Origin of the sequence: Oricola indica, assembly GCF_965227485.1 — a bacterium.
Lineage (GTDB): Bacteria > Pseudomonadota > Alphaproteobacteria > Rhizobiales > Rhizobiaceae > Oricola > Oricola indica.
Genome location: NZ_OZ245747.1, coordinates 280,724 through 389,858 on the forward strand (window position 1 = coordinate 280,724; position 109,135 = coordinate 389,858).

Genomic DNA, 109,135 nt, shown 5'->3' on the forward strand with positions numbered 1-109,135 from the left:
CGACGGAACGGCCTTCCTCTCCGATGACGACCTGCGTGCCATCGCGATCTATCTTCTCGACAAGGACGGGCCCAATGATCCCTAACCGACGCGAATTACTGCAGCAGGCGTTCGGCACAGCCGCGTATTTCGGTCTCGCTCGTCGCCGACAATCCCGGCAAGTGGCTCTATCATTGCCACATGCTGGAACATGCGGCCGCGGGCATGAACACCTGGTTTGAGGTCGGCCAGGGGGAAGAACCGCCGGCCCTCTGAACGGCGGTTCCTGCCGCGGGCTTCACTGCCGCGTGAAGCCCGCGGTCTGGTTTTCCAGGAAGGTTTTTGCTACCGAAATTCCATGCGTAAGATGCTCGCCGCACTCGCCGTTTTCGCCTATTCTCTGGCTCTTCTGCCAGGAGGATCTGTAGTGAAAATCCACGACATCGAAGACCTGTCAGCGATCAAGAAACAGGCGGGCGTGAGCGCCGAACTCGAGGCGTGCCACACCGCAGTGCTGGATGCCGGGCGGAAATACGTCGTCGAAGGGCACGTGCCACTAGAGGCCTTGGCCAAACTGGTCAGCACAGCCCCGGACATTCGCGGCATCGCAACGCCCGGAATGCCGGCTGGTTCACTCGGCATGGGAGACGATCCGAATGCGCGCTACGATGTTCTTGCCTTTTTCGGTACTGCAGCGGAAAGCCCGGCTGTTTTCTATGAAGCGGGAAAACCATGAGCAGCACGGCATAGACCATTCTGGTGCCCCAGCGTTTCAACGCCGGTGTAGGCAAGCCTCACAAGGCTTGCCTACACCGGCGCCCGTTCTCCCATTTTCCTTGGAAAGGTGTGCACACAAGGAGATTACTGACTCAGGGGCGCGCTGCGATTCGGCAACTGCCTTGCCGTGAACCAGAGCACGAGCGGCGGTATCACCAACCATTGGAGGAGCGGGCTCAGGCCGGTTCCAAAGGGCGGAACGAGCGGCATCAGGTCCGAATAGGTCCAGCGCATGCTGATCTGCGTGTAGTGGAATTCGAAACCAACCGTTAGAGTGATGCCAACGACCATGTAAACCAGCATATGCAGGGGCCTCGGCGCGACGAGCCAGTATCGCGACCGCGCCAGAGCGCTGGTGGCCCAGAAGGCCGTTAGCGCGAAGCCAACATCGCCGAAGGTCGCGGAGGTGCAGAGCTTAACGCCCTCCCAATGCGGCAAATCCGCCATGCCTGCATAGGTGGGCGCCTGCAAATATTCCCAGACGAAATGTAGGAGGAAGGAAAAGACCGCCACTCCGAATTCAGGCTGGTTCGCAATGCTGCGCATTTACAGTCTCCCTTGTCGATCGAGGAGCAGCACATAAACGTTCCAGTGCCGGAAAGGTCAATGAAAGCGAGTCCCTTGTTTGGCTAGACGCGGTTTCCGTCGCTCTGGTCTCGATTGAGCTCTTCACGGCTGACCCCAGCTCGCTTGTCAAACCTTGGCACGCTGAAGGGTGCCTAACTGATCGCGCAGCACTCTGCGCGCCTGTGAACCGCTAGTTTCTGAATGAAAACGGTTTATTCACGATTGGATACGAGGATTGACGCGGCGTCAGCCCTCGTAGCTCAATTTGGTAGAGCACCCGAATTGTAATCGGGAAGATGGAGGTTCGAATCCGACCGAGGGCCCCAAAAGCTTTGACCAACCGCAATTATCGAAACCGCGGGATCATCCGCCGGAGCACTCCGTCGCCGCGTATCAGATGATAGACGGCCGCGGCGATGTGGACAGACGCAAGTATCAGAATGACATCCCAGAGATACGCATGGAAAACCCTCGCGGGGCCCCAGAGATATGTCGTTACAAAGCCTGTAGCGGCTTGGAAAAACACTGCAAAATAGAGCCCACCGTGAACGATCGATGCCAGGCGTTCCGTCAACCGCGGCCGAATTTGCGGCCGCCGACGGTAGCTCGCATATGCCAACATGCGCCGAAGCGCCATGACTATGCCAATAACAATGCCGGCATAGATGTGAAGCGCGTGCTGCAAGAGATCGGCATCTGACGGCGGAAGAAGAGGATTGTGGGTTCGAGGGATTGCGCGCGACGTGTACCATTGCTCAAAAATCAGGATTACCACCAGCCAGTGCAGCAGGATCTGCAAGAGCGAATAAGGGCGCTTGGGCCTTTTCTCATTACAAGGGTCGGACAAGAGCTTACTCGGCATTCTAACCTGGCTCACTCGATCGGCCCTCGATCACGCGCGAGAGAAGCTGTCCAAGAACCGCGCCAAGAAACAGCCAGAACAGAGCCGAGGTGACGACGGTCGCGATGGCAAACTCTGCCGCGAGTTCTGCCGGAACGGCTGATTCACCTGCTGGGTTCTGCGGCGCACCGTATACGTGAGGTGCCACAATAAGCATTACGCCCGCTCCCATCCAGGAAACCGAATCCTTGAACGCGAAAATCAGTAGGCCTCCTCCAGTGAGCAAGACCGTGGCGATCCACCAGGCCTGTCTTGCGGTCAGATCGCCAGACGCCATACCGGGCAATTCAGGCGGAAGACCGAAGTTTGGGGCGAGAACGAAAACCGCGAACCCGCCCGCCCCCCAAAGCGCGCCATGCCGGAGCGACACCGGTTGGTCTAATATCAGAATGATAGCCGTCAAAATCAGTGCGAATGCAACACCGGTCACGAGATTCGAGAGCAACGTAAAAAACGTCCGCTGCAACCCTTCTTCGGGCGCCCAGACTTCGTCCTCGGTCTCAGCGTGTGACACCCCCTCTTCATAAGCTTCGGCTTGGAGGATCAACGGGATAACCCGCACTGATTGCGCCGCAGTCGCGAACACACCAGCGAGCAATCCCGCGACAAGCGCGGCCAGAATTACCCGGGTCAACATCTACGTCGTGGCGCCTTAGTGGCAGGGCGCGACGATTGCGTGGCGCGTGTCGTGGGCGCCGTTGTGCAGTGCGTCCGAATGAGCAAACGCAGCGAGATAAAGCAACGCCATGCCAAATATTGCAGCGAACAGCGCAGTCGTCAGACGTGCTGATGCCGAAACCGGCAGCGAAACAGATTGTGTTGCGAGCATGACAACCTCCGTGTTGCTCATTCAGTAACTTGAACGTCTCTCCGTCCGTTCACATGGCAGGTCTCCTGGCTCATGGCGGTTTTCCGGCGCTATCGCCTTCCCGGATGTCTCCAGTGGCGCTCCCGTTTTCGGGAGTTATGGCGCCGCGCCATTCTACAGTCGCGGGGTCGGCTGTGATTTGGATGCCCGGTCTGGGTCCACCCGTCACATTCCCTTTTCATCCCGCTTCGCGCTCGGCATCGCGGGAACCGTGTGAACAATTACCCTGACGTCACGCCGAAACCGAGTCAATAACGACAAGCTTGGCCGCGACCGATTTCCGACAAGACCAGGACAACGACTCCGTCAGGATCTCAAATCCAGTTGCCGCAGTCTGAGCGAATTGACGACAACAGAGATCGAAGAAGCGCTCATCGCGAAGGCGGCGAACATCGGACTAATCAGGATGCCGAAGAACGGGAAGAGAACGCCTGCAGCTACCGGAACGCCCAACGTATTGTAGATCAGGGCGAAAAACAGGTTCTGCCGTATGTTGCGCATGGTCCCGTGGGCCAGACGGCGGGCCCTGACGATCCCGTCGAGATTTCCTTTGACCAAGGTAAATCCAGCGCTTTCGATCGCGACATCGGCGCCGGTTCCCATCGCAATTCCCACGTCGGCCTGAGCCAGAGCCGGAGCGTCGTTCACGCCGTCGCCGGCCATCGCGACCTTGCGACCCTGCTGCTGCAATTCCTGGATGATGCGCGCCTTGTCTTCGGGAAGCACGTCGGCGCGGATCTCGTCAATGCCCAGGCGCGCAGCAACGGCTTTCGCCGTTCGTTCGTTATCTCCGGTCGCCATGATGATGCGGAATCCAAGTTCATGCAGAGCCTTCAGCGCGTCGGGGGTTGTTTCTTTTACCGGATCGGCGACGCATACGAGTCCGGCGACGCCATTGTCGACGACGACGAACATGACCGTCTCGCCTTCATCGCGGCGGCCATTGGCTTTTTCGGTCAAGTCCCCCGCCTCCAGGCCAAGCTCGCGGATCATCGCGAGATTGCCGAGCGCCACGGCTCTGCCATCCACTGTACCCTTGACGCCTTTGCCGGTAACGGCCTCGAAGTCGCCGGCCGCGGCCATCTCCACGCCTCGCTCTTCGGCTCCCCTTACGATGGCTTCGGCGAGCGGGTGTTCCGAACCCCGTTCAAGGGACGCCGCCAGACGCAGCACTTCGGTCTCGTCATGGCCGTTCTCCGCCAGGACCGCCACCAATCGCGGCTTGCCTTCGGTCAACGTGCCTGTCTTGTCGACGATTAGCGTATCAACTTTCTCGAACCTCTCGAGCGCCTCCGCATTCTTTATGAGCACGCCTGCTTGAGCTCCGCGTCCCGTTGCCGTCATGATCGACATTGGGGTGGCGAGACCGAGGGCGCAGGGACAGGCTATGATCAGTACCGCGACCGCGGCGATGAGCGCATATGAAAGGGCGGGTTCCGGGCCCCAAAACGCCCAGCCCAGGAAAGCAAGTACAGCGATAGCGATCACCGCCGGCACGAAATAGCCGGATACCTTGTCGGCATATTTCTGGATTGGCGCCCGGGACCGTTGTGCGTTGGCGACCATTTCGACGATCTGGCTCAGCATCGTGTCGGCGCCGACGCGTGTAGCTTCCATAATAAGGCTGCCAGTGCCGTTGATGGTTGCGCCCGTCACTGGATCGCCTGAAACTTTCTCGACCGGAACGGGTTCGCCGGTGATCATGCTTTCGTCGATCGATGAACGACCATCGACCACCACGCCATCCACGGGAACCTTGTCGCCGGGACGCACGCGAATGCGGTCGCCAACCCCAACATGTTCGAGCGGAATTTCCTCTTCCGTGCCGTCGTCGCGTATCACGCGGGCCGTCTTTGCCGCCATATCGAGGAGTGCCCGGATCGCCTTGCCGGTACCCTCACGAGCGCGCAGTTCCATCACCTGCCCGAGGAGCACCAAGGTGACGATGACGGCTGCGGCTTCGAAATAAACGCCCACATGACCTTCTGGATCTCGGAAGCCATCGGGGAAAATACCTGGAAACAGCACGGCGACGACACTGAATGTCCATGCCGCCATGACGCCCATCGCGATCAGACTAAACATGTTCAGATTCATCGTGCGGAAGGAGTTCCAGCCGCGGACAAGGAACGGCCAACCCGACCAGAGAACGACCGGCGTGCCGAGCACAAGTTCGATCCACAAGGTTGCTCGTTCTCCGAAGATCTCCCGAACGCCGGAAAGACCGACGAAGGGACCCATGGTCAGGATCAGGAGAGGAATACTCAGGACCGCGCCAATCCATAAGCGCCGAGTGAAATCGACAAGTTCGGGATTCGGCCCCTCTTCAACCATAGTTGCCGATTCCAGTTCCAGCCCCATGCCGCATATCGGGCAAGATCCGGAATGCGTCCGGCGCACTTGAGGGTGCATTGGGCAGGTATAGACGGGTCCGCTATATCCAGCCGGAACTTCGTCATACTGGCCTTGGCCGGCCGAAGAGGTGCCTTCGGCGTCCGCCGTGTGATAATGGTGCTCGTGCTGGGAGGTCATCGCAATCGCTCCTTGTCGTGTCACATGTTGTGCGGTTTGAACGTTATACCGTTGGCGACCTGCAACTCGCGAACATATTGGACGATCTTCGCCACCTCGTCCGGCGTGACCTGCTCCTGCTTCGGCATATTGCCGTATGGCCAGTGATGCTGGACCACACCATTCATGGCTGCCAGATAGAACGCATCATCCGAGTGATGTCCCGGATTGTAAATGTCGTGGATCAGCGGAGGCCCTTTGTCCGTTCCGGATGCACGATCGCCATGGCAACTGGCACAGTTGTTGTTGAAGAGTATCTGACCAACGCTTGCTTCACTCGACAGTTCCGGCATCGATACGGCCACAATCGCTGTTTCGGGTTCACCCCGGAAAAATTTCGAGAGTAGGACGGCCGCTCCGAGCGCAAAGAATCCGAGAACAAATATCTTCGGGAGGTTCAATTTCATTTTCAATTCTTGTCTCCGTGCTTTCTGATTTGGAAATTCGAAAGTTCGCCTATGGCGGATGCCAACGGACCGGCGATCGAAATCGCGTTCGATCGATGCGCGATTGAATTGGTACTCACCAATGACGCCACGCCGGCATCGAGCAGTTCCTCGTAGGCATTTCCGGCAAAAACCGGATGGATAATCACGCATATAGCGGGTGGAAGACCGAGTTCCCGGAGATGTCCGGCTGTCTCGATCATCGTTCTGCCCGACGACACGATGTCGTCCACGATCACCGGCGTCCCTTTTTCGGCTTGCGAGAAATCTGGAATGCTTATCGAAACATCGCGATCACCGCGTCGCGTCTTTTCGAGTATCTGGTAAGGCGCGTCGATCCGTGCCGCTATGCTTGCGACCCACTGTTTGCTCTCCGAATCCGGTCCGATGAGGACCGGCCGAGTTACATTCTGCTTGATCCAGTCGGCGATCAGCGGGGCGGTCGCTACAGTCCTGGTAGAAATCTCGAAGAGCCGGGACAGATCGGGATTGCGGTGCAGATGCGGGTCGGCGGTAACCAGCCAATCGACGCCTTCCTCGAGGAAACGCGCGAAGAGAGGCGCACTGACTGCCTCGCCCGGATGGAACCTCCTGTCCTGGCGCATATAGGCGAGATAGGGTGCAACGAGGCCGAGTAAACGCACTCCGAATTCTCGCGCGGTCATGACAACGAACCGCAATGGCAGCGCGATCCGGTCCGGATGCCTTAAAGATGCGACGAGGATAACGTCTCGCCCCTTCACGGCCTCGTCGATCGATACCAGGGACTCGCCATCGGGAAAGCGGTGCCAGACGAGTCGTCCGGTTTCAGCTCCGATGCAATTCGCAATTTCGCGGGCCAGATCGCGATCATCGGGAAAGGACAGAAGGAGGGGCTTCATTCCTCGTCCCTCACCTCGACGATACCGTCATGGGCGGCCGCAAACTCCAAGGCATAGTCGAGCGCACCTGGCGTATTCGCGCAGATTTCAAACAGCCTGTCGCCGATGTCGACCCGATCTCCTACCTTTAGACGGCAAAACACTCCCGCTTCGGCGTTCGATGGGGCACCTGCGAGTTTGGCGACTTTTGTCAACCGGCGATTGTCGATGCTCGCGACCTTCCCGGTCGTGCTTGCCGGGAACGGAAATCTATACGCGGCGGCACCGGGTTCCCGAAAACCTCCCTGCGCGTCGCAGATGGCGATGAACTTTGCCAGGGCCTCGCCGCTGTCAAGCAACTGATGCGCGCGCATTTTTCCGGTACCGTTTCCGTCGGGTGCCATATCCAGGAGCGCCCCCGCCAACAGAACGGCGCGCTCGCGAAGGTCGCTTGGCGCGAACGGCTCGCCGCGCAGCACGGCCAACACATCGCGCGCCTCGAGGGCCGGGCCAATACCGAATCCGACCGGCTGTATGCCATCTGTCCTGACCACGCGAAGTTGCAGCCCAAGCACTTCCGCCGTCGCGGCCAACCGGCCGGAAAGCGCGCTCGCGCTACTGTCCGTGCGAATCTTCGCCGTCGGTCCGACCGGAATGTCGATCAGTACGTGACTCGATCCGGCAGCCGCCTTCTTCGACAAGACGCTGGCGACAAGCTGTCCCGCGCTGTCGAAATCGAGCGGGCGTTCGACCCGAACAAGGACGTCGTCGGCGGGACTCAGTCGGACATGTCCGCCCCAGACGACGCAGCCGCCTTCCTTCTCGACGACCTTGCGCATGGCGGCGAGGTTGAGGCTCACCGGCGCCATGGTTTCCATCGTGTCGGCAGTACCCGCCGGAGACGTGATGGCGCGCGACGAGGTCTTGGGGATTCGTTTTCCCGCCGCAGCTATTATCGCCACAACGATTGGCGTCGTGCGGTTGCCCGGCAATCCGCCGACACAATGTTTGTCGAGGACATAGCCGGCGCCCCAATCGATGCGCTCGCCAACCGCCAGCATCGCTTTCGTCAAGGCGATGGTCTCGTCGAGGTCGAGGCGATCCCCCGCGCACGCCGTGACGAACGCCGCCAATTCGAGATCGGAGAGATTGCCGGCCAATGCATCGCGGATGATTGAGAGGAAGTCGTCCTGTATCAGTTTTATACCGAACACCTTCGCGCGCAGCGCCGAAGCGGATTGCGGAGGGTCGGGATGCGTGAACGCCGCGGTTGCGTTTTCGGAAGGTGCCAAGGCCTTCCAGGCCGCTTCCGACAGAAGCGCGGTGCCGTGCGGGATCCAATCCTCGTCATGAACAACGTTGAGGGTCGCAACGACGGACCGAGCGCCGCAGGCTATCCTGACACGTGTCAAAGCGGAGAATCCCTCCGAGGAACAGACGTGACAATCCGAACGCATAAATACAATCGGTTGCTGATAAGTATCAACGCGCGCCCTAAGAATGCGAAGAACGTTGTGGCTCTGGTTCATTTCGGATGGTCCAGACTGATCCGTTCAAGATGTTCCGGTGCGCGTACGTGCCAGCCCAACTCATGCTCGATGCGCCAGCGCAACGCATCTGCCGCATCCGGTTCTCCATGCGTAAGATAGGTCATCGCCGGAGGACGGGCTGCGCCAGTCAGCCAGGTCATGATTTCGTCGACATCGGCGTGACCGGAAAAACTCTCCATTTGCACCACCTCCGCATTGATCTCGACTTCGCGACCGAACATGCGCAGGGTCCTGGCTCCGCCGACGAGCGCCGCGCCACGCGTGCCGCCAGCCTGATAACCGGAGAGCAGAATGGCATTCTTCGGGTCGGTGCCGAAGCTGGCGAGGTGATGCAACACCCTACCTCCACTCAGCATTCCGCTTGCAGAGATTATGATCATCGGCCCCCTGCGCGTGTTTAGCTCCTTGGATTCCGCTACGGAGCGTACGCGTTCGGCAAGCCTAAACATTGCAACGCAGTCGTCCCAGGTGACGTGATGCTCTTCGTGATGATTGTGATAGATTTCGGTCGCATCGACGGCCATGGGACTGTTCAAATAGACCGGCAAATAAGGAATTTCGCCGCGTTTCCGCAGCCGCGCGATGTGATACATCACACCCTGCGCACGGCCGATCGCGAAAGCCGGAATTAGGATTACGCCGCCGCGGGAGCAGACACGGTTGATGACCGGCGCCAATTCCGCTTTCGGATCAATGTTGGCGTGCTTTCGGTTGCCGTAGGTCGACTCGCAGATGAGGACGTCGACTTCGCGCAACGACCGAGGTGCGCGCATTAGCGGATCGGAGTTGCGCCCGAGATCGCCGCTGAAATGAATAGAACGGCCATCGATCTCAATCCGGATCTGCGCTGCGCCGAGCAAATGGCCTGCAGGCACGAATTCCGCCGTTATCCCGTTTCCGAGGTCGAAGCGGCGATCAAATTCCTTCGCCTCCAGGCTATCAACAGCGCTTTCCGCGTCCTTCAACGTGTAGAGCGGCCTCGGATCGGCATGCTTCGAATAGCGTTTGCGCTTGGCATACTTTGCATCTTCTTCTTGAAGGTGACCGCTGTCTGGCAGCAGGAGCCCGCAAAGTTCCACCGTCGATTCCGTACAATAAACCGGCCCCTCGAACCCGTCGCGCACTAGCGCCGGCAGATATCCCGAGTGATCGAGATGCGCATGTGTCAGGAGTACCGCATCGATCGAACCGGGGCGGACGGGGAACGGCAGCCAATTGCGCCGGCGCAGTTGTTTGAACCCTTGGAACAAACCGCAATCGATCAGGATTCGCCGTCCGTTCGCTTCGAGAAGGTATCGCGATCCGGTTACTGTTCCGGTTGCACCGAGAAATCGCAAAGCATTTGCGGGAGATTTTGTCACTTTGTCTCCTCCTCTCTCAGATCAGCCGATAACGACGCTCTCGCCGTCCATAAGCTCGTAGGGCGGAACGACGAGGTTCTTGGGTGCAGGGCCCCGCCTTACACGCCCGGACGTGTCGTATTGTGAACCGTGGCACGGGCAGTACCAGCCACCCCAATTGCCCCTTGGATCGGAATCCTTCTGCCCGAGTGGGATGCAGCCGAGATGCGTGCACACCCCAACCACGATCAGCCACTCGGGATTCTGCACACGATCTGCATCGCTTTGAGGATCGATAAGATCAGCATCGTCGTCAGCGACTGCCGCATCGATTTGAGCTTTCGTCCGTCTGTCGACAAACACAGGACGGCCACGCCACATGACCGTCACTCGCTGGCCGACCTCAATGTCGCCCAACGGGATTTCGACCGTTGCGAGGCTTCGTACACTTGCCGAGGGATTCATGCTGTCGATAAACGGCCAGGCGAACGCCCCTACTCCCACGACTACCATCGCCCCTGTTGCAACGTAAATGAAATCGCGTTTGGTAACCGACTTGTCGGCATCTGAGACTATTGCGGACATATTATTGCTCCTTGCGCTTTGGACGGAGTTCACGCCGGATTGTCCGGCGTTCCCTCTCGCTCCTGTTTCAAGGTCCGCATGGCGGACTACGCACCGCCACCGCCGCGATGGCGTCTACTCGTCATCGGATTCGTGCATCAGATCCTCGATACGCTCGGGAATGTCCTCTTCGGAGAATTCGGCCTGAACGTCGGCATCGTGGACAAACGCAATGATGTCGGCCAGTTCGCTACCGTCGAGCTCGATCGGCGCACCGAGTTCGTCACGCTGCATTGCGACCATCGCCTCTGCACCCCGCCACATGCGCGCGGCAAATTCGAACGGATTCATCGGTAGGGGCATCGCCGACGCATCAAGGGCCGGAGCGTCCTCGCCGCCGACGCCGTTTATCGAATGGCACACAACGCATCCCTTGCTCGCGAACAGCTGCTTGCCTCGTATCGGATTCATTTGAGGATTCATCAAACCCGGGCTCACCATACCGTCGTCCATCATGCCGCTTTCCTGGCCCAACGAAGCGGTCACCAGGCCGAACATGATCGCTCCACCGAGAAGGGCTGAAGTCATGGCGTTTGAAGTTGCATATCTGTACATGACAGTCTCCTTTCGTTTTTCCGGCTGCTCTTAGGGGAGCACCACCATTTCGTGACCTTCACCTGAAACAGCGATCTCGCCCGTTACTGCGAGGTTTTCCTGGTCGACGATCCAGACCTTGGGCTCTTCGCGACTTGAGACGTAGAGGCTGTTCGTCCCGGCTATTGTCGTCAGGTGATAGGGGGCGGGAGCTAAGGCTGCGAATTTTGCTTTGCCGCTGCTCAGGTCAATAGCGGCAATCTTGTCGTCGCGCTTGCCGCTAACGAATAGCGTCCCATCATCGTCCGACAGATCAAGCCCATGGATTTCGCCACCGACATCCAGAGACCGGGAAATGTTCCCGTCCGAGATGATGACCTCGTGGACCTTGCCGGCATAGGCATCGGCGACATAGAGCCGCTTGCCATCGTGCGACATGACAACATGCTCCGGCGCCTCGCCGGAAAGGATATTGCGCTTGACGAACGTCTTGTCGACGTCAACCTCACTAGTGGTTCCGCTGTCGGCGTTCGTAACGAATACCGATCTACCATCGCGCGCAAACACGGCATAGTTTGGGCTCGTTCCAGTCGGCACGAACGCTTTGAATGCCAAGGTGTCGAGATCGATGATACTGATCCCGTCTGTGGTCGGATGTGTCACTGCGGCGTAGCGGCCGTCCGGAGACATAGCCACGTGATGGACGGCGCCGGGAACCTCAATCCGGCGCACTACCGCGCCGGTCTTTGCTTCGACTATCGTCAGAATGCTTACTCCGGCATCTTTGGGCATGACACTCGCCGCCCTAGGGGCGTGATGCGCTTGGTGTTCGTCTTGCGATACGCCTTCCGGTTTCGCCGGCGCCTCTGCTTCTTCTTTCGCCACCTCGGAATAGCTGCCCGCAACGATGTAACGTGCGCCTGGTGCTCCGGCCAGACCGTGGACAGCCTCAAAACCTGGCCAGCGCGCCTCGACCGAACCGGTGTCGGCATCCACAACAAGGATTTCTCCAGCGCTCCCCTCTGGAATGTAGACGGTGGTCGCGAATGTCGGCACGGTTCCGAGCAAAGTCAGAGTTGCTGTCGCTAACGCGAATTTCATTTCTGTTTTCATTTTGGTCTCCATTAATATGGCCGTGTTCAACGGAACCTGCGTGCCGCAAAGTAGTTGAAGAGAGGGCCGAAAATCAGCGCGACATACCAGCCGTAGGCAAATGCCTCGACCAGACCGAGCAGGAAGCTCGGGACACTCAACCAGGTGAATCCGGGAAGAAGTTTCAGCCATGTCTGGTACATCGCCATTCCCGGAAAGATGAGGTCAAAGCCGACGCACAGGACGAACGTGATCGCCAGAAACAAGCCAAGGCTCATGCCGAAAGCGATGACCGGAATACGCGGTGTGTTCGACGCCTGCGGAGCCACCCTGATCGCATAGCCCGGACTGGAGTTGCGTGAGTCAGCCATGAACGGCCCCCCCTGTCTCCAAGGTCGCAGATTCCTGATTTAGATATGTATCAGGTGCCGCCTCAAAGCGTTCGCGGCATTCTCGCGAGCAGAAGTAGAACACGTGCCCGTCATGCACTGCGGACTTCGCCGCATTCGTATGGACTGTGATCCCGCACACGGGATCAATGGCACTTTCAGGCGCAATCCAGCGCAGATCAGTATTGCTACCTCCCTCCGACTGCTTTGTTCGAGAGTTGTGGCCATGTCCCATTACATGAGCGCCACAGCCAAACCGCATCATGAGCAGGATCAGTCCGGCCCAGACGAGAAAATATATTATTGCTTCCATTATCCGCTCCTTATGCATCGCCCGCACGGGCTGTTGCATTTTCGGCTTTGTCCGAACCGACAGGGGCGACGAATGCGAACTGCGTCCTGCATTTCAGCGGGCGCTATCGCAGATCCGACGGGGCAAGGCAGACTTTTGAGCTATTGCGGAAAGAGCCGCAGTGGCGCTCAGTATTCGCTCACGCGGGTTGGCGCCATCGTCAGCCGGACAGGGTTACCCTATGTTTCAGGCAGACTTTGGAGGGGGAGATGGAAACGACAGGAACAGCCGATCGGGAAGAAGTTTTGTAATAAAGTGCTGACGCTGACGACCTGCGTCAATGCCAGAAAATCCGGCCAGGAGAACAGCCGGTAACAGGCAATGACTGGCCGTACTGCATACCTTGGAATTAGCAGGTACAACGCGATTGCCATCGGAACCATCATATGAATGGCTCACGCTGATGACCGCGTGCAAACCAGTGTCAATGTTCTCGCTAAATTGGTGGAATAACGGCGCGAGGACGTAGAACATTGCTATCATCGCCCACAATACCGACCGCGAACGCGGCAGCGCTCTCAATCGGGCTTCTCTTTGGGCTTTGACGGTCATTTCATAACCTACTTTTTTTCAGCTTACTCGCAAAAACGAAGCGATCCTTGATCTCTATCAACGCGACCCTGACCTACCGTTTTCCGACCGGTGAAGGCTTTTAAATGTCGGCCTCCATTGGAGGTGGATTTAGTGGCTGCAATTACCTGCTGGCTTTTTCAATTGGTCGCTTGCAGGTCGATCTCCATGGCCAAGATCATTAAGTATCGGGCAGTCCGGACGATGGTCACCCGCACAAGCATTGACGAGTTCAGCGAGAGTGGCCCGCATGGAACGGAGCTGCGCGATCTTTTCGTCGATCCGCGCCAAATGGTCTTCGGCGATATGCTTCACGGCAGCGCTCTCCCGTCCATCATCCTCATAGAGAGCCAGCAGGTTCCGACAATCCTCGATCGTGAAGCCCAATGCACGGGCGCGGCCGAGAAACGCCAGCTTGTGCAGATCCTTGTCTTGGAAACTGCGATAGCCGTTTTCGCCCCTTAGCGGCCGGATGAGGCCGATGTCCTCATAGTAGCGTATCGTCTTCGCGGGCAGGCCTGAAATTCGTGAGACATCACCAATATTCATCGTCAGTTTCCTTCTCATTCGGCCGGCGCCGGCACGAGTCGCGCCGGAGTTGGGTGGGCCGAAGCCCTTTCATCCATTGCCGGAGCGATCCGCCGCAACCGCAACGCGTTCGTCAGCACAAAGACAGAAGATAGTCCCATAGCGCCTGCTGCCAAAATGGGTGACAGAAGCACACCGAACGTCGGATATAGTACGCCGGCCGCGACCGGGATCAGGGCAGTGTTGTATCCGAACGCCCAGAAAAGATTCTCGCGGATATTGCGCATCGTCCGGCGGGAAACCTCGAATGCGTTGACCACGCCGCGAAGGTCGCCTGACATCAGTACGACGTCGGCGGATTCGATGGCGACGTCAGTCCCGGTTCCGATTGCGATCCCGACATCGGCATGGGCGAGCGCTGGCGCGTCGTTTATGCCATCGCCGACAAAAGCGATCCTTTGGCCCTTGCTGCGTAGTTCGTCGAGCGCAGCGACCTTACCGTCGGGAAGAACTCTGGCGATCACATGATCGATTCCGGTTTCCCTTGCGATGGCTTCGGCGGTCTCCGGCTTGTCGCCCGTGATCATAGCCACTTTCAATCCGAGCTTGTGCAACTCCTGTATGGCCGCAGCGCTTGCGGATTTCACTGGATCCGCCACGCCGAATACCGCCGCCACCTTTCCATCAATCGCGGCGTAGAGGGCAGTGTGACCGCGCCTGGCCAGTTGCGCTTCCTCGGCGGCCAGAGCACCCAGGTCCAGGCCCTTGCGCTGCATCAGCCGGTCGGCGCCAACCAGAACCTCGGTCGTTCCGACGCGGGCGCGAACCCCGTAACCCGTCATGGAGTTGAATTCCGACACCTCATGACGCGCTGCTCCTTCACGACGCGCGCCGCGAACGATCGCTTCGGCAATGGGGTGTTCCGACTGCTCTTCGACCATGGCGACGCGGGCCAGCACATCGGCGCGGTCGAATCCTTCGGCCACGATCACGTCGACGAGTTCCGGACGACCTTCGGTGAGAGTGCCGGTCTTGTCGAATGCGACCACGTCGACCGAACTGAGGATCTGCAATGCGTCGCCCTTGCGGAACAGAACACCCATCTCGGCCGCGCGTCCGGTGCCGACCATGATCGACGTTGGCGTGGCAAGACCCATCGCACAGGGGCATGCGATGATGAGGACAGACACGCCTGCCACCAGCGCAAGGGTCAGCGCCGGCTCGGGGCCGAAGATCAGCCAAATCAAGACCGTCAATGCAGCGATCGCCATGACCGCAGGAACGAACCAGAGCGTGATCCGGTCGACGAGGCCTTGGATCGGCAACTTCGCACCCTGCGCTTCTTCTACCATACGAATGATCTGGGAAAGGGTCGTATCGGCGCCCACACGCGTTGCCCGGAAGCGGAAGCTTCCAGCCCCGTTGACCGTGCCGCCGGTTACCGGACCTCCAGTTGCCTTGGTGACTGGTACCGGCTCCCCGGTGATCATGCTCTCATCGACGTGGCTCTCGCCTTCCACGAGTTCGCCGTCTACGGCAATCCGCTCGCCCGGGCGCACAAGGAGAACATCGCCAAGTCGTATTTCCTCGATGGGTACTTCGACCGGCTCACCATCGCGCAGAACGCGCGCGGTTCTCACCTGAAGGCCAAGAAGCTTCTGGATGGCTGCGCCGGTACGGCCCTTTGCCCGCGCCTCCAGGAACCGTCCCAACAGGATCAGCACCACGATCACCGCTGCGGCTTCGAAATAAACCGCGCGAACGGCATCCGGAAGAAGCCAGGGCAGGAATGTCGCAATGACGGAGTAAATGTAGGCCGCGCCAGTTCCGACCGCGACGAGGCTGTTCATGTCCGGGGCCCCCTTGATGAGAGATGGGATACCTTTGAGGTAGAACACCCTCCCCGGTCCGAGCAGCACGGCTGTGGTTAGCAGGAACTGGATAATCCAGCTGGTCTGATGACCGATCGTGCCTCCGATGAATGCGTGCATTCCAGGAATCACATGGCTGCCCATCTCCATCACGAACACAGGCAAGGCAAGAACAGCCGCCAACATGGTGCGGCGCTTGATCTCTCTGGCTTCTTCCTCCTTGCGGGCCACACGGTCGCTTGAACTGGAAGCTTCGGCGATTTCCGCCGGATAACCGATTTCGGCCGCCGCCGCGATGAATTCGGCGGGGCCGGTCGCCCCTTCAAGATATGTGACAGTAGCGGTTTCGGATGCCAGATTCACGTTGACATCGAGAACACCCGGCACGGCGGCGATCGCGTGATCCACCCGTCCGACACAGGATGCACATGACATCGATTCGATGTTCAGCGTGACGCTTGCCCGCCGTGCCGGATAACCGAGTTCGTCCAGCTTGTTGGCGGCCTCAGCAAGCCGATCCGGGTCTTCTATCGTCAACCTGGCCGTTTCGTTTGCCAGATTGACTGAAACATCGCGGACACCTTCGATTCCAGAAAGCGCGCGGTCGACCCGTCCCACACAGGACGCGCACGACATGCCTTCGATGGAAAGCGAAACAGACTGATTGCCGTTCATCGACGTCTCCAATTCAGAATTGTTTCACGGAAAATAATTGTTCCAGTCACTGGAAGGTCAAGGGTAGGGATGCGATTTTTTTATAACCAGCCAAGTTCGCTTGACCCTCCAGTTGGTGGAACCTCTATCTTCCAGCCATCCAAGACCTGTGGAGACCAAAAAATGAAATTCAGCGTTCCCGAAATGAGCTGCGGTCATTGCGTCGCGGCGATCGAAAAGACCGTGAAAAGCGCCGATCCTGATGTGGAAATTGCCTGCGATCTGGCGAGCAAGACCGTGGAGATCAACAGCGACTTGCCGGCCTCGGATATCAAGGTCGCTATCAAGGACGCGGGCTACGATTCCGAGCTTCTCGAGGTAGCTTAAGACGCTCATTTGGCCTGAACCACACGCAAACGTCCGTCCCGCCGGTCCCGGTCACAGTCAACGTGAGGATATGAAATGAAATACACCTACGACCGTCTTCTTCCCAACGTGCCAATCGACGAGGCAGATGCCCGTACGCGTGACGCGCTCAAGGAACAAGGATTCGGCGTACTTACCGAAATCGATGTCAAGGAAACGATGAAGAAGAAGATTGGTGCCGAGATGGACGGTTATCGCATTCTCGGTGCATGCAACCCGAACATGGCCCACAAGGCCATCGGTCTGGAGCCTCGGATCGGTGCGATGCTTCCATGTAACGTAATCCTGCGCGCCGTCGAAGGCGGGACAGAACTAAGCGCCATCGATCCCGTTGCCTCGATGGCAGCGGTCGACAACGCTGGCCTTCACGCTGTCGCAGCAGATGTGCGTGACATGCTGAAGAAAGCGATCGATCTGGCCTGATCTCAACGCAATCAGGACAAAAGCAAGGATTCCGGCGTGACGACGGACTATCAGAAAAACAGCATATCGCTGACTGGCGCAGTTTCGATGGGGACCGGAGTGATGATCGGTGCCGGTATCTTCGCGTTGACCGGCCAGGTCGCCGAACTTGCGGGCACCTGGTTTCCTTTGTTGTTCCTCGTCGGCGCGGTTGTCAGCCAAACAACCGCGTCCGGATTGTCCATGAAGCAACGGTAAATGATCCAGGCCGCATCGCCGACCAGTTCGATGGCATAGTCACGTTCCACGCCACGTTCGATGGCGGACCGAATGGCGGCGATGATCAGCGCTCCATTCAGAAGCCGGAGCCGCGCACCCGCGCTGCTTGCGTACGGGATTTCGGTCGTGTGCCCCTCGAACCGGGCCCATGTGTCTGTTGTGTCTGTGAGGAGTGCGCGGATTTCGGCCCGGGTGAAACGGCCCTTTGCCATCTCGCCGCGCGCACGACCGGGCGGAACGCTGGGCGGGACAGGCGCTGGCCGCGGGTCACTTCAGCCAGTGCGGCCGGAAGGTCCGCCCCCGCTCGGTGAATGTCATACAACCAAGGACGGCGCCGCCCAAGGCGGACATAGCGATGCCATTGAGCATGAACAGAAAGCCCGCGCCTTGGGCACCGAAATAGCCGAAGGTCAGATCAAGCCTCAGGCACAGCGTGTTGCAAAACAGCCCCAGCATCACCGTTGCCGGCAGCACTGTCAGCCCAACCGCACACCAGCCATCCACACGGCCCAGAAGACCAAACACCACGACCGCGCCGAATGCACCGCCCATTCCAACGCCGCAATAGACCGGGGTCCACATAGCCTTGTTGAACCAGCTGCCCTCGGGGAAAAGGTAGAAGCCTCAGACGAGGAGGACCACAGCCTCGCCAAGGATCGAGAAGAGGAGCGCCAGTTTCAGTGGCCGAGCAGCACCAGTCGCGTCCGCGGTGAAGCCCTGCTCCATGGCGAAACTCATTCCTAGTCTCCCTTGTGTTCGGCCATGTCGCGCAAGAGGAGGACGATCCGCGACGCGGTGCGGCGACGCGGGCTTCGGACATCTCGCTCCAGGTTGCTGCAAACCAGCGGTCGCCGCCCTCGAGCAGCCTGAAGGTGGTGTCGAGAAGCAGATCCTGCGGCAAATCGGTTCGCACCGCACCTAGCGCCTGGCCCCGCAGTATCAGCGCTTCGAGCCACCGACGCATCTGGCCTGCCAGTATCTCGAGCGCAGGGTGTGCCGTGCCGGCGGCGCGGGCGCTGATCGCGCTCCAGTTCAGGGCCGCCAGGACGTGGTCTGTCAACTGGCACTGCAGAAACGCCCTATACACGGCCTCCCACATCGCCCAATATTCCAAGCTCGTAGCCGGCAGTGCGCCGGGCGCCATGGCGGCAACCAGGTCGTCAAGCGCCCGTTGCGTCACGGCGGCATAGAGATCGTACTTGCCTTCGAAGTAATGGTGGAAGGACGATTTGCTCATCCGGGCTGCCGCGATTTATCGAGGCGCCGGACAGGCCATGCGTCGCGATCTCCGCCGCCGCGGCATCAAGGATTGCCGCCTGTTTCTCCGACGTGACGTTCTGGAATCGCTCCATCGGGGCCATGATCGAAAAACTGTACCTAGAGTCCAAAGATTGCCGATGCTAATTTGATTAGACGCATCGGGACGCCACCCATATTGCGGTCAACAGTATCAATACACGGATCGTAAGTTGTTAATTTCGATAGCTATTTCCGCCGCGCTCTTCGTCACCACAGCCTATCTGCATCTGGCATCCCTGCGCTTCTGCTCAGGTCGCATGGCGTCTGTTCCGATGCGGTCGCATACACGCGTGCTGTCCATCGTGAGCCTGCTGTTCGTCACGCATCTGTTTCAGATCGGGCTATTCGCGGGCGGCTTCTGGATTGCGGGGGCGTGGTTCGGGATCGGTGACTTCGAGGGGTCTGACATGGCACACCCGCTCGACTACCTATATTTCTCGACCGTCATGTACACATCGCTCGGGATCGGAGATATCGTCCCGACCGGTCATCTGCGGTTTCTTGCCGGTGTCGAGGCCCTCAACGGGCTCTTGCTGATTGCCTGGTCAGCATCCTTCCTTTTTTCAACGATGAACCGTCTGTGGGACTGGCAGCCTTGCGTCGAGCCAGAGGACGAGGAGTGAGGCATCCGTTGCTAGCGCCCGACCGATCGGCGGAGATTGAACGAGAGGATGCCGAGTAAGGCGGCGATAGCTGAACTGCTCACAACGGCGAGTTTTGCCGTTGCGGCAATCGGGGCTGCATCGAATGCCGCGCCGACGATGAACAGGCTCATAGTGAAGCCGACACCAGCCAGCAGTGCGACCCCGAATAAGTCTCGCAGCGAAGTGTCAGGAGGAAGTGTTCCGATGCGCAAGCGAAGCGCCAGAAGCGTTCCGCCGAGAATTCCCAAAGGCTTTCCGACAATCAAAGCAATTGCAATGCCGATTGCCACAGACCATGCCTGTGGGTCAGCGGGAACAAAATCCAGCACGATGCCACCATTGAAGAAGGTAAAGACCGGCACGACAAAGAACAGAGCAAACGGCGAAATGCGCTGCTCGGCGCGCGCGGCTGCTTTTGACGGAAACGATGAAAGCGGCAGGGAAAACCCGACAATTGCACCTGCAACGGCTCCTTCGAGGCCGGTCATGATCAGTCCTGCCCAGAGAACGCAGCCGAAGAAAAGGTAAGGCACGAGCGAGGCCTTTCGGGTTCGATTGAGCAGAAGCAGGCCTGCCGAACCGCCAGCCACAATCCAAAGCGGCAAGAGCTGATCCAACTCTCCGTAGAACAGAGCGATAACAGCCACCGACCCAAGGTCATCGAATATAGCTGCAGCCGTAGCAAATGCGACGATCGCAGGGCCAACCTGACCCGAACATAGCGAAAGGACACCAAGGACCAAAACGATGTCCGTCGCAATCGGAATCGCCCACCCACGAAGGGCGATAGTCTCTCCGGCATTAAGACCAAGATAGATGGCTGCCGGCACGATCATGCCGCCGACTGCCGCACTTGCCGGAAGCACGGCCGCGCCGGGTTCGGACAGCGTACCTCGGGTCAACTCATTATTTGTGTGGATGCCAATCAGAAAGAAGAAGACCGTCAGAAGGCCCTGATTGATCCACTCGATCAGGGGGGCTTCGATTGCCCACGCGACCGGTCCCACTCGCAGAGGCAGATGGTGAATAAGCGCGTAGGTATCCGCCAGCGGCGAATTCGCGGCCACCAAACCTAGAGCAAGGCCGACGAGCATTGCAAGGCCCGCTCGCCGCCCATCGCGAACCGATTGTGTGACATGATCCGTCAACTGTGGGCGGACCCATTTTGAAGTGCCAGCCAGCGCGAAAGGTAGGCGCGTTCGAACAGAAACACGCTGAGGATCGCCAGGGCCGCATAGGCGACGATGGCCGAATCGCTCTGCAGCTTCATCGCGGTAAACGCGACGAGAACAATCGCGTCCACCCCGAACGCCACCAGAAGCACGACGCCAGAGGCGCAGATTTCCGCCCGCCGGAAACGCCAGACACCCCAATGCACAACCATATCCATGATAAGGTAGAAGAACGCGCCGAGCGACGCGATGCGGCTCAGATCGAAGAATACGGCAAGGAAGGAAGCGATGACCACCGTATAGACCAGCGTATGCCGCTGGATCGGACCGGACATACCGAAATGGCGATGCGGGATCATCTTCATTTCCGTCAACATGGCAAGCATCCTCGAGACGGCAAAAACGCTGGCCAGCACGGCCGAGGCCGTCGCCACGACGGCCAACAAGACCGTCAGCAGGAAGCCCGCCTGACCCAGCGCCGGTTCCGCCGCCTCGGCCAGCGAATAGTCCTTGGCGGCGATGATCTCGTCGATGGTCAGGCTGGACCCAACGCCGAAGGCCACAAGAAGATAGACGACTACGCACAGCGCAATCGAAATCATGATCGCGCGCCCCACGTTGCGGTTCGGGTCGGTGATCTCGGCACCGCTGTTGGTAATCGTTGTGAACCCCTTGAACGCGAGAATGGCAAGCGCGACCGAGGCAACGAACCCCATTACGCCAAAATCGACCGCGTCCCGCGACGCCGCGGCGAAGCCGAAGCCGCTCGACCACAGGGCGGCTACCCCGAAAAGCGCGATGCCGCCAATCTTGATTGCGGCCATGCCCATCGAGAACAGCCCGATCGACCGGTTGCCCGCGATGTTCACGAGGAAGGCAAAAAGGATCACTCCAACAGCCAAGATGGGCACAAGCGGCCCGCCCTCGATGTCGAAGGCGCGCAAGAGGTACGTGGCGAAAGTCCGGGCGACCAGGCTCTCGGCGATCACCATGCTGAGCGCCATCAGAAGCGCCGCCCCCGCCGCAACCGCCCCCGGTCCGTAGCACTTCTGCAGGATCATCCCGATACCCCCTGCCGAGGGCCAGGCGTTGGACATCTTGATGTAGCTGTAGGAACTGAACCCGGTCACGATCGCGCCGATGATAAAGGCAATGGGAAAGAGCGGCCCGGCAAGCTCGGCGATCTGCCCGGTCAAGGCAAAGATTCCCGCGCCGATCATGACGCCGGTCCCCATGGCAACCGCGCCGCCCAGCGTGATGGAATTCTTCTTGTAGTTGTCGCCGTCCTCGTGATTCATTGCGGGCCTCGTCATTCTTTTTTCTCAGTTCGGGTTTTGCCGAGTGATAGTGTTGATGCTCAATGTTTCAGGAAAGTGGCGAGCCAGGCCGCGCACTGCTTGCGCTAGATCCAAGTGGTCAACGATGGAATTGCCCCCTTCCTGCCCAGCATCGCTGGAACATATTGACTCAACTGTCAGCAATATCATTGAGGCCGTCAAATCGGCCTGATCGCCGCCTTCGAAAAGGTGCGACGCAATCTCCTTGCCATCGCGATCAAACGCAACGGCCGCAATACGTGTTCTGGTGGGCCCGATTTGAGGCAGCCACCGGGACAGCCTTGTCAATCTTATGGAATGCCTTGCCATCCACCGTCCGAACCCGAGCCGTTGTGTTGCCGCAATAAGGCGCGTGACGAGGCGCGGATCGACGGCCAGGTAGTGTCGAACCGACTCCTCGCGCCCGTCGGGAAAAATACCGGCGTCGGGAAACCCTATGTCGAGCGCCATTCGCGGTGTCTCTGTAGGCGCGAACTTGAACCTCCACGGGTTCGTGCCAGGAAATGTGGCCCGGCCGGTAGCCGGGTCGTCATAGGGTTTACCAAGGGCTCGAAAGAACCACTCAGCCGCCGCCTGCCCGAAGTGGCGGCCCATCCCCAGCTCAAGCCCGATTCGGAGCGTTCGCACCCGCCCGTCCCTTGCCAGATCTGCCCCCATCAACGTGCTGAGACCAGGAGCAGTCCCCACGCCTGTGATGAGACGCCCGGTTTTCCCGACCGCGACCCGGTTCTGGTCATCAACATAGTCTGGCGACGCGGACGTATCGAGAACTATGCCGCCCCTGGCGAGGATTGTCGCAACCAGTTCTGGAGGCGTTGCCTCCGTGAGATTGACGAAAATGGCGCCCTCGGGAAGAGAATTGGCCGCTTCGGGACTGGCCACGTCAAGGGTGATCGCGGCGACGTTTGGATGCGTCGTATCAACAGCCGGGCCCCGCCTCGAAACAGACCAAATCTTCCATTCTGCGTGGGCTGCGAGGAGCCGAATGAGCCGCTGACCGACATCCCCGGATCCACCGAGGATCACAAGATTTCCGGTTCCGATCGCCTGCGTGGTTTCGGCGCTCTTAATTCGCAAATCCGTAGTCCAATCCCGATGCCAAACTCATTCACCGATCAAGATGCAGGCTGACGCCCGGACGCTAGCGAAAATGGAGATTGCTTCGGTTCCCCGAGAGGAAACAAGCTCGGTTGCGCCTCGCAGGAACGGGACAGGACTATCGCGTTCACTGCGTGGCAACCTTGCGCAATCGAGGCACAAATGCCGGAACATCTTCCGCATATCTCTCCCAGGCCTCGCCAAATCGAGCCTGGCTATCCGCCTCCTCGCTTTTTGCAAGGCGTGCGTACATCCAAACGAGAACCGGGAACATCGCAAGCGTTAGGAGAGTCGGCCACTGCACGAGGAATCCGGCCATTATGAGAACGAAGCCCAGATATTGTGGATGCCGTATCCGGGCGTAGGGACCCGTGACGGCCAGTCTCCCGGCCCGCTGTGCGCTCCAGAGATGGTGCCAGGCCACCGATATCAACCAGAAACCTCCACCGATCAGCGCGAAGCTCAGGAAATGGAACGGTCCGAAATGTGGGTTCGACCTCCAGCCAAACATCATCTCCGGTAGATGCCCGCTGTCATGCGCGAACCAGTCGATCTCCGGCCAGTTGGATTGAAGCCAACCTGAGAGGAAGAAGATCGTCAGCGGAAAACCATACATCTCGACAAAGAGTGCGACGATGAAGGCACTGAAGGCACCGAAGCTGCGCCAGTCGCGCGATGTCTGCGGCTTGAAAAAGCTAAAAGCGAATAGAATGAAGACCGCCGAATTGATGACCACAAGCAGCCACAGGCCGTAAGAGGAACCGGTGTCGGTCATAACCTGTCATCTCCTGTGACTTTACATTAAACCTCAAGAATCAGTTTACAATGATATCAAGGCTTTGCGCGGGCACTTAATTTGATAATTAGCAGTTAATTGTGATAATCATTACTTGATTTTGGCACTTAATGCGAGAATGATCGATCTCATATTCTTGCGCCGAGAGCCGCGATGCCCGAGCCGTTTGCCGAAGAAATCGACGACACAGACTGGGATGATGCCTGCCGTAAGGCAGATGTGATCCGCGAGTTTCTGCGTCGAGTGTCCGGTCCCACTACGACAGCGCAGATACGAGACCTTGCCGACGATCTTCGGCTAAGCCAAGCATCAGCGTATCGGCTGCTGAAGCTATTCCGAGCAGGCGGGACCGTTCTGTCTCTTGTGGGGCGCAAGCCCGGTCGGCGCACCGGTCACCGGATGCTCGACGACGCACGCGAGGAAATCATCGGGGCCGAGATCAAGCGTTTTTACCTGAAGAAGAACCGCCCATCCGTATCAGCTCTGGTGCGTGAGGTGAACGCGAGTTGTCGCGCGGCAGGCTTAGCGCCACCTCATCGGAGAACAATCGTCGCACGCATTGAAGACGTCGATATTGGCAAGCGTGCCAAGGCGCGCGGAGAACCGAAGATCGAGAAATCGACGATCGCCGTTCCGGGCAAGTTCGAAGTTTCCAGACCGCTGCAGGTCGTCCAGATCGACCACACCAAGGCAGACATCTTCGTCGTTGATGAAGAGGATCGTCGACCGCTCGGGCGCCCGTGGCTGACATTGGCCATGGATGTCTGCAGCAGGATGGTCACCGGCTTCTACCTCACCATGGCGGCGCCATCTCGGCTATCGACAAGCCTTTGCTTGCTGCATTCGGTCTTTGACAAATCTGCGTGGCTTCGCGAACGCGAGATAGCAGACCCCTGGCCCGTTGCTGGCCTTCCGGATCGGCTCCATGTGGATAATGGCCGCGACTTCCGTAGCCGCGCATTCCAGCGCGGCTGCGAGGATGCCGGTATCGCGATTGACTGGCGGCCTCCCGGCGAGCCCCGCTTTGGGGGCCACATCGAGCGCCTGATCGGCACACAGATGGGCAAGCTTCACCTGCTCCCCGGCACGACATTCAGCAATCCTGACGAACTGGGCGAGTACAATTCTCGTCGACATTCGGCATTCACGCTGCGCGAACTCGAGCGCTACATCGCTCTCGACATTCTCGGCGACTACCATCAATCGATCCACACCAGTCTCAAACGACCCCCGATCGCTGTATGGCGCGAGCATGAAGGTACAATCCCGCTACGGCTTCCACAGGACCGAATGCATTTCTGGCTCACCTTCCTGCCCGAAGACGAGCGGACGCTGCGACCAAACGGCATCCACATCTTTGGATTGCGGTACTGGTCCGCCGCCTTAGCTGCGGATGTTGGACGGACCGGCAAGCGGCGGCTGTTGATCAAATATGACCCGCGAGATCTGTCGCGCATATTTGTCCGGCGTCTGTCGGGCAACTTCGTGGAGGCCCGATATGCCGACATCACCTTGCCTTCGATCACGCTCGCTGAAGCCAAGTCGTCGCGAGAATGGCTGTTGGCGAAGGGAAAACGCGAAATCGATATGGGAACAATCGTTCGTACCGCCATGGCTCGGCGCCAATTGGTGGAAGACGCGAAGCGGATGACGGCTAGAGTGCGGCACGGCAAAGCAGTCGGCCGCAAGCCAAGCGTGGAAGATCGCGAATGGGGCTCGCTTCGCGGCGTCGACTCCAGCAAACCCGTACCCTTTGTCGAGGATACGGATTGAGCTGACATGAACGATGAAATCTCTCACCTGACCGCTGGCGCGGCGGCGTTGCTTGTCGAAACGGACGATCGGCGCATTCGCGCGATACGATCACGCCGCTGGGTGCTCTACCCACGCGCCAAGCAGGCTCTCGATCGTCTGAGCGCGCTCCTCGACCATCCTCGAGGTACCCGCATGCCCTCGATTGCGATCTATGGCGACAGCGGCATGGGCAAGACGATGATCATGAAGCGTTTCCGGGACGAGCATCCGCCGAGCTTCAATCCGGTGACGGGAACGCTGAAGACCCCGGTCCTGGCCATGGAAATGACCAGCCGGCCCGGCGAGCGGCGGTTCTATGCCGAGCTCCTGACCCTTCTCGGCGCGCCGCAGCGGCCGCGCGCAGACATTGCTCAGATGGAACAGGCGTCGCTGCGGATCATGGAGGCCATCGGCGTACAGGTTCTGGTCATCGATGAGGTGCACAACATCCTCGCCGGAACCTACCGTGAGCAGCGCATAGTGCTGAACACACTGCGCTTCCTCAGCAATCGTCTTCATATCTCGCTGGTCTGCTTCGGCGTCAACGAGGCGCGCGAGGCGATCAGCGGCGACGTCCAGCTTGCCCGCCGGTTCGAGCAGTTCACCCTGAACAGGTGGGCCGCGAACGAGCAGTTCGAGACCCTGGTGACATCGATCCTCCGCAACACACCACTACGCCGGCCGTCGGTGCTCACCCCGAAATCGTTGCGGCGGATGCTGCAGATTACCGAGGGCATCACGGCCAACATCTTCCACATGGTCAACAACCTGGCGATCGACGCCATCGAAAACGGCAGCGAGCAGATTACGAACGAAGCGGTCGAGAGCTGGGAGCCGGAGTTTGATGCCGAGGCGGCATTCGCATGATGCAAGAGGCGGCACGACGGCAGTTGCCGGTACGGCTGCTGCCCTTCACTGACGAACTTTTGTCCTCCTGGATCAACCGCCATGCCGACTTCTACGCGGTCCCACCGCTCGTCATGCTGCGGCATTGCCTGCCGGAGGCTCACTCGCTGCGAGCCGCCGATCTCCATTTGAGTGACGATCAGGAAATCCGGCTGGCCAAGGTGTTCGCCATCGAGCCGGCTGTCGTGCGTCGAATGACCTTCACCAATGTCGCGCAGTCGTCACGCCGGCTGATCGCCGTCAGGCCTCAGCAATCCTGCCCGAACTGCAGCGTCCGTCGCACGGAACCGGAGCCAACCTTCAGAAGCCACCTGGTTGGCTGGCGCCTCACCTGTCCTGCCTGCGGAGATCTGTTCCGGGACACCGACGGGCGCGAACTCCCCTCCCCTTTCCGGCAATATCGCGATGCGGCAATTCGTGGCGAACAGCTGCTCGATGACGAGGCCGAACGTGGTATCGCGACATGGACATCGCCTTCCGAAATCGCTCGGCTTCTCCTGATGCGACGCATTCCAAGACCTATTCCCCGCGAGAGCGACCTTTGGCGCTTCAGGGTGCTCGGCGCCATCATTCCCGATCTCGATGGCATCGTTGCTGCGGAACAGGAGAACCTACCCACGCCCGCAAGTCCGATCCTTCGGCTTCACATGCGACCGGCACTGCTGGCCGGGATAGCCATTGTCGAGCGTGCCGGACCTGAAATGCTCCGAATGCTGCGTCGTCACATGATGGGCGACAACAGGGTCCAATTCACCGACACCACCGAACGCATGATAGCCCAAGCCCAACGGCCGAGGCCCTCCCAGCAATTGCAGTTAATTTGAGAATCCCGCAATCCAGATTCTCATGATTAAATGGTCAATCAGAACAAAACCGGCGCATTCTTGCGGTTAACTGCTAAGCGACAGCCAGATACCGCGTTTCTGGTGGCCATAAAGAACAAAGGCGCCAGAGGCGCCCGGTAGCTGGAGATGGTCCCCGTCGAAGGATCGGGGCGCGATATTGTTGAAGGTGTCGTTATAGACGCGCGCCAGCCGGTCGGTGCGGTCGGGATCGGACCAGACCCATGTCTGGAAGGCGATCTTGATCTTTGTGAGCTTCTCCTTGGCCGCCTCGGTGTCGATGACATTGAGAACCCGCCGCTCGCTGTCGCCGTCCCTGATCGTGTCGAAGATCTGCGGGATACGGCTGTTGAGCGCATCGGCGAGCAGTTCGCCGGCGTGCCGGCGCTTGGTGCCCCATTCGGACGTGCCCTCGGCGCGGTAGGCAAGCAGGGGATCGAACCACCCCTGGCCGTCATGAATGACAATGATGATCTCGTCGCCGCGACGATATTTGACCGCGCGGCGGGTGCTCTCCTTCAGGTCGACGGCAAAGCCCGCCGTTTCGAGCACTGCGCCGCAGGCAACCTTTCCCCTCAATTCTTCGAGTTCTGCCTTTTCCATTCTCTCTTCCGCGTCCGGCGCGTCCTCTGTTCGGATCCCTGCTCCCGACAATTTCGGGACGGATCCCGGAAGCCGCGAAGAGCAAGGCAGGACAAGGGCGCGCCTGGCAAGCCGGCATTTGTGCCGGGTCTCAGTTTTCGCGGCCAGAAGCGGCGAAGCTTCCCTTGCCGGCCGTTGCGCGCAAGCGGCATCAGGAACTTTCCAGTTCTTTCTAATCCTCTCGGTTGCACCTCGCGTCAGATGGGATAATCGGACCCCGGACGTCTGCTAGCATCGCGCCCGGTTCGAACTTAACGGAGAATCTGGCAATGAAGCTATTTATCGGATTGGATCTCGGTCTCATTAAAACGGCGATATGCGCAATTGATGAGGACGGCACAAACGTTCTCCAGGTAACAGCTCGCTCGGAGCCGGAAGAAATCATAACGAAACTTTCGAAATTGAAGAGGGAAATAACCTTGCTCGGGCTTCAGGCCTGTCCACTCTCTGAGTAGATTTGCGGCGCGTTGCAGGATGCGGGTTTCCCGGTGTTCTGCCTTGAGACGCGGCACACACAACAGCTGCTCTCCACGCGGCCGAACAAGACCGACCGCAACGACGCGCACGGGATCGCAACCATGATGCGTGTGGGACACTTCAAGCCCGTGCATGTGAAAAGCCGACCGTCGCAGTTCGTCCGATCCTCGTTGATCGGTCGCCGCCAGTTCATGAGGGCAATGCTGCGGATCGAAAACACCATTCGGGCCCTCTTACGCACGCAAGGGCTTAAACTCGGGAAGATTCACCGCTGCCAGTTCAGTGAGCGGGTCAAAGAACTCTGCAATGAGGAGCCCATGCTGCTGCCGGCGATCGAACCGCGTCTGGCGGCGCGCGACGAAATTCGTACCCAGATGCGCAAGCTGAACAACGCCCTGGAACGCGCCCCACGTACCCATCCGATCTGCAATCTGTTCCAGACGATTCCGGGCGTCGGCCCACTGACGGCTCTTTCGTTCAAGGCGACCATCGACGCCCCCAACCGCTTCAAGCGCTCGAAACTGGTTCCGGCGCATCTGGAGCTAACGCCGGGGGTTTATGCGCCTGGTTCAATATCTGCGCTTCGATGATACTGCGCGAGACTTGACCAAGCGCGTGCGGCGACCCGACAGTGCAGCCCGCACTGTGTGCGCCTGCCAGCCCAGGCGCTCGACGATTACCGAGATGCACGCGCCATTCGGCTTCGACAGCAGAGCGACCAGTTGGTCCTTCTTGCTCTTCGCAGCCGGCTTTTTGATCGCGTGGACTTCGGCCTCGATAGCCGAGCCAAAATCGCCGCCATTCTCGATGATGTGGGTTTTCATGTTGTTCTCCACTCAGATTTCGAGGCCGGTTTATCCGGCTTCCCACTGAGTGAAGCCCGCGGTGCGGGCACGGTCAGCCGACATGAGTGGTTCGACGTGACAAACACTACCGCTTCCTTTGCCAAGGAAGTCCAGCTGAACAATGAATAAAGAGCCACATTATTTGCGGACGCTAATCTACCGAGAGGTCAACACCATCTGCGCCTATGCGGGTGCATCGCTCGGTCGTCCACTTTCATGCCCCACCGACCGCGCGGACTTTTCCTGGCGCGGCCATCCAGATGCTGACGACGGAAATGCCGGAGGCAAGAACGCAAAGCCACCAGCCAGGGCGGTAGCCGCCGAAAGCGTCATCAATGATCCCGAGCGCAAGTACACCGCCGGCGGCGCCGAAGTTCCCGAAGAGTGAGAGGATCGAGAAAATCTTTGCGAAGTGCTTGCCGGAGAATACCTCGGCGGGGATTGCACCGTAGATCGATGCCATCCCGTATCCGAGGAGCCCCTGTAATGCGACCATGACATAGATGAGATAAGGAAATTGCCCGAAGCTCACGGTGGCGAGAAGGAGCGCGGCAAGCCCGAAACCGCATTGTGCCAGAGTCCAGGCGGTCTCGCGGCCGATCTTGTCCGACAGAGCACCCAACGCGATTTGCCCACCGATTCCGAACAGCGCAATGAGGCCGAGCGCTGACGCCGCTGTCACGGAATCGATGCCTTGCCGCATGAGGAAGTTCGTTTGGTGAATCTGGATGGCGTACCAGACGAACAGGCCGCAAAAGAACGCGCTGCCGATCCACCAGAAGCGCGCCGTCTTCATTGCTCGACGAAGGGTCCAGTCTGTGGAAACCCATGCTTGATCGACAATACCATCCGAAGAGCCGCGAATGTCCGTGCTTGTTGAACCTGACTTGCCGTCCGGTTGAAGCCCCATGTCCTCGGGACGTTTGCGTTGGAAGAGCAGGTTGAGGGGAAGGATCACGCCGAGCGTCAGCATTGCAATGCCCAGACAGGCAACGCGCCAGCCATGAGCGTCAATCGCCCACTGCATGAGCGGCAGCAAGGTAACCGCGCCAACGCCGACACCCGAAAACGCGATGCCGACAGCAAGGCCGCGCCGTCGCACGAACCAGTTGGGCAGGAACATGGAGTGGCCGATATAGCTCATCGCCATCGATCCCATGACCGCCAGAAGGCCGAGCGACAGGTAGAGGCCGACCGGAGAGCCGATCACGACAGCGCCAGCGTAACCCGCGGCAACCATGACGGCTCCCATCGGAATGGCGATCCTCGGGCCGTAACGGTCCATCACGGCACCGAGCACGGGCACGAACGCGGTAGAGGCGATAAAGCCCAGTGAAAATGGTCCCGAGGTCGTCGCGGTGTTCCAGCCGAGTTCATTCGAGATTTGTGGCAGCAGCAGCGAATAGCCGGTCCGCGCATTAACCGCGACGGCCATGGTGACAAAAGAGATCGCCACCACGACCCAGCCATAGTAAATGCGGCTTCCCTGTACATTCATGGGCTGTCTCCTCCGGAGGCAGCCATAGTCGGCGGAGGGTCAGGTGGAAAGGTCCGATCTCGGCTAAGCGCCCCATTTTGGCTGTGCAGATAAACTTGACCGTCGCCCGAAAGCCTACATGGTCCGCGACCATGTATTAGCAGACAAGCTGCGCACATTCGCGGACAAGCTGGGCGTTTTCTCAGAATCCAACCCGGCCTCCAAGTCCTGACCTCGAAGGCCTCCTGTTACTGCGGAATCCGCTATTCGCCGGGCGGCACGACCAGCATATCGGCATCGAGTTCCTCCAGGACGCCCCGCGCTCCGCTGCCGATATAGGGACCGTGTGACAGTCCCTTGTTGTGCTTTCCAAAAGCGACGAGGTCGGGAGCCGACTTGCCTGCGCAGCGGGAGAGGACATCGGCAACAGGCCCGTCCTCGATCAGGATCTGTACAGCCCCTTCATGGACACCCACGTCCTTGCGGGCCGCGGCAAGGCACTCTTTCGTTATCCGCGCCAACGTATCCCCTGTGTCGCCGTCTCCCGATCCGGTTTCCTTCGCATGCGCGATTATCAAATCCGCCGTCGGCGCGACCCGGAGTGCCGCTTCGAGTGCATGGTGCGATGTCGGCGAGAGGTCGAGGCCCACGAGCACGCTTTCGTAGTTCCTTGTCGGGCGGGACTTGACCACGATCGACGGCCGCGCGCTCGTCATGAGCAACCGTTCCAGGATCGTGCTGTCGATCAGGCCGCGAGCCCCGGGTTTTTCGCTCAGGCCGGTAATCGTCAGGTCCGCATCGCACATGTCCGCCTCCGCCACGATCGCCTGTACGGGATCGCCCGCGACGCTCTTGAACGATGCGGGTTTGAAGCCCGCGCCGAACTCCTCCGGCAAATGCGCCTCGAGATAGGCGACGGCCGCTGCCACTTGCCGGGCGAGCTCTTCTTCGGCGGAACCGTCATGGGCGGAGGCGACATGGATCACGTGCAGCGCGGCCTTGTGCAATCTGGCGACAAGCAAGGCTCTTTCGAGCGCCTGTTGCGAGTTAACACCGAGATTGGTCGCCAGCAGCAGATTCTTCATTAGCCTCTAACCCGGACCGGAATCCTTGGTCTTCCCGTTGGTTCTAAAACGTCATCTAGGATTCGGCGGCGAGCGCCGCAAGCTCGATGCGGCTGGTGATCGGCGATAGGAACGCTGTCTCAATAGGTCAGCGCGAAGACGCCGGCTCCGGCGGCAAGCGCCGCGCCAAGCGCCAGATACCGCGCCATATCGCGGCGATCCTGGCGCGATGCGGCGGCTCCGCCGTAGTCGAAACGCTCGTAGTCGATGTTTTTCATCGGCAGACCGAGATCGAGCAGCGTGTCGGAGACGGTCGTCACCATCGGCCCCGGGCCGCAGATATGGGCACGGGCGCGTTCCGGATCGAGACCGTCGAGCAATTGCCGGATCCGCTCACCGTCGAGCCGTCCCGTCGCTCCTTTCCAGCCCTCCGGGCCTTCCTCGCTGACGAAGATGACACGCAGATCGAGCTCGTTTTTCGCCGCCTCTATTTCGTCGAGACAGGCGAAGTTGTCGGGCCGGCCCGCCGCATAGGCGAGCCGCACCGGTCTCCGGTCACGCCTGGCGACCATGTCGCGCAACAGCCCCATGATCGGCGCAATGCCGACACCACCCGCCAGCAGCAGCACGCTGTCGTCTTCGTTCTCCTCCAGCACGAATTCTCCATGCGGCCCGTCTATGCCGATCGGCGTACCGGGCGCCAACGTTCCGACGGTTCTCGTGAAGTCGCCGACCTCCTTGATGATCAGGCTGAGGCCGGGCCGGGCCGGGCTGTCCGCGATGGAGAAGGGATGGTCGAACAGTGGCGCGCGGCGGCGCCCGACCGTCATCCAGACGAACTGGCCTGCGCGGTAGGGCCATTGCGGATTTCCCGGTTCCGGCTGGATGTCGATCTCCCACATCCGGTCGGCCAGTTCGCGGACCGAGGCCAGCCGCCAAGGCCGACGATGAAGTTTCAGCCAGCGCCAGCCGTGAAGTACCGCGATGACCGTAGCCACGGCGAACTCCGTCAGCCACCACAGCCAGTGGACGGGACCCGCCGCGCCGAATCGGCCGACGGTCAGCGCGTGATGCAGGCCGGCGCCGGCGGCGGTCAGCCCGAACACGATGTGACTCGCCCTCCAAATCTCGTAGGGCCACGGAAGCCGGTTGCGCAGGATCGAGGTCAGCACCAGGGCGGTCAGCGCCGCCAGCGCGACGACGCCGCTGCGATAGTGAGGAAGGGTCAGATAGGCGGTCAGCCTCTCCGCACCCAATGCCGGATCGTCCATCCAGGTGGGCAATACATAGAACAGCGGGTGCAGCATGAGCGCGAGCAGGACCCAGAGGGCGGCGACCTTGTGAAAGGTCATGATCTTGTCGATACCGAGATGCCCGGAAACGCTTTGAAACCGTCCGGAGGTGACGAACTGCACCGCCATCGCCATGAGGCCCGCCATCCCCAGCGCCGCCGCCGCCAGTTCCCAGCGTTCCAGCGGCGCCACGCGCCGGACGCTCGCCAGCAGGATCACGGAGAGGCAGACAGCCACATAAAGCAGAGCCAGCACCGCACCGGGCAAGCGAAATCGCCTGGGGCGCTTGGTTGTCGGGATTTTCCGGCTTGTGTCGAGCCCGCCTTCTTCCATCGATTCTCTTTCGGACATTGGCGATTTTCTATCACCACCTGCCTCAACTTTATCTTGATCATGGTCAAGGCTTCGAAAGATTCCGATATGTATTCTTTCATCGATAGTGGATGGAGGTTTGGGAGGATCACCTTGCTGTTCAACAAGATGAAGCAAACGGCCATTGTCTTGCTCTCGGTTCTGGCCGGGAGCATCGGATCGGCGGCGGCCCAGGATGACGAGTCGCTTGCCGCGATGGTCGAGGCCTGGCTGGCATCGCCGCATGGCGACTACCATTCGCATTCCTTCACATACTGGAACAAGGACGGCGAGGTCCCGGTCGCCTGCGGAGCGTGCCATTCCGAACCCGGCTTCCTGGATTTCCTCGGCGCGGACGGCAGCGCGCCGGGCAGTGTCGAAAGCCCATCCGCAATCAATTCCCCGATCGGCTGTGCGGCGTGTCACACGGGCGCCGCGCATGCGCTCGACATCGTGTCCTTCCCTTCCGGCGCGGTTTTGGACAACCTCGGAAGTTCCGCGGTATGCACGGTCTGTCATCAGGGGCGGCAGTCCGGAGGCGCGGTCACCAAGGCTGTTTCGGGGACCGGCGAGGATACGGTCGATCCGGAACTCGCGTTCATCAATGTCCACTACGGCGTGGCCGCGGCGGTCATGCATGGCGCGGACGTGCAAGGCGGTTACCACTACCCGGACAGGAACTATGCCAGCCGCTTCCAGCATGTTCCGAGCGCCAACACCTGCACGGCCTGCCATGATCCGCATACGACGCAGGTTGCGACGGAAACCTGTTTCGCCTGTCATCGCGGGGTTGAGGATGTCCGCGCCATCCGAACGAGACATGGCGATTTCGACGGCGACGGCGACATCTCCGGCGGCATCCACGCGGAGATATCCGGCCTGCACGCGCGCCTGTACGACGCGATACGAGCCTACGCCGCCGAGATCGCGGGTGAGCCCATCGTCTATGCCCCCGGCAGTTTTCCCTATTTCTTCGCGGACATCGACGGAGACGGATCAATCGCTTCCGAAGACGCCGTCATGCCCAACCGCTACGCCAGTTGGACGCCAAGGCTGCTCAAGGCCGCCTACAACTATCAGGTCGTCGCCAAGGACCCGGGCGGATATGTCCACAATCCGACCTATCTCCTGCAACTCCTCCACGATAGCCTTGAAAACCTCTCGGCGCGGACCGACATCGACATGACCGCCATCCGGCGGCCATGAACGCGCACCGTTCGGCACCTCTCGCCGAAGTCATTGGCATCGCCGTGAGGGATCCCCGGACCGGCGTTCGCTTATTCGTCCGGCGACACCGGGGCGCGCTGCACAAGGAGGGTGTCGATCCTTGTTCGGTCGAGATCGACGACTTCCAAAAGCCATCCCGCATGTTCGACGAATTCCCCCGGTTTTGGCAGATGGCCGATCCGATCGAGCACCAATCCGGCGACCGTGGCGTATTTTCCGCCGGTTACTTGCGGTGAGAACGGCGGTGGAAAACTAGACCACGGTAGCGGCGGGATTGTCCGGCTGCGGGCGGCGCAAAAGTCGTCCACTTTTTCCCTTTTCTGCACAGCGCAGGGAGGGACGAGGGATCTACACCGTGGAATTATATCTGAAGGTTCGAGTGGCTTGCGACGGCGGTATGAGCCAGCGCGAAGCATCAAGGCATTTCGGCATATCGCGCGACACTGTTCGCAAGATGATGACGTATTCGGTTCCGCCGGGTTATCGGCGGCGGGCTCCGGTTCGGCGTCCGAAGCTGGAAGCGTTCATCCCAATTATCGACGGGTGGCTTGAGGCGGACCGGACGGTTCCGCGCAAGCAGCGTCATACGGCCAAGCGGGTGTTCGACCGGCTCCGTGACGAGCACGGATTTGCGGGCGGCTACACCATCATCAAGGACTACATGCGCGATCGGGATCGGCGAGGCCAAGAGATGTTCGTGCCGCTGGCGCATCCTGCCGGGCATGGACAGGCGGACTTCGGCGAGGCCGTGGTCGTCATCGGCGGCGTCGAGCAGAAGGCGCACTTCTTCGTGCTCGACCTGCCGCACAGCGATGCGTGCTATGTTCGCGCCTATCCTGCAGCCGTGGCCGAGGCATGGGTGGATGGCCATGTCCAGGCCTTCGCCTTCTTCGGCGCTGCGCCGCAGTCGATCGTCTATGACAACGACCGCTGCCTTGTGGCGAAGATTCTGCCCGACGGCACACGCAAGCGTGCAACGCTGTTCAGCGGCTTCCTGTCCCACTACCTGGTCCGGGATCGTTACGGCCGCCCCGGCAAGGGCAATGACAAGGGCAGCGTCGAAGGTCTGGTCGGCTATGCCCGGCGCAACTTCATGGTGCCGATCCCGTGCTTTGCGACGTGGGACGACTTCAACCTGTGGCTCGAGGATCAGTGCCGCAAGCGCCAGGGCGACCGGCTGCGTGGCGAGAACGAGACGATCGGCGAGCGTCTGCAGCGTGACCTTGCCGCCATGCGGCCGCTGCCGGCTTCGCCCTTCGATACCTGCGACCAGGCCAGTGGCCGGGTCTCCTCCCAGGCACTGGTACGTTACAGGACCAACGACTACTCCGTGCCGGTCGCATATGGCCATCAAGATGTGTGGATCCGGGGCTATGTCGACGAGGTGGTGATCGGCTGCGGCGGTGAGACCATTGCCCGTCACCCGCGCAGCTATGAGCGCGAGGAGGTTGTCTTCGACCCGCTGCATTACCTGCCGCTGATCGAGCAGAAGATCAATGCGCTCGACCAGGCGGCTCCTCTGCAGGGTTGGGAACTGCCCGAGGCGTTCGCCACACTGCGTCGCCTGATGGAAGCGCGGATGGGCAAGCAGGGCCGGCGCGCCTATGTGCAGGTGCTGCGCCTTCTGGAAAGCTTCGATCTGGCCGATCTGCATGCGGCTGTGAAGCAGGCGCTACACCTGGGCGCCGTCAGCTTCGACGCCGTGAAGCACCTCGTCCTGTGCCGGGCCGAACGCAGGCCGCCAAAGCTGGACCTCGACATCTATCCCTATCTGCCCAGAGCCACCGTCGAGAAGACGTCGGCCAAGGCCTACATGCGCCTGCTGGACCGCGAGGGGGAACCGGCATGAGCGGCGATGCTCCCGAACTCCTGCTCGCTCATCACCTCAAGGCGCTGAAGCTGCCGACCTTCCTGCGCGAGCACCAAAAGCTTGCCCGACAATGTGCAGTCGAGGGTGTGGATCATGTCCGCTATCTTGCCCGGCTCGTCGAACTGGAACTGATCGACCGGGAACGGCGGATGGTCGAGCGTCGCATCAAGGCTGCAAAGTTCCCGGCCGCGAAAAGTCTCGACAGCTTCGACTTCGCCGCCATTCCGAAGCTCAACAAGATACAGGTGTTGGAATTGGCGCGCTGCGAATGGGTCGACAGGCGCGAGAATGTCATCGCGCTCGGACCCAGCGGCACGGGCAAGACCCATGTCGCGATCGGCCTCGGGCTGGCTGCCTGTCAGAAGGGATTGTCCGTTGGCTTCACCACGGCCGCCGCGCTCGTCAGTGAGATGATGGAGGCGCGTGATGAACGCCGTCTTCTGCGCTTCCAGAAGCAGATGGCGGGCTGCAAACTTCTGATCATCGATGAACTGGGCTTCGTTCCTCTGTCGAAGACCGGGGCCGAGTTGCTGTTCGAGTTGATCTCTCAGCATTACGAACGCGGCTCCACGCTGATCACCAGCAATCTGCCCTTCGACGAATGGACCGAGACGTTCGGGTCCGAGCGTCTCACCGGCGCGCTTCTCGACCGGCTGACCCATCACGTCAGCATCCTTGAGATGAACGGCGAAAGCTACCGACTGGCGCAAAGCCGGGCACGAAAAGCCGCGAACACTCACCGGTAAGATCGCCGAAGCTGCAAGCGGGAAACTCTGGTCGGGCTACGCCCTCCCGACGTTCCCCGCTTGCAGCGCCAAGTGGCCTACTTTTGCGCCGCCCAATGGCCGACTTTTGCTCCGCCGTTGACACCCTGACGAGCACCCAGGCCGGCAACTCGAATACCGGTGCGTCCGGCAGGACAAACAAGGACCCCGCGGCGACGCGGCCATGCACCAGGCGTTCGGGGAAATAGCCACATCCGCCGTTTTTTTCCAGGCACTGCAAGCCGAGCCAGCCGATGTTAACCGTCACCGCGGGTCCGGGAAACTCGGGAAAGCTCGCGCTCAACTGGTTATCGAACTCGGGACCCCAATCGACATGGATGTAATCGTCCGGGCGCATGGCGAGATTGCGGTTGGATGTGACCATAACAAGCCGCTCAGTGAGAAGCGGGATAAGCGAGAGATTCGGGCGGCGCTGTGGCGTGAACATGATACCCATATCGATCCGGCCTTCGACCAGTCCCTGCATCAGTTCCGGCTCGAAACCGATCTCGGCGCGAAAGGAAACGTCCGGATGGTCGCGCAACAATGACGCGAACCAGTCCACCATGGCTCCGTCCCACAGACCCATCCTGGCGCCGATCACGACCTTGCCCCGAAACCGTTTCGGTAGCCCGATATCCTGGCGCGCCCGCTCCATCGTCCGGACGAGTTGCCCGGCATACTTCAGGAACCGCCCGCCGGAATTGGTCAAGACAGCACCCGACCTGTTTCGCACGAAGAGCCGGGCTCCGAGCGTCTCCTCCAGCGTGGCGATCCGGGCGCTGACGGTTGATTGGGTAATGTGCAGACGCTCTGCCGCAGCGACGAAACTGCCCGTATCGGCTACGGCAAGGAAGGTTCTGGCGTGCTCAACATTCATGGATGGTATCTTATATCGAATAATTCGATATTATCTCACATTTATATTCTCTTTCTCGAGTCACGATTAAGCGCAATGATAGGGTGTTGATGAGCCCCCAAATCGGAGTGCTTGGCATGCATGGCGGCACAACACCGGCCGAGATCGCGGAATTCGTCGTTTGGCCATCACCGGAGCCGACGTCAGATCTCACGCAATGCATCGGCGCCCTGCTGCCGCAGCTTACTGCACTTGATGCCAAGTTCGACCGGGTGACCTCGTCCTTCGCTCTCATGGCAATACTTGTCGCGCGCGCGATGGAATGCGGCAAGGAAGGGCGCATGGTGGTCCTGCTGCGCAACTGCGCACGGATACTCGAAATAGAAGCACAGAACCGTGCCCGAGAAAAAGGCTGCCGTGCCGAGCCACGACCGGAGAGGCGAAATCATGAGTGAAGGCGAATACAGTTCTCCTCCCTGCTTCGCACACGAGATCGATGAAGGATGGAATGGCTTCGAACCGGTCGATAGGCAGACAGCCGTCGACGTCGCTCGCTGGCGGAAGTCGGAAAGGGAGCGCCTGATAGCAGCGCGGCTTGCCGTAACGAACGATGAGCGCGTTGCAATCGCTCGGAAAGTTGCCGATGTGCTGGACGGTTTCGTCACTGCATATTCTTGTCCGGTTATCGGCCTCTACTGGCCGTTCAGAGGCGAACTGGACCTCCGCGACTGGATGGTTTCTCAGTGCGGGCGCGGCGCCCGGGTTGCACTTCCGGTTGTCGTCGCCAAAGGGCAGCCGCTGCAGTTCCGGGAATGGCGTCCGGGCTGCCGGATGGAGCGCGGCATCTGGAACATCCCGATACCGGCCGACGACTGCGAGCTCTCTCCCAGTATTGTGGTCTCGCCGGTGGTCGGCGCCGATCGCGCCGGGTATCGCCTCGGTTATGGCGGTGGCTTCTATGACCGCACCCTAGCCGCCATGCCGGAGAAACCCCTGACGATCGGCGTCGGCCATCCTGTCGCGGAAGTCGGGACCATCTTTCCGCAGCCGCACGATGTTCCGATGGACTGGATGATCCTTGGAGGCGATTGCTGGGAGAGGCCCGGATGAACGAATTACGCATAAAGCGCGCCTATCGCGCCGCACGCATCTCGGACGGGGCGCGAATCCTTGTCGATCGCGTATGGCCCCGAGGGATGACACGCGAGAGATTGCGGATTGCCGAGTGGTTGAAAGAAATCGCGCCAACCGCCGACCTCCGGCGGTGGTTCAACCACGATCCAGCGAAATGGGACGACTTTCGCGCAGCCTATTTCAGGGAACTGGACGGCAAGCATCAGGAAGTCTCTCGAATCCTCGAGCTGCTGGAAGATGGATCCGTGACGCTCATTTACGGCGCGAAGGACAAAATCCTGAACAACGCAGCTGCGCTGAAGGAGTTTCTCGAGGCCACGTTGCGTGAATGTGAAATGGCCGCGGCGCCGGACATTACGGGTACCCGGACTATTTTACGCCCGGGCGCAAGCGGAGAAGCGCAATGAGATCACCTGAGAAAATGCTGCAAAAAGGCCAAATGACGCTGATGACGGGCCTCATCGTCACGGTCGTCGGTATCGTGCTTTATTGCATTGGTCAGGCGCTTGGCACGGTAAGCGGACCTGCGAACCTAACATCCGAAACGGGCGCCGCCATCATAGTGATCGGCGTCCTGATCTGGCTGAAAGGCGCCGTGACGCTCTCGCTGGAATTATAGACGCGCCCATTGAGTTCGTTTTTGTTCGCGCCACCCCGCATTCAGCCATCGGTCAGGATCTGCTCCAAAGGATTGGCTGAATTGCCGGATCTTTCCTTGAATGCGAGGCATGCGTACCTACCTATTCAGAGGGAACCCCCACCCCTCCCCTCTAGGAAGTGCCGGCTGTCCCCTCCCCGCCGGCACTTCCACTCTCGGCATCCAATCTCGCCAAAGGTAATCATCCAAAAACTCCGAAATCACCGTCGCTGCCTCGAACAGTTTGCTCTCTGGTTTGCGCCCTGCCTGGCGTCAGAGGCTATGAGGCAATCGGCAACTCGTGACCGAATAAGGAGAGCTTGACGCGCTCGGCAAGAACTCTACCTCCAGCATCGGAATTATTGTGAGGGCGCAGTTCGGCAGGCGCTCGGGTTTCTTTTCGAAAGTGAAGGTCAGCCATGTGTCAGGCCTTCCGGTTCGAATTGCGGGAAGAGCACTTCGTTTTCCAGCCGCATGTGCTCCTCGAGATCGGTAATGAACTCATCAAGCCCGCCATAAAGCGCTGTCCAGGTGCCACAAGCTCCCTGCGGCAATGTCAGTTCGGCGGTGAGTCGGCGGATCTCGGCGACCTCGGCGACATGATCGTCATGGTCGGCGCGCATCACGGAGATCGGGTTCTCAATTCCGGGCCCACCGCCCCTGCGGATGGCGGGAAAGAGAATAAGCTCCTCCTTCTTCATGTGCACTTCCATCTCCCCAATCATGCGGCGCAGGATTTGGGAGAGGCCTTCGGGCACGCTTTCGGCACCGGAATGGACGTTCTCTACCTTCTCGGACATCTCGGCCAGAAGCGGCAGCTGATCGCGATGGCGCGCGTGGTAGCGGGTTTCGATATACCGGGTCAGCTCGGCAGCATCATGGATCGGGGCAACATCGGTCATGAGAACATCCTTTCGTCAGCGGAGTATGGGAGCGGCATCGGTGGCGTCCTGCGCTTCCGATATCGCGATGAGGAGTGAACGGGCGATGCGTTCGGCGCGCTCGATGACATGCTGGGCACCCGCGTGCGAGCAAGTCTCGCGCGCTGTCGCACCAAAGAGGTCAAGACAACGCTCGAAATGGCCTTGCCGATCGGCAGGGGTGCGTGCACCGGCACCGAGCGGCCATGGTAACGCCTAGTAATCAGCGCGACCGAGGACCAGAAGGCAACCATACGCTCCAGATGCGGGCACCAATCGGTAATGCGTGCGGCGAAGACCGGGCCGAGAACCGGGTCGCGACGGACCTTGCGGTAGAAACCGTGCACGAGGTCATACAGAACCTCTTCGTCGAGGCCGGTTTCAGCCGTAATCGCAGCGGTCATCTCCGGCCGCGCGGAAGTGTCCCTTGGGGACGTTTCGGGAGTGGGCATGAGCGTCTCTCGGCTTTCGTCTTGCAATCAAGCCTAGATCTATTAATAGGTATTGTATATACCAATTAAGAAACGAGAGCAGCGGCGATGCGTCTCACCTCCTTCACCGACTACGGATTGCGGATGCTGATGCGCATGGCGAGCGCGCCCGAACGCGCCTTCTCGACCGCCGAACTGGCCGATGAGTTCAGGCTCTCGCGCAACCATCTGGCCAAGATCGTGCAGCGCCTCGCCCGCGCCGGACTGATCGAGACCCGTCGTGGCGGTGGCGGTGGTGCCGCACTTGCCCGACCGGCATCGGAGATCCGGCTCGGTGCCGTCATCCGCCTGCTCGAGGAAGGCCAATCGCTCGTCGAGTGCCTAGGCGCGGACGGCTGCGCCTGCACTCTTTTTGGACAATGCCGGCTCAAGAGCCGCCTTCGCGCCGCCGAAGCAACCTTTCTCGCCGATCTCGACCGCACGACACTCGCGGATATCGCTCTGACGCCGCTTCGAGTGGCATAAACAAAGGGACATTTTGAATGGCCGTGACCGCAACCCTGACAACGGCGGAACGACAGATCGGCATCGGGCTGTCGGTGATGCTCGCCATTCTGGGTCTTTCGATGGCGGCCGCGGCGAAGCAGGGGCCGATGGCCCTGCATGGCGGCATCGCGATGATCCTCGGACTGGCTCTCGTCTTCGTTCTGAGTGGCGCGCTTTACGATCAGCCGGAGCCGCGCGCCGATCGCCTGACCCGGTATTACGACGCGCCGACCCGATTCGGCATCGTGATGACGCTTATCTGGGCGGTTCTCGGCATGGGGGTGGGCGTCTGGCTCGCCGCGCTGATGTACTGGCCCGAGGCGACACCGCTTTGGCCTGCCACGAGCTACGGGCGGCTGCGCCCCCTGCACACCTCGGGCGTGATCTTCGGCTTCGGCGGCAACGCGCTGATCGCGACCTCGTTTTATGTGCTGCAGCGCACCGCGCGGACGCGGCTGGCGGATGCGGTCAGCCCGTGGTTCGTGATCATCGGTTACAACCTGTTCTGCGTCTGGGCCGCGACCGGCTACCTGATGGGACAGACCCAATCCAAGGAGTATGCCGAGCCCGAATGGTATGCAGATCTCTGGCTGATCGTGGTCTGGGTGACCTATTTCACGCTCTACATCCGCACGCTCGCGCGCCGGACCGAGCCACATATCTATGTCGCCAATTGGTATTACATGGCCTTCATCCTGGTCGTTGCGATGCTGCACATCGTCAACAACCTTGCCGTTCCGGTCACTTGGGGCTCGGGCGAAAGCTTCACGATTTGGTCGGGCGTACAGGATGCGATGATCCAGTGGTGGTACGGGCACAACGCCGTGGCGTTTTTTCTGACGGCCGGGTTTCTGGGCATGCTCTACTACTTCCTGCCAGTGCGTGCGCAACGGCCCATCTGGTCTTATCGGCTCTCGATCCTAAGCTTCTGGGGCATCGTATTTTTCTATATGTGGGCGGGGTCACACCACCTTCACTACACGGCGCTGCCCTACTGGGTGCAGACGCTCGGCATGACCTTCTCCGTGATGCTTCTGGTGCCCTCCTGGGCTTCGGCCGGGAACGCCATCGCGACGCTCAATGGCGCGTGGCACAAGGTGCGCGACGATGCGACGCTGCGCTTCATGTTCGTGGCGGCGGTGTTCTACGGGCTCTCGACCTTCGAGGGCTCGTTCCTCGCCATCCGCCCGGTCAATTCGCTCTCGCACTACACCGACTGGACAGTGGGGCACGTACATTCCGGCACGCTGGGCTGGGTGGCGATGATCGTGTTCGGAGCGATCTATACACTCGTTCCCAAGCTCTGGGGGCGCGAGGAGATGGCATGGCCGGCCGCAGTGGAATGGCACTTCTGGCTCGCGATCGCGGGCACGCTGATCTATGTCGTCTCGCTCTGGAACGCCGGCATCACGCAGGGGCTCATGTGGCGCGCCTATGACGAAAACGGCGCGCTCTCCTACAGCTTCATCGAGTCGGTCGAGGCGATGCTGCCCTATTACGCCGCGCGCGCCTTGGGTGGGGCCCTGTTCCTTGCCGGCGCGGTGATCTGCGCCCTGAACTGCCGCGCCACGATGCGTGCCGCGGGCGACAGTGTTGACGCGACCGACCGCCCGCTAGCGGCCCAACCGGCGGAGTGAGCCAATGCTGAAGCTTCACTACAACCTCGAGAAGCTCTCCATGGGACTTGTGGGCGCGATCATTGCGGTGGCCTCGGTGGGCGGGCTCGTCGAGATCGCACCTCTTTTCACTATCGAGGAGACGGTCGTGATTCCCGACGATTTGCGCCCGCACACGCCGCTGGAACTCGCCGGGCGCGAGATCTACATCCGCGAGGGATGCTATGCCTGTCATTCCCAGATGGTGCGCAGCCTTGCAGACGAGATCGACCGCTACGGCCCTTACTCTCTGGCCGCCGAAAGCGCGTGGGACCACCCGATGCTCTGGGGCTCGAAGCGCACGGGGCCGGACCTGGCCCGCCTCGGGGGCAAGTATTCCGACGACTGGCATGTGGCGCATCTGATCAACCCGCGAAGCGTCGTCCCCGTGTCCATCATGCCCGCCTATCCCTGGTTGGTGCAGCCGCTCGACACCGATCTTCTGGAAGACAGCCTTGCGACGCTTGCCCGCATGGGCGTGCCCTATGACGAGAAAATGATCACCAGCGCCGAAGGCGACGCCCTCGGCCAGAGCCGTCCGGACTCGGACGGCGCCGCAGGAGTCCGGACACGCTATGGCGAGGAATTGGCCGTGCGCTTGTTCGACGGCGATCCGGGCCGCCTGACCGAAATGGACGCGCTCGTGGCCTATCTCCAGTCGCTCGGCACGCTCACCGGCGCACCCTACGACCTGCCGACGGAGGGCGCGCAATGAGCCACGAGACGCTGGTGCTTATCGCCAAGACTTTCGGTCCGATCTGGATGGGCGGCTTTCTCCTGATCGTGCTTGTCCGCGCCTACAATCCCAAACGGCGCGCCGAGCAGGAGCGAATCGGGAGGTCCATCCTGCCCTGCCCAGACGCGAGGGATCGGCCATGACGACCGATCCCAAGACACTCCCCGGCGCGGACCTGCATACCGGCAATCGCGAGGTCGATCCGGTTACCGGCTATGATACGACCGGCCATGAATGGGGCGGGATCAAGGAACTCAACACGCCCTTCCCGAAGATTGCGCTGGTCGCGCTGGCCCTGGCATTCGCCTACTCGGTCGTCGCCTGGATCCTGCTACCCACCTGGCCGCTGGGGCGCGATTACAGCCGCGGGATCCTCGGGCTCGATCAGGGCGACATCGCCGTGGAACGTCTGCGCGATCTCACAGACCTTCGCGCCGACTGGCTTGCGCGCTTCCGCGATCCCGATTTCGCCGCGCTGGCAGGCGATAACGCCCTGATGGCCACCGCCATGCCTGCGGCAGATCGGCTCTTCCAGGATAATTGCGCCGCCTGTCACGGCAGGTCAGGCGCGGGCGGCCCGGACTACCCGAACCTGGGAGATTCACACTGGCTTTGGGGCGGCGCGCCCGAGCATATAGCCGAGACGCTGCACGTCGGCATCAATACCGACCATCCCGACACCCGCTGGGCCCAGATGCCCGCCTTCGACTGGATGGAGCGGGCCGACCGCCTGGCCCTGTCGGAGTATGTCGTCGCGCTGCCATCGGGTACCGCCGCCCATGACAGCGCTGGGGCCCTCTTGTTCGAAGAGAATTGCGTTGCCTGCCACGGGGAACGTGGCATCGGCGGGTTGCTGAATGGCGCGCCATCCCTCGCCGATCGGGCCGTAATCTACGGGCAGGACCGCGATAGCGTGGCGAAAACCCTCGCAAGGGGGCGACAGGGCGTTATGCCGTCCTGGTCCGACAGGCTGAGCGAGGCCGAGATCAACCTTCTCGCGCTCCATGTCGCGCGACTGTCCCAAGGAGACAGCGAATGACCGCCCGGACCCAAAGACACCTCGCCCTGCTCGGCGGAGCGGCGGCGATCGGCCTGGTTCTGGCCGCCAATGCGCATCTCGTCATTGTGGCGCTTGGTTCGCAACCCGCCTGCGCCGCCGTCGAAGGGGCAGCCGTGGCTGCGAAACCCTCCTGCTGAAAGGCTTGACCGATGCTGGAACCGCTTCCCACCATTCGCCCGCCGCAGCGCCCCGCCTCGTCAATGGCCCGCGGCCTGCCCGCGCGCTCGGCACTCGACTGGCTTGTCGCCGGCTGGCGCGACCTGCGCGCCGCGCCGGGGCAAAGCCTTTCCTATGGCGTCTTTCTCCTGGCGCTCTCCTATGCCGTGCTCTGGGGACTTGCCGCCTTGGAACTTCTCTATCTTGCCCTGCCGGCGATCTCGGGTTTCCTGATCGTCGGTCCGTTTCTCGCGATCGGCCTTTACGCACAGAGCCGCCGCCGAAGTGAAGGCAAGACGACATCGCTGGGCCAGATGCTGGTGGTCCGCCCAGCCTCCGGAGCGCAACTGGCCTATGCGGGACTGTTGCTGGGCCTCCTTGTCTTGTTCTGGCTGCGCGCAGCCGATCTGCTCTACGCGCTCTTTTTCGGACTCGCGCCCTTCCCGGGCGCTGGCGACGCCCTCGGGAACGTGTTCACCACGCCGCGCGGATGGGCACTGCTAGCCGTGGGCTCGGCTGTCGGGGGACTCTTCGCGGCCTTCGCCTTTGCTCTCAGCTTGTTTTCGCTTCCGATGCTCATGTCAGAACGGCGCGACGCGTTGACCGCGATGGGCCTCAGCTTTGCCATGACGACGCACAACCTCGCGCCCTGCCTCGCCTGGGGCGGGATCGTCGCCACGGGCATGGTCATTTCTGCCGCGACCGGACTACTGGCACTGGCGGTCGTGTTCCCGGTCCTCGGATACGGCGCATGGCACGCATGGCGTGCGATCGCCAGGGAAGCATCATGACATACCTGATCGTCCTCATACCGGTGTCGGTGGTTATGGGGCTGATCGGGCTCCTGGCCTTCCTCTGGGCGATGCGCACGAACCAGTTCGAAGATCTCGATGGCAGTGCCTGGCGCGTGATCGGGCCCCAGGATCCTCTGCCACAAGTCAATCCACTCGAAACAAAAGGTAATCGACATGACAACTTGGCTGCCCACGCTGAAGACAAAGACGCCCGAAGAGGGCTATGAACTTGCAGTAAAATTGGCCCGTGTCGCCATCAAGATGACCCAGCCGGACGCGGAGGTGCGCGACAAGTTGCGGCCCGTTTATGCAGAGGATACCGACGCCCTGATCGCGTCCAGTCAGGTCGTGGCGACACATTTCGCCACCGTGGCGGCGGCAAATGGCTACTGGAGAGACGCGTCATGACATCTATCCAAGCCAAGGCCGGGGATTTTGTCATCGATGCCGCGCTGCTGGCGGACACGTTCCGTCTTTCGCAAGACGAGATCAAGGCGCGTATGCGAAAAGGCGCGATCACATCGCGCTGCGAAGCCGGTGTTGACGAAGACGCCGGACGTTGGCGGCTGACCTTTCACCACGGCAACCGTGCATGCCGGTTCATCATCGACGAAGAGGGCACCGTTCTCCAGAAGGCGACCTTTCCGATCAGACCAAGAAAACGAAATCCTGCTGCGCGGCCTCGTGACATTCAGACGATGCCGCATGGAGAGGGAAAGGATCCATGATATCCAAAACCCTCATCGAAACAGCAGGCAACCGCCTGGTGACGGTAGACCGATCCGCGCGATTGATCGCCGCCGCGCAGGCGTTCGATCACGCACAGACCCGGCTGATCGTCGTGCTCGGTGCGGGAGGTGCCATTGTGGGCGTGGTCAGCCGAACCGACATTGTCAGCCGCATCAGTCGTTGCACGGGCTGCAGCTGTACCGAGGCAGTCGAAACGGCGATGACCGCCGATGTGAAAACCTGCGCACCCTCCGAACCAGTCGAGGAAGTCTGGAGCCGGATGAAGCAGACCGGGTTCATGCACATGCCGGTGATCGATGCCGCAAGACATCCTCTAGGCGTTATGACCGCCCGCGACATTCTCGAGGCGCTGCTCGATGAAAGGGAACATGAGGAAAGCCTCTTGATGGATTACGTCATGGGTATCGGATACCGGTGATCGCATGGACGGCGCGCGATGCGGACATGCAGAAGGGTTAGGCGTACCTTCAATCAAGTTCCAGTCGAGGCATGTCTTGCCGTATGGATACTCGCGCATCGACCCGCAACGCGCGCCACACTCCTCCGTCGACAACACAACAATTCTCAGGCGGTCATTCGCGCGCCATCAAAAACTAAATAAAAAATCGCCAACAAGACAATCGGGAGCAGATCGTTACTGGCTTCAGGCGGCGTAGGCGACCTCGCCACCGCCTCGACCCCGTTGCCCGAAATCGGTCAATGCCGCAACGCACCCGCGGTCTCCACCTAATTCCCGTGCGGATGCACATATTCACGGGCGATCCGTTGCCCCAATCCGCAGAGGATCTCATAACCGATCGTACCGGCGGCGGCGGCGACCTCATCGACCGTCTGACGAGCGTCGATCAGGTCCACCCAGCCACCCTCGCGCAACCGATCCGGCGGGATGCCGCTCGCATCGACGGTGATGCTGTCCATGGATACCCGCCCCGCGAGCGGTAATCGCTTTCCACGGTGCATTGCCCCCAGATCGACATGACGCATCCAGCCATCCGCGTAGCCGATCGAGATCACCGCCAGCTGCCGGTCTCGCGTCGCCCAGTAACGATGGCCGTATCCGACCGCGATCCCCTCGTTGACCTCCCTCACCTGCAAAACCCGCGCCATCAACGAAACCACCGGCGCATCGGATTCTCCGACCCGGGAACCGGATTGATGCCGTAGAGCGCCGCTCCCGGCCTCGCGAGATCGAAGCCGTACTTCCGGCCAAGGAACATCCCGGACGAGTTGGCAAGGGATGCCGGGATTTGCGGGAAGAGAGACCGCAAGCCGCGAAACGCCTTCAACTGCGCCATGTTCGCCGGGCTTGACGGCTCGTCCGCGCAGGCCAGGTGGCTCATGAACAGGACGGCGCGAATGCCGGACAGCAGATCCGGATTCCCCGCGATCGTCAGGACATCCTCCCTCGACAAGCCCAGCCGGGCCATTCCGGAATCGACCTGGATCGCCGCGTCCAGCGGAGCGCCTTGCCGATGCGCTTCGTTACGCCAGCGCTCGATCGCTCCCATAGTACTCAGAACGGGCACCAGATCAGCTCTGACGGCCTCCGTTTCCGCGCCCGGCGGGATCCCGTTCAATACGAATATGCCGACATCGTCTGTGAGCATCGCACGGAGCGCCAGCCCCTCACCGAGTGTCGCCACGAAGAAGGTGTCGCAACCCTCCTCCGTCAGGCGGCGCGAGACGGGACCCGCTCCAAGTCCGTACGCATCCGCCTTGACCACCGCCGCGCATCGGCCCGGGCCGGCCATCGTCGACAGCGTCCGGTAATTCGCGGCGAGCGCGTCAAGGTCCACCGAGAGGATCGCGCCGGATCGCGGCGATCCATTCACGTCCGGTACCGCCTGATTGAAAGCGGCCGCATGTCGATCAAGGGTTCACGTCCGGAGACGAGGTCGGCCAGGGCGCGTGCCGACCCGCAGGCCATGGTCCAGCCAAGCGTGCCGTGTCCTGTGTTGAGGTAGAGCCCATCGATGCCGGTCGGACCGACCAGCGGAGGTCCGTCCGGCGTCATGGGCCGAAGGCCGGTCCAGAATGTCGCGGCGCGCATGTCGCCACCCGCCGGAAACAGTTGCCCGAAGGAATGCTCCAGCGCGGCCCTTCTTCCGGATCTGAGCCGCTGGTCGAACCCGGCGAGTTCGGCGGTGCCGCCCACGCGGATCCTGCCGCCCAGCCGCGTGATCGCCGTCTTGTAGGTTTCGTCCATGACGGTGGAAACCGGCGCGAATTCGGGATCGGTGATGGGGATCGTCAGCGAGTACCCCTTCACGGGATAGACGGGAATCCTGATGCCCAGTGGCGCCAGCAGCGCGGGACTCCAGGAACCGAGCGCGACGACGCAGGCATCGAACCGACGTATGATGCCGCCGTGGACAACACCGGAGACCTTGTAGCCATCAGTGGCTATGTCCGTCACCTCGCTGTTCAGGCGGAACCGGACGCCCTTGCGATCCGCCAGTTCGGCGAGTTCCCGGGTGAACATCCGGCAATCGCCCGTTTCGTCGTTGGGAAGCCTCAGCCCCCCGGCCAGCGGCACGGTGGACGCGGAAAGCCCGGGCTCGGCCAGCAGGCATTCCTTCTCGCTCAGGATCTGGTGGGGGACTCCGAGTTCCCGAAGAACCTCCACGTCCCTGGCGATGCCATCGAGTTGCCGCCGGGTCCTGAAGAGCTGGAGCGTTCCCTGGCTTTTCTCGTCGTATCGGATGCCGGTCTTCTCCCGCAGTTGCCGCAGGCAATCACGGCTGTATTCCGCAAGCGGCACCATGCGGGACTTGTTGAGCGCGTACCGGTCGGCCGTGCAGTTGCGGAGCATTTCAAGCATCCAGCGCCACATCTTGGTATCCAGCCTCGGCCGGATCGACAGGGGACCGTGGCGCATGGCGAGCCATTTCAGGGCCTTAAGCGGAATGCCCGGTCCCGCCCATGGAGACGAATAACCGGGCGACACCTGTCCGGCATTGGCGAAACTCGTTTCCTCGGCGACATCGGCCCGACGGTCGAACAACTCGACTTCGTGGCCGGCCATTACGAGATAATACGCGGTGGTGACACCGATAACCCCGCCGCCCAGAACCGCTACCTTCATGCGATCAACCTCCGGAAATTGGCCGCGCTCATGAATGCGACCGCTGTTGTCGTGATTTTCCCGAATGCGGCCTCGGGACGATCGCGGCGAAGACTTCACCGGACGAGACGAGCGGCGGCGGCGATCCGCCGACAAGGAGGAGGACAATGCCGAACATGATCGCCGCGCCTCACGCCGCCGACGGCCCCGGATCTCCGGAACCGTCGGAGAAGGGCCTTCGACGATCAGACGATGGCGAGACATCCAGTCCGCCCGAGACGACCCGAAACGCAGCGCGCCGGGAAGCGGGCAAGGTGGCTCGCGATGCCGCTTCCCGTTCCATGCGAGCCGCTTCGGGTTGATAGAGAACCCTCTCGAGTAGGATGTGCTCCGTTTGGCCTTCGTCATCGCCGATGCTGATCGCCTGCCCCTCACGCAGTCCGAAAAGCGCGAGGCCCCGCAGGCTGGTCAACGGCAGCAGAAGGCCGACGGGCAAGGTCATGCGGTCATGGGACAAGACCCGGGTATCGGCATCGCCGCTGTCGATCCGAAAACAAACCCGGCTGTTGAGCGTCGCGACGTTCGGCGGAACGTCGTCGCGGAATAGGATATTGACAGTATCCAACTTGCGGTACAGAAGCGCGCGCCACTTTCCGGATGTTGAGGAATAGCGGTCATACAATGCCTCAAGCATCGCAAAGTCCTTGGTGGTGAGAATGCAGGTATCGTGTCGCATCGTGAATCTCCATCGCGCCCTTGCAGGGCACGGTCGTGAACTACGAATGTGATGGGCCCCCTGGCCGCGCGACGGCGGCGCAGGGGTTACGATCCTGCGAGCAGGCAGCCTCCGAAGAGCGCGAGACGCGACGGCGAGATCATTGCCCTTGCCCGCCCGGTTCCGGCACGCCCACGCTTTCCACCACGAGGCGGTGAACGCGTCCGTCCCGCGCGCGCCAGTCCATGGACTGTCCGCTGGACAGGCCGATCAGGGCCGCGCCGATCGGCGTGAGGACGGAAATCCTGCCGGCGGAGATGTCGGCTTCCACCGGATAGACAAGGGTCACTTCGCGAACCTCTCCAGTCTCGGTTGCGTATCGCAAATGCGAGCCCATGCGTATGACGTCCTCGGCCAGGCGCGCATCGGGAACGACGCGCGCGCGGTCGAGTTCGGAAAGCAACACATCGGAGACTTCTGCGTTGCCCGCTTGAACTGCTTCGGCGAGACGCGTCAGCTTGTCATGGTCCGTCCGGCCAAGGGTTATGGCTGGCTTGCGAATGCTCGCGGCAACGGGGGCCATATCGACCTCCTCGAAGTGGGGCGCCCGCGGATGTCGCGACGCCGGGTCTATCAATGTCGTGAAATCGCCGCTGTGCGGATCGGGCCCTGTCGAGTTGTGCCGTCTCTCCGCATACCCCTCGACCGGGGCGCGACGCGACCGGGCCGGGGGTCAGATTCCCGCGATCGGGCAGACCCTGTTCATTATCTCGGTAAGGCGATTGAAAATGACCATGCAACAAGAGGTGGGAAAATCGCGAGACAAAGTCAAGAAGCAAAATCGAATGAGCGGAAATGACGCGACCGCGCGGAAATGAGGGGTGGACTTGAGGTGTTCATCCGCCGTTCGTTTCACCGGCCACGCCTACAGTGCCCATAGGTATCACCAAGCGCATGTTGACATAAACATATCTTTATGTGACGAAAATACCTCTCAACATGAGGTGCAAACTGGTGAAGTCACATTCGCACGTTCCCGTGGACGCGCTATTCGGCCCGTTGGAAACATCGAAAAAATCGGACTCGCGCTATGAGCTTCAGAAAGCCGCGCGAGAGCGAATTCTCGTCCTCGACGGCGCCATGGGTACCCAGATCCAGGGACTGGACCTCGGCGAGGATCATTTTCGCGGCGAGCGCTTCGGCGACTGTTCCTGCCATTTGCAGGGCAACAACGATCTCCTGATCCTGACTCAGCCGGCCGCGATCGAAGAGATCCATTACCAATATGCGATGGCGGGCGCGGACATCCTCGAAACCAACACCTTCTCCTCGACGCGCATCGCGCAGGCCGACTACGGCATGGAGGGGATGGTCTACGAACTGAACCGCGACGGCGCCCGGCTCGCCCGCCGCGCCGCGCTTCGCGCCGAGAAGCAGGACGGCAAACCGCGCTTCGTCGCCGGCGCGCTCGGGCCGACCAACCGCACGGCATCGATCTCGCCCGACGTCAACAATCCGGGATACCGGGCGGTCACCTTCGACGACCTGCGCCATGCCTATGGCGAACAGCTGCGCGGCCTCATCGACGGCGGCTCGGACCTGATCTTGATCGAGACCATCTTCGACACGCTCAACGCCAAGGCCGCGATCTTCGCCTGTTTCGAAATCTTCGAGGAAAAGGGCGTCGAACTGCCGATCATGATCTCCGGCACGATCACCGACCTGTCCGGCCGGACTCTGTCGGGCCAGACGCCGACCGCTTTCTGGCATTCGGTGCGCCATGCGAGGCCACTGACGATCGGGCTCAACTGCGCGCTCGGCGCCAGCGCGATGCGGCCGCACCTCACGGAGTTGGCCGCCGTCGCCGACACGCTGGTCTGCGCCTATCCCAATGCCGGCCTACCCAACGAGATGGGTGAATATGACGAAAGTCCCGAGGCGATGGCGGCCCAGATCGAGGGCTTCGCGCGCGAAGGGCTGGTCAACATCGTCGGCGGCTGCTGCGGCTCGACGCCCGAACACATCACCGCGATCGCCGCGGCCGTCGCCAAATATCCGCCGCGCGTGGTTCCCGAGGTGGAGCCCCTGATGCGGCTTTCGGGTCTCGAGCCCTTCACGCTCACGGACGAAATCCCCTTCGTCAATGTCGGCGAGCGCACCAACGTCACCGGCTCGGCGAAGTTCCGCAAGCTGATCACCGCCGGCGACTTCGCGACCGCGCTCGACGTCGCCCGCGACCAGGTCGAGAACGGCGCCCAGATCATCGACGTCAACATGGACGAGGGGCTGATCGATTCGCAAAAGGCGATGGTCGAATTCCTCAACCTCGTCGCCGCCGAACCCGACATCGCGCGTGTGCCGGTCATGATCGATTCCTCAAAATGGGAGATTATCGAGGCCGGCCTGAAATGCGTGCAGGGCAAACCGGTCGTCAACTCGATCTCCATGAAGGAGGGCGAGGAGTTGTTCCTAGAACAGGCGAAGCTCTGCCGCGCCTATGGCGCCGCCGTCGTCGTTATGGCCTTCGACGAGAAGGGCCAGGCCGATACGAGGAAACGCAAGGTCGAGATCTCCCGCCGCGCCTACCAGCTCCTTACGGAAAAGGCCGGCATGGCGCCGGAGGACATCATCTTCGACCCCAACATCTTCGCGGTCGCCACCGGCATCGAGGAGCATGATGATTACGGCCGCGCCTTCATCGAAGCGGCGCGCGTGATAACGCAGACCATGCCCGGCGTCCACGTCTCCGGCGGCGTGTCGAACCTGTCGTTCTCCTTCCGCGGCAACGCACCCGTCCGCGAGGCCATGCATGCCGTGTTCCTCTACCACGCGATCCAGGCGGGCATGGACATGGGCATCGTCAATGCCGGTCAGCTCGCCGTCTACGAGACGATCGACGAGGAACTGCGCGAGGCCTGCGAAGACGTGGTGCTCAACCGCACACCGAAGGGCGACGGTACAGCAACCGAGCGCCTTCTCGACCTCGCAGAGCGCTTCAGGGGGACGGGCGGACGCGAGGCACGCGAGAAGGACCTGGCCTGGCGCGAATGGCCCGTCGAGAAGCGCCTCTCGCACGCCCTGGTCAACGGCATCACCGATTATATCGATGCCGATGTCGAGGAGGCCCGGCTGGCCGCCGCCAAGCCACTCGAGGTTATCGAGGGACCACTGATGGCCGGCATGAACGTGGTCGGCGACCTGTTCGGTTCGGGTAAGATGTTCCTGCCGCAGGTCGTGAAATCCGCCCGCGTGATGAAACAGGCAGTCGCCCACCTGCTCCCCTACATGGAGGAAGAGAAGCGCCTCAATGGCGGCGGTGACAGGAGCAGCGCCGGCAAGATCCTCATGGCGACGGTCAAGGGCGACGTTCATGACATCGGCAAGAACATCGTCGGCGTCGTGCTCGCCTGCAACAACTACGAGATCATCGATCTCGGCGTGATGGTGCCGTGCGAGGAGATTCTCAAGGTCGCGCGCGAAGAGAAGGTCGACATCATCGGCCTGTCGGGGCTGATCACGCCGTCCCTCGACGAGATGGTCCACGTCGCCTCGGAACTGGAACGCGAGGGCTTTGACATCCCGCTGCTGATCGGCGGCGCGACCACCAGCCGGGTGCACACGGCGGTAAAGGTCCATCCGCGCTACGAGCGCGGCCAGGCCGTCCACGTCAATGACGCCAGCCGGGCCGTCGGCGTCGTCTCCAGCCTTTTGTCGCCGCAAGTGAGGCCCGGCTACATCGAGACCGTGCGCGCCGAATACCGCAAGGTGGCGGACGCCCGTGCCCGCTCTGAATCAGAGAAGCGGCGGTTACCGCTGGCGCGGGCCCGCGATAACGCGTTCAGGACAGACTGGCCGTCCTACGAGCCGCCGCGTCCGTCATTCCTCGGCGCGCGGGTCTTCGAAACCTGGGACCTAGCCGATCTCGCCCGCAATATCGACTGGACACCTTTCTTCCAGACCTGGGAGCTCAAGGGCCGCTATCCGAAGATCCTCGAGGATGAGAAACAGGGTTCCACCGCCCGCGCCCTGTTCGACGATGCGCAGGCGATGCTGTCGAAGATCATCGACGAGAAATGGTTTGCTCCGAAAGCGGTCATCGGTTTCTGGCCGGCAAATGCCGTCGGCGATGATATCCGGCTTTATGCCGATGACGGGCGCAAAGATGAACTTGCGACCTTCTTCACCCTGCGCCAACAGCTTTCGAAGCGCGACGGCCGTCCCAACATGGCGCTGGCCGATTTCGTCGCGCCGGCCGACAGCGGCAAGGCGGACTATCTCGGCGGCTTCGTCGTTACGGCCGGCATCGAGGAGGCTGCGATCGCGGAACGCTTCGAGCGCGCAAATGACGACTATTCCTCGATCCTGGTCAAGGCATTGGCCGACCGTTTCGCCGAGGCCTTCGCCGAGCGCATGCACGAGCGCGTCCGCACTGAATACTGGGGCTACGCCAAGGACGAGGCACTCTCGCCAGGGGAACTGATTACGGAAAGCTATCGCGGCATCCGCCCCGCGCCCGGCTATCCCGCCCAGCCCGATCACACCGAGAAGACGACGCTGTTTCGCCTGCTCGATGCCGAGGAAAAGATTGGCGTGCAACTCACCGAGAGTTTCGCCATGTGGCCGGGCTCGTCGGTGTCGGGGTTGTATTTTGCGCATCCCGAAAGCCGGTATTTCGGGGTCGCAAAGGTGGAACGAGACCAGGTCGAAGATTATGCCGCGCGCAAGGACATGCCCGTGCAGGAAGTCGAGCGCTGGTTGGGGCCGGTTCTCAACTATATTCCGGCACCTGTAGCGGAAGCAGCCGAGTAGGCAAGTCGACCCTCATGCGCGCGAAGATCGACTTTGCCGCCGATTCCAAAGGTTAGTGCTTCGCCAAATGACTGGGGCCGAGCAGACGCGGATCTACCTGACACCTGCCCATGCTTCCTAGCCTGGCTTGTGGACCCGATCAGGAGACTGCTACCGAAGACACGCCCTCCGCTTTAAACAGGTCGAGATACTGGCAGCTATCGTCCGCCTCACCGTCACGCCGATGGACCGAAGCGCGGAAGCCAAATCAGCGTGGCGAACAAGTTCCACAGCTGAGCGGGAGGCAAGTTTGGTTTTGACTGCCCTATCGTAGACGGCGACACTCTGCCCCGATAAGGCGGGAGGCGTAGAGCAGGCCGTCAATATCGAACGAACGATACAGCTTTTTGCTCAACTGGACGGCTCTAAAAACCTCGCAATCGGGAGCGCGTTTTGATTCACTTCCCCTGCTGATTTGCACGGAGGCGGTGAATGCGGGGACAGGCTGGGTTTTGAGACCTTGACGAGCGGTACGTTCGGCTGAGCGAAGCCGGCGATCCACTCGAGAAGTTGAATGCGGTGGTTCCGTGGGCTGTATTCCGCAAACCGCTGGCCAAGGCGCTGAAGCGGTCGGATGGCGCCAGAGGCGGCCGGCCGCCCTATGACGCTGTGCTGATGGTCAAAATTATAGTCCTCCAGGCGCTCTACAGCCTGTCGGACGACCAGGCGGAGTTCCAGATCCAGGACCGGCTGTCCTTCATGCGCTTCCTTGGACTAACGTGGCGTCCGATCTGATTGAAACTATCAGATCGGCAAACTTGCCGCGCCAGCTTTATTTGTAGACCGGTAATCTTTCCGATCGCCGCAGGCACGAACGCCCGTGTGTCCCGACCACGATGGTATCAGTGGAAGGCTCGCGCGCCGCTTCGGCCAGCACCATTCCCGCCGATGTCTCGTTGAAGCGCATGATGCTGTTGTCCGGCAGATGGCCGGCGCAATTGAGAAACGCGGCCAGGTCCCGATCCTCCCGATTCTGATGCAATCGCGTAAAGGGCGCGCCTCCTGTCGATCCCCCATAGACGGAATACAGGTGCGGGCGCGACGAGATTCATCTGTCAGTCAGCTAGTTCCATCCAGTTTGCGACCTTGACACCACAGCTTCGCAATCTTAGTTAGTGATCAATAACTCACATATGGAGCATCGTATGGGCCGCAAATCCACCGGTCAGCGAAGGGCAGAGATAGTGACCGCCACTTTGCTGCTCGCCGACGAACTTGGGCCCGACAGGCTGACAACGCAGGCGATCGCCGACGCGGTCGGTCTGACACAGGCCGCGATCTTTCGGCATTTCCCCACCAAGCAGGCCGTGTGGCGTGCCGTGGCCGAGACAATAGTCGAGACGATGACCACGGCCTGGCAGACGGAACTCGCCGGGAATGCGGATCCCGAACTGCGGCTGATCGCGCTGATCCGCGTTCAACTGCGCCAGATCGAGGCCAATCCCGCGATCCCGGCCATCCTGCATTCGCGGGAACTGCAAACGGAAAATGCCGAACTGCGTCAGAGCTTCCGGGCGTTGATGATGCGCTTCCAGGGCTTGCTGACGGCGGAACTCAAAAGTGGCCAGGCGGGGGGCGCCATGCGCCTTGACATCGAGCCGGAGGATTGCGCGGCCCTGCTGATTTCCCTCGTGCAAGGCCTCGCGATCCGCTGGTCGCTGGGCAGTCGCGCCTTCGGGCTTGAGGCGGAGGGGGCCCGGCTGCTCGGCGAGCAACTCAGACTGTTCCATGTTCCGCCGCCCCAGGAGGTCAAGACATGACCCGCAGGATGCGTCGCAGTTTTCTTGGATTGGCCATTCTGGTCGCGCTTGGCGCGGGGGGCTACTTTCTCCTCGTCGAACGTCCCCTCGTCGTGCCGGTCGTGTCGGCCGAGCAAAACGTCCCGGTGCGCGTCTACGGTCTTGGCACTGTCGAGGCGCGGATCGTGTCGAAGGTCGGCTTCGAAGTGGGCGCCGCGCTGACCGACCTTGCGGTCGACAGTGGAGATTTGGTCACCAAAGGCCAGGTCCTGGCCCGCCTGCACACCGCCGAACAGCAGGCGCGCGTGGCGCGGGCCGAGGCGGCGGTCGAGGCCGCGGGCGCAACGCTCGGCAAGACCAAGGCCAGCGTCACCCGCGCCCGCGCGATCCTTGCGCAGCGCGAGGCGGCCAACGCGCGCCAGCAGGAGCTTGTCGGACGCAGCGCGATCTCCGCGCAATCGGCGGAAGAGGCGCAGCGCGATGTGGATGTCGCGGCCGCCGAACTGACGGTTGCCGAAAGCGAGGTCGAGATCGCCCATGCCCAACTCGCCGATGCCGAGGCCGGGCTTCGCTATGAATCGACGCTCCTCGAGTATCGCGTTCTGCGTGCACCCTTCGACGCGGTCGTGGTCGAGCGCCATGTCGAGGCAGGCACGGTCGTGCGCGCGGGCGAGCCGATCTTCACGCTGATGGACCCGGCGACGGTCTGGACGCTGGCCTATATCGACGAAGCGCGCGCCGGCACGGTCGCCCTTGGCCAGGGCGCGGAGGTGCGGCTGCGGTCGCTGCCGCACGAGGCCTTCAGTGGCGCCGTGGCGCGGATCGGCATCGAGAGCGATCGGGTGAACGAGGAGCGGCGCGTCTGGATCGCCTGCAACCAATGTCCCCCACAGCCCTATCTCGGCGAGCAGGCCGAGGTCAGGATCACGGTGGCGACGCTGCCGGAAGCCCTGCTGGTGCCGGAGGTCGCGGTCAGCGGCTTTGACGGGCATCGGGGACGCGTCTGGGCCGTGCGGGACGGAAGACTGCTGGAGGTTCCGCTGGTCTTCGGCTATCGCACCGAAGACGCCCGACTGGAGATCGTGAGCGGACTGCCGGACGGCGCCCAGGTGGTCGCGGCTCCCGTCAAGGGGCTCACCGAAGGTCGCATTGCGCGGGTGCAAGGCGGATCCGCGCCATGAACCTTGCCTATCGCGACGTGCGTCACAACCTTTTCCGTTTCGTGCTGACCTGTCTTGGCCTCAGCCTGCTGATGGCGGTCGTTCTTGCCATGATCGGCATCTACAACGGTCTGGTGGCCGACGCCCTGAACATCGTGAAAGCCCCGCAGGCCGATCTCTGGGTCGTGGAGGCCGACACCCAGGGGCCGTTCGCGGAAGCGTCGAAGATCCCCGGCGGCACCCGCGATGCCGTGATCCGGCTGCACGGCGTCTCCGAAGCCGGTAGCATCACTTATCAGACCGTCGAGGCCGACCACGCAGGAGAGACCTTGCGTCTCTATGTCATCGGTTTCGAGCCCGGCCGCCCCGGAGGGCCGCAGACCATCGCCGAAGGCCGCGGCATCACCCAGACCCACTTCGAGCTCGTCGCCGACCGCGAGACGGGCCTTGTCGTCGGCGATCGCATCCGTCTCGGCCGCAACAGCTTCGCGGTCGTTGGCCTGGTCGAGGACACGATGAATTCCGGCGGCGATCCCGCAGCCTTCGTCACCCTTTCCGATGCGCAGACCCTGCAGTCGCAGCTGGCGCCACCTGCCCAGCGCGTTCAGGTCGCGCGCGGCGCCGGACTTCTGGAGAGCGCGGATACGGTCGCGGCGGTGATCGCACGGCTCGAGCCGACAGCCGATCCCGAGGACGTGGCGCGAACGGTGAGGCAGTGGAAACACCTCGGGGCGCTGACACAGGCTGAGCAGGAGGCAATCCTGCTGGGCTCGGTCGTGGACCGGGCCAAGCGGCAGATCGGGTTGTTTCTCGCCATCCTGCTGACGGTCTCGGCCGTGGTCATCGCGCTCATCATCTACACGATGACGATGGAAAAACTGAAACAGATCGCCACGCTCAAGCTGATCGGCGCTCCGGACCGCACGATTGTGGCACTGATCGTCCAGCAATCGGTGGCGCTCGGAATGGTCGGGTGGAGTTTCGGGCTGATCCTGATCCTGCTTGTCAAGGATGCATTTCCGCGCCGCGTGGTGCTGGAGCCCGTGAACGCGGCGGCCCTGGCCGGAATCATCCTCGTGGTCTGCATTGCCGCCAGCGGGCTCGGCGTTCGCGCGGCCCTGAAGGTAGACCCCGCAACGGCGATCGGAGGTTGACGTGACCGACGCTTCGAGCCGCCAGCCCCTGATCGAGATCGCCGGTGTCTCCAAGCACTATGGCGAGGGCGAAACACGCGTGGACGCGTTGCGCGACGTCAACCTGACGGTGCACAGGGGCGAAGTGGTTGCGCTGCTCGGGCCCTCCGGCTCCGGCAAGACCACGCTGCTCAACATCATCGGCTGCATCATCGATCCGACCGAGGGCCGGGTGACGCTGGACGGCGAGCGGGTCTATGACGATCGCTGGCTCCGGCGGGACCTGCGCAAGCTTCGGCTCGACAAGATCGGCTTTATCTTTCAGTTCCACAACCTGCTGCCCTTCCTCAATGCCACCGACAACGTGGCGCTGGTGCTGCGCCTGGCGGGCAGGACCGCGGCCGAGGCGCAGGCCCGCGCGGTAGAGTTGCTCGACTATCTCGAAATCGGCCACCGCAAGGACGCCATGCCAGCGCTTCTGTCGGGTGGGGAGGCGCAGCGCGTGGCCATTGCCCGCGCCCTCGCCAACAGTCCGCGCATCATTCTGGCGGACGAGCCGACGGCAGCCCTCGACAGCAAGCGGGCGGGGATCGTGATGGACCTGATGCGCAAGCTGGCCGCCGAACAGGACGCCTGCATTGTCGCCGTCACGCATGACGAGAAGATTTATGACCGGTTCGACCAGCTGTTCCATCTGCGCGATGGGGTACTGGATCATTAGAAGGGAAAAAAGCCATGAAATCGCAATCATCGCATAGCAGGCCACGCGTGATCGCCTCGGGCGTCGCGGTGGTGTTCGGCATCCTGACGATCGCGTCCGGCGGCAGGGCGCTGTTCGGAGGGGCCGCCGCACAGGCCGCCGCCGGAGATGCGGTCCCCTTCGTCTTGTGGTTCAATTTTCTGTCGGGTTTCGCCTATGTCCTTGCCGGTTTCGGGATCGCCATGGGGCGCCGCTGGGCGGTTGCGTTCTCCATCGCTCTGGTGGCGGCGATCGCTGTGGTGTTCGCCTTGTTCGGCCTGCACGTCTACCAAGGCTCGGCATTCGAGATGCGGACGGTTGGCGCGATGACTCTGCGCTTGCTCGTCTGGATCGCGATCACGGCCGTGGCAATTCAGTGCGCTGCCGCAGGCGGTCCCAAAGAAAACTAGACAGGGGCCTCGTCCCCTCGAGAGACGCTGCCCTTGAAGTGATTTCCTGCGGTGGGTAATGCGGAGGTCCGGACTTCCAGGAATGATTAGGGACAGGTCGGAAAGTCACCGCCGGGCACCGCGATCCGCAATGCCCGATCCAGCCGCGCCTGCAACATTCGGCGTGGCCGTCAAGGATATCTGTTCTTATTGAACGGCAAGGCCGATGTATCCAAAGTGAGGCGCGACCACGACTTGCGGGAGCGCCGGTCGCAAGGTCCGCTTATGGGAAATGGCCAAACAGGCATCTGCCGCCGCTAGACGGCGCTAATCTGCAAGTCGTCGATCCATTCCTGCTTCTGGTGTGCCGATCGTCCCCACCATCAACGATCACGACCAGGTGCCCCAGGGCATGGTATCGCGTATGGCGCGGGCGACGAGACCTGAAGCGAAGAACGGGCCTTGCCACCAACGACGCTGCCCGCCGCCACCGACACAAGCTGTGTCGCGATTTCGGTCACCAGGTCGTCCGGGATGCCTGTGTCGCCTACAGCTGGCGTCCGGCGGCACTTGGAACCGCGGCGGCGCTGGTCGTGCCGCGAACAAACCCGGGATCGCGGCCAGCAGCCTTGGCATAGATCATCTATTCCTCGTTGGCGGCGTCCGCGTCGTTATCGTCGGCGCCCGCAAGCTCCGGCGAGATCTCGCCGGCCAGCAATTTTTCCCTCGACAGCAGCCCTGCATCTTCGAGCGCCTCGAAGTCGGGCAGATCTCGCAGCGTGTTCAGACCGAACTCCGTGAGGAACCCAGGGGTCGTCACGTAGGTGTAGGGCGCGCCAGGCGTCGGGCTGCGCGGCCCGGACGCGATCATGTCAAAACCGCGTAGTTTGCCGATCAGATCGCGGCTGATCTCCTTGCCGAAGAACGACGACAATTCCGCGCGCGTGATCGGTTGGAAATAGGCAATACACATCAACACCAGAATCTCGGACTGGCTGAGGTCGATCGTAGGTTCATTGGCGCCGATCGCCGCGCGGATAGCGTCACCATAGACCGGCCGAGTCAGATGTCTCCAGCCACCGGCGACGGCAACCAGATCGTATGGGCGGCCGCGCAGTTCCTCCCGGATATCGTCGATGATGAGATCGATGCTGCAGCTCTTGCCGACGATGCGCGCCAATGTCTCACGGCTTACCGGGTCGCTTGCCGCAAAAATAACCGCCTCGACGCGGTTCATCCATTCGCGCCAGCGCACTTCCGCCGGCAGATGATCGAGTTCGCGGTCGAACAGGTTGTCGTCCGGGCGGCCTTTGCCTCCCTGTTTTCCCTTCCGCCGTTTGGCCGAACTCTCCGCCATTACGCTCACAATCCGTACAGCCGGAAGGTCGGCCGCCCGGTCAATTCCCGCACGGCGCCGAACGCCTCGAGACGCTCGAACAGCCGTCGGGCGGCGCGCTCGCTCATTGCATTGGTCGCCGAGCGAGCCGTCTGAGCGTCCTCCATCATGAGGATCAACATCACCTCGTCGGCATGTTTCGCGCGCATCTTCGGCGCTGCGGCCATGAGCCGTTGCGCACGCCGGCACAGATCGGCATGCAGATCCGAGGCGCGCGCCGCGGCTCTGGCATAGGCCACGGCACAGGTCGCCAGCCAGCGCCCGTTCCCATCGAGGTGGTCCGGTGCGGTGCGCAGATCCTTGCGCCTGATCTCGAGGGCAAGCAACGGCACAGGACGCGGCCATTTCAGCCGGGCCGCCAGCATGGCGTCCGCGAGCCACAGCGCCAGCAGTTCGGCATCGGGGCCGAATTTCATCGAAACCGCGACCATCTCGGCCGCGGTGGCGATGGGATTGGCCTCGCCGCGCGCGAGGCGCTCCGCGACGGCGTAGATATCGATCATCGGTTCATCGACGCTGAGTCCCAAAACGGCCGAGGCCGACAGCCACCAATCATCGACGAGCTGCGTCTGCCGCTCGGCCAGCCGCCGCCACGCCATCAGAACCTTGCCGGCCGGTCCCGGATCGTCGCCCGGACGTGTGAGCATCACGGCATCGCGCAGGGCCGCCTCGTCCTCAGAACGCCCCAGCATCGGCATCAAGGCCGCCGCATTGGCCAGCGCCAGGCGCTGCCGCCAGAGGCTGCCGATCGGATGCTCGTCGCAGGCTATTTGGTGCAGCCAGGCCAGCGCCGAACCGGCCAGAAAGCCGGCATCCGCCGGGCCTTCCGGCTCGGTTTTAGGACGCAGCACTGCCGGCAGCGGCGCAAAGGACGGCGGTGACGGCAGCGCGAATCGAGGGGATTTCACCATGATTCTGGCTATCATGGAACGGCGCTTAAGGCTACTGTTTCGCGCAGAAACCGCCGCGCCTGTCGATAATCTAAAACGACCGATAATCTTGCATTATCATTCGTTTTGCGCTTTATGGAAGAAATGGCCTCTCTCGTCGATCAAAACCCAAAAAAGCGTGCTCAGGGACGCTCCGCTCGATCACAGCAAACATCCCAGGGTGTCGATCAAACCGAACCGGCGCACTCCGCAGACGAATTGCCCGATATCGACCTGGACGTCCTGTTCAACGAGGAACCCCAGGAAAACGCTGCCGGCAAGGCAGCAATCCCCTCACCTTCCGTTCCCGCTATCTCAAGCCTTCGCTTGCCGACAAATCTCGACGCGCTCGCCGACCGTGCGCGCGATTATGTCGAAGCGGCAAGTTCCGCCAACACCCGCCGCGCTTACGCCTCAGACTGGAAGCATTTCGCGGGTTGGTGCCGCCGGCAGGGCGTCGAAATCCTCCCTCCGGATCCGCAAGTCGTCGGCCTCTATATCACCGCTTGCGCTTCCGGCAGGGCAGTCGGGGACAAGAAGCCCAACTCGGTGTCGACGATCGAACGCCGGCTCTCCTCCCTGACATGGAACTATGCGCAGCGCGGACAACCGCTCGACAGGAAGGACCGCCATATCGCCACGGTCATGGCCGGTATTCGCAACAAGCACGCATCTCCTCCCCGCCAGAAGGAGGCGTTGCTGCCAGAAGATTTGATCGCCATGCTGGAAACGCTCGATCGCGGAACCTTACGCGGACTGCGCGACCGCGCCATGCTGCTGCTCGGCTTTGCTGGCGGCCTGCGGCGCTCCGAAGTCGTGGGCCTGGACTGCGGTCGCGACCAGACCGAACACGGCCGCGGCTGGATAGAAATCCTCGATAAAGGCCTGCTGGTGACGCTGCGCGGCAAGACTGGCTGGCGCGAGGTCGAGGTCGGCCGCGGTTCGTCCGACGCGACCTGCCCGGTCGTGGCGCTGCAGACCTGGCTCAAGTTCGCACGCGTCGCCCATGGCCCGCTGTTCCGCAGGGTGACCGGACAGGGCAAGACAGTTGGCGCCCAACGGCTCAACGACCAGGAGGTCTCCCGCCTGGTCAAGCGCGCCGCACTTGCCGCTGGCGTGCGCGGTGATCTGTCGGAAAGCGAGCGCGCAAAGCTCTTTGCTGGCCACTCGCTGCGCGCGGGCCTCGCCTCATCTGCCGAGGTTGATGAACGCTATGTTCAGAAGCAGCTTGGCCACACCAGTGCGGAGATGACGCGCAAATATCAGCGGCGGCGCGATCGTTTCCGCGTCAATCTCACCAAGGCCTCTGGGCTTTGAAAGCCCCCTCCCCTACTCAGTGCGCAGCTTCCTTGTTTTCTGGCGCTGCATCAGGCGACGAGAGTGCGCGCAGTACCGCCTCCGGCTCTTGGTCCATGACACGAAGCAGTGTGCGGGCGGCGCCGCTCGGCTGCCGTTTGCCCTGCTCCCATTTCTTGTAGCCGGAAGGGCTGGTCCCAAGGACCACTGCCATCTCATCCTGGGTCAGGTCGAGCTTCTTTCGGATAGCCTTTGCGTCCACCGCACCAACGTCAACGCTGTGCACCTTGACGCCGGGAACGTCCTTACCCTGCGCATGCGCCAAAGCTTCCGACATGGCCTGAATCAGATCACCGCCGAATTTTGTCATCTCGCTCATGTCCTGCTCCTGTTCGCCGCCTTGATCGCCCTTGCGAAGGCGGAAACCGCTTTTGCTTCGTCCGGCTTCAAGTCGACCTTTTCGTTCTTCCCATAGGCAAGCAGCGCATAGATCGGCGCGTCATCGCTGTACCAGTAATAGATGACTCTTGCGCCGCCACGCTTACCCTTGCCTTTGGCTCCAAACCGCATCTTTCGAACGCCACCAGTACCCGGGATTTCGTCGCCGACCTGCGGATTGGCCGCAAGGAAGTCGATCAGTTCCTTTCGCTCATCGTCGCTGAACAGGGCCGCCGCCTGCTTGATGAACGATGGTGTTTCGACGACGGTCTGCATACGCTTCCTATAACCCAGTGGGTTATATATGCGATAGCGGTAGCCCAGAGTCAATGGCCGACGCGCCGCAAAGACACCTTCAACCCATCAGTTATCCGTATCTTCTATGTTTGTAACACGGGCCCTCAATTACCTCCCAGGCGCTGCAAATGGCCGCTGACACGCATAATCGCACCTCGCGTCGACCACAGGGACGGCTTGGCGCCGATTACCCGTTCGGGAAATGGCTCGGGCTGCGAGAGGAAGTACCAGTGCCAGTAGGCGCCTACAACACGGTGATTAGTGTCCAGGAACATCGCCAATGTTGGCACGATGTCTAGCACCGCCAACGAAAGGATCTTGTCCGGATGGTCCAGTGCCATGCGATGTCCCGTTCTCCCGCCACGGTCGTGTCCAATCAAATGGAATCGCTCCATGCCGAGTTGCTCCATCAATCCGACCTGATCATCCGCCATGGCGCGAAAACTGTAGTTGGAGTTGTCGGGAAGGCCGTGTGGCTTGGAGGATGCGCCGTAGCCGCGCAGGTCGGAACAAACCACGGTGAAATTGGCAGCGAGTTTTGGGGCCACTCTCGCCCACATCTCCTTTGATTGCGGAAATCCGTGCAACAGAAGAACTGGAGGGCCGACGCCGCCAATGACGCAGGCGATGTCAACGCCGTCCACGCGCACGACTTCATTCCGAAATCCTTCAAACATGTGATGCCCTCTGGCGGTTTTCTGCCAGCGACCCGGTCCAATCGCGGATGCTGAACGTCAAATTGAACGTGTGGCTTTCGCGCATTTCCAGCGTCTGCGCTTTTCGTTTGCACGCTGAGCGAAGCGCTGAAGGTCTATGATGGCGCGGGTATGGGTCCCCTCTCCGATCAAGCCGGCCTCGTCTCGGCAAGAGACCGTGAAAAGCAGCGAGTTGCTGTTGATCTCTACGAGTTTGACGTCAGCCACAAAACTCATGCCAATGGGCGTGGGCGCGAGGTGGCTGACGTTGACATGCGTGCCGACGGTTCGTTGCTGGGGCCGGAGATAAGGACGAAGCGCTTCGATACAGGTTTGTTCAACGAAGCCGATCATCATCGCGGTGGCAAGAACCGGAGGCATGTCGCGAAAGCCGGGCCAAGTGTCATCCAACTCCGGCACGGTGTGGAAAGGAGCAACTGTGAGTCGCTCTCGTGCTCCTATCCCGACTTCAAGTGGCAAGCACTCTTTGAACTCGTTCATGTGATCCCCACGCGCATGTTGATCGGCCAAATCACGGGTCGCCTTCGATCTCCCCAGATGAGGTGAAGATCGTGCACAAAAGCTTCAAGGATATCGTCTCGGCCAGCCTCATTGACCCGGTGCACAGCGGACCATGTCGAGAGGTAACCGAGAAAATCGCTCAGATCCCAAGCCCGGTCGATTTCCATTCCGGGAGTCGGTCGTTCCTCAAACGGAAATTCGAGATCGGCATAGCCTGACTCGACGAGCTTGCGCTCCGGCGGCCAGTAGCAAGCGATTTCTTCCCAATAGAAGCGCCTAAAGCGTGCGTCCAGGTCGGACGGAGCCAAGCGCGGCACTCCGTAGCTTACCAAGGCAATCACAGCCCCGTTCACGGCTACCCTGCGGACCTCGTCGTAGAACGCCGCAAGGTCGAACCAATGGGCGGATTGCGCAGCGGTAACAAGCGTAACGCTGCAATCGGGCAGCGGTAGGTTCTCGGCAGGTGCGCAAACATACTCGACACGGTCATGCGGCAGGGCGTTGCCGATCTGTTCAGTGCTCGGATCCACACCCATCACGGATTGGAAGAAGTCTGCGAGCTGACGCAGCGACGTTGATCAATGTTGCCCAACGCATTAGAGGTGCAGTCGGCGCGATTGCGGTGGTGGCTGTCATTGAGCAGGTCGGCATCTCGACCCCAGGGTCGGCATACCAAGTTGCGTTTGGGATGCTGGTTGTCGTTTCAGCCTGCGCACTGATCTCTGCAACAAATATAGCAGCGTCAAAACAGGAATAGGCGAGCTGTGCGCCCATCTCTATCCGCGCCCGTTCCGGGAATGGAATTGCGGAAGGCTGGCGAACACCTCGTCTCAGTTGATGCCAAACTCGCAGGAGAGCCGTTGCAGGACATTTCGGGGTTGAACTACGAAAAGCAGCGGATCCTGGCAACGGATTTAGCGGCCTTCCTGAACGAACTGCACTCGATCCCGACCGCCATGGGCTGCTTCGTCCCCTAAATGAGGAATGGAGGTTGCCAAAGAGTTGCCGCGGAACGATGCAGTAACGGAAACATCAATATGGATTCTTGCTCAGGCCGCGCTCACCTCTTTGCCGGAAGGCTTGGACGAGCAGTGTCACAGTAGTTGCACCGAGAGCCAGATCCTGTTTCTACGTGGAAGTATGTTGGAAGAAGAACGTGTTTTGACCCAAGCCCCAATGGCCTGGAAGGAAAAGCTGGCCAGCTACACCTGGACCCAGCAAACAGTCGGCTGCTCGGAAGCGGCGGTATTCCGCGTTGAGGCACCAGGCAGACGGGTTCTGTTCGTGAAAACCGAGCCAGCCGGCTTGTTGAGCGAACTACAAGAAGAGGCAGCGCGGCTGCGCTGGCTGTCAACGACCGGCCTGCCCTGCGCACAGGTGCTTGCTGAGGTCCACCAACAGGAGCGGGATTGGCTGCTGCTGAGCGCGGTGCCCGGCGAAAACCTGCTTTCGGCCTCGATGGGTGCGGAGGAGAAAGTGGCGATGATGGCCGCTGTCTTGCGCCAGCTTCATCAACTCGACCCGACGACCTGCCCGTTTGATCATAGAGCAGAGCACCGCATCGAGCTGGCACGGGCGCGAGTGGAGGCCGGCCTGGTAGATCAGGATGATCTCGATGATGAGCATCAGGGTCTTGGGCCGACTGAGCTGTTTGCACGGCTGCAAGCCCGCAAGCCGCTTCGTGAGAACTTCGTAGTCACGCACGGCGACGCTTGTCTGCCAAATGTTATGGTAGAGAGCGGCCGCTTCTCCGGCGTCATCGATTGCGGCCGCCTGGGGTTAGCAGACCGCTATCAGGATTTAGCATTGACCACACGGGACGTCGCCGAGGAGCTCGGTCGCGAATGGGTCAAACCGTTCCTCGGTCACTATGGCATCAGCGATTTTGATTCCGACCGCGCGGCCTTCTACCGGCTACTTGATGAATTCTACTGAGCACGTACCAGCCGGAGCTTGGGAAACAACCGCTTTGGCTCCCAGGAAGCTGACAGAACTTGACGTCGATTAGCCCCCGATGAGCGCACGCAGAACCGACACGCCGAAGATGGCGGCTACTGCCGAGATCATCAGCGTGCGCTCGCACAGCGCGTCGGGGTCGCGGACGAAGAGGTTCGTATAGCGAAGTCGGAATAATCCGTGAATGTTAGTCGCGGCATTCAGCATAGAACGCGGGCGTTCGACGTTCATAGTTCTGTTTTAAGTGGCGCACCCGACAGGATTCGAACCTGTGGCCTTCGCCTTCGGAGGGCGACGCTCTATCCAGCTGAGCTACGGGTGCTTACCGGGTCGCAACTGCTTACGCAGTGCTTACGTGAACTTTTCGCGAGTTGAAAGATCAGAATGACGACCTCGCAAATCCTTGTTCTTACAACCTTTTTTCGTCTCCTCTTTGTCGCCAACCCCCTTGACATCAGCCTTCGGAGGGCAGCGCTCTATCCAGCTGAGCTACGGGTGCTTGCGGCATGGAGCCAAAGCCCGGCCTTGATAACCGAGGCGGGCGATTCCATCAATGCGAAATTGCGAAGTGGAGTTGCGCCGTCTCATTGAGGCAGCTCTTTGAGATCAATCTCGCTGACAGCTTCCAAATCCTTCACCTGTCATCTGCAATGGGCAGCCATTACTGCCAACTCGTTCGTCAACCTCCTGGAAATAGCCAGTGCCGACACCGCCCGGTCGGTCGCGTCGAAGATACAACACGGAAAGACCGATCGCCTCCGCGACTTTCCGCCCTTTTCCCTCACCCAAAACCATCATCGCCGTGGCCCAGGCGTCCGCGTTCATGCAGTCCCCGGCAAGAACGGTGACGGATGCGGGGGAATTGGAAAGCGGCATGCCCCGCTGCGGATCCATCGTGTGGGACAGACGACGTTCACCGACCTGCACCCAATGGCGATAGTCGCCCGACGTGGCGACGGCCATGTCCGTCAATTCGAGGACAGAATGCGCCGCGCGCCGTTCGGGGTCTGGAGACTCGACGGCAACAATCCATGGAGACTTGTCCGGCTGATTGCCAATGGCACGCAGTTCGCCATCGATTGCAAGCAGGGCATTATCAACGCCGAAAGCTCGAACGGTATCGGTCAGACGGTCCACACCGTGGCCCTTCGCGATGCCGTTCAGGTCGAATTGCATCGGCGCGTGCTTACGGGCGCGGCTGTGTTGGCAGTCCAGTTCCAACACATCGTGCGCCGGCAGACGACAGCGTTCCCGCGCGGCGCGTATCCGGCCGGGGTCGGCGTTCGTCGGGCCGAAGCCCCACGCGCTTACTGCGTCGCCCATGCCGATATCGAAAGCTCCATCCGTCGCCCGACCTATGGAAAGTCCGGCCGCGAGTACCTTCATCAATGCCGGCGGCAGGTCGACCCACGTGTCCGGCGGCGCTGCGCTCAGGCGGTTGATGTCGCTGTCAGGCTTCCAGATCGACATCTGGCGATCCACCTCGTCGACCGCAGCAGTCACCGCGTCGCGCAGCGGCTCGGGGTCGAAATCGGCAGGCGCATGAAAAAGCGCCGACCAGCGCGTCCCCATCGTCGGACCGTTCAGCGCGTGGCGCGCCAGGTCAGTAAACGTCTTCGGCATATCGGCCCTCCGCCTTGAGCGTTGCCAGAGTGAGCCCCTGAGGCGCGAGGATGTCAGCCAGCGCAGCCGATACTCCGGCCGCCATGCCCCGTCCGCCACAGACCAGAATTTGAGCGCCGGCCGAGACGAGACGGGCGATATGCGCGGCATCACTGCGAAGCGCGTCCTGCACATAGGTCGGTCTTTCACCTCGCGAGAACGCGGTCGTCACGGAGGCGAGCCGCCCGTTTTGCTGCCAATCCGCCAGTTCCTCGGCGTAGAGAGCATCGCTTTGCGGATGGCGCGTGCCGAAATAAAGATGCATGGGTCGCTTGGTTCGATTGGCGCGGGCAAAGCCAGCGAGCGGACCGATGCCGGTCCCCGCACCGATCAGCAAGACGGGCGCCTTTCCGCGGGTCGGTCGGAAGGTCGGATTTCGACGCAGGAAGGCCTGGACTGACTGCCCGGGCTCCAGAGTCGTCAGTTGACCCGAGCTCAATCCTCCGGGATGACGCCGGACGCAGATCTCGACAAAGCCGTCGCGCTTGCCCGACGCCAGCGAATAGAAGCGAGGAAGATCGGACCCCTCCGGCAGGATGCCGAGGATGTCGCCGGCCTCGAAACCCGGGAATGTGCGTCTCGTCAGCCGCTGCCAGAGCGACCCTGTTGGCAGCGCAAAGCGCAGAATGGCCGTCGGGGCCTGAACGTCGGTGCCATAGTCGCGTCGCGATACGAGGGTCAGTGCGCGCGATTTTGGCGGGGTCGGCTGATGGTTGAGTTCGAACTCCAGGCCAAGCACAGCCGCGAGGTCGCGCCCCCAGCGGGCGAAATCCTGCGGTGACTGGCGATCGACTGTTTCCATCGGAAGCAGTTCCCGCCAGCCTTTCGCCTCCGCTGCCTGGATGATTTGCTCCGCGTATCCGCAGAAGGAGGGGAAGCTGCGGTCGCCGAAGCCGAGAACGGCGAACGGTGCCTTTGGAGCCTCGGGCAAGGCGGCGAGTTTCTCGAGGAAATTTCCGGCCGATGCGGGCGCTTCACCGTCACCGTAGGTTGCGGCAAGCAGGAGAATGCGCTGCGCCTGCGGCCAGCGCTCCGGCGTGAAGGCCGACATTGGGCCGACATGAACCCGAAGCCCGCGCTCGTTCAGCGCACCGCAGAGCGTGTCGGCGAAGCTCCAGGTGCTGCCACCCTCGCTGCCGACAAGCACGATCGTATCGGCTTCTCCGACGGGAACCGAATGCCCAACCCTCCCCCTCTTTCGACCGGTCAGCCAGAGGCAGAGTCCAGTCCAGCTCAGGAAGGGAACGCCAAGTGCCGACACGCCGAGAAGAAGTCCAAGCAGGGCGGCGCCCTGGCCGGTATGAAGCATGGCAATGAAATCCGTGACGCGCTCCCACGCGCCAGCGTCGGCCCAGGCGAGCATCTGGCCGGTGCCCTGATCGATATAGCCTTCGCCGTCGCTGGTCTTCAGCGTGAAGACGTCGGTCTTGTCGCCCACGAGCGGGAAAGTCAGCGAGCGCAGTCTGTCCACCGGGGTCTGCTCAAGCACCGCGATTGCGGCCGGATTGACGCCGGTCTGACCACTGACATCAGAAGGGAAAGGGGGAGCGCCGGCGCCTTCCGGAATCAGACCGAATGTCGCTGCGGTCATCCACAGGGCGGTGATCGACGACAGGCCAAGGCCGAAAACCGAAAGCCTTGCGATAGAGGCGTGCAGCTTGCCATGGCCGCTGCCCCGCGCGGGAGAGAAGAGGTATCGCCATCCGCCAGCGCGGCGCGCGAGAAGCACGAGACCCGACAGGCAAAGGGCGAGCATGGCCCCGGCGGCGGTCGCTGTCATGATGCGGCCAGCATCATCGAGAAACAGCGACCGATGAAAACTGGTCAGCCAGCGTTGCAATGCCGGCGTATCCGCGTTGCCGATCGCGCCGCCGGTCGCCGGATCGATGACCGCGGCGGCCGGCTGATCGCCCTCGTAGTAATAGGCAGCAATCCGGCCGGTCGGGGCACGGCGGATCTGCTCCACCGTCGGCTCCATTGCCTGAACGCGCGACGCCAGATCCGCCACGCTGATGCCGGCGGACGTTGGGGACTGAGCGGCTTCAAGAGCGGGGAACATCGATAGCGCCGTTCCGCTCAACGCGATGACGCACAGAAGCAGCGCGGCGATCAGCCCTGGCCAACGGTGAAGCGACCGGATCATGACGGAACCTCTCCGGATCAGCGTGTGTAGGTGAAATCGGCGATGTAGCGGCTGCCCTGAACAGGCTGGCCGGAGCCGTCGGACGTCAGCGGGACGACGATTTCGTTTGGACTATCGCGATAGTCCTCCACGGCGGCGTCGATATGCAGTTCATATCCCGCGTCGAAAAGGGCGTCCGCCAGATCGAGCGTGACCGTCAATGTCCGCCCGGAGCCGACACTGGCACCGGTGATGCCGGCGATTTCGCCCAAATTGCCGCCGGTGGCGCGATACCAACCCGTCAGGTGCTCGTAGTATCGGGCCTTGCCGCCCGCCATCCACAGGCTACCGAGATAATTGCCACTGGCGTTCGTGACATAATAGGCAAGATAGGCGCCGGGGCCGCCATAGTTGCGCAGATTGGTGGTCAGCGTGACCTCACCGGCAATGGCTGGCGCCACGGCGCTGAGCGCCGTGGTCACCGTTAGAATAGCTAGAAGCGATTTCATCGGGTTTCTCTTTCGAACGTGGAGGGCGGTATCAGTTCACCTGCACCTTTGGCGCGGTGCCCTTGAGAATCAGGCCGTTGTCGGGAGGTGTCGTGCTGCCTGCCGGCGCCAGGCCGTTCCGGCGATAGCTCCAGCCATCGTCATCGTCGTCGTCCTCATGATGACGCTCGTGGTCGCTTCGCACATGGCGATGATCTTCGTGCTCGTCGTCGTCATAGTCAGCCTTGCGAAAAGAATGATCCCATCCGGCGGCCTCGATTCCGCTGACGAATTTTTGGGGGAACGACGCCGCTCCGGCGGCATAAGCGATCGATATTCCGCCGACAGCGACGGCGGCGACAAGCAAACTGCGTAAGGGCTTCATGCTCACAACTCCTGTGGTTTCGTATGGCTTACAGATGGCGGTCCTCGCTGAGCGTTCGCTGACGGATCGGAGAAATTCGCTTCAGCTTGCCGTCAGCTTTCGACGTCCGCTCACCGGTGTCTGCGGTCGGATTCGAAGCCCGTTATGGCGAGGGTGGCCGGATCGACGATCACTTCGAACCGCTTGCCGGCGGCGTCCGTCACATAGGCTTCGTAGCAACCGTCATGGATCTTGATGCGATGCAGTTTCCAGCCACGTTCCTCGATCATGGCTCGGACAGCCTGCCTCGGCTGCCAGTCGGCCATGGGAACGTCGCAGTCATCATCGGCGAGACCTGCAGTCGCCGACAGGGAAATCAGAATCGCTGTGGTGATGGCGCGGGCGGTCACGGCATGTCTCCGTTTTTGTATGGGGCTATTTCACCGGCCAATCTGACGGCCGACTTAAGCCGCCACTCCCTCCGCTTAAGCTTCCCGTAAGGTGGCGCGTGGACTAAGGCTGGAGGGGACAGGCAGAGACAAAGACATGCGAATCCTGCTGATAGAGGACGACACCATTCTTGGTGCGGCGGTGCGCGACCAGATCGCCGCGGACGGTTATTCCGTCGACTGGGTCGGCCGTCTCGATGCAGCGGGCGACGCGTTGGCGACGACCGTCTACGATCTCGTGCTCCTCGACCTCATGTTGCCCGACGGCCGGGGAATTCCCTTCCTGAAGACGCTGCGCGGCCGCGGCGACGTCACGCCGGTCATCATCCTGACCGCGCTCGACCAGGTTTCCGATCGGATCGAAGGCCTCAACGCGGGCGCGGACGACTATCTGGTCAAGCCTTTCGACCTGGCGGAACTGTCAGCGCGTATCGGCTCCGTCGCGCGGCGATATACCGGAAATCCCAATCCGATCATCAGGCACGGGCCCCTGGAGATCGATCTCGCCGCCCGCAGCGTGACGAAGGACGGCAAGAAGATTGTTCTGACCGCGCGCGAGTGGGTTCTCTTCGAGGCCTTCCTGCAGCGTCCCGGCCAGCTTCTGTCGAAGGCGCAGCTCGAGGAACGGCTCTATTCCTTCGACACGGAAATCGACAGCAACGCGATCGAGGTGCATGTCAGCCGCTTGCGCAAGAAGCTCGGCGCCAAGGTCATCGAAACCGAGCGGGGACTTGGCTACAGGCTGGGCCGTCCATGAAAATGCCTCGCTCGCTTCAGGCCCGGCTCGCGCTTCTGATCGGCCTTCCGGTAACGGTCCTGTGGCTGCTCGCGGCATCGGTCACCGCGCATCTGGCCGACGGCGAGTTGGAGGAGGTCTACGACAGGGCGTTGCAGGCGACGGCGGAGCGCATATTGCCCCTGGCTGTCCACGATCTTCGGCGCAGGGGCGACGACCACGAGGACGACGACGAACTCGATGAGCATATCGGCCGCGTAAGCCCTCTGGATGACAAGGTCAGCTATGTCGTCCGCGATCGCAACGGCGGGATTTTATTGCGTTCGTCAGGGGCCCTCGAAGAGGATTTCCCGCCATTCAAGGAGAACGGTTTTACCCAGACATCGACGCATCGCCTCTACTACGATTCAGCTCGGGACGGGCGTATCACGATCGCGGTCGCCGAGCCGCTGGATCATCGCTCGGAGACGTCGCGAGCTATCCTGCTGGGTCTGTTGCTGCCCCTTCTGGTTGTCATTCCGCTCAGCCTGACGGCCATCCTTCTGGCGACGCGGCGAGGCTTTCGTCCCGTGCGTGCGCTGCAGGACGGATTGGAGCGGCGGGGCGCCCAGGATCTTTCGCCTTTGCCCGATACGGGGCTTCCGACGGAATTGAAGCCGATTACGGGCGCAGTGAACCAGTTGCTCGACCGCTTGCGTGCCGCCTTCGAAGCGGAACGCGCCTTTGCCGCCAATGCCGCGCATGAATTGCGCACGCCGGTCGCCGGCGCGATCGCACAGGCCCAGCGCCTGAAGTCCGAGACGGCCGACGCACGGACGTCGCAACGCGCCACCGAGATCGAAACGACGCTCAAGCGGCTTATGCGCATGTCGGAGAAGCTCATGCAGCTCGCCCGCGCGGAAGGCAGCCGGCTGCAACTCGACACCTCCAACGATCTTCGGCCGGTCTTGCAACTGATCGTGCAGGACTTCGCCCGCTCGGGAGAGGAGCGGATTGCGCTTTCGATGCCCGGAGCGGCAGTCGAATCGAATCTCGATCCGGATGCGTTCGGTATCCTCTGCCGAAACCTGATCGAGAACGCGTTGCGCCACGGGACCACCGACCGGCCTGTTGAAGTCGACCTGAGCGCGGACGGAGTGCTTTCGGTTCGAAACGACGGGCCGGCGTTGTCGCCGGACATGGCAGAGCGGCTCATGCTGCGATTTGAGCGGGGATCGGGGAACAAGGACGGCAGTGGACTGGGCCTCGCCATCGTCAAGGCGATCGCGGACCGCGCCGGAGCCCGTATCTCCGTTGTGTCGCCACTGCAGAATAGCGCGCAAGGGGTCCAGATCTCGGTCGCGCTCGCCCCGGTCGGAAATCCGTAAACAGAGAATGATGATATAACGCACCGCTCTATCCCGCTGAGCTACGAGTGCTTGCGATATGGAGCCAAAGCCCGGCCTTGATGACCGAGGCGGGCGTTTCCATCAACGCGAAATTGCGAGATGGAGTTGCGCTGCCTCCTAAAGCAGCGCTCCCGAAAGTACATACAGGCATATCTGGTCGTTCGCGCATTACGCTGACACACTACAGCGGTCGGAGTCTCGCTCTCAGGGCCGGCACCGCGAAATCGAGGAAGACCCGCATTTTCGAGGGCAGCATTCCGCGTGCCGCATGGATCAGATGGACCGGGGCAGGCTCCAACTCAAAGTCCTCCAGAACGATCCGAAGCGCGCCAGCGCGCAGCTGTTCGGCGCACTGATAATGAAGCACGCGCGCGGCGCCGACTCCCCGGACGGCAGCCTCGACAGCCGCTTCCGCCGTCGAAACCGAAAGGCGCGGCACGATGTCGACATCGATGACCCGCCCGGTTTCGGCCAGCCGGAAGGGCCAGCTCGCGGCCGGCGACAGGAACTCGAAATTGACGCTCGGCAGCGCTGCTGCATCCTCCGGCCGCACGGGCGTGCCATAGGCCTCGATCAGTTTCGGGCTGGCGCAGACGACCGTCCGCATCGCGCCGATATTGGTGGCGATCATGGTGCTGTCCGGCAACCGGCCGATCCGCGCCGCCATGTCGACATGCTCGTCGAGCAGATGAAGATTGCTGTCCGACAGAACCAGCCGGACATTGATGTCCGGATGGGCTGCGAGGAAATCGATGACGACCGGCAGGATATGCAGCCGGCCAAATAGCACCGGGGCTGTCAGGGTCAGTTCGCCGCGCGGCGACTGGAACTCGCCTGCGGCGATACGCTCAGCCTCCTCGACATCTTCAAGGATTCGCCGCGCCGAAGCCAGATAGGCCGTACCGGTATCGGTCAGTGCGACCTTGCGCGTCGTGCGGATCAGGAGCTTCGCACCCAGATGCGTCTCGAGCTCGTTGATCTTGCGGCTGACGGTCGCGAGTGGAACGCCCAGCTCGCGGCTGGCTGCCGAGAAACTGCCTTTGTCGGCGACGCTGAGCAGCAGTCGCATGGCATCGAGCCGATCCATTATTATTCCAATTTTCAAGACACTAATTCCCGACAATAGGCGATTATCCCTCAATTTGGAATGAGCTAATCCTCCTTCGAACGGAACCCGCCTGGTTCCTAAGCTCGAAAGGAGAAACACAATGCCCCGTCTGACCATTCCGGCGCGCGACGATGTCCCCGCCGAATCCAAGCCGATCCTCGACGCCGTCCAGAGCCAGCTTGGCGTCGTCCCGAACATGTTCCGGCTGATCGCCTCCAGCCCAGCGGCACTCAAGGGCTACACTGCCAACAACGCCGCTCTCGCCAAGGCGCTGGACGTCAAGACACGCGAGCGTATCGCACTGGCCGTCGCCCAGGTGAATGGCTGCGATTACTGCCTGTCCGCGCACAACTATCTCGGCTTGAACATGGCGAAGATCTCAAACGAGGAGATCGCGCTCAACCGCATGGGCCGGTCAGGCGATCCGAAGGCCGATGCCGCCGTTCGCTTCGCCGTGACTGTCGTTCGCGACCGTGGCCAGGTCGCCGCAGCCGATATCGAGGCCGTTCGCGAAGCCGGTTTCTCCGACGGCCAGATCGTCGAGATCATCGCCGTCGTCGCCGAGAACATTTTCACGAACCTGCTCAATGTAGTCGCTGGCACCGAGATCGACTTCCCCGTCGTCCATGCCAGCGAAGCAGCCTGACGCGAGAAACGGGCGGGCTTCTCTGACCCGCCCGTCATCGACCCGGAGACACCGCCATGCCCTACGGATTTCTCGACATAGCCACGACTCCCAGCGTCCGCGCCGAGCAGCAAGCCTCTGGAAGCGATCGGGTCTACCGGAACTACAAGGCTGACCGCGCCTTCGACAGGTTCACACCCGATGAAGTCGCCTTCATCGCGGCGCGTGACAGCTTCTACATGGCCACCGCCTCGGAAACCGGCTGGCCCTATGTCCAGCACCGCGGTGGTCCCCGGGGCTTCCTGAAGGTCGTCGACGAGAAGACACTCGCCTTTGCCGATTATCGCGGCAACCGCCAATATATCAGCGCCGGCAATCTGGCCGCAGATGCCCGCGCGGCCCTGATCCTCGTCGATTACCCGGCCCGCGCCCGCCTCAAGATCTACACCCATGTCGAAGCGGTCCCGATCGACAGCGACCTCGCCGCGCTCGTCGCGGAGCCGGATTACAAGGCACGGCCCGAGCGCGTCTACGTGTTGCGCCTCGCCGCGTTCGACTGGAACTGCCCCTTGCACATCACCCCTCGCTACACCGAGGCGGAGATCGCCGCGGCGATGGCGCCGCTGCGCGACCGTGTCACCGCACTCGAAGCCGAAAACGAAGAGCTGCGAGCCCGGCTCGCCAAAGCACAAGGAAGCTGACCATGGAACCCGAACGCCCGCCGCTGCCGCCTTTCACGCAGGTCGAAGACGCCGAAAGCAAAGTCCGGCTCGCCGAAAACGCCTGGAACAGCCGCGATCCGGAGCGCGTCGCGCTCGCCTACACCCCGGACAGCCACTGGCGAAACCGCGCCGAGTTTCTCGAGGGCCGCGACGCCATCGTCGCCTTCCTCGCCCGAAAATGGGACCGCGAGCTCGACTACCGCCTGGTCAAGGAGCTCTGGGGCTTCCGCGAAAACCGCATCGCGGTCCGGTTTGCCTATGAATGGCGCGACGACAGCGGCAGCTGGTTCCGATCCTACGGCAATGAATTGTGGGAGTTCGACGAGCGCGGCCTGATGCGCCGCCGCGTCGCCAGCATCAATGACGCGCCGATAAGCGAATTAGAGCGGAAGTTTCGCTGGCCGCTCGGGCCGCGTCCGGAAACTCATCCGGGCCTGAGCGACCTCGGCCTCTAGCCCCGCGCAAGCACCACCTCACTTCGCCGACCCGACCGGGCCGGCGCGGACGGCGAGGACCTCCTCGCGGTCACAGGATCGATCGCGCCGAATTCCAGCGGATCGTGCCGACGGCAAGTCGCCGGCGGCTTCACCCAGACGCCCGCGTGGCGCAAACCGAAAGGAAGACTGACATGAAGAACCTGAACACCATAATGGCGATTGCCTGTGTCATCGGCACGATCTCCGGTGCCTCGGCCGCATTCGCCGCCGACGAATACAATGTCTCGACCGGCACCACCGTCGACGGCCAGGGCGTTGCGCTCCGCGGCAACGATTCCGTTGCGCTGTTCACGGGCCTGGACGTGACCCCGGGCCACGCCAAGTTCACCGTCGTGCATGACAATGTCGCCTATTACTTCTCGTCCAAAGAGACGATGAAGCAGTTCGCGGCCGATCCGGCAGCCTTCATCCCGCAATATGGCGGTTTCTGCGCCTTCGGCGTCGCCAAGGGCCTGAAGCTGGACGGCAGCCCGCGCTTCGCCGACGTTGTCGACGGCAAGCTCTACCTCTTCCTCAACGCCGATGTCTTCGAGGCCTACAAGAAGGACAAGGCCGGCACGATCGCCAAGGCGGAAGCCAACTGGCCGGGCATGGAACACCGCACAGTGGAGGACGTGAACGGTCTGTGATGCTTGATGCGATCCGACCGGTTCGCACTATCCGCATCAGCAGATCCTGGAGGCATTCCCCGGCGAAACCCGTCCTCCTTTTCGCCCGCTGCCTCTAGGACCCGGCATCTCTCGCCCGGATGCCGACCCGGAAGCGCTGGTGGCGATTTCCCCCGATCGTCACCAGCGTTTTTATCGTTTTCTCGCAGCACGAGTGCGGCTCAAAGTGCCACCAGAGTGGGGGTTTCGTGCCAGAAACGCCAATCGCGGCATGGAACCAAAGCCCGGCCTTGATGACCAAGGCGGGCGATTCCATAAATGCGAAAATGTGAGGCGGAGTTGCGCTGTCTCCGAAGGCAGAGATCACAGGATCGAAGCCTGTCGGGTGCGCCGGGGATGTGCCGGGTTGTGGCCGTGTTGCGCGCGGCGGCCTCGATCAGTAATAATTAGGAATGCGAAGTCCTGCGAAAAACAGCTTCCACCTGGCGGGCAGATACTCGGTTGTCGCCGGGGGCATGTTTGCGGCCCTTCTCACAACGAATAGTAATTTCGCTTTGGCTGATGGGAACACTGACCCACATTCTTGCTCGAACGTCCAGAATAATGTCGAAGTCTGGAGCAACGACGCCCACGAAATTGCCGTCAGCTGCGAGGGTGTCGAGACCGCGATTTCATTTCTGCAGCAATGTGGCGTTGATTATGATGGAAGCTTGGCGATCCACTTCGAGCGAGACATGCGCGATGAGTGCGGCGTAGACACCTATGGGATCTACGAAATTTCCGAGAAGGTTATCCGTATCAATAGTTATCCGACCTGTCGCAGCGTCTTCACCAAATCGAAATTGACGGGCCGAATCCCATTCGACGAATTCTTCGAGTCCATCGTCGTGCACGAGGTGACACACGCGGTTGTCGATGCAATCGGCGCGGAGTCCGCGAAGAAACCGTTGACGCAGGAATATATCGCCTACGCGGTTCAATACTCAATGTTTGAACCGGCTGACGTGAGTGCTTTAACCGACGACCTGCTTATTAAGGATCACGTCGCACTCAGTGATTTCAGCATGTCGATCTACGCGTTATCGGCGGAGAAATTTGCTGCCATGGTCAGCTCCCACTTCAACGGCCCGGATGGCGGGTGCAAGACGATCCGTGATCTTGTCAGTGGCGACCGGCAGATGCGTGAAAGCGTGCATCAGGAATAACCGCAATGAATTTGTGACCGCAAACGTGCACGATCCTTCAGATATCGAGCGTCACCGCGCGCCTGCGAGTTTCCAAACCGCACTATCCATTTGCCCGAGAATCCGGAACTGATAAGCCTACGCTTATAGTTGAACTCAGCATTAACGCCCTGTTAACCAAACATTCAGGGTTTGCATGTTCGACAGGAACAACACAGCGAGTGGCCGGCAACACCCTGCCTGTCGAATGCAGCTTGAGAGGTTACACATGATCCGCAAACTACTGATCGTTACATCGTTCGCGCTCGTTCTTGCAGCCTGCAGCGACGATGAAGACAAGGCCGCCAAAACTGAAGCCCCAGCCCAGCCGGCGGCGTCGCAGGCCGATACGCAGAAGGCGGAAGAAGCCGCTGCGAAAGCCAAACTCGAAGCCGATGCCAAGGCGGAAGCGGAGCTGAAGGCAAAGGCCGAACGCGAGGCACGGATCAAGCTCGAAGCCGAGGAAAAGGTCCGCGCGGAAATGGAAGCCGAGAAGAAAGCGGCGGAACAAGCCGCGGCCAAGGCAGCCGAGGATGCCGCCGCCGCCGAAGCCAAGGCCAAGCGCGAAAACGAGGCTTTCGAGCAGTTGCAGGCAGAAGAGGAGCTGCGTCTCAAGGCCGAACGAGAGGCCCGCATTAAGCTCGAAGCCGAGGAAAAGATCCGCGCCGAAATGGAAGCCGAGAAGAAAGCAGCCGAACAGGCCGCTGCAGAGGAGTTGGCCCGCCCAAAGACCGAGGCCGAACTGGAAGCCGAGAAGGTTCAGAAAACCATCGAGGATGTCGGAAATGCGGTCAACGCGGTCGGCGAATTGCTGAAGAAATCAAACTGATGTGATCTGGGCTCTCCGATGGAATGAACACAGTTCGCTGACCTCGTTCTCGTCTGCGCGAACTGCCACCGGATGATCCGCCGTCGTCGGCCTTGATTTTTGATGCGACCCAAGGGCGACGGCGCTTAGCCAGATATGCGCTCCGTTTGACTCGAGGCTTTTCTGCGGCGAACGCGGATATGCTCGGCTTTGTCAGGCTGTATGGCGGCCCGCCTCATTCTTCAGCAAGACCGTTGGAACCGAGAGCAATCCGGGGACGATTTCAGAGGCCAGCGCTCTATCCAACCGTGCTACGGGTGCTTGTGACACAAGGCCAAAGCCCGGCCTTGATAGTTGAAGCGGGCGAATGCTCGGTGTCTCGTATTCACAATTAACCCGCCACTGGCTGACCAGCACCTTTCCCGCTGAAAGAGCTCGAATTTCCCGGAATTGCCGGATATTTCCCTACCTTTTACAGTCCCTTGGAGCGGCTCTTTCCAAGGCGTGTGAACGGGATGTGACAAGCCGGGTTTCCGGCGGCACACAAAATTTGACCGGATAGCAAAAATCCACCAATGTCCGTCTCCCGACGGTCTCGAAACCGTTGTCTACATGGAGGGAGTTCCCATGCATTTACGCAGCAAGAAACTTAAACTCGTCGTTTCGGTCGCAACTTTCGGCCTGCTCGGCCTCACCCAGGCCACCAGCGCGGACACGCTGCGCCTTCTGACATGGGGCGGCTATGCGCCGGAGAATGTCGTCGAGATGTTCGAGAAGGAAACCGGCCACACGGTCGAGGTCACCAAGTCGAACAACGAGGAAATGATCGCCAAGCTGCGTGCCACCGGCGGCGGCGGTTTCGATCTCGCGCAGCCCAGCCAGGACCGCATCGCGGGGCCGCAGGCGGAATTCGGAATCTACAAGCCAATCGACCTGTCGAAGATCGACGAGTCGCAGTTCATCACGTCGATGCTCGAAGCGACCAAGGGCAACACGACGGTTGACGGCGAAGTCTATGGCGTTCCGCATGTCTGGGGCACCAGCGGCCTCGTGCTCGACACGAGCAAGGCAGCCGGCGTGAAGGACTACACCGACCTGTGCAGCGACGATGTCGCCGGCAAGGTGTCCTATCGCCTGAAGCGTCCGACGCTGATCGGTTTCGCCTTCGCGATGGGCCTGGATCCGTTCGCGGCCTATGGCGACGAGGCAGCCTATACGGAGCTGATGGAAAAGGTCGAAGCGAAACTCATCGAGTGCAAGCCCAATGTCAAAACCTACTGGGGCGGCGGCGATGAACTGATGAACCTCGTGCGCTCGGGCGAAGTCGTCGCATCGATGGCGTGGGACACGGGCGGCTGGAAGCTGAATTCCGACAATCCCGACATCACCTTCGTCGCACCCGCATCCGGCGCGCTCGGCTGGATCGACACATTCGTGCTGCCGGCCAAGGGCAAGGCCGACGATGCGGCCTATGCATGGATCAATTTCGTGATGCAGCCGAAGGTCGCGGCGATGATCACCGACGCCGCGGGCAACTTCACGGCCTCCAAGGGCGCCGACGAGTTTGTCGCGGCCGATCTCAAGGCGCGCTACCAGGCAAGTTTCCCGCCAGAAGCAGTCGACAACATCAAGTGGTATCCGCCGGTGCCCGCCGGTCTGGAAGCCATCGAGGGTGGCGTTCTCGACCGCGTGAAAGCAGCCAACTGACGATCTGAAACAAGCGGCATCCGCCTCCGGGCGGGTGCCGCCCACATTTCGAAGCAGAACGCGATGACCCCCGACCTTGAATGCATCGACCTGACGAAGCGCTTCGGTGATACGACTGCCGTCAAGGAGGTTTCGTTTTCCGTGCCACCGGGGTCGTTCTTCTCGATCCTCGGGCCGTCCGGCTGCGGCAAGACGACGATCATGCGCATGATCGCCGGCTTCCTGCAGCCGACAAGCGGCGACATCCTGATCAAGGGGAAATCGGTGCTCGACGTGGCGCCGAACAAGCGGCCGGTGAACATGGTGTTCCAGCACCTCGCCCTTTTTCCGATGATGAACGTGGCCGACAATATCGGCTACGGGCTGCGGCGTGCCGGCCTGCCAAAGGCCGAGATCACGCGCAAGGTCGGCGAGGTTCTCGACCGCATTGGCCTGCCCGGTATCGGCCACAGGCGCGTTGACGAATTATCCGGGGGGCAGAAGCAGCGCGTGGCGATCGCGCGGTGCATGGTTCTCGAACCGGATGTCCTTCTGCTCGACGAACCGCTCGGCGCGCTCGATCTCAAGCTGCGCGAGCGAATGAAAATCGAATTGAAGGCGCTGCAGGCCGATTTCGACACGACATTCGTATACATCACCCATGACCAATCCGAAGCCCTGGTGATGTCGGACCAGATCGCCGTGATGAACAATGGCCGTTTCGAACAGATGGGCACTGCACGCGATCTCTACTACCGACCCCAAACGCCATTCGTGGCGGGCTTTGTCGGCGACAGCAACCGGTGGAGCGGCCGGGTCGAGCGCGCCGAGGGAGATACGCTTGAACTGCGCACGGAAAACGGCCTGCTCATTCGCGGCCAGACGCATGGTCGCGCGCTCGCGCCGGGATCGTCGGCGGAGATCTTCGTGCGTCCCGAGGCCGTCCGCCTTTCCCGAAACGAGGGCGACCTGAGCGCTTTCGACAACCGCATGTCATGCCGGGTGACGAGCCTACTCTTCAACGCAGCGGCGAGCCGGGTGCTCGTACGCGACGCCGGGAGTGCCGGCGAGATCGAGGTCTCGCTTCCCCAGTCTGGCGAGTTCGACGGCCTGTCGCGCGGCGACGAAGTGCATATCGGCTGGTCGGGCGATCAGGCCAACTGCTTTCCGGCGGGGGCCGGTTGAATGCGCGAGGGAACGCGTATCGGCTTCATTCTGCTCGTGACGCCGCTCTTGCTTTGGCTTACGCTGCTGATCGTCATTCCGCATATCGACATGCTGCTGATATCGCTGCGCGAGCGGGTCGGTGTCGGCGAGTACCAGTTCAGCGCAGCCAACTACCTGACATTCCTGCAGGAGCCGCTTTATCTCTGGACGTTCCTGCGCACAGCCGTGATGTCGGTCACGGCGACGCTGATCACGCTGCTCGTCGCCTTTCCGGTCGCCTACTACATCGCCAAGATGGCCAAGGGGCGGGTTAAATCCCTGCTCTTCCTGCTGTGCCTGGTGCCGTTCTGGGTTTCCGAACTCGTGCGCACATTCGGCTGGATGATCCTGTTGCGCGAAACCGGGATCGTTTCCAGCCTTCTGCAGTATCTCGGGCTCGTCGATGGACCCGTCGAAATGCTCTACAACGACGCCGCCATCATGACCGGCCTCGTCTACACGTCGATGCTGTTCATGGTGGTGCCGCTGATCACGACGCTCGGCAGCCTCGACGACGCGGTAATCGAAGCCGGCTACGACCTGGGCGGCAGCGGTCCGTCCATCCTGCGCGAAATCATCATTCCGCACGCGATGCCAGGGATCGTTTCCGGATGCATCGTCGTGTTCATGCTGAGCCTCGGCAACTATCTGACGCCAACCATGCTGGGCGGCAAGGACAGCCTGTGGTTCACCGAGCTGATCTATTCGCAGTTCATCGTCCGGTTCAACTGGGAGCTGGGCGCGGCGTTCGGGTTCGTGCTGCTGTTCCTGTCCTCCTTCATCGTCTGGGCGATGCTGCGTCTGACCGGGCAGACGCTCGAAAAGACGATGGGCTAGGGGAGGCGGAGCGATGATCCCGACCATACCGCAATCGCGTCCGTTCCGGTTTGCCTATTCGGCCTATGTGATCCTGTTCTTCCTCTATCTGGCCCTGCCGCTGCTGGTCGTGACGGTTTTCGCCTTCAACGACAGCCAGTTTCCGTCGCTTCCCTGGGAAGGGTTTACCTGGAACTGGTTCTTCGGCGATTCCGCACCGATGATCGGCGTCTTCCACGAACGTCCGATCCTGCGCGCCATCGGAACGTCGGCCTTCATCGGCGCGGCGGTTTCGCTTCTGGCCGTCGCGGTCGGCGTGTCGAACGCCTTCCTCTTCACGCGCCACAAGTTCCAGGGACGCGGCCTGCTCTATGTGCTGATGCTGCTGCCGCTCGTCATTCCCGGGATCGTGCTCGGCATTTCGATCCTCGTCTTTTCCAGCACGGTCGCGAACAGCGTCTGGGACAGCATGAAATGGGACCTCGAGGTGCTGCGCCCCGGGCTCACTCTCGTCATCCTCGGCCAGTTCTCTTTCATCGCGACCATCGCGACGCTCGTCATTTCCGCGCGGCTTCAGAAGTTCGACCAGACTCTGGAAGAGGCGGCGCTCAATCTCGGCGCTACCCGCCTGACAGCGGTGCGCACGATCACGATTCCCTATCTCGCTCCCGCGATGGTCGGCGCCTTCGTGGTCGCGTTTCTCATGAGCTTCGAGAATTTCAACACCACGCTGATGCTGGTCGGCTCCGATGCGCCCCTGACGATCGCTATGTTCGACCGGCTAAAGGAAGGCTCGACGCCGTTGCTGAATGCCGTTTCGCTTCTGCTCATGCTGGGGTCGTCGTGCCTGGCGTTGATTATGATCGCGTTCCAGCGGCGGGATTGATTTTCCGCGCGAGCGGCCGGTTCGGACAGACGCCGGTTCGTCAGTCTTGGCTTCGCTTGACTGGAGTACCGTCTCGCCCGACACTGCGGGAAGGCTTGAAGCCGGCGCCTGCGGATGTCCGCAAAGCGATCCTGCAATCCGGAGCGAACAATGAACGCAGTCCTAGACGAGTGCCGCGATCTGGAGGAAGTCCGTTTCGAGCCCGGCGAGCCGCTCATTCGGGAGGGCGCGACCGCGGATCGCATGTTCGTCCTCATCGAAGGCGAAGTGGCGGTCTCCAAGGGAAGCGTCCAGGTCGCCGTCGACCGGAAACCGGGCTCGCTCTTCGGCGAGATGTCGGCACTGCTCGAAACGAGCTACTCGGCGTCGGTCATCGCGACCACGCCCGTTCGCGCCTACCTTGTCGAGGATCCGATCGAATTCATGACACGCCGTCCGGGTCTGGCGATCCATGCAGCGCGACTTCTCGCGCAGCGCCTGCATGACGCGACGACCTATCTCGCCGACCTGAAGGTGCAGTTCGACGACAGGAAAGACCATTTCGGCATGGTCGACCAGGTTCTCGGCGCGCTGATGAACCAGCAACGCAAGGTCGCTTCCAACCGCGAGACGCGGTCCGACGATCCTAGATTGTAATCCAGCCGGGCAGTTCCATCAGCCGGGCCGGTTCAGGTAACGGCTCGGCCAGCGATTGCGCCTGACCCCCCATCATGGACAGCCAGACCGATTCCTTGCGATCGAGATCGAAAGCGATGATGGTCGGCCGCTCGCCCGGCTGCTGACCGGTGTTGAACACCCATGTCTCGCCGACACGGTCGACCCAAGACCCGTCGGGTATGAAGGGCGACTGATGGACATGGCCGCCAAGGACAAGGTCTGGATGGAACCGCTCGATCCAGCCAACCAGATCCGGGTCTCCGAAATGGCGCTGGCCACCCCAGCTGACCCGCTTGTCGGCCGGCGGCGCATGATAGACCCAGACCCAGTGGTCATGGGACAGTTCCGCATCCGCCTCGAGTTGCGACAGGACCTGCTTCTTCGTCTGTTCGCCGTCCCACCACGGGAAGGACGAGAACCGGACGCCGGAAATCGTGACGGATTCGCCGTCCGAGACGACACCCAGATCGCCGAGGTCAAGCATCCAGTCCGCGACGCGTTCGCCGTCTTCGCGTTCGCCGTCAAGATCGTGATTGCCTGAACAGACGATGATCCGTGCCTTCTCGGCAAGACTGCGCAGATAGGTCCGTAATACGACGATCTGGGCCCGGCGATCGACCATCGACGACACTTCGAGCAGGTCGCCGGCGATGACCACCGCTTCGTAATGCGGGGCCACTTCGAGAAGCCAGTCATACTGCTTCAGCGCGTAGTGGATATCGGCAACGACCAGAAACTGCATGAGCGCCCCGTAACTCGCAAGGAGCCTCGATTGCTAACAGACTGCGCGGCCAGCGGCCACTTCTTCGGTCATCCAGATTGCCGCGACGTCATTTATGCTTTGCATCGCGCGCGTTGTCCGAAACGGTCAATCCGATGCGATGCAGTGCAGGGGGCATCCACGGGTATCTCTCCCCTGTCTGCCGAAACGATTCAGGTGCCGTTTGGTGACCTGATCGGCCGCAAATACTCTTCACCCGTGAAAATCGGTCAGGCCGGTTCGCGCATGTCTCGACGGTTCGTGTCGCTGAATTCGACCGCTGGCAGAGAAGGCCGACCGAGGATCATGTCCGACGCCTTCTCGGCGATCATGATCGTGGGTGCGTTGGTATTGGAGGAGTTGATCTTGGGCATGATCGAGGCATCGCAGATCCTGAGTCCCGCAAGGCCATGAACCTTCAAGTCCGGATCCACCACGGCCAACGCGTCATGCCCCATCCTGCAGGTGCCGACCGGGTGATGGTCGGTCTTGGCAATGCTCATCGCGTAGTCGAGGACTTGCTGCTCGCTTGCGCCGGCACCCGGCAAGGCTTCGTGGCGAACGAAGCCCTTGAGCGCGGGCTGGCTCATGAGCTCGCGCGCGATTTCAAGCCCGCGCAATCCCATCTCGCGATCGTGCGGATCGTCCCAGAAATTCGGATCGATCAGCGGCGCATCCGCGGGATCGGCGGAGGCCAGCCGCACCGTGCCGCGCGAATCCGGGCGGAGATAGGTGGAATTCAGGGTCACGCCGGCGCCTTCGATCTTCACGATGCCCGCCTCGATTCCCGAACCCTGGCCGAGATGAAACTGCAGGTCGGGCGTCTCCGCGTCCAGATCGCCATACCAGAACGCACCCGTCTCGAAGAGCGAGGCGGTCACCGGGCCCGTGCGGGTCAGGATGTATTGCAGACCGGCGAGCGCCGCCCGGTCCGGCCTGTCGACGCCGTCATAGGTATGCCGCCCCGTGCATTCGGAGATCGTGCAAAGATCGACATGATCCTGTAGGTTCGAGCCCACGCCGGACAGATCATGGACGACATCGATTCCGGTTTCGCGCAGGTGGTCGGCGGGCCCGATTCCCGACAGCATCAGGAGACGCGGCGAACCGATCGCGCCGGCGGTCAGCACCACTTCCCTAGACGCGGTGTAGTGAACGGTTGCGCCACGTGCCGCGACCTCGATCCCGGTGACCCGGCCGCTCTCCACCATGATGCGACGAACTTCCGTTCCAGCGAGCACCGTGAGGTTGCTACGGTTTTCTGCCGGTTTGAGGAAGGCGCGCGCGGCGGAAGACCGGCGCGCATCGCGCTGGGTCAACTGGTAGTAACCGCAGCCCTCCTGATCCCGACCGTTGAAATCGGGATTGTAGGGCATGCCCCACTCCTGCGCGGCGCGGATGAAGGCGTCGCAGATCGGCAATGCGCCGCGGGGCATAGAGACGCCGAGCGGCCCGTCCGCGCCGTGATAGTCGTTCAGGAACCGCTCGTTGCCTTCCGCGCGCTTGAAATAGGGCAGAACCTCGCGGTAGCTCCAGCCATCGCAGCCGTGATCCTGCGCCCAGGCGTCGTAGTCGCGGCGGTTTCCGCGCGTGTAGATCTGCGCATTGATGGAGGACCCGCCGCCAATAACCTTGGCCTGCGTATACCAGAGCGAGCGACCGCCAAGGCCCTTCTGCGGGACCGTCGACCAGCCCCATGACGCGATGCCCTTGGTCATCAGCGCAAAGCCGGCGGGCATATGGAAGAGCGGGTTGCGATCCCTTCCGCCCGCTTCCACGAGCAACACGTTGATTGCGGGATCCTCGCTGAGACGCGCGGCAAGGACACATCCCGACGAGCCACCGCCCGCAATGATGTAGTCGAACTCTCTCCCGGACATCCGAACCCTCCGCCGCCGCACGAATTGTAACCATTCGGTTACTTGAAAGGGTTTCACATATGGCTCGAAATTGTCAAGCGATCCGGCGATCGACCCCGGCGGGGAAGTCTTTCCGGCTAACAGGACAAGGCGGCCGCCGTCCCGCGCGTCAAGCTTGCGCGGCCCCGGTGGTTATCTCGTCGGTGACCGGGCCGCGAAGCATCTCTTCCAGCCGCGCCAGGGCGGTCACGGCCGCGCGGCCGTCGATAACGCGGTGATCGAAGGTCAGGCGCAGCTCGATGCAGCCGTCCTCGTCGAAAATGCCATAGGTCAGAATGACCGGCATCGGGGCAAGAATGCGCTTGCTGATGCCGCCTTCGCTCATCAGCGAAGTGATCAGGAACGTCCCGAAATAATTGGCGCGCTGGCGGGCAATATTGAGACCGAGCCACCAGACCAGTCGACGCAACGGTCGCGGCAGGCGCGAAATGCGCAGCATGCGATCGAAACCGCGGATCTCGTTGACCGGCGCTTGCGCCAGCTTTTTCACGCGCCGGGTGATATCCATGACGTCGAGCGTCTCCGGCGCCCTCAGCACGCCGGTCAGCAACGTGTCCTCGCCTCCATATTCGCGTTCCAGGACGAGCGAGGCCACAGGACGCTCATATTCGAAGAACATCGGCCACGGGAGTTTCACATAGGCGCGGCGCAGGCGCGGATCCTCGGCGCAAACCATCGCGAAGGCTTTGATGAAGACCGCCGCCCAAGCGGGACGCTCGGAGGCCGCAGCGCGTGCCGCGACGAGTTCGGGAACGCTGACCCGCCTTTCGACTGTGACGAGCGGCAGATCGCGCGAGAACCACATGTAATCGGAAACCAGGCGCCGCGCAGGGGAAAGACTCACATAGCGGCCACGCATCGATCTCTCCGGTTCGGTCAAAAGCGCGGCATTCACCGGCCGGCCGTGGTCAGGATTGCAGCCGCCGGATCAGGCGAGTAGCGAGGTTTCCGGGTAGCATCCTCATGACGGAAACGACAAGCCTGGTCGTCGTATCCGGCACGACGATGGAGCGACCGGCCCGAAATGCCCGCCACCCGGCGCGGGCGGCCTGCTCAGGCGTGATTCGCGGGAGCAGTTTGCGCATGCGGGTCGGGCGCAAGCCGGACAGTCCCAGAAAGGGCGTCGTGACGAATCCCGGCGCGAGGCATGTCACCGTCACGCCGGCCTGCCGCGTCTCCGCATGCAGCGCCAGCGACAGAGATCGGATATAGGCTTTCGACGCGTAATAGACGGCCATGTTCGGGCCCGGAAAGAAGCCGGAGATCGACCCAACGAGAAGAAGACCGCCGCTGCGCCTTTTCACCATGCCGGGCAGGAAGCGCAGTGCAAGGTCGGTCAGCGCGCGGATATTGATATCGACCGTGGCGACCTGATCTGCACGGTCGGTCTCCCATGCCGGGCCGACGAAACCGATGCCGGCCGCCTCGATCAGCACGTCGCAGTGCCAGCCGCGTTCTGCGAGCGCGGCCTCGATCCGGTCGCCCGCATCGCTGTCGGCGAGATCGGCAGACAGCCACGCGACGGCATCGCAGAGAGGTTCGAGTTCCGTCGCCAATTCCGTCAGCAAATCGGAAGACCGCGCGACGAGAAGGATCGCGCCATGCTCGCTCGCGGCGAGCCGGGCAAGTTCTTTGCCGATGCCGGACGACGCCCCGGTAACGACGGCGGCAGGTTGCGAAGCCGTTGAGGGCGACGTTGACGGAGTTGAGGACATGTAACTATGAGACTGTGTCGGCGCGTCGACGTTGAAGCTGGTGGCGAATTGGTTCCAATCGACCTTACGGGGAAAATAGCAGTTGTGACAGGCGGGGCAAGCGGTATCGGGCTGGCCGCGGCGCAGCTTATGCGCGCCTGTGGCGCACGGGTCGCCGTGCTCGACCGCGCGACGCTCGATCCGTCGCAGGAGGGCCTCGAATACCAGCCGGTCGATGTCACCGACCGCGCTTCGATCGAGACCGCCTTCGCGCAGGTCGAGGACGATCTTGGCGCAGTCGATGTGCTGGTGAATTCCGCCGGCGTTCTGGAGCGGCCCCTTCCCGTCGCCCAGGCGCGCGACAAGGAATGGGACAAGGTCATCTCCACCAATCTGCGCGGCACCTATCTGTGCTGCCGGCATGCCGGCCTGCGCATGGCCGAGCGCGGACACGGCGCGATCGTCAATGTCTCATCGGTGACCGGGCTGAGAGCAAGTCCACTGCGCGCCTATGGCCCTTCCAAGGCGGCCGTCATCAACCTGACCGAAGGCCTCGCAGCGGAATGGGCGCGGAACGGCGTGCGGGTCAACGCCGTCGCGCCGGGCTTCACGCGGACGCCCGCCACCGATATCGCTTTTGCCGTGGGCTATGGTTCCGCGGATGGGTTCGCCGCGACAAGCGCCACCGGGCGGCTGGTCGAACCGCAGGAAGTCGCCAACGCCATCGCGTTCCTCGCCTCGGACCTGGCATCAGCGATCACCGGCGTCACATTGCCGGTCGATTGCGGCTATCTCGTCGCCGGCGCATGGGACCCTTATGGCGGCCCGCCGGATGCCGGTTAGGCACCGGCACCAATCGATTGTGACAAGCGCCGGGACCTGAATGGACAGCGCCGGGCGATTGCATTAACTGGACCGGGGCGATTTTCCGACGACCGGATTTGCAAGAACCATGTTCATTCGACTGACGTTGACGGCGATGATTGCCGCCACAGCCATTTCGGCCTGGGCGGACGAGAGCGAAGCGGTGCGTTTCGCCATTTTTCACGGTTACACATCCGCGATAGAAGAAGCCTGCCCCTCCTATTTCGTCTATCTCAACGCCACGCTCGGAAGTCATCTGAGCCCCGGCGATCGCGCCGCCGCCATGGCGATCGCGCCGGAATGGCAAAAGGAAATGCGGCGCAACGTGAAGGCGCTCGGCTGCGACGCCGCCGCGCGCGACGCTCTCGCCTTTACCGATCTGAGCTTCACGCAGGTCTGGGAACACAAGCAATAGGGCAACGGCCCCGGCACACACGATCCCGTCAACGAGTCCTGACCGGAATTCGTCGATTCGATTCCGCTGCCGGAAACCGGCTGTTCACGAAACCTTGCGACAATCGCCCGATCTCGAACAATTGCGTGAGGTCGGGCATGATTTCAAATCCTGACATGGCAATGTTTCTGTTTCTCGCCCTGATCGGCTCGGCCGGCGCCTATTTCGTGGGCTTCGCCATGAATGGCGTTCTGGAAGATGACGGTTTCGGCGTCTTCCTGAACACGCTGATCCTGATTGCCGGCGGCTTTCTCGGTTTCCATGCCACGCGTTATGTCCATCTTCCGATTCCGACCACGTCGATGCAGGCCATGCTGGTGGTCAGCGGGGCCTTTCTCAGCCTCGCCCTGCTGGCGATCATGAAGAACGTCGCCCGCAAGACGGGATTCTGACGGCCGCGCGAAAGAAGCGTTAGACAAACCGAACACCCGGCAATAGCGTCGCGCGCATGCACGCCTCGCCCGTCCTCGACAGCTCCTATTCCTGGAAGCGCCTCGCCGTCACGCTGCTGATCGCCACGATCGGCAATGTCGGCATGTGGTCCATCGTCGTGGTCATGCCGGAAGTGCAGGCGGAGTTTGCCATCGACAGGGCATCGCCTCGATGCCTTACACGCTCACCATGGTGGGCTTTGCGTTCGGCAGCCTCGTTCTCGGCAGGGCGGTCGACCGCTTCGGCATCACGCTGACGCTCATCGGATCCGCGCTGACACTGGGCGCAGGCTACACCCTGGCGGCGGCGAGCCCGTCGATCCAGTTGCTGTCGGCGGCGCAGATGCTGATCGGGCTTGGAACTGCTGCCGGCTTCGGGCCACTGATCGCCGATATCTCGCACTGGTTCCGCCGCCGGCGCGGTATCGCGGTCGCTATCGCGGCTAGCGGTAACTACCTTTCCGGCGTCGTCTGGCCGGTCCTGCTTCGCTCGCTCCCGCACGAGGCGGGCTGGCGCACATCCTATGTCACGCTCGCCATCGCGATCGTCGTCACGCTCATTCCGCTCGCGCTGCTGTTGCAGCGCAGAAGCCCGGTCGCTTCCGTCAGCCGGGACGGCATCGCAGCAGCACCGGAAGTCCTGCAAACGGCACCTTTTTCACCGCGTACGCTGCAATGGATGCTGGGTCTTGCCGGAATCGGCTGCTGTGTCGCGATGTCGATGCCGCAAGTGCACCTCGTTTCACTGTGCGTCGATCTCGGCTACGGGCCGGTCGCCGGGGCGGAAATGCTGTCGTTGATGCTGATGGGCGGTGTCGTGTCGAGGCTAGTGTCCGGCCTTGTGGCCGACAAGCTCGGCGGCGTGCGCACATTGCTGATCGGCTCGACGCTGCAATGTATCGGCCTGTTCCTCTATCTGCCCTATGACGGGCTGGTATCGCTCTATGTCGTCAGCCTGATCTTCGGTCTTTCACAGGGCGGCATCGTGCCGAGCTATGCGCTCATCGTGCGCGACTATCTGCCGGCGAAGGAAGCCGGCGCTCGCGTCGGGTTCGTCATCATGGCGACGATCTTCGGGATGGCGCTCGGCGGCTGGATGTCGGGGTGGATCTACGATCTGACCGGAAGCTACCAGGCGGCATTCCTGAACGGGATCGCCTTCAACCTGCTCAACATCGCGATCATCGGAACCATTTTCCTGCGCTCGCGGGGCACGACACCGCTGGCGGCATAAAAGCGGCGGCCGAAGCCGCCGCCTTTCCCTCCCTATTCCGCCGCGTCCATCGCCAGTTCGCCCGATTCGATCTGCTCGCGCTCGATCGATTCGAACAGGGCGCGGAAATTGCCCTCGCCGAAGCCATTGTCGCCCTTGCGCTGGATGAACTCGAAGAAGATCGGGCCGATCACGGTCTTGGAGAAGATCTGCAACAGGATCTTCGTCTCGCCGCCACCGACGACGCCTTCGCCATCGATCAGGATGCCGTGGGTCTTCATCCGCTCGACCGGCTCTTCATGGCCGTGAACGCGGTCGTGGCTCATCGCATAGTAGGTCTCGGGCGGGTCGGGCATGAAGGCGAGACCGTTTTCGGCCAGCGCGTCGGTCGCGTCATAGATGTGCTCCGTGCCGACCGCGATGTGCTGGATGCCTTCGCCGCGATATTTCTTCAGGTAGCTCTCGATCTGCGACTTGTCGTCCGTCGATTCGTTGAGCGGAATGCGAATCTTGCCGCAGGGCGAGGTGATGGCCCGGCTGACGAGACCGGTCAGCTTGCCCTCGATATCGAAGAAGTGGATCTGCTCGAAACCGAACAGCTCGCGGTAGAAGGCCCACCACTTGTCCATGTTGCCGCGATAGACATTGTGGGTCAGGTGATCGAGATAGTAGAAGCCAACACCTTGCGGCTTCGGATCGCGCTCGCCGATCCACTCGAATTCGGCGTCATAGGCCGATCCCTTGTCGCCGTAGCGGTCTACGAAATAAAGCAGTGAACCGCCGATCCCGACGATGGCCGGCACGTCGAGCGCCTTGTCGTCACCTTCATAGGGTGTCGCGCCCTTCGAGACCGCGTGGTCGAAAGCGTGTTTCGCATCGACGACGCGCCACGCCATGGACGGCGCGCAGGGGCCATGCTCCTCGACGAAACGCATGGCATGCGAGCCGGGCTCGGCATTGACGATGTAATTGATATCGCCCTGCCGCCAGACCGTTATCGCCTTCGACCTGTGGCGCGCGACCGGCACATAACCCATGCGCGCAAACAGGGTTTCGAGTTCCTCCGGATCCGGATGGGCGAACTCGACGAATTCGAAGCCGTCTGTGCCGGCTGGGTTGTCGGTCGATATTTCCGCTTTCGGGGCGTCGTGCGGGAAAGGTCCCATCATGTTCCTCCATGCCTGATATGCGTCAGAATAGCGCAGCTATGCTGCAAGGTGCTTGCATTCTGACGCGCCGAAATCCATCATGATGCATGTTTTGTGCATTGAATGAGGAAACGGCGTCATGGATAACGAACTGGACATGCAGGACCGCAAAATCCTTGCGGCGCTACAGGAAGACGCGCGGCTGACGAACAACGATCTGGCAGAGCGCATCAACCTGTCGCCATCGCAGTGCTCAAGGCGGCGCGCCCGGCTCGAACGAGAAGGGTTCATCGCCGGCTATCACGCACGGATCGATCGCGAGAAGACGGGATTCGGGCTGGTCAATTTCATTACGGTGACGCTATCGACCCACAACCGCAACAATGCGGCGCGGTTTGCCGACCTCATGGCACGCCTGCCGGAAGTGCAGGAGGCGCATTCGCTGACCGGCGAGATGGACTACATCCTGAAGGTCGTCACCAAAGACCTTCGCGGCCTGTCGGATTTCGTCAACGAGATGCTGCTGCCACATGAAGCGGTGCAGAATGTGAAGACGTCGATCGCGCTCGAAACGCTGAAGGACACTAGCGCATTGCCGCTTTAGGAGCGGTTATGCAGGACGCGGCCGATCACATTGAGCAGGAGTTGGGCGTCAAGCGCCGTCGTAGACCCTGTCTGTTCATGGTCCGGCGCAACCTCGACAAGATCGATCCCGACGAACGGGAGATCGAGCCGTCCGCTTTCGTAACCGTGCCCCGCCATTTCATCCCCTCATGTTCCAGATCGCGCCAATCGCGGCTCCTGCGGCTGGATCGTAGCCGCGCCATCGCCCTATATAGACACCACAGGAATCGACCCCGCGAGACGCACAGGACAAGACCAATGCCGGACAACCCATATCACTTCGCGGAAAAGCCCGGTCCGGATTACCGGCCCGGCAATCCGGTCCTGTTCGTGTTTCACGGCACCGGCGGAGACGAGATGCAGTTCCTCGACTACGGGGAAGCGCATTTTCCCGAGGCGATCGTCGTCGCGCCGCGCGGGGACGTCTCGGAGAACGGCGCATTGCGTTACTTCAAGCGCACGGGCGAAGGGGTCTACGACATGGCCGACCTCGCCGAGCGTACGCGGGCGATGGAAGCCTTCCTCGCCGCGCAGGTCGAGCGGCTGAAACCGTCGCGCGTCGTCGGTCTCGGCTACTCGAACGGCGCCAATATTCTCTCCTCGGTCATGCTGGAAGCCCCGGAAATCGTCAACCACGCCGTGTTGATGCATCCGCTGATCCCGTGGGACATCACCGCAGGCGAGCAGCTTGCCGGACGGCAAGTCCTCGTCACGGCCGGAGGCAGCGATCCGATCTGCCCGCCCGATGCGACGGGGCAATTGATCGACGGGCTCGAATCGCGCGGCGCGACGGTGAAGAGCGTGTGGCATCCGGGCGGCCACGAAATCGCGCAGGTCGAGGTCGATGCCATTGGCGAATTCATGACGCAGATCCGCGCGAGCCTTACCGATATCCGTTCGCTTCCGGTGGACCGCGAAGAGGACGCCGAAGGCAAGGGACGCTACCTCGTTCGCGGACCGGCCGACACGATCGCGGAAATGAGCTACCGATTGACCGGCACGGACCAGCTCATCATCGACCATACGGAGGTTCCGGACGCGTTTCGCGGCACGGGCACCGGCCTGCGGCTGCTCGAGGCGCTGATGGCGGATGCGCAACGCGAAGGGCGTAAGATCATCCCGATCTGCCCCTTCGCGGCGGCGCAGTTCGACAAGCATCCTGAATGGGCCGACCGGCTGGCCTATCGCGTGAGAACGAAGCAGGGCTGATGGGCTGGTAATCCGATCCGGTTTTCGTGTATGCCGCGCGAAAGTACCGCCGCCCGGCGGGCGGAAACCGGATAACACCCATGGCTGACCAGACGATCGTCGAAGCACTTCTTCTCGGCATCCTCGAGGGGCTGACGGAGTTCATCCCCGTCTCCTCGACAGCGCATCTGCTGCTGGCCGGCCATTTCCTCGGCTTCGAATCAACCGGGAAAACATTCGAGGTGCTGATCCAGCTCGGCGCGATCCTGGCTATCCTGACCGTCTACTTCACGCGGCTCTGGCAAATGGCGGTTGCGCTGCCCTCGGACCGCAAGACGCAACATTTCGTCGGCGGTATCCTGCTCGCCTTCCTTCCGGCGGCCGTGATCGGCGCGCTCGCGCATGACTTCATCAAGACGGTGCTGTTCGAGACGCCGCTCTTGATCTGTATCGTGCTGATCGTCGGCGGGTTCATCCTGTTGTGGATCGACCGCCTGCCGCTGAAGCCGCGCTATACCGACGTCACGGAATACCCGCTCGGCCTGTGCTTCAAGATCGGGCTTTGCCAGTGTTTGGCGATGATCCCCGGCACGTCCCGCTCGGGCGCGACCATCGCAGGCGCGCTGCTGATGGGGACCGACAAGCGTTCGGCGGCCGAGTTCTCGTTCTTCCTCGCCATGCCCACCATGACCGGCGCCTTCGCGCTCGATCTCTTCAAAAACCGCAACGTCCTGTCCTTCGACGACGCAATCATCATCGGCGCGGGCTTCATCACCGCCTTCATCGCGGGCGTCTTCGTGGTGAAATACCTGCTCGACTATGTGTCGCGGCATGGCTTCCGGCTTTTCGCCCTGTGGCGCATCCTCGTCGGCACGGCGGGGCTGATCGGGCTTTATCTGGTCGGCTAATCGTCAGAAGAGGGCGCGACGCAGAAGTTCGACCGCGAGAATGGTCACGCCGATTCGAAACCACAATCGAAACCGCGCCTCATCCATCGTGTCGAGAAGCCGGGCGCCGATCATCGTTCCCGCATAGCCGGACACAATCATCGCGCCGGCCAGCGGCAGCCACGGTGCGAGACCGAAGCCGAGAATGCCGAACGCCACCACCTTCAGAAGGTGCTGGATCGTCATGGCGACCGCCGCATTCGCGACGACCTGATGGCGGGTTTCGAAGGCCTTTGCCATCAGCGCCGTGATCAGCGGACCGGTCGCGCCGAGAAACATCGTCAGAGCCGTCGTCACCGCACCGCCGATCGCGAAGACGGGCGGAGATTTTACCAACGGCAATGGCGGCAGTTTCACCCAGGTGATCACGAGAATGAACACCGCGAGGATCGTCTTGAGCAGCGCTTCCGGCAGATCGGTCACAACAGCGCCGCCAGTCAGCGCACCGATCACGCCACCTGCCGCAAAGGGGATGATCATCGAAGGTACCGCGAAGCGGCGCAAATGAAAGGCGCGGCCGAGATTTGAGCCCAGCTGAACGACGCCATGTACCGGGATCAGCGCGGCGACCGGCATGAAGAGGCTCATCAACACGAGCATCATGACGCCGCCGCCAAGGCCGAAAACGGCGGATGTCGCTGACGTAAAGATACTGGCGGCGATCAGGATCGCCGCGGCCGAACCGGAAATCGCCTCGGGCAGCAAATGGACGGCGTCCAAATTCAGGCAGCGCCGCCCGTTTCAGAAGGCGCGGCCGGCTTGGTGAACTGGCCGGTCTCGCGGTAGCGCCAGAGATAAGTCGGCAGGATCGCATCCATCGTCGTCGGGCGAATGCCGATGCCGGCAAACGAGCGTCCCTCGGTCTCCGCTTCGTCAGAGACGACATTGTCGGACTTGAGCAGTTCCACCTGATCGACGGTCAGCAACGGCTTGGGCAGCATGCCGAAGATGCGCCCCTGGATCCGGGCCAGCCACCACGGGATGTCGACAAGGAGCCGCTTGCGCCGGGTGATCTTGAGGATTTCCTGCATGCATTCGCGGAAGGTTACGACTTCCGGGCCACCCAGTTCGTAAACCTTGCCCCCTTCAAGCGAACCATCGACAGCGCGCACGAAGGCATCGGCGACGTCGCCGACATAGACCGGCTGGAACTTCGTCTCGCCGCCGCCGATCAGCGACAGGGCCGGCAGGAAACGCGCCAAGTCGGCGAACTTGTTGAAGAAGCCGTCTTCCGGCCCGAACACGATCGACGGACGCATGATGACCGCCTTGTCCCCCAGCGCGGAGAGAACGGCGGCCTCGCCGGCGGCCTTGCTGCGGCCGTAGTCGGACGCGCTTTTCGGATCGGCGCCTATGGCCGACATGTGAACGAGCGGAACGCCGGCCTCCGCGCATGCCTCGGCGACGGCGCGCGCGCCGAAATCCTGGACTGCGGCGAAACTCTGCCGTCCGCTTTCAAACAGAATACCGACGAGATTGATGGCCGCGTCCGAGCCCTCCAGCGCACGCTCGATCGACCAGCGATGGCGCAGATTGGCCTGCACGGCGGTAATCTGTCCGACGTCGCCGAGCGGCTGAAGGTGAAGGGCGAGATCCGGACGGCGCACGGCGACGCGCACTCTGTAGCCATTCTTGGCAAGGGCGCGGACCACGTGTCTGCCGACAAACCCGGACCCGCCGAACACCGTCACCACTTTGGGGAGGAAGGTTTTCTCGGTCATGAATTACTCCGGGATCGTACGGTTTGGCCTATGCGTCACCTACCGCTTTCGGCGACGCAGGTGAAGGGAAAAATTGGCGCAGTTGCCGCCTATGCGGGCTTCGGGCCGACGGACTTGACGAAAGCGGGCGTATCGCCACTGTAATCCGGCATGCGCGAACGGAGCCTGGAACATGAAGATCGGGATAATGGGGTCGGGGTCGGTCGGCTGTCATGTCGGCGGCGCGCTGGCGGCCGCCGGTCATATGCCTGTTCTCGTGGGCCGTGCCGCGATGGGCGACCGGCTTGCGGATGGCATCCTGATAACGCGCTATGACGGCACGGAACACTTCGCCGCGAACGGCAGCTTCGTCTTTTCGCAGGACGTGTCGGCGCTCGCCGATTGCGACGTCATTCTCGTCTGCGTGAAGAGCATCGCAACACGCAGTGCCGCGGAAACCCTTGCACCGCTCGCCAGGCCCGACGCGTTGATCGTCAGCCTGCAGAACGGCATATCCAATCCCGCCGTGCTGGCCGAGTGCCTTGCGCCCCGCAACGTTCTCGCAGGCATGGTCGGCTTCAACGTGGCCGAAATCGGTACGAACCGGTTTCATTGTGCGACCAGCGGAGAAATCGTGATCGGCGAAGGCGGGGGCGCACAAGCTCTCGTCGAGGCATTCGACACGGCGGGCATCCCGTCGGCGGTTTCGGCGGAGATCGAATCCGTGCAGTGGGGCAAGCTGCTCTACAATCTCAACAACGCCGTCAACACGCTCTCCGGCATGCCGCTGAAGCGGCAGCTTGCGATCCGCCCCTACCGTTTGGTGATGGCCGCGCTGATCCGGGAAGCGCTGACCGTTTTCAAGGCCGCCGGCATCATTCCGGCGAAGGCCGGCAAGGCGCCGCCCAACCTGCTGGCGCCGATCCTGACCCTGCCGAACTGGCTGTTTCTCCGTGTCGCGCGCGGCATGCTGGATGTCGATGAAAACGCCAAGGCGTCCATGCTTCTCGACCTGGAGCGCGGGCGGCAGCCGGAGATCGACTGGCTGAATGGCGAGATCGCGGCACTCGGTCGCAAGACAGGCGTTGCGACACCGGCCAACGACCGTATCATCGCTTTGGTGAAGGCGGCGTTTTCCGGCGAAGGGCAACGCGCCTTCGCCGGCGAAGAGTTGAAACGCGCCGTATTGGGATAAGATCGCGCGGAGGCCGAGCGCAGAGACCGACGGCGTCCAATCCGACCTTTCTGCACCAGATGCATGAACATGCTCACGCCGAATTTTGATCGATTGGAAAAGAAATCAAAAACGGCGTATTGCAATCGCCCTTCTTTCGGGCTTTGCTCCCCTCTTCCGCATCGGGAGAGATGCAGACTGCCGTTCCGCCAGCCGCGCGGAACCGTCTTCTGAAACGTTAGAGTTTGTAAACGGGAGCAATCATGAAAATCAGAAAACTAACTTCGCTACTCGCTGCGACAATTCTCGCATCGGGTCTGGCATCCGCCGCCAGCGCAAAGACGCTGGTCTATTGTTCCGAAGGTTCGCCGGAGGGTTTCGACACCGCGCTCTACACGGCCGGCACGACCTTCGACGCCTCTTCCAAGCCGGTCTATAGCGGTCTCGTCCAGTTCGAGCCGGGTACGACCAATGTTGTTCCGGACCTCGCGGAAAGCTGGGAAGTCTCCGACGACGGCCTGGAGTTCACCTTCAAGCTGCGTCCGGGCGTCAAGTTCCATACGACGGACTTCTTCACGCCGACGCGCGACATGAACGCCGACGACATCATCTTCACCTTCGAGCGCCAGATGGACGAGGAGAACCCATATTTCTCCTATGTCGAAGGCGCGAGCTGGGAATATTTCAACGCGATGTCGATGCCTGACCTGATCTCGTCGATCGAGAAGGTCGATGACATGACGGTCAAATTCGTGCTTACCCGGCCGGAAGCGCCGTTCGTCGCGAACCTCGCCATGGACTTCGCCTCGATCGTCTCCAAGGAATATGCCGACAGCCTCATCGAGTCCGACACCAAGTCCGACCTGAACCAGAAGCCCGTCGGCACCGGCCCGTTCCAGTTCGTGGCCTACCAGCCTGACGCGGTCATCCGCTACAAGGCGTTCCCCGACTATTATGCCGGCAAACAGCCGATCGACGATCTGGTCTTCGCCATCACCACGGACAACGCGGTGCGTCAGCAGAAGCTTTTGGCGGGCGAGTGCCACGTGATGCCGTATCCGAACCCGGCCGACGTGCAGTCGCTGAAGGACAATGAAGACATCACGGTGATGGAGCAGGAAGGCCTGAATGTCGGCTATCTCGCCTACAACACCAAGGTCGCACCGTTCGACAACGCCAAGGTGCGCAAGGCCCTGAACATGGCCATCAACAAGCAGGCGATCCTGGACACGGTCTTCCAGGGCGCCGGCCAGGCGGCCAAGAACCCGATCCCGCCGACGATGTGGTCCTACAACGACTCCATCGAGGACGATCCGTACGATCCGGATGCCGCAATGGCGATGCTTGAGGAAGCAGGCGTCACCGACTTGTCGATGAAGGTCTGGGCGATGCCGGTGCAGCGTCCGTACAACCCGAACGCGCGCCGCATGGCCGAGGTGATCCAGGAGGACTTCTCCAAGATCGGCGTCGAGGTCGAGATCGTCTCCTATGAATGGGGTGAGTATCTTGAGCGCTCGAAAGCTGAAGACCGCGACGGCGCGGTGCTTCTCGGCTGGACCGGCGATAACGGCGATCCGGACAACTTCCTCGCAGTGCTGCTCGGCTGCGACGGCGTCGGCGGCGCCAATCGCGCCCAGTGGTGCAATGAGGAGTTCAACGACCTGATCATGAAGGCGAAGACCGGCACCCAGGAAGAGCGCACAGCGCTCTACGAGGAGGCCCAGGTCGTCTTCAAGCGCGAGGCGCCGTGGGCGACCATCGCCCACTCGGTTGTCCACATGCCGATGCGTTCGAACGTCACCGGCTACAAGATGGACCCGCTTGGTGGCCACAACTTCGAAGGCGTCGATCTCGCCGAGTAATCCGAAATCGCGTCGCCCGGCCCTGTGCCGGGCGGCGTTTTCTCGCCGCACCCGGCGAATTCGGCCGTTTGATCGGCCCTTATAAATCAGGCAGAGCCCACCGCCATGCTTCGATTTTTTCTTTATCGGCTTGCGCTGGTGATACCGACATTCATCGGCGTCTCGATCGTGGCCTTCGCGTTCATCCGGCTGTTGCCCGGCGATCCCATCCTGCTGCTCGCCGGCGAACGGGGCATCACGCCGGAACGCTATGAACAGCTTCAGGCCGTCTACGGTTTCGACCGACCGGTCATCGTCCAGTATCTCGACTATGTCGCGGGTATTCTGCAGGGCGATCTCGGCACGTCGCTCGTCACGAAACGCCCTGTTCTGCAGGAATTCTTCACGCTGTTTCCGGCGACGTTGGAACTGGCGCTTTGCGCCATCATCCTGGCAGTCGCCATCGGCATCCCCGCCGGTGTCTTCGCCGCCGTCAAACGCGGCTCCTGGTTCGACCAGTCGATCATGGGCGTCGCGCTGACCGGCTATTCGATGCCGATCTTCTGGTGGGGCCTGCTGCTTATAATCTTCTTCTCCGGTTTCCTCGGATGGACTCCGGTTTCCGGGCGCATCTCGCTGCTCTTCTTCTTCGAACCTGTGACCGGCTTCATGCTGATCGACAGCCTGCTCTCCGGCCAGGCCGGCGCCTTCAAGTCGGCGGTCAGCCATCTGATCCTGCCTACAATCGTGCTGGCGACGATCCCGCTGGCGGTCATCGCACGGCAGACGCGCTCGGCGATGCTGGAAGTGCTCGGCGAGGACTACGTGCGGACGGCGAAATCCAAGGGGCTGGCCCCGAAACGCATCATTGGCCTGCATGCGCTGCGCAATGCGCTCATTCCCGTCGTCACAACGATCGGCCTGCAAGTCGGCGTCCTCATGACTGGCGCGATCCTGACCGAAACGATCTTCTCGTGGCCGGGCATCGGCAAATGGATGATCGATTCCGTCGGCAAGCGTGACTACGCGGTCGTGCAGGGCGGTCTTCTGCTGATCGCCAGCGTCATCATGATCGTCAATCTCGCCGTGGACGTGCTCTACGGCTTCATCAATCCGCGGATCAGAAGGTAGTCCCGTGACCCATATCGAAGCGCAGAAAACGGAAATCGACGGCCAGCAGGGCCGCCCCGTCAGCGCATGGGCCATGCGCCGGGCCATGCTGTCGGAATTCTGGTATTATTTCAGTCAGAACAAGGGCGCCGTGATCGGCCTTGTCGTCTTCTCGATCATTGTCTTTCTCGCCGTCTTCGCGCCGATCATCGCGCCGCATTCGCCGAGCCTGCAGAACCGGCAGGCGCTCATACTTCCGCCGGCTTGGATGGATGGCGGTTCGTGGTCCTATCCGCTTGGCACCGACGCGGTTGGTCGCGATATTTTCTCGCGGCTGATCTTCGGAGCGCGGTTCTCGCTCTTCATCGGCGTCGTGGTGGTGGCGCTGTCGGTCTCCGTCGGCGTGTTCGTCGGGCTTATCGCGGGGTTCTTCCGCGGCTGGATCGACACCGCGATCATGCGCGTCATGGACGTGATCCTCGCCTTCCCGTCCTTGTTGCTGGCGCTGGTCTTGGTCGCGATCCTCGGTCCCGGCCTCACCAATGCCATGATCGCCATCGCGCTGATCCTGCAACCGCATTTCGTACGACTGACGCGTGCGGCCGTGCTGTCCGAGCGGGAACGCGAATATGTCATTTCGGCGCGGGTGGCCGGCGCGGGCAAGCTCCGTCTGATGTTCGTCACCATCCTGCCGAACTGCCTCGCGCCGCTGATCGTCCAAGGAACGCTTGCCTTCTCCAACGCCATTCTGGATGCTGCCGCGCTCGGCTTTCTCGGCGTGGGCGCGCAGCCGCCGACGCCGGAATGGGGCACGATGCTCGCCGAAGCGCGCGAATTCATCCTGCGTGCTTGGTGGGTGGTCACCTTCCCCGGCCTCGCCATCCTGACGACGGTGCTCGCCATCAACCTGATGGGTGACGGGCTGCGCGACGCGCTCGATCCGAAACTCAAGCAGAGCTGACGTCATGGCGCTTCTCGAAATCGAAAACCTGACGGTCAGCTTCAAGACCTCCTCCGGCCCGTTCAAGGCGGTGGACGGGGTGTCGCTGACATGCGATCGGGGCGAGATCCTGTCGATCGTGGGCGAGAGCGGCTCAGGCAAGTCGGTTGCCATGCTGGCGTTGATGGGCCTTTTGCCATGGACCGCGACGGTGACGGCCGACGCGATGCGCTTCGATGGCCGTGACATGCTCCAGCTCGGCGCGAAGGAACGGCGCAAGATCATCGGCAAGGACATCGCCATGATCTTCCAGGAACCGATGTCGAGCCTCAACCCGTGTTTCACGGTCGGTTTCCAGATCGGCGAGAGCCTGCGTATCCATCTCGGCATGGGCCGGGCCGAGCGGCGCGAGCGCGCCATCGAACTGTTGAACCTCGTCGGCATCCCCGCCCCCGAAAAGCGGCTTAACCAGTTCCCGCACCAACTCTCCGGCGGCATGAGCCAGCGCGTAATGATCGCCATGGCGCTCGCCTGCGATCCCAAGCTGCTCATCGCCGACGAACCGACCACAGCGCTCGACGTTACCATCCAGGCGCAGATTCTCGACCTGCTGGTCGGCCTGCAGGAGAGCCACGGCATGGGGCTGATCCTGATTACCCACGACATGGGCGTCGTGGCCGAGACGGCCGAGCGGGTGCAAGTGCAGTATGCCGGCCAGAAGGTGGAGCAGCAGAACGTGCGTGCGCTGTTCAGCGACCCGCATCATCCCTACACGCAGGCGCTGCTTTCAGCTCTGCCGGAAAGGGCCACGCGGCACGGGCGGCTGCCATCGATTCCGGGTGTCGTGCCCGGTCAGGGCGACCGGCCGGCGGGCTGCCTGTTCTCGCCGCGCTGCCAATACGCAACCGAGCGCTGCACGCGCGAGGCGGTGCGCCAGGATGCGGAGTTCGGCTTCGCACTGTGCAACTATCCGCTCAAGGACGGCCAGCCGACCGGGTATCCCGAATCCGCGGAGGCGGCCCCATGAACGCACCCGCGACAGCGAACAAACGCCGTCCGCGCACTGGCGAAATCGTCGTCGAAGCGCAGGACTTGAGGCGCCACTACGATGTTGGAGGCGGGTTTTTCGGCGAGAAGGGTCTCGTGAAGGCGCTTGACGGAGTCTCGTTCAGCCTGGAGGCGGGCCGGACGCTTGCGGTGGTCGGCGAGTCGGGCTGCGGAAAATCGACGCTGGCGCGTCTCGTCACCATGATCGAGGAACCGACCGGCGGCCTCCTGAAGATCGACGGCCAGCCGGTGACACAATCGACCGCCGAATTGCGGCGCAAGATGCAGATCGTCTTCCAGAACCCCTATGGCTCGCTCAATCCACGCCAGAAGATCGGCGCGATCCTGGAAGAACCGCTGGTGATCAACACGAGCGACAATGCCGCGACACGGCGCGCCAAGGCGATCAACATGATGGAGCGGGTCGGGCTGCGCGCGGAGCATTACGAACGCTATCCGCACATGTTTTCCGGCGGCCAGCGCCAGCGCATCGCGATCGCCCGGGCGCTGATGCTGAACCCGAAGATTCTCGTGCTCGACGAACCGGTTTCGGCGCTCGACGTGTCGATCCAGGCGCAGGTGCTCAACATCCTGATGGATCTGCAGGCCGAGTTGGGGCTCGCCTACCTGTTCATCAGCCACGATCTCTCCGTCGTGCGTCACCTCGCCGACGAGATCATGGTGATGTATCTCGGCAAGCCGGTCGAGACGGGCCCGTCAGAAGAGGTATTCAATAATCCCCGTCACCCCTACACCGCCGCGCTGTTGTCGGCGACGCCGGTGGCCGACCCGTTTCACGAGAAAAACCGCATCCGGCTGGAGGGTGAGTTGCCCTCGCCGCTCGACCCGCCGAAGGGCTGCGCGTTCAATCCGCGCTGTTGGCGCGCCGATGCGACATGCCGCGACCGCCAGCCGACGCTGATCGACGAAGGCTTGCAAAGCCACGCCTGTTTCCATCCCCTGCCCATCGAAGGCGGCGCGACGGAATAGGCTGGTCTTTATCCGCAGTGATCATGCCGCGCCCGTCATTTTCCGGGCCGGTACGCCAAAAGCCATAAAGCGGGCCGGGTCGCGCATGCCGACGGCTTTCTGTCCGCGCTCGGTCATGGGACGCTCCAGTTTCCTTCGATGAGACCAACGAACGTGCCCGCGTACGGATTGCATTGTAATTTTTCTGTGATGCGGCGCAGCGTCGCATTCATATAGCATGCAATATAAATCGGCTTCGGCTAGGATGGCCTTGAGGGGTTACACACGCAAATGGAGGCCCGCATGTCTGCGCCCACCGGTTTTTCCGCCACACAGATCCGACTGCACTGGATCGTGTTCATCGTGATCGTCCTGCAATACGTCCTGCACGACAGCATCTCCGAAGCCTGGCACGCAGTCGAACGCGGCCAGGAAATTGCCTTCGACCCGCTTGTCGCCAGCCACGTCTTCGGCGGCATCCTCGTGCTCGCGCTTGCGCTGTGGCGCATCGCGCTTCGCCTGAAACGAGGCGCACCGCCGCCACCGGAACACGAGCCCGCCATCCTGAAACTTGCCGCCGGCGCGACCCATCTCGGGCTCTATGCGTTGCTGATCCTGATGCCGGTCTCCGCCATGGCGGCATGGTTCGGCCGCGTCGAAGCGGCGGCGGAAGGCCACGAGGTGATGCGGATCATCCTGCTCGCGCTTGTCGCGCTGCACGTGCTCGGCGCGCTCTACCAGCGCTTCGTCCTGAAGTCCGACGTGATGACGCGCATGGTGAAGCCCGGCTGAGCCGGGAGGTGGCTTGGCGCTTGATATATGGGAACTGGATGCTGACGAATTCGCGCTCGACGAGTGTTCGCCCCAGGGAATACCCTGTTCATTCACAAGAACATGCCGGGGCAGTTCAAGCACCTCGCCCCGGCGCTTGCCGGGCACCCGGCAATGAAGGGGCCAGGCGCGGCAGTTAACGACGTCGAAGTCATTCCGACCCATATTCCGACAGGTTCACAACGGACCCGCGACATATGCTGCTTCAGATCCTCCTTGCGCTCCTCGCAATGAATATCCTCGCCTTCGCAATGTTCGGATGGGACAAGCGGCAGGCGCGCCTGGGCGGATGGCGCGTGCGAGAGTCGACACTTTTGCTAGTCGCGCTTCTGGGCGGAACTCCGGGAGCCTTCGCAGGACGTGCCCTGTTCCGTCATAAGACCCGCAAACAGCCCTTCGTGGCCGCGCTCTATGTCGTCGTCGGCATGCAGGTACTCGGACTGGCCTTTGCCTATTGGCATTTTTTCCTGCGGTAGCGCGAGCACCAAGTGCATTTCAGATTGCAATAGAATCAAAACGCGCGGCCTCTCGCCTTTGGCTCGAACGCGCGTTCCGATTCTGATGTTTCAATCCAAATCTGAATTGCACTAGATATCCAGGTTCGCCACGGACAGGGCGTTGTCCTGGATGAAGTTCTTGCGCGGCTCCACCTCGTCGCCCATCAGGCGGGAGAACAGAGAATCGGCGTCGGTCGCATCGGGAATCTTGACCTGCAAAAGCGAGCGGGCTTCCGGGTCGAGCGTCGTTTCCCACAATTGCTCGGCATCCATTTCGCCAAGGCCCTTGTAGCGCTGGGAGGTGAGACCCTTGCGGCCGAACGCGAAGACAAGGTCGATCAGGGCGATCGGGCCGGCGATCGTGTCGGCGACCTCCTTGCGGCGCAGGACCGGCGGTTCGGCATAGACCTCGCGTAGTTTCGGGACGAGCGAATTGAGCGCGCGGGCGTCGGCCGAGCCGATCAGGGCGGCGTCGAGGATCATCACCTCCTTCACGCCGCGAACGGTGCGCTCGAAGACATAGCCGCCGGTGCCGTCATTCGACGGGTTGACGCGGCCGGTCCAGCCGCGCTCGGTCTCTTCGGAGATCATGTCGAGACGGACAGCGACTTCCTGCGCGGTGGTGGCGGCGCGGCCCGGATCGGCTAGCACGGCAACATCCATGGCGCCGGCGATGGTGGCCTGCTCGACGACCGAGCGATCATAGCGCGAATGCAGGCCGGACAGCACGGTGCGCATCTGCAGCGCGGTCGAGATGACGGCGCGCAAATCCTGGCCGGTTCGGACCTCGCCATTGGAGAGTTCCAGCGCGGTGCCATCGACCGACAGGTCGATGAGGTAGTCCTCCATCGCCTGCTCGTTCTTGAGGTACTGGCTCTGCTTGCCGCGCGTCACCTTGTAGAGCGGCGGCTGCGCTATGTAGAGATAGCCGCGCTCGATCAGCTCCGGCATCTGGCGGAAGAAGAAGGTGAGCAGCAGGGTGCGGATATGGGCGCCGTCGACATCGGCGTCCGTCATGATGATGATCTTGTGATAGCGCGCCTTGTCGGCGTCGAACTCGTCCTTGCCGATGCCGGTTCCAAGCGCGGTGATCAGCGTGCCGACCTGGTCGGAGGATAGCATCCGGTCGAAGCGGGCACGCTCGACATTCAGGATCTTGCCGCGCAGCGGCAGGATCGCCTGGTTCTTGCGCGAGCGGCCGCCCTTGGCGGAGCCGCCGGCGGAGTCACCCTCGACGATGAAGATCTCGGATTTGGCAGGAT

At 61.7% G+C, this 109,135-nt stretch carries 121 protein-coding genes, 2 tRNA genes, 5 pseudogenes and 1 riboswitch (2 of these 129 cut by a window edge); of the genes and pseudogenes, 67 read left to right on the forward strand and 61 right to left on the reverse strand.

The annotated features are described in order from the left end of the window. The 3 genes from ACQK2M_RS01435 to ACQK2M_RS01445 all read left to right on the forward strand — a co-directional run. Window positions 1–85, forward strand: partial view of a c-type cytochrome gene (locus ACQK2M_RS01435; RefSeq protein WP_223479521.1) — the 3' end only. The gene continues 818 nt to the left of window position 1, outside the view; the window shows 85 of its 903 coding nt (coding positions 819–903); its start codon lies off the left edge, out of view; it ends in the stop codon at window positions 83–85. 41 nt (window positions 86–126) lie between these two features. Next, window positions 127–255, forward strand: a complete 129-nt coding sequence (locus ACQK2M_RS01440) for a multicopper oxidase domain-containing protein (RefSeq protein WP_338018609.1) — start codon at window positions 127–129, stop codon at window positions 253–255. Window positions 256–337: 82 nt separating this feature from the next. Beyond that, the gene (locus tag ACQK2M_RS01445; protein WP_338018607.1) at window positions 338–715 is read left to right on the forward strand and encodes a DUF411 domain-containing protein; all 378 of its coding nucleotides are present in this window, start codon (window positions 338–340) and stop codon (window positions 713–715) included. A 125-nt stretch (window positions 716–840) separates the two neighbouring features. On the opposite strand, the gene ACQK2M_RS01450 is transcribed toward ACQK2M_RS01445, so the two are convergent. Next, entirely contained in the window at window positions 841–1,302 is a 462-nt protein-coding gene (locus tag ACQK2M_RS01450) for a hypothetical protein (RefSeq protein WP_223479520.1), read from the reverse strand. A 270-nt stretch (window positions 1,303–1,572) separates the two neighbouring features. Here ACQK2M_RS01450 and ACQK2M_RS01455 point away from each other — a divergent pair. Then, window positions 1,573–1,649, forward strand: a tRNA-Thr gene (locus tag ACQK2M_RS01455). A gap of 20 nt (window positions 1,650–1,669) precedes the next feature. On the opposite strand, the gene ACQK2M_RS01460 is transcribed toward ACQK2M_RS01455, so the two are convergent. From ACQK2M_RS01460 to ACQK2M_RS01535, 16 genes are all read right to left on the reverse strand, one after another. Continuing rightward, the gene (locus tag ACQK2M_RS01460; protein ID WP_223479519.1) at window positions 1,670–2,185 is read right to left on the reverse strand and encodes a cytochrome b; all 516 of its coding nucleotides are present in this window, start codon (window positions 2,183–2,185) and stop codon (window positions 1,670–1,672) included. 1 nt (window position 2,186) lies between these two features. Then, window positions 2,187–2,861, reverse strand: a complete 675-nt coding sequence (locus ACQK2M_RS01465; RefSeq protein WP_223479518.1) for a CbtA family protein — start codon at window positions 2,859–2,861, stop codon at window positions 2,187–2,189. Window positions 2,862–2,876: 15 nt separating this feature from the next. Beyond that, the gene (locus tag ACQK2M_RS01470) at window positions 2,877–3,053 is read right to left on the reverse strand and encodes a CbtB domain-containing protein (protein WP_223479517.1); all 177 of its coding nucleotides are present in this window, start codon (window positions 3,051–3,053) and stop codon (window positions 2,877–2,879) included. 38 nt (window positions 3,054–3,091) lie between these two features. After that, window positions 3,092–3,321: riboswitch (cobalamin riboswitch) on the reverse strand. Window positions 3,322–3,398: 77 nt separating this feature from the next. Continuing rightward, window positions 3,399–5,624, reverse strand: a complete 2,226-nt coding sequence (locus ACQK2M_RS01475) for a copper-transporting P-type ATPase (protein ID WP_223479516.1) — start codon at window positions 5,622–5,624, stop codon at window positions 3,399–3,401. 20 nt (window positions 5,625–5,644) lie between these two features. Next, entirely contained in the window at window positions 5,645–6,070 is a 426-nt protein-coding gene (locus ACQK2M_RS01480) for a c-type cytochrome (protein WP_223479528.1), read from the reverse strand. Between the two features lie 2 nt (window positions 6,071–6,072). Further along, entirely contained in the window at window positions 6,073–6,990 is a 918-nt protein-coding gene (locus ACQK2M_RS01485; protein ID WP_425416321.1) for a ribose-phosphate pyrophosphokinase, read from the reverse strand. Continuing rightward, window positions 6,987–8,498 carry a thymidine phosphorylase family protein gene (locus ACQK2M_RS01490; protein WP_425416322.1) on the reverse strand — a complete coding sequence of 504 codons (1,512 nt, stop codon included), beginning with the start codon at window positions 8,496–8,498 and terminating at the stop codon, window positions 6,987–6,989. Before ACQK2M_RS01490 ends, ACQK2M_RS01485 begins: the two co-directional genes overlap by 4 nt. Further along, window positions 8,495–9,880, reverse strand: a complete 1,386-nt coding sequence (locus ACQK2M_RS01495) for an MBL fold metallo-hydrolase RNA specificity domain-containing protein (RefSeq protein ID WP_425416323.1) — start codon at window positions 9,878–9,880, stop codon at window positions 8,495–8,497. Before ACQK2M_RS01495 ends, ACQK2M_RS01490 begins: the two co-directional genes overlap by 4 nt. A gap of 21 nt (window positions 9,881–9,901) precedes the next feature. After that, entirely contained in the window at window positions 9,902–10,444 is a 543-nt protein-coding gene (gene petA, locus ACQK2M_RS01500; protein WP_223479513.1) for a ubiquinol-cytochrome c reductase iron-sulfur subunit, read from the reverse strand. A 114-nt stretch (window positions 10,445–10,558) separates the two neighbouring features. Further along, window positions 10,559–10,981: a c-type cytochrome gene (locus ACQK2M_RS01505; RefSeq protein WP_223479512.1), complete on the reverse strand. Its 423-nt coding sequence runs from the start codon at window positions 10,979–10,981 to the stop codon at window positions 10,559–10,561. Window positions 10,982–11,068: 87 nt separating this feature from the next. Continuing rightward, on the reverse strand, window positions 11,069–12,130 hold the full coding sequence (locus ACQK2M_RS01510; RefSeq protein WP_223479511.1) for a YncE family protein: 1,062 nt from the start codon (window positions 12,128–12,130) through the stop codon (window positions 11,069–11,071). 26 nt (window positions 12,131–12,156) lie between these two features. Next, window positions 12,157–12,480, reverse strand: coding sequence for a DUF5676 family membrane protein (locus ACQK2M_RS01515; protein ID WP_223479510.1), 324 nt, complete (start codon window positions 12,478–12,480; stop codon window positions 12,157–12,159). After that, on the reverse strand, window positions 12,473–12,850 hold the full coding sequence (locus ACQK2M_RS01520; RefSeq protein WP_425416324.1) for a YHS domain-containing protein: 378 nt from the start codon (window positions 12,848–12,850) through the stop codon (window positions 12,473–12,475). Before ACQK2M_RS01520 ends, ACQK2M_RS01515 begins: the two co-directional genes overlap by 8 nt. Before the next feature lie 186 nt (window positions 12,851–13,036). Continuing rightward, the gene (locus ACQK2M_RS01525; RefSeq protein WP_223479509.1) at window positions 13,037–13,402 is read right to left on the reverse strand and encodes a hypothetical protein; all 366 of its coding nucleotides are present in this window, start codon (window positions 13,400–13,402) and stop codon (window positions 13,037–13,039) included. Window positions 13,403–13,531: 129 nt separating this feature from the next. Further along, entirely contained in the window at window positions 13,532–13,969 is a 438-nt protein-coding gene (gene cueR, locus ACQK2M_RS01530; protein ID WP_009452567.1) for a Cu(I)-responsive transcriptional regulator, read from the reverse strand. 14 nt (window positions 13,970–13,983) lie between these two features. Continuing rightward, a complete protein-coding gene (locus tag ACQK2M_RS01535) occupies window positions 13,984–16,494 on the reverse strand; it encodes a heavy metal translocating P-type ATPase (RefSeq protein ID WP_425416325.1) in 2,511 nt (836 codons plus the stop codon). A 162-nt stretch (window positions 16,495–16,656) separates the two neighbouring features. Here ACQK2M_RS01535 and ACQK2M_RS01540 point away from each other — a divergent pair, with 162 nt between their 5' ends. Both ACQK2M_RS01540 and ACQK2M_RS01545 read left to right on the forward strand, forming a co-directional pair. Next, a complete protein-coding gene (locus ACQK2M_RS01540) occupies window positions 16,657–16,860 on the forward strand; it encodes a heavy-metal-associated domain-containing protein (protein ID WP_223479507.1) in 204 nt (67 codons plus the stop codon). 75 nt (window positions 16,861–16,935) lie between these two features. Then, a complete protein-coding gene (locus ACQK2M_RS01545; RefSeq protein ID WP_223479506.1) occupies window positions 16,936–17,322 on the forward strand; it encodes a DUF302 domain-containing protein in 387 nt (128 codons plus the stop codon). A gap of 50 nt (window positions 17,323–17,372) precedes the next feature. Here ACQK2M_RS01545 and ACQK2M_RS01550 read toward each other — a convergent pair whose 3' ends face one another. Both ACQK2M_RS01550 and ACQK2M_RS01555 read right to left on the reverse strand, forming a co-directional pair. Further along, window positions 17,373–17,792, reverse strand: coding sequence for a hypothetical protein (locus ACQK2M_RS01550; protein WP_425416326.1), 420 nt, complete (start codon window positions 17,790–17,792; stop codon window positions 17,373–17,375). A gap of 55 nt (window positions 17,793–17,847) precedes the next feature. Next, window positions 17,848–18,132, reverse strand: a complete 285-nt coding sequence (locus tag ACQK2M_RS01555; RefSeq protein ID WP_223479504.1) for a hypothetical protein — start codon at window positions 18,130–18,132, stop codon at window positions 17,848–17,850. A gap of 917 nt (window positions 18,133–19,049) precedes the next feature. On the opposite strand from ACQK2M_RS01555, the gene ACQK2M_RS01560 reads away from it, so the two are divergent. Next, window positions 19,050–19,502, forward strand: coding sequence for a potassium channel family protein (locus ACQK2M_RS01560; RefSeq protein ID WP_223479503.1), 453 nt, complete (start codon window positions 19,050–19,052; stop codon window positions 19,500–19,502). A gap of 11 nt (window positions 19,503–19,513) precedes the next feature. Here the strand turns inward: ACQK2M_RS01560 and nhaA are convergent, their stop codons facing one another. The 4 genes from nhaA to ACQK2M_RS01580 form a co-directional block, all read right to left on the reverse strand. Continuing rightward, window positions 19,514–20,671 carry a Na+/H+ antiporter NhaA gene (nhaA, locus tag ACQK2M_RS01565; RefSeq protein WP_425416327.1) on the reverse strand — a complete coding sequence of 386 codons (1,158 nt, stop codon included), beginning with the start codon at window positions 20,669–20,671 and terminating at the stop codon, window positions 19,514–19,516. Then, entirely contained in the window at window positions 20,668–21,993 is a 1,326-nt protein-coding gene (locus tag ACQK2M_RS01570; protein ID WP_223479501.1) for an APC family permease, read from the reverse strand. The genes nhaA and ACQK2M_RS01570 overlap by 4 nt, the downstream gene beginning before the upstream one ends. Before the next feature lie 24 nt (window positions 21,994–22,017). Continuing rightward, entirely contained in the window at window positions 22,018–23,109 is a 1,092-nt protein-coding gene (locus ACQK2M_RS01575) for a hypothetical protein (RefSeq protein ID WP_425416328.1), read from the reverse strand. Window positions 23,110–23,257: 148 nt separating this feature from the next. Beyond that, window positions 23,258–23,905 (reverse strand): methyltransferase family protein, encoded by a 648-nt coding sequence (locus ACQK2M_RS01580; protein ID WP_223479499.1) that lies wholly within the window; start codon window positions 23,903–23,905, stop codon window positions 23,258–23,260. A 174-nt stretch (window positions 23,906–24,079) separates the two neighbouring features. Between ACQK2M_RS01580 and ACQK2M_RS01585 the strand changes: the two genes are divergently transcribed. Genes ACQK2M_RS01585 through ACQK2M_RS01595 form a run of 3 tightly spaced genes read left to right on the forward strand, consistent with a single transcriptional unit; the run spans window position 24,080 to window position 27,450 of the window. Further along, complete coding sequence (locus ACQK2M_RS01585; RefSeq protein ID WP_425416329.1) at window positions 24,080–25,699, forward strand: Mu transposase C-terminal domain-containing protein; 1,620 nt, start codon at window positions 24,080–24,082, stop codon at window positions 25,697–25,699. Window positions 25,700–25,705: 6 nt separating this feature from the next. After that, the gene (locus ACQK2M_RS01590; protein ID WP_425416330.1) at window positions 25,706–26,587 is read left to right on the forward strand and encodes a TniB family NTP-binding protein; all 882 of its coding nucleotides are present in this window, start codon (window positions 25,706–25,708) and stop codon (window positions 26,585–26,587) included. Next, on the forward strand, window positions 26,584–27,450 hold the full coding sequence (locus ACQK2M_RS01595; protein ID WP_425416331.1) for a TniQ family protein: 867 nt from the start codon (window positions 26,584–26,586) through the stop codon (window positions 27,448–27,450). Before ACQK2M_RS01590 ends, ACQK2M_RS01595 begins: the two co-directional genes overlap by 4 nt. A 69-nt stretch (window positions 27,451–27,519) precedes the next feature. Here ACQK2M_RS01595 and ACQK2M_RS01600 read toward each other — a convergent pair. Then, a pseudogene (locus tag ACQK2M_RS01600) lies at window positions 27,520–27,897 on the reverse strand (hypothetical protein); the annotation flags it as partial. Between the two features lie 680 nt (window positions 27,898–28,577). Here ACQK2M_RS01600 and ACQK2M_RS01605 point away from each other — a divergent pair. Continuing rightward, window positions 28,578–29,177: an IS110 family transposase gene (locus tag ACQK2M_RS01605; RefSeq protein WP_425416332.1), complete on the forward strand. Its 600-nt coding sequence runs from the start codon at window positions 28,578–28,580 to the stop codon at window positions 29,175–29,177. On the opposite strand, the gene ACQK2M_RS01610 is transcribed toward ACQK2M_RS01605, so the two are convergent. From ACQK2M_RS01610 to ACQK2M_RS01625, 4 genes are all read right to left on the reverse strand, one after another. Beyond that, window positions 29,157–29,411 (reverse strand): DUF3489 domain-containing protein, encoded by a 255-nt coding sequence (locus tag ACQK2M_RS01610; protein ID WP_425416333.1) that lies wholly within the window; start codon window positions 29,409–29,411, stop codon window positions 29,157–29,159. The genes ACQK2M_RS01605 and ACQK2M_RS01610 overlap by 21 nt on opposite strands. Window positions 29,412–29,646: 235 nt before the next feature. Beyond that, complete coding sequence (locus ACQK2M_RS01615; RefSeq protein WP_425416334.1) at window positions 29,647–30,930, reverse strand: MFS transporter; 1,284 nt, start codon at window positions 30,928–30,930, stop codon at window positions 29,647–29,649. Window positions 30,931–31,172: 242 nt separating this feature from the next. Continuing rightward, window positions 31,173–31,994 (reverse strand): universal stress protein, encoded by an 822-nt coding sequence (locus ACQK2M_RS01620; protein ID WP_425416335.1) that lies wholly within the window; start codon window positions 31,992–31,994, stop codon window positions 31,173–31,175. Window positions 31,995–32,113: 119 nt separating this feature from the next. Next, entirely contained in the window at window positions 32,114–33,616 is a 1,503-nt protein-coding gene (locus ACQK2M_RS01625) for a ferredoxin reductase family protein (RefSeq protein ID WP_425416336.1), read from the reverse strand. Between the two features lie 114 nt (window positions 33,617–33,730). On the opposite strand from ACQK2M_RS01625, the gene ACQK2M_RS01630 reads away from it, so the two are divergent. Next, complete coding sequence (locus ACQK2M_RS01630) at window positions 33,731–34,822, forward strand: polyheme membrane-associated cytochrome C (protein ID WP_425416337.1); 1,092 nt, start codon at window positions 33,731–33,733, stop codon at window positions 34,820–34,822. Between the two features lie 71 nt (window positions 34,823–34,893). On the opposite strand, the gene ACQK2M_RS01635 is transcribed toward ACQK2M_RS01630, so the two are convergent. Continuing rightward, window positions 34,894–35,259: a transporter associated domain-containing protein gene (locus ACQK2M_RS01635; RefSeq protein ID WP_425416338.1), complete on the reverse strand. Its 366-nt coding sequence runs from the start codon at window positions 35,257–35,259 to the stop codon at window positions 34,894–34,896. Between ACQK2M_RS01635 and istA the strand changes: the two genes are divergently transcribed. Together istA and istB are read left to right on the forward strand one after the other, a co-directional pair. Beyond that, window positions 35,199–36,692 carry an IS21 family transposase gene (gene istA, locus ACQK2M_RS01640; protein WP_425416339.1) on the forward strand — a complete coding sequence of 498 codons (1,494 nt, stop codon included), beginning with the start codon at window positions 35,199–35,201 and terminating at the stop codon, window positions 36,690–36,692. The genes ACQK2M_RS01635 and istA overlap by 61 nt on opposite strands. Continuing rightward, window positions 36,689–37,459 carry an IS21-like element helper ATPase IstB gene (gene istB, locus ACQK2M_RS01645; protein WP_425416340.1) on the forward strand — a complete coding sequence of 257 codons (771 nt, stop codon included), beginning with the start codon at window positions 36,689–36,691 and terminating at the stop codon, window positions 37,457–37,459. The genes istA and istB overlap by 4 nt, the downstream gene beginning before the upstream one ends. Here the strand turns inward: istB and ACQK2M_RS01650 are convergent. Further along, window positions 37,380–38,357, reverse strand: coding sequence for a LysR family transcriptional regulator (locus ACQK2M_RS01650; RefSeq protein WP_425416341.1), 978 nt, complete (start codon window positions 38,355–38,357; stop codon window positions 37,380–37,382). The genes istB and ACQK2M_RS01650 overlap by 80 nt on opposite strands. A gap of 116 nt (window positions 38,358–38,473) precedes the next feature. Here ACQK2M_RS01650 and ACQK2M_RS01655 point away from each other — a divergent pair, with 116 nt between their 5' ends. Genes ACQK2M_RS01655 through ACQK2M_RS01670 form a run of 4 tightly spaced genes read left to right on the forward strand, consistent with a single transcriptional unit; the run spans window position 38,474 to window position 40,089 of the window. Then, window positions 38,474–38,791, forward strand: coding sequence for a hypothetical protein (locus tag ACQK2M_RS01655; protein ID WP_425416342.1), 318 nt, complete (start codon window positions 38,474–38,476; stop codon window positions 38,789–38,791). Beyond that, window positions 38,784–39,446, forward strand: coding sequence for a 5-formyltetrahydrofolate cyclo-ligase (locus ACQK2M_RS01660; RefSeq protein WP_425416343.1), 663 nt, complete (start codon window positions 38,784–38,786; stop codon window positions 39,444–39,446). Before ACQK2M_RS01655 ends, ACQK2M_RS01660 begins: the two co-directional genes overlap by 8 nt. After that, a complete protein-coding gene (locus ACQK2M_RS01665) occupies window positions 39,443–39,877 on the forward strand; it encodes a DUF488 domain-containing protein (RefSeq protein ID WP_425416344.1) in 435 nt (144 codons plus the stop codon). The genes ACQK2M_RS01660 and ACQK2M_RS01665 overlap by 4 nt, the downstream gene beginning before the upstream one ends. Beyond that, window positions 39,874–40,089: a hypothetical protein gene (locus ACQK2M_RS01670; protein ID WP_425416345.1), complete on the forward strand. Its 216-nt coding sequence runs from the start codon at window positions 39,874–39,876 to the stop codon at window positions 40,087–40,089. Before ACQK2M_RS01665 ends, ACQK2M_RS01670 begins: the two co-directional genes overlap by 4 nt. Window positions 40,090–40,520: 431 nt before the next feature. On the opposite strand, the gene ACQK2M_RS01675 is transcribed toward ACQK2M_RS01670, so the two are convergent. Further along, complete coding sequence (locus ACQK2M_RS01675) at window positions 40,521–41,009, reverse strand: hemerythrin domain-containing protein (protein ID WP_425416346.1); 489 nt, start codon at window positions 41,007–41,009, stop codon at window positions 40,521–40,523. Next, entirely contained in the window at window positions 41,006–41,479 is a 474-nt protein-coding gene (locus ACQK2M_RS01680) for a group III truncated hemoglobin (protein WP_425416347.1), read from the reverse strand. The genes ACQK2M_RS01675 and ACQK2M_RS01680 overlap by 4 nt, the downstream gene beginning before the upstream one ends. A gap of 87 nt (window positions 41,480–41,566) precedes the next feature. On the opposite strand from ACQK2M_RS01680, the gene ACQK2M_RS01685 reads away from it, so the two are divergent. From ACQK2M_RS01685 to ACQK2M_RS01735, 11 genes are read left to right on the forward strand one after another with little or no spacing between them, the layout of a single operon-like run. Further along, window positions 41,567–41,983: an Rrf2 family transcriptional regulator gene (locus tag ACQK2M_RS01685; RefSeq protein ID WP_425416348.1), complete on the forward strand. Its 417-nt coding sequence runs from the start codon at window positions 41,567–41,569 to the stop codon at window positions 41,981–41,983. Between the two features lie 17 nt (window positions 41,984–42,000). Continuing rightward, entirely contained in the window at window positions 42,001–43,641 is a 1,641-nt protein-coding gene (ccoN, locus tag ACQK2M_RS01690) for a cytochrome-c oxidase, cbb3-type subunit I (RefSeq protein WP_425416349.1), read from the forward strand. Window positions 43,642–43,645: 4 nt separating this feature from the next. Further along, window positions 43,646–44,374 (forward strand): cytochrome-c oxidase, cbb3-type subunit II, encoded by a 729-nt coding sequence (gene ccoO, locus ACQK2M_RS01695; RefSeq protein ID WP_425416350.1) that lies wholly within the window; start codon window positions 43,646–43,648, stop codon window positions 44,372–44,374. Further along, window positions 44,371–44,538 (forward strand): cbb3-type cytochrome oxidase subunit 3, encoded by a 168-nt coding sequence (locus ACQK2M_RS01700; RefSeq protein WP_425416351.1) that lies wholly within the window; start codon window positions 44,371–44,373, stop codon window positions 44,536–44,538. Before ccoO ends, ACQK2M_RS01700 begins: the two co-directional genes overlap by 4 nt. Then, window positions 44,535–45,434, forward strand: coding sequence for a cytochrome-c oxidase, cbb3-type subunit III (ccoP, locus tag ACQK2M_RS01705; protein ID WP_425416352.1), 900 nt, complete (start codon window positions 44,535–44,537; stop codon window positions 45,432–45,434). The genes ACQK2M_RS01700 and ccoP overlap by 4 nt, the downstream gene beginning before the upstream one ends. Next, on the forward strand, window positions 45,431–45,592 hold the full coding sequence (locus tag ACQK2M_RS01710) for a hypothetical protein (protein WP_425416353.1): 162 nt from the start codon (window positions 45,431–45,433) through the stop codon (window positions 45,590–45,592). Before ccoP ends, ACQK2M_RS01710 begins: the two co-directional genes overlap by 4 nt. A 12-nt stretch (window positions 45,593–45,604) precedes the next feature. Then, window positions 45,605–46,402 carry a DUF2189 domain-containing protein gene (locus ACQK2M_RS01715; RefSeq protein WP_425416354.1) on the forward strand — a complete coding sequence of 266 codons (798 nt, stop codon included), beginning with the start codon at window positions 45,605–45,607 and terminating at the stop codon, window positions 46,400–46,402. Then, window positions 46,399–46,632 (forward strand): cbb3-type cytochrome oxidase assembly protein CcoS, encoded by a 234-nt coding sequence (gene ccoS, locus ACQK2M_RS01720; protein ID WP_425416355.1) that lies wholly within the window; start codon window positions 46,399–46,401, stop codon window positions 46,630–46,632. Before ACQK2M_RS01715 ends, ccoS begins: the two co-directional genes overlap by 4 nt. Then, on the forward strand, window positions 46,580–46,813 hold the full coding sequence (locus tag ACQK2M_RS01725; protein WP_425416356.1) for a hexameric tyrosine-coordinated heme protein: 234 nt from the start codon (window positions 46,580–46,582) through the stop codon (window positions 46,811–46,813). The genes ccoS and ACQK2M_RS01725 overlap by 53 nt, the downstream gene beginning before the upstream one ends. Further along, complete coding sequence (locus ACQK2M_RS01730) at window positions 46,810–47,133, forward strand: DUF6522 family protein (RefSeq protein WP_425416357.1); 324 nt, start codon at window positions 46,810–46,812, stop codon at window positions 47,131–47,133. Before ACQK2M_RS01725 ends, ACQK2M_RS01730 begins: the two co-directional genes overlap by 4 nt. Continuing rightward, entirely contained in the window at window positions 47,130–47,573 is a 444-nt protein-coding gene (locus ACQK2M_RS01735) for a CBS domain-containing protein (RefSeq protein WP_425416358.1), read from the forward strand. The genes ACQK2M_RS01730 and ACQK2M_RS01735 overlap by 4 nt, the downstream gene beginning before the upstream one ends. A gap of 308 nt (window positions 47,574–47,881) precedes the next feature. Here the strand turns inward: ACQK2M_RS01735 and ACQK2M_RS01740 are convergent, their stop codons facing one another. The 5 genes from ACQK2M_RS01740 to rnk form a co-directional block, all read right to left on the reverse strand. Beyond that, entirely contained in the window at window positions 47,882–48,262 is a 381-nt protein-coding gene (locus tag ACQK2M_RS01740; RefSeq protein ID WP_425416359.1) for an alanine racemase, read from the reverse strand. Then, on the reverse strand, window positions 48,262–48,987 hold the full coding sequence (locus ACQK2M_RS01745) for an alanine racemase (protein WP_425416360.1): 726 nt from the start codon (window positions 48,985–48,987) through the stop codon (window positions 48,262–48,264). Before ACQK2M_RS01745 ends, ACQK2M_RS01740 begins: the two co-directional genes overlap by 1 nt. Beyond that, window positions 48,984–50,483, reverse strand: coding sequence for a D-amino acid dehydrogenase (locus ACQK2M_RS01750; protein WP_425416361.1), 1,500 nt, complete (start codon window positions 50,481–50,483; stop codon window positions 48,984–48,986). Before ACQK2M_RS01750 ends, ACQK2M_RS01745 begins: the two co-directional genes overlap by 4 nt. Continuing rightward, on the reverse strand, window positions 50,410–50,955 hold the full coding sequence (locus tag ACQK2M_RS01755) for a nucleoside-diphosphate kinase (RefSeq protein ID WP_425416362.1): 546 nt from the start codon (window positions 50,953–50,955) through the stop codon (window positions 50,410–50,412). The genes ACQK2M_RS01750 and ACQK2M_RS01755 overlap by 74 nt, the downstream gene beginning before the upstream one ends. A 139-nt stretch (window positions 50,956–51,094) precedes the next feature. Next, window positions 51,095–51,517, reverse strand: coding sequence for a nucleoside diphosphate kinase regulator (gene rnk / locus ACQK2M_RS01760; protein WP_425416363.1), 423 nt, complete (start codon window positions 51,515–51,517; stop codon window positions 51,095–51,097). A 416-nt stretch (window positions 51,518–51,933) separates the two neighbouring features. On the opposite strand from rnk, the gene metH reads away from it, so the two are divergent. The 7 genes and pseudogenes from metH (at window position 51,934) to ACQK2M_RS01795 (ending at window position 60,963) form a co-directional block, all read left to right on the forward strand. After that, a complete protein-coding gene (gene metH / locus ACQK2M_RS01765; RefSeq protein WP_425416364.1) occupies window positions 51,934–55,743 on the forward strand; it encodes a methionine synthase in 3,810 nt (1,269 codons plus the stop codon). Between the two features lie 519 nt (window positions 55,744–56,262). Next, window positions 56,263–56,499: pseudogene (locus tag ACQK2M_RS01770) on the forward strand (transposase); the annotation flags it as partial. Between the two features lie 467 nt (window positions 56,500–56,966). Next, complete coding sequence (locus ACQK2M_RS01775; protein WP_425416365.1) at window positions 56,967–57,542, forward strand: TetR/AcrR family transcriptional regulator; 576 nt, start codon at window positions 56,967–56,969, stop codon at window positions 57,540–57,542. Further along, entirely contained in the window at window positions 57,539–58,702 is a 1,164-nt protein-coding gene (locus tag ACQK2M_RS01780) for an efflux RND transporter periplasmic adaptor subunit (protein WP_425416366.1), read from the forward strand. The genes ACQK2M_RS01775 and ACQK2M_RS01780 overlap by 4 nt, the downstream gene beginning before the upstream one ends. Next, on the forward strand, window positions 58,699–59,835 hold the full coding sequence (locus tag ACQK2M_RS01785) for an ABC transporter permease (protein WP_293292366.1): 1,137 nt from the start codon (window positions 58,699–58,701) through the stop codon (window positions 59,833–59,835). The genes ACQK2M_RS01780 and ACQK2M_RS01785 overlap by 4 nt, the downstream gene beginning before the upstream one ends. Window position 59,836: 1 nt before the next feature. Further along, on the forward strand, window positions 59,837–60,535 hold the full coding sequence (locus tag ACQK2M_RS01790) for an ABC transporter ATP-binding protein (protein WP_425416367.1): 699 nt from the start codon (window positions 59,837–59,839) through the stop codon (window positions 60,533–60,535). A gap of 14 nt (window positions 60,536–60,549) precedes the next feature. Further along, window positions 60,550–60,963, forward strand: coding sequence for a hypothetical protein (locus ACQK2M_RS01795; protein WP_425416368.1), 414 nt, complete (start codon window positions 60,550–60,552; stop codon window positions 60,961–60,963). 622 nt (window positions 60,964–61,585) lie between these two features. On the opposite strand, the gene scpB is transcribed toward ACQK2M_RS01795, so the two are convergent. Together scpB and ACQK2M_RS01805 are read right to left on the reverse strand one after the other, a co-directional pair. After that, window positions 61,586–62,299 (reverse strand): SMC-Scp complex subunit ScpB, encoded by a 714-nt coding sequence (scpB, locus tag ACQK2M_RS01800; RefSeq protein WP_425416369.1) that lies wholly within the window; start codon window positions 62,297–62,299, stop codon window positions 61,586–61,588. A 5-nt stretch (window positions 62,300–62,304) separates the two neighbouring features. Next, window positions 62,305–63,249 (reverse strand): DUF1403 family protein, encoded by a 945-nt coding sequence (locus ACQK2M_RS01805; RefSeq protein ID WP_425416370.1) that lies wholly within the window; start codon window positions 63,247–63,249, stop codon window positions 62,305–62,307. A 123-nt stretch (window positions 63,250–63,372) separates the two neighbouring features. Here ACQK2M_RS01805 and ACQK2M_RS01810 point away from each other — a divergent pair, with 123 nt between their 5' ends. Next, window positions 63,373–64,584, forward strand: a complete 1,212-nt coding sequence (locus ACQK2M_RS01810; protein WP_425416371.1) for a site-specific integrase — start codon at window positions 63,373–63,375, stop codon at window positions 64,582–64,584. 16 nt (window positions 64,585–64,600) lie between these two features. Here ACQK2M_RS01810 and ACQK2M_RS01815 read toward each other — a convergent pair whose 3' ends face one another. From ACQK2M_RS01815 to ACQK2M_RS01835, 5 genes are all read right to left on the reverse strand, one after another. Next, on the reverse strand, window positions 64,601–64,942 hold the full coding sequence (locus ACQK2M_RS01815; RefSeq protein ID WP_425416372.1) for a helix-turn-helix domain-containing protein: 342 nt from the start codon (window positions 64,940–64,942) through the stop codon (window positions 64,601–64,603). Then, window positions 64,939–65,331: a type II toxin-antitoxin system RelE/ParE family toxin gene (locus tag ACQK2M_RS01820; RefSeq protein ID WP_425416373.1), complete on the reverse strand. Its 393-nt coding sequence runs from the start codon at window positions 65,329–65,331 to the stop codon at window positions 64,939–64,941. Before ACQK2M_RS01820 ends, ACQK2M_RS01815 begins: the two co-directional genes overlap by 4 nt. A gap of 71 nt (window positions 65,332–65,402) precedes the next feature. Next, complete coding sequence (locus tag ACQK2M_RS01825) at window positions 65,403–65,975, reverse strand: alpha/beta fold hydrolase (RefSeq protein WP_425416374.1); 573 nt, start codon at window positions 65,973–65,975, stop codon at window positions 65,403–65,405. Between the two features lie 57 nt (window positions 65,976–66,032). Then, window positions 66,033–66,494 carry a thioesterase family protein gene (locus ACQK2M_RS01830; RefSeq protein WP_425416375.1) on the reverse strand — a complete coding sequence of 154 codons (462 nt, stop codon included), beginning with the start codon at window positions 66,492–66,494 and terminating at the stop codon, window positions 66,033–66,035. Further along, the gene (locus ACQK2M_RS01835) at window positions 66,491–67,051 is read right to left on the reverse strand and encodes a class I SAM-dependent methyltransferase (protein ID WP_425416376.1); all 561 of its coding nucleotides are present in this window, start codon (window positions 67,049–67,051) and stop codon (window positions 66,491–66,493) included. Before ACQK2M_RS01835 ends, ACQK2M_RS01830 begins: the two co-directional genes overlap by 4 nt. Before the next feature lie 604 nt (window positions 67,052–67,655). Between ACQK2M_RS01835 and ACQK2M_RS01840 the strand changes: the two genes are divergently transcribed. Then, the gene (locus tag ACQK2M_RS01840; RefSeq protein WP_425419965.1) at window positions 67,656–68,450 is read left to right on the forward strand and encodes an APH(3')-II family aminoglycoside O-phosphotransferase; all 795 of its coding nucleotides are present in this window, start codon (window positions 67,656–67,658) and stop codon (window positions 68,448–68,450) included. A 69-nt stretch (window positions 68,451–68,519) separates the two neighbouring features. Here ACQK2M_RS01840 and ACQK2M_RS01845 read toward each other — a convergent pair whose 3' ends face one another. From ACQK2M_RS01845 to ACQK2M_RS01875, 7 genes are all read right to left on the reverse strand, one after another. Then, a complete protein-coding gene (locus ACQK2M_RS01845) occupies window positions 68,520–68,702 on the reverse strand; it encodes a hypothetical protein (protein ID WP_173189803.1) in 183 nt (60 codons plus the stop codon). Between the two features lie 14 nt (window positions 68,703–68,716). Next, a tRNA-Arg gene (locus tag ACQK2M_RS01850) sits at window positions 68,717–68,793 on the reverse strand. A 284-nt stretch (window positions 68,794–69,077) separates the two neighbouring features. Further along, the gene (locus ACQK2M_RS01855; RefSeq protein WP_425416377.1) at window positions 69,078–70,094 is read right to left on the reverse strand and encodes an FAD:protein FMN transferase; all 1,017 of its coding nucleotides are present in this window, start codon (window positions 70,092–70,094) and stop codon (window positions 69,078–69,080) included. Continuing rightward, a complete protein-coding gene (locus ACQK2M_RS01860; protein WP_425416378.1) occupies window positions 70,075–72,276 on the reverse strand; it encodes a PepSY domain-containing protein in 2,202 nt (733 codons plus the stop codon). Before ACQK2M_RS01860 ends, ACQK2M_RS01855 begins: the two co-directional genes overlap by 20 nt. Before the next feature lie 17 nt (window positions 72,277–72,293). After that, entirely contained in the window at window positions 72,294–72,764 is a 471-nt protein-coding gene (locus tag ACQK2M_RS01865; protein WP_425416379.1) for a DUF2271 domain-containing protein, read from the reverse strand. Window positions 72,765–72,795: 31 nt separating this feature from the next. Beyond that, window positions 72,796–73,128: a hypothetical protein gene (locus tag ACQK2M_RS01870; RefSeq protein ID WP_425416380.1), complete on the reverse strand. Its 333-nt coding sequence runs from the start codon at window positions 73,126–73,128 to the stop codon at window positions 72,796–72,798. Between the two features lie 110 nt (window positions 73,129–73,238). Continuing rightward, window positions 73,239–73,517: a PepSY domain-containing protein gene (locus ACQK2M_RS01875; protein ID WP_425416381.1), complete on the reverse strand. Its 279-nt coding sequence runs from the start codon at window positions 73,515–73,517 to the stop codon at window positions 73,239–73,241. A 136-nt stretch (window positions 73,518–73,653) separates the two neighbouring features. Between ACQK2M_RS01875 and ACQK2M_RS01880 the strand changes: the two genes are divergently transcribed. Both ACQK2M_RS01880 and ACQK2M_RS01885 read left to right on the forward strand, forming a co-directional pair. Next, entirely contained in the window at window positions 73,654–74,313 is a 660-nt protein-coding gene (locus ACQK2M_RS01880; protein WP_425416382.1) for a response regulator transcription factor, read from the forward strand. Further along, window positions 74,310–75,659, forward strand: coding sequence for an ATP-binding protein (locus ACQK2M_RS01885; protein ID WP_425416383.1), 1,350 nt, complete (start codon window positions 74,310–74,312; stop codon window positions 75,657–75,659). The genes ACQK2M_RS01880 and ACQK2M_RS01885 overlap by 4 nt, the downstream gene beginning before the upstream one ends. Before the next feature lie 202 nt (window positions 75,660–75,861). Here the strand turns inward: ACQK2M_RS01885 and ACQK2M_RS01890 are convergent, their stop codons facing one another. Beyond that, window positions 75,862–76,767 carry a LysR substrate-binding domain-containing protein gene (locus ACQK2M_RS01890; protein WP_425416384.1) on the reverse strand — a complete coding sequence of 302 codons (906 nt, stop codon included), beginning with the start codon at window positions 76,765–76,767 and terminating at the stop codon, window positions 75,862–75,864. 121 nt (window positions 76,768–76,888) lie between these two features. On the opposite strand from ACQK2M_RS01890, the gene ACQK2M_RS01895 reads away from it, so the two are divergent. From ACQK2M_RS01895 to ACQK2M_RS01945, 11 genes are all read left to right on the forward strand, one after another. Beyond that, window positions 76,889–77,434 (forward strand): carboxymuconolactone decarboxylase family protein, encoded by a 546-nt coding sequence (locus ACQK2M_RS01895; RefSeq protein ID WP_425416385.1) that lies wholly within the window; start codon window positions 76,889–76,891, stop codon window positions 77,432–77,434. A gap of 56 nt (window positions 77,435–77,490) precedes the next feature. Next, window positions 77,491–78,114 carry a pyridoxamine 5'-phosphate oxidase family protein gene (locus tag ACQK2M_RS01900; RefSeq protein WP_425416386.1) on the forward strand — a complete coding sequence of 208 codons (624 nt, stop codon included), beginning with the start codon at window positions 77,491–77,493 and terminating at the stop codon, window positions 78,112–78,114. A gap of 2 nt (window positions 78,115–78,116) precedes the next feature. Continuing rightward, window positions 78,117–78,590: a DUF1348 family protein gene (locus ACQK2M_RS01905; protein ID WP_425416387.1), complete on the forward strand. Its 474-nt coding sequence runs from the start codon at window positions 78,117–78,119 to the stop codon at window positions 78,588–78,590. 173 nt (window positions 78,591–78,763) lie between these two features. Then, window positions 78,764–79,261 carry a YHS domain-containing (seleno)protein gene (locus tag ACQK2M_RS01910; protein WP_223478885.1) on the forward strand — a complete coding sequence of 166 codons (498 nt, stop codon included), beginning with the start codon at window positions 78,764–78,766 and terminating at the stop codon, window positions 79,259–79,261. A gap of 494 nt (window positions 79,262–79,755) precedes the next feature. Continuing rightward, window positions 79,756–80,445, forward strand: a complete 690-nt coding sequence (locus ACQK2M_RS01915) for a DUF6639 family protein (protein ID WP_425416388.1) — start codon at window positions 79,756–79,758, stop codon at window positions 80,443–80,445. 247 nt (window positions 80,446–80,692) lie between these two features. Further along, window positions 80,693–81,292, forward strand: a complete 600-nt coding sequence (locus tag ACQK2M_RS01920; RefSeq protein ID WP_425416389.1) for a hypothetical protein — start codon at window positions 80,693–80,695, stop codon at window positions 81,290–81,292. Between the two features lie 606 nt (window positions 81,293–81,898). After that, window positions 81,899–82,978: an extracellular solute-binding protein gene (locus tag ACQK2M_RS01925; protein ID WP_425416390.1), complete on the forward strand. Its 1,080-nt coding sequence runs from the start codon at window positions 81,899–81,901 to the stop codon at window positions 82,976–82,978. 63 nt (window positions 82,979–83,041) lie between these two features. Continuing rightward, window positions 83,042–84,142: an ABC transporter ATP-binding protein gene (locus tag ACQK2M_RS01930; protein WP_425416391.1), complete on the forward strand. Its 1,101-nt coding sequence runs from the start codon at window positions 83,042–83,044 to the stop codon at window positions 84,140–84,142. Beyond that, window positions 84,143–85,000 carry an ABC transporter permease gene (locus ACQK2M_RS01935; protein WP_223478881.1) on the forward strand — a complete coding sequence of 286 codons (858 nt, stop codon included), beginning with the start codon at window positions 84,143–84,145 and terminating at the stop codon, window positions 84,998–85,000. Between the two features lie 13 nt (window positions 85,001–85,013). Beyond that, window positions 85,014–85,865 (forward strand): ABC transporter permease, encoded by an 852-nt coding sequence (locus ACQK2M_RS01940; protein WP_425416392.1) that lies wholly within the window; start codon window positions 85,014–85,016, stop codon window positions 85,863–85,865. Window positions 85,866–86,015: 150 nt separating this feature from the next. Next, on the forward strand, window positions 86,016–86,501 hold the full coding sequence (locus tag ACQK2M_RS01945) for a Crp/Fnr family transcriptional regulator (RefSeq protein WP_425416393.1): 486 nt from the start codon (window positions 86,016–86,018) through the stop codon (window positions 86,499–86,501). Here ACQK2M_RS01945 and ACQK2M_RS01950 read toward each other — a convergent pair. The 4 genes from ACQK2M_RS01950 to ACQK2M_RS01965 all read right to left on the reverse strand — a co-directional run bounded on the left by ACQK2M_RS01950 (window position 86,491) and on the right by ACQK2M_RS01965 (window position 90,916). Continuing rightward, on the reverse strand, window positions 86,491–87,264 hold the full coding sequence (locus tag ACQK2M_RS01950) for a metallophosphoesterase family protein (protein ID WP_425416394.1): 774 nt from the start codon (window positions 87,262–87,264) through the stop codon (window positions 86,491–86,493). The two genes, ACQK2M_RS01945 and ACQK2M_RS01950, sit on opposite strands and share 11 nt — an antisense overlap. Window positions 87,265–87,512: 248 nt before the next feature. Beyond that, window positions 87,513–89,162 (reverse strand): GMC family oxidoreductase, encoded by a 1,650-nt coding sequence (locus ACQK2M_RS01955; RefSeq protein WP_425416395.1) that lies wholly within the window; start codon window positions 89,160–89,162, stop codon window positions 87,513–87,515. A 148-nt stretch (window positions 89,163–89,310) separates the two neighbouring features. Continuing rightward, window positions 89,311–90,060 (reverse strand): hypothetical protein, encoded by a 750-nt coding sequence (locus ACQK2M_RS01960; RefSeq protein WP_425416396.1) that lies wholly within the window; start codon window positions 90,058–90,060, stop codon window positions 89,311–89,313. Window positions 90,061–90,109: 49 nt separating this feature from the next. Beyond that, window positions 90,110–90,916: an SDR family NAD(P)-dependent oxidoreductase gene (locus ACQK2M_RS01965; RefSeq protein WP_425416397.1), complete on the reverse strand. Its 807-nt coding sequence runs from the start codon at window positions 90,914–90,916 to the stop codon at window positions 90,110–90,112. An 84-nt stretch (window positions 90,917–91,000) separates the two neighbouring features. On the opposite strand from ACQK2M_RS01965, the gene ACQK2M_RS01970 reads away from it, so the two are divergent. The 4 genes and pseudogenes from ACQK2M_RS01970 (at window position 91,001) to ACQK2M_RS01985 (ending at window position 93,878) form a co-directional block, all read left to right on the forward strand. After that, window positions 91,001–91,738, forward strand: coding sequence for an SDR family NAD(P)-dependent oxidoreductase (locus tag ACQK2M_RS01970; protein WP_425416398.1), 738 nt, complete (start codon window positions 91,001–91,003; stop codon window positions 91,736–91,738). 109 nt (window positions 91,739–91,847) lie between these two features. Further along, complete coding sequence (locus ACQK2M_RS01975; RefSeq protein ID WP_425416399.1) at window positions 91,848–92,174, forward strand: hypothetical protein; 327 nt, start codon at window positions 91,848–91,850, stop codon at window positions 92,172–92,174. A 155-nt stretch (window positions 92,175–92,329) separates the two neighbouring features. Then, window positions 92,330–92,605, forward strand: coding sequence for a hypothetical protein (locus ACQK2M_RS01980; protein WP_425416400.1), 276 nt, complete (start codon window positions 92,330–92,332; stop codon window positions 92,603–92,605). 56 nt (window positions 92,606–92,661) lie between these two features. Further along, window positions 92,662–93,878 (forward strand): annotated as a pseudogene (locus ACQK2M_RS01985) (MFS transporter). A gap of 32 nt (window positions 93,879–93,910) precedes the next feature. Here the strand turns inward: ACQK2M_RS01985 and hppD are convergent. Further along, on the reverse strand, window positions 93,911–95,023 hold the full coding sequence (gene hppD / locus ACQK2M_RS01990) for a 4-hydroxyphenylpyruvate dioxygenase (RefSeq protein ID WP_425416401.1): 1,113 nt from the start codon (window positions 95,021–95,023) through the stop codon (window positions 93,911–93,913). Window positions 95,024–95,144: 121 nt separating this feature from the next. Between hppD and ACQK2M_RS01995 the strand changes: the two genes are divergently transcribed. Further along, window positions 95,145–95,609: an Lrp/AsnC family transcriptional regulator gene (locus ACQK2M_RS01995; protein ID WP_425416402.1), complete on the forward strand. Its 465-nt coding sequence runs from the start codon at window positions 95,145–95,147 to the stop codon at window positions 95,607–95,609. Here the strand turns inward: ACQK2M_RS01995 and ACQK2M_RS02000 are convergent. Continuing rightward, window positions 95,606–95,722 (reverse strand): annotated as a pseudogene (locus ACQK2M_RS02000) (arginase); the annotation flags it as partial. The gene ACQK2M_RS01995 and the pseudogene ACQK2M_RS02000 overlap by 4 nt on opposite strands. 165 nt (window positions 95,723–95,887) lie before the next feature. Between ACQK2M_RS02000 and ACQK2M_RS02005 the strand changes: the two are divergent. From ACQK2M_RS02005 to ACQK2M_RS02015, 3 genes and pseudogenes are all read left to right on the forward strand, one after another. Then, window positions 95,888–96,496 (forward strand): annotated as a pseudogene (locus ACQK2M_RS02005) (alpha/beta hydrolase); the annotation flags it as partial. Further along, a complete protein-coding gene (locus ACQK2M_RS02010) occupies window positions 96,491–96,838 on the forward strand; it encodes a GNAT family N-acetyltransferase (RefSeq protein ID WP_425419966.1) in 348 nt (115 codons plus the stop codon). The pseudogene ACQK2M_RS02005 and the gene ACQK2M_RS02010, both read left to right, overlap by 6 nt. An 80-nt stretch (window positions 96,839–96,918) precedes the next feature. After that, window positions 96,919–97,725, forward strand: coding sequence for an undecaprenyl-diphosphate phosphatase (locus tag ACQK2M_RS02015; protein WP_223478863.1), 807 nt, complete (start codon window positions 96,919–96,921; stop codon window positions 97,723–97,725). Between the two features lie 3 nt (window positions 97,726–97,728). Here ACQK2M_RS02015 and ACQK2M_RS02020 read toward each other — a convergent pair whose 3' ends face one another. Next, complete coding sequence (locus ACQK2M_RS02020; protein ID WP_425416403.1) at window positions 97,729–98,484, reverse strand: sulfite exporter TauE/SafE family protein; 756 nt, start codon at window positions 98,482–98,484, stop codon at window positions 97,729–97,731. Between the two features lie 2 nt (window positions 98,485–98,486). After that, the gene (locus tag ACQK2M_RS02025) at window positions 98,487–99,485 is read right to left on the reverse strand and encodes a complex I NDUFA9 subunit family protein (RefSeq protein ID WP_425416404.1); all 999 of its coding nucleotides are present in this window, start codon (window positions 99,483–99,485) and stop codon (window positions 98,487–98,489) included. Between the two features lie 172 nt (window positions 99,486–99,657). On the opposite strand from ACQK2M_RS02025, the gene ACQK2M_RS02030 reads away from it, so the two are divergent. The 8 genes from ACQK2M_RS02030 (at window position 99,658) to ACQK2M_RS02065 (ending at window position 107,852) form a co-directional block, all read left to right on the forward strand. After that, a complete protein-coding gene (locus tag ACQK2M_RS02030; protein ID WP_425416405.1) occupies window positions 99,658–100,659 on the forward strand; it encodes a 2-dehydropantoate 2-reductase in 1,002 nt (333 codons plus the stop codon). Window positions 100,660–100,901: 242 nt separating this feature from the next. Then, entirely contained in the window at window positions 100,902–102,500 is a 1,599-nt protein-coding gene (locus tag ACQK2M_RS02035; RefSeq protein WP_425416406.1) for an ABC transporter substrate-binding protein, read from the forward strand. 105 nt (window positions 102,501–102,605) lie between these two features. Continuing rightward, window positions 102,606–103,610, forward strand: coding sequence for an ABC transporter permease subunit (locus ACQK2M_RS02040; RefSeq protein WP_425416407.1), 1,005 nt, complete (start codon window positions 102,606–102,608; stop codon window positions 103,608–103,610). Between the two features lie 73 nt (window positions 103,611–103,683). After that, window positions 103,684–104,550 carry an ABC transporter permease subunit gene (locus ACQK2M_RS02045; RefSeq protein ID WP_223478909.1) on the forward strand — a complete coding sequence of 289 codons (867 nt, stop codon included), beginning with the start codon at window positions 103,684–103,686 and terminating at the stop codon, window positions 104,548–104,550. A 4-nt stretch (window positions 104,551–104,554) separates the two neighbouring features. Then, a complete protein-coding gene (locus ACQK2M_RS02050) occupies window positions 104,555–105,556 on the forward strand; it encodes an ABC transporter ATP-binding protein (RefSeq protein ID WP_425416408.1) in 1,002 nt (333 codons plus the stop codon). Continuing rightward, window positions 105,553–106,566 (forward strand): dipeptide ABC transporter ATP-binding protein, encoded by a 1,014-nt coding sequence (locus ACQK2M_RS02055; protein WP_425416409.1) that lies wholly within the window; start codon window positions 105,553–105,555, stop codon window positions 106,564–106,566. Before ACQK2M_RS02050 ends, ACQK2M_RS02055 begins: the two co-directional genes overlap by 4 nt. A 282-nt stretch (window positions 106,567–106,848) precedes the next feature. Next, window positions 106,849–107,337 carry a cytochrome b gene (locus tag ACQK2M_RS02060; protein WP_425416410.1) on the forward strand — a complete coding sequence of 163 codons (489 nt, stop codon included), beginning with the start codon at window positions 106,849–106,851 and terminating at the stop codon, window positions 107,335–107,337. Between the two features lie 236 nt (window positions 107,338–107,573). Then, window positions 107,574–107,852, forward strand: a complete 279-nt coding sequence (locus ACQK2M_RS02065) for a DUF1294 domain-containing protein (RefSeq protein WP_425416411.1) — start codon at window positions 107,574–107,576, stop codon at window positions 107,850–107,852. A gap of 111 nt (window positions 107,853–107,963) precedes the next feature. Here ACQK2M_RS02065 and gyrB read toward each other — a convergent pair whose 3' ends face one another. Then, window positions 107,964–109,135, reverse strand: partial view of a DNA topoisomerase (ATP-hydrolyzing) subunit B gene (gyrB, locus tag ACQK2M_RS02070; RefSeq protein WP_425416412.1) — the final stretch only. It continues 1,285 nt past the right edge of the window; the window shows 1,172 of its 2,457 coding nt (coding positions 1,286–2,457); the start codon falls outside the window, past its right edge; the stop codon is at window positions 107,964–107,966.

Coding starts and splice junctions, on each gene's coding strand:
- ACQK2M_RS01890 (WP_425416384.1), bottom strand. CDS start 76,767: ATGGATCGGCTCGATGCCATGCGACTGCTGCTCAGCGTCGCCGACAAA.
- ACQK2M_RS02060 (WP_425416410.1), top strand. CDS start 106,849: ATGTCTGCGCCCACCGGTTTTTCCGCCACACAGATCCGACTGCACTGG.
- hppD (WP_425416401.1), bottom strand. CDS start 95,023: ATGGGACCTTTCCCGCACGACGCCCCGAAAGCGGAAATATCGACCGAC.
- ACQK2M_RS01515 (WP_223479510.1), bottom strand. CDS start 12,480: ATGGCTGACTCACGCAACTCCAGTCCGGGCTATGCGATCAGGGTGGCT.
- ACQK2M_RS01445 (WP_338018607.1), top strand. CDS start 338: ATGCGTAAGATGCTCGCCGCACTCGCCGTTTTCGCCTATTCTCTGGCT.
- ACQK2M_RS01510 (WP_223479511.1), bottom strand. CDS start 12,130: ATGAAAACAGAAATGAAATTCGCGTTAGCGACAGCAACTCTGACTTTG.
- ACQK2M_RS01880 (WP_425416382.1), top strand. CDS start 73,654: ATGCGAATCCTGCTGATAGAGGACGACACCATTCTTGGTGCGGCGGTG.
- ACQK2M_RS01910 (WP_223478885.1), top strand. CDS start 78,764: ATGAAGAACCTGAACACCATAATGGCGATTGCCTGTGTCATCGGCACG.
- ACQK2M_RS01895 (WP_425416385.1), top strand. CDS start 76,889: ATGCCCCGTCTGACCATTCCGGCGCGCGACGATGTCCCCGCCGAATCC.
- ACQK2M_RS01535 (WP_425416325.1), bottom strand. CDS start 16,494: ATGAACGGCAATCAGTCTGTTTCGCTTTCCATCGAAGGCATGTCGTGC.
- ccoP (WP_425416352.1), top strand. CDS start 44,535: ATGACGACCGATCCCAAGACACTCCCCGGCGCGGACCTGCATACCGGC.
- ACQK2M_RS01965 (WP_425416397.1), bottom strand. CDS start 90,916: ATGTCCTCAACTCCGTCAACGTCGCCCTCAACGGCTTCGCAACCTGCC.
- petA (WP_223479513.1), bottom strand. CDS start 10,444: ATGTCCGCAATAGTCTCAGATGCCGACAAGTCGGTTACCAAACGCGAT.
- ACQK2M_RS01480 (WP_223479528.1), bottom strand. CDS start 6,070: ATGAAATTGAACCTCCCGAAGATATTTGTTCTCGGATTCTTTGCGCTC.
- ACQK2M_RS01615 (WP_425416334.1), bottom strand. CDS start 30,930: ATGAATGTACAGGGAAGCCGCATTTACTATGGCTGGGTCGTGGTGGCG.
- ACQK2M_RS02015 (WP_223478863.1), top strand. CDS start 96,919: ATGGCTGACCAGACGATCGTCGAAGCACTTCTTCTCGGCATCCTCGAG.
- ACQK2M_RS01885 (WP_425416383.1), top strand. CDS start 74,310: ATGAAAATGCCTCGCTCGCTTCAGGCCCGGCTCGCGCTTCTGATCGGC.
- ACQK2M_RS01670 (WP_425416345.1), top strand. CDS start 39,874: ATGAGATCACCTGAGAAAATGCTGCAAAAAGGCCAAATGACGCTGATG.
- ACQK2M_RS01620 (WP_425416335.1), bottom strand. CDS start 31,994: ATGAAGAATCTGCTGCTGGCGACCAATCTCGGTGTTAACTCGCAACAG.
- ACQK2M_RS01780 (WP_425416366.1), top strand. CDS start 57,539: ATGACCCGCAGGATGCGTCGCAGTTTTCTTGGATTGGCCATTCTGGTC.
- ACQK2M_RS01520 (WP_425416324.1), bottom strand. CDS start 12,850: ATGCAACAGCCCGTGCGGGCGATGCATAAGGAGCGGATAATGGAAGCA.
- ACQK2M_RS01700 (WP_425416351.1), top strand. CDS start 44,371: ATGAGCCACGAGACGCTGGTGCTTATCGCCAAGACTTTCGGTCCGATC.
- ACQK2M_RS01835 (WP_425416376.1), bottom strand. CDS start 67,051: ATGGGTGTGGATCCGAGCACTGAACAGATCGGCAACGCCCTGCCGCAT.
- ACQK2M_RS01945 (WP_425416393.1), top strand. CDS start 86,016: ATGAACGCAGTCCTAGACGAGTGCCGCGATCTGGAGGAAGTCCGTTTC.
- cueR (WP_009452567.1), bottom strand. CDS start 13,969: ATGAATATTGGTGATGTCTCACGAATTTCAGGCCTGCCCGCGAAGACG.
- ACQK2M_RS01950 (WP_425416394.1), bottom strand. CDS start 87,264: ATGCAGTTTCTGGTCGTTGCCGATATCCACTACGCGCTGAAGCAGTAT.
- ACQK2M_RS01805 (WP_425416370.1), bottom strand. CDS start 63,249: ATGGTGAAATCCCCTCGATTCGCGCTGCCGTCACCGCCGTCCTTTGCG.
- ACQK2M_RS01955 (WP_425416395.1), bottom strand. CDS start 89,162: ATGTCCGGGAGAGAGTTCGACTACATCATTGCGGGCGGTGGCTCGTCG.
- ACQK2M_RS01460 (WP_223479519.1), bottom strand. CDS start 2,185: ATGCCGAGTAAGCTCTTGTCCGACCCTTGTAATGAGAAAAGGCCCAAG.
- ACQK2M_RS01750 (WP_425416361.1), bottom strand. CDS start 50,483: ATGTCTCGCCATCGTCTGATCGTCGAAGGCCCTTCTCCGACGGTTCCG.
- ACQK2M_RS01785 (WP_293292366.1), top strand. CDS start 58,699: ATGAACCTTGCCTATCGCGACGTGCGTCACAACCTTTTCCGTTTCGTG.
- ACQK2M_RS01610 (WP_425416333.1), bottom strand. CDS start 29,411: ATGAAAACCCACATCATCGAGAATGGCGGCGATTTTGGCTCGGCTATC.
- ACQK2M_RS01655 (WP_425416342.1), top strand. CDS start 38,474: ATGCATGGCGGCACAACACCGGCCGAGATCGCGGAATTCGTCGTTTGG.
- ACQK2M_RS01815 (WP_425416372.1), bottom strand. CDS start 64,942: ATGAGCGAGATGACAAAATTCGGCGGTGATCTGATTCAGGCCATGTCG.
- ACQK2M_RS01870 (WP_425416380.1), bottom strand. CDS start 73,128: ATGAAGCCCTTACGCAGTTTGCTTGTCGCCGCCGTCGCTGTCGGCGGA.
- scpB (WP_425416369.1), bottom strand. CDS start 62,299: ATGGCGGAGAGTTCGGCCAAACGGCGGAAGGGAAAACAGGGAGGCAAA.
- ACQK2M_RS01580 (WP_223479499.1), bottom strand. CDS start 23,905: ATGACCGACACCGGTTCCTCTTACGGCCTGTGGCTGCTTGTGGTCATC.
- ACQK2M_RS02025 (WP_425416404.1), bottom strand. CDS start 99,485: ATGACCGAGAAAACCTTCCTCCCCAAAGTGGTGACGGTGTTCGGCGGG.
- ACQK2M_RS01740 (WP_425416359.1), bottom strand. CDS start 48,262: ATGGCGCGGGTTTTGCAGGTGAGGGAGGTCAACGAGGGGATCGCGGTC.
- ACQK2M_RS01685 (WP_425416348.1), top strand. CDS start 41,567: ATGCGTCTCACCTCCTTCACCGACTACGGATTGCGGATGCTGATGCGC.
- ACQK2M_RS01710 (WP_425416353.1), top strand. CDS start 45,431: ATGACCGCCCGGACCCAAAGACACCTCGCCCTGCTCGGCGGAGCGGCG.
- ACQK2M_RS01465 (WP_223479518.1), bottom strand. CDS start 2,861: ATGTTGACCCGGGTAATTCTGGCCGCGCTTGTCGCGGGATTGCTCGCT.
- ACQK2M_RS01450 (WP_223479520.1), bottom strand. CDS start 1,302: ATGCGCAGCATTGCGAACCAGCCTGAATTCGGAGTGGCGGTCTTTTCC.
- ACQK2M_RS01755 (WP_425416362.1), bottom strand. CDS start 50,955: ATGCGACACGATACCTGCATTCTCACCACCAAGGACTTTGCGATGCTT.
- ACQK2M_RS01540 (WP_223479507.1), top strand. CDS start 16,657: ATGAAATTCAGCGTTCCCGAAATGAGCTGCGGTCATTGCGTCGCGGCG.
- ACQK2M_RS01665 (WP_425416344.1), top strand. CDS start 39,443: ATGAACGAATTACGCATAAAGCGCGCCTATCGCGCCGCACGCATCTCG.
- ACQK2M_RS01675 (WP_425416346.1), bottom strand. CDS start 41,009: ATGACCGATGTTGCCCCGATCCATGATGCTGCCGAGCTGACCCGGTAT.
- ACQK2M_RS02065 (WP_425416411.1), top strand. CDS start 107,574: ATGCTGCTTCAGATCCTCCTTGCGCTCCTCGCAATGAATATCCTCGCC.
- ACQK2M_RS01470 (WP_223479517.1), bottom strand. CDS start 3,053: ATGCTCGCAACACAATCTGTTTCGCTGCCGGTTTCGGCATCAGCACGT.
- ACQK2M_RS01555 (WP_223479504.1), bottom strand. CDS start 18,132: ATGGGCGGTGCATTCGGCGCGGTCGTGGTGTTTGGTCTTCTGGGCCGT.
- ACQK2M_RS01680 (WP_425416347.1), bottom strand. CDS start 41,479: ATGCCCACTCCCGAAACGTCCCCAAGGGACACTTCCGCGCGGCCGGAG.
- ccoN (WP_425416349.1), top strand. CDS start 42,001: ATGGCCGTGACCGCAACCCTGACAACGGCGGAACGACAGATCGGCATC.
- ACQK2M_RS01595 (WP_425416331.1), top strand. CDS start 26,584: ATGATGCAAGAGGCGGCACGACGGCAGTTGCCGGTACGGCTGCTGCCC.
- ACQK2M_RS01660 (WP_425416343.1), top strand. CDS start 38,784: ATGAGTGAAGGCGAATACAGTTCTCCTCCCTGCTTCGCACACGAGATC.
- ACQK2M_RS02050 (WP_425416408.1), top strand. CDS start 104,555: ATGGCGCTTCTCGAAATCGAAAACCTGACGGTCAGCTTCAAGACCTCC.
- ACQK2M_RS01905 (WP_425416387.1), top strand. CDS start 78,117: ATGGAACCCGAACGCCCGCCGCTGCCGCCTTTCACGCAGGTCGAAGAC.
- ACQK2M_RS02035 (WP_425416406.1), top strand. CDS start 100,902: ATGAAAATCAGAAAACTAACTTCGCTACTCGCTGCGACAATTCTCGCA.
- metH (WP_425416364.1), top strand. CDS start 51,934: ATGAGGTGCAAACTGGTGAAGTCACATTCGCACGTTCCCGTGGACGCG.
- ACQK2M_RS01625 (WP_425416336.1), bottom strand. CDS start 33,616: ATGTCCGAAAGAGAATCGATGGAAGAAGGCGGGCTCGACACAAGCCGG.
- istB (WP_425416340.1), top strand. CDS start 36,689: ATGAGCGGCGATGCTCCCGAACTCCTGCTCGCTCATCACCTCAAGGCG.
- ACQK2M_RS01570 (WP_223479501.1), bottom strand. CDS start 21,993: ATGAATCACGAGGACGGCGACAACTACAAGAAGAATTCCATCACGCTG.
- ACQK2M_RS01860 (WP_425416378.1), bottom strand. CDS start 72,276: ATGATCCGGTCGCTTCACCGTTGGCCAGGGCTGATCGCCGCGCTGCTT.
- ACQK2M_RS01940 (WP_425416392.1), top strand. CDS start 85,014: ATGATCCCGACCATACCGCAATCGCGTCCGTTCCGGTTTGCCTATTCG.
- ACQK2M_RS01920 (WP_425416389.1), top strand. CDS start 80,693: ATGATCCGCAAACTACTGATCGTTACATCGTTCGCGCTCGTTCTTGCA.
- ACQK2M_RS01840 (WP_425419965.1), top strand. CDS start 67,656: ATGTTGGAAGAAGAACGTGTTTTGACCCAAGCCCCAATGGCCTGGAAG.
- ACQK2M_RS01825 (WP_425416374.1), bottom strand. CDS start 65,975: ATGTTTGAAGGATTTCGGAATGAAGTCGTGCGCGTGGACGGCGTTGAC.
- ACQK2M_RS01635 (WP_425416338.1), bottom strand. CDS start 35,259: ATGCTTCGCGCTGGCTCATACCGCCGTCGCAAGCCACTCGAACCTTCA.
- ACQK2M_RS01550 (WP_425416326.1), bottom strand. CDS start 17,792: ATGGCAAAGGGCCGTTTCACCCGGGCCGAAATCCGCGCACTCCTCACA.
- ACQK2M_RS02045 (WP_223478909.1), top strand. CDS start 103,684: ATGCGCCGGGCCATGCTGTCGGAATTCTGGTATTATTTCAGTCAGAAC.
- ACQK2M_RS01735 (WP_425416358.1), top strand. CDS start 47,130: ATGATATCCAAAACCCTCATCGAAACAGCAGGCAACCGCCTGGTGACG.
- ccoS (WP_425416355.1), top strand. CDS start 46,399: ATGACATACCTGATCGTCCTCATACCGGTGTCGGTGGTTATGGGGCTG.
- ACQK2M_RS01925 (WP_425416390.1), top strand. CDS start 81,899: ATGCATTTACGCAGCAAGAAACTTAAACTCGTCGTTTCGGTCGCAACT.
- ACQK2M_RS01525 (WP_223479509.1), bottom strand. CDS start 13,402: ATGACCGTCAAAGCCCAAAGAGAAGCCCGATTGAGAGCGCTGCCGCGT.
- ACQK2M_RS01915 (WP_425416388.1), top strand. CDS start 79,756: ATGTTTGCGGCCCTTCTCACAACGAATAGTAATTTCGCTTTGGCTGAT.
- ACQK2M_RS01505 (WP_223479512.1), bottom strand. CDS start 10,981: ATGTTCGGCCTGGTGACCGCTTCGTTGGGCCAGGAAAGCGGCATGATG.
- ACQK2M_RS01935 (WP_223478881.1), top strand. CDS start 84,143: ATGCGCGAGGGAACGCGTATCGGCTTCATTCTGCTCGTGACGCCGCTC.
- ACQK2M_RS01865 (WP_425416379.1), bottom strand. CDS start 72,764: ATGAAATCGCTTCTAGCTATTCTAACGGTGACCACGGCGCTCAGCGCC.
- ACQK2M_RS01730 (WP_425416357.1), top strand. CDS start 46,810: ATGACATCTATCCAAGCCAAGGCCGGGGATTTTGTCATCGATGCCGCG.
- ACQK2M_RS01930 (WP_425416391.1), top strand. CDS start 83,042: ATGACCCCCGACCTTGAATGCATCGACCTGACGAAGCGCTTCGGTGAT.
- ACQK2M_RS01845 (WP_173189803.1), bottom strand. CDS start 68,702: ATGAACGTCGAACGCCCGCGTTCTATGCTGAATGCCGCGACTAACATT.
- ACQK2M_RS02055 (WP_425416409.1), top strand. CDS start 105,553: ATGAACGCACCCGCGACAGCGAACAAACGCCGTCCGCGCACTGGCGAA.
- ACQK2M_RS01590 (WP_425416330.1), top strand. CDS start 25,706: ATGAACGATGAAATCTCTCACCTGACCGCTGGCGCGGCGGCGTTGCTT.
- ACQK2M_RS01975 (WP_425416399.1), top strand. CDS start 91,848: ATGTTCATTCGACTGACGTTGACGGCGATGATTGCCGCCACAGCCATT.
- rnk (WP_425416363.1), bottom strand. CDS start 51,517: ATGGCCCCCGTTGCCGCGAGCATTCGCAAGCCAGCCATAACCCTTGGC.
- ACQK2M_RS01810 (WP_425416371.1), top strand. CDS start 63,373: ATGGCCTCTCTCGTCGATCAAAACCCAAAAAAGCGTGCTCAGGGACGC.
- ACQK2M_RS01585 (WP_425416329.1), top strand. CDS start 24,080: ATGCCCGAGCCGTTTGCCGAAGAAATCGACGACACAGACTGGGATGAT.
- ACQK2M_RS01960 (WP_425416396.1), bottom strand. CDS start 90,060: ATGCGTGGCCGCTATGTGAGTCTTTCCCCTGCGCGGCGCCTGGTTTCC.
- ACQK2M_RS01715 (WP_425416354.1), top strand. CDS start 45,605: ATGCTGGAACCGCTTCCCACCATTCGCCCGCCGCAGCGCCCCGCCTCG.
- ACQK2M_RS01795 (WP_425416368.1), top strand. CDS start 60,550: ATGAAATCGCAATCATCGCATAGCAGGCCACGCGTGATCGCCTCGGGC.
- ccoO (WP_425416350.1), top strand. CDS start 43,646: ATGCTGAAGCTTCACTACAACCTCGAGAAGCTCTCCATGGGACTTGTG.
- ACQK2M_RS02040 (WP_425416407.1), top strand. CDS start 102,606: ATGCTTCGATTTTTTCTTTATCGGCTTGCGCTGGTGATACCGACATTC.
- ACQK2M_RS01475 (WP_223479516.1), bottom strand. CDS start 5,624: ATGACCTCCCAGCACGAGCACCATTATCACACGGCGGACGCCGAAGGC.
- ACQK2M_RS01995 (WP_425416402.1), top strand. CDS start 95,145: ATGGATAACGAACTGGACATGCAGGACCGCAAAATCCTTGCGGCGCTA.
- ACQK2M_RS01650 (WP_425416341.1), bottom strand. CDS start 38,357: ATGAATGTTGAGCACGCCAGAACCTTCCTTGCCGTAGCCGATACGGGC.
- ACQK2M_RS02010 (WP_425419966.1), top strand. CDS start 96,491: ATGACGCAGATCCGCGCGAGCCTTACCGATATCCGTTCGCTTCCGGTG.
- ACQK2M_RS01900 (WP_425416386.1), top strand. CDS start 77,491: ATGCCCTACGGATTTCTCGACATAGCCACGACTCCCAGCGTCCGCGCC.
- ACQK2M_RS01830 (WP_425416375.1), bottom strand. CDS start 66,494: ATGAACGAGTTCAAAGAGTGCTTGCCACTTGAAGTCGGGATAGGAGCA.
- ACQK2M_RS01855 (WP_425416377.1), bottom strand. CDS start 70,094: ATGCCGAAGACGTTTACTGACCTGGCGCGCCACGCGCTGAACGGTCCG.
- ACQK2M_RS01490 (WP_425416322.1), bottom strand. CDS start 8,498: ATGAACCAGAGCCACAACGTTCTTCGCATTCTTAGGGCGCGCGTTGAT.
- ACQK2M_RS01725 (WP_425416356.1), top strand. CDS start 46,580: ATGACAACTTGGCTGCCCACGCTGAAGACAAAGACGCCCGAAGAGGGC.
- ACQK2M_RS01980 (WP_425416400.1), top strand. CDS start 92,330: ATGGCAATGTTTCTGTTTCTCGCCCTGATCGGCTCGGCCGGCGCCTAT.
- ACQK2M_RS02030 (WP_425416405.1), top strand. CDS start 99,658: ATGAAGATCGGGATAATGGGGTCGGGGTCGGTCGGCTGTCATGTCGGC.
- ACQK2M_RS01485 (WP_425416321.1), bottom strand. CDS start 6,990: ATGAAGCCCCTCCTTCTGTCCTTTCCCGATGATCGCGATCTGGCCCGC.
- ACQK2M_RS01545 (WP_223479506.1), top strand. CDS start 16,936: ATGAAATACACCTACGACCGTCTTCTTCCCAACGTGCCAATCGACGAG.